Raw genomic sequence first — 115,343 nt, 5'->3', positions numbered from 1 at the left:
CGCAGATGCTGCCCGCAAAGATGAGGACGTTCGCGCGACATTTTCCACAGGTATTGAAACTCAGTTGGCCGTGTTGCAAGGTGGTGCTGAGCCGCCGAACGACGCGGACTCGGCCCAGGCGCGTGCCAAACGCCTTGCCATAATGGCGCAAGCACTCGGGGCAATCGTCATGTCCCGCGCCTGCCCGGATGACTCGCCACTGGCGGATGAAATTCTTGAGGCCAGTCGCGCGGCTATTCTTGGGTCAGTGGCACCCTCTGTCGTTTCTGGCGAATAAAATTCAAAACGTTGAACTGCAATGCCTTCCAGGCTGCTTGCGAAAGATGTGAGCGCACCAGCCTGAAACACCGCCTTTGCTCCGGGACAACGCGGGGTCAAAACATGGCCGGACCCACTGTTGGCGAAACACCCTCAGGCCACGCATAGCCGGTCACGACCCGCATGCTTGGCGGCATAAAGCGCAGCGTCAGCGGCACCGATCAAGGCTCCGGCACTGACCTGAGGTGCGGCTGTAACCGCCAGCCCCAGACTGATAGTGACGCGGGCGTCTTCGCCCAGTACCGGGTGCGGAACATTGAGTGCGGCGACTGCGGCCCGTAGCTTCTCGGCTAATGTGCTGGCTTTGCTGACATCTGCGTTAATCATCAACACCAGAATCTCTTCGCCACCAAAACGAAACGTCAGCGCGCCTGAATCTGTCGCTGTCTGCTGAATAGCTTCGCTCAACAATCTCAGGCAGGTATCGCCCTGCGGGTGGCCATAGCTGTCGTTGTAGACTTTGAAGTGATCAATATCCAGCAGGATGACGGCCACGTTGGTGGGCGTATGCAAGGCGTGCTCCCAGACCGACGTGAGTACTTCGTCCTGATAACGCCGATTGAACAATTGAGTGAGCGCATCAGTGCGCGCCATCTCCATCAGTTGCACCTGCAAAAGACGTCCTCGCAGCGCGAACAGATAGCTCATGCGACTGCCCCGCTCCAGGAAATAAGACGCCATCAACAACAGCGCCACTGTCGCCACAAACAACAGCGCATTGGCTTGCCAGATCCGCAAGTCTGCGAAATCAGCAATGTAGGTCGTCACCAACTGGATGACCAACATCACGCTCATCGCAAGTGCAGCGTAACGCAACGGTAGCTGCTGGATCATCGTGCAATACACCATCAGCAACAGCATCCCCAATTGGTAGTGAAGCCTGTAAGGGCTATCGCTGTAGATCATCACCACCAACGGCATCAACGAAGCCACGACAGTACCAGTTGCCGCAACGGTTTCCAGCGCCCACCGTTGCGTCAGACGTTGAACCAGAAGCAAAAGCACGATGAACAGAGGGGTAATCAGGCACAAGCGCCCTACTGCCACATAGGTGAATACATCACGCAGTGTCAGCCAGTCGCTGATCAGGAACAGGTTGTAAACCAGCCCTCCTCCGATACCGACAATTGTGATGAACCGACGCCGCCGTTCCAGCGTTTCTGCTTCATAGCGTCGCTCAAGTTCGTCGCTGAAGCGCAATGCACGCACACCTGACGCGATGGTCTGCTCGACCTCGATCAGCGTTTGAGGATCTTTGGCGCAGGGACGATCCAGGAGGGTATTCAGCATGCGGCACCGCAACGGCAAGGGAGAATCGGTACGGATAGCTCAATTGGAGCCTGTTGCTATCCAGATAACCGCAACGATCGGAAAACAGCGATCGCTGCGGTTAGGCGTCATGAATGTCAGAGGTCAGCTTCTACATCTTGAAACGTGACACCACCATTCGTAGCTCGCCAGCCAACGTTGACAACTCGTTAGCGGTGACGGCGTTATCTTCGATCTCCTCCCTGAGTGCCTCGCTCCCGTTACGAATTTCAGTCACGTTGCGGTTGATGTCTTCAGACACGGCATGCTGCTGCACCGCCGCACTGGCGATCTGGGTGTTCATCCCGACAATTCGCTCAACACCGTTGTTGATTTCATCAAGGCTGGCTGCGGCTTGATCGGCAGACGCAATACAATCCTGCGCTCTGTGGCGTCCCGCCTTCATTTGCTCCACTGCAGCCGTCGTTGCGAGTTGCAGCTCTTGAATGATCCGACGGATTTCCTCGGTCGAATTCTGCGTGCGTGATGCGAGAGTCCGGACCTCATCAGCGACGACCGCGAAGCCACGGCCCTGCTCTCCTGCGCGGGCCGCTTCGATGGCAGCGTTCAACGCCAACAGATTGGTTTGATCAGCGATGTTGCGGATGACCTCAATTACGCCGCCGATTTCCTGACTGTGCAGCGCAAGGGCAGATACTTTCTCAGCGCTGGCTTCGACTTCATTGGCCAGCTCCTCGACAGTCAATCGAGTGTCGCGCATGACTGCCAGACCAGTGCTTGAAGCCTGGCTGGCTTGTTCCGCTGCTCGTGCGGCACCCTCGGTATTTTGCGCAACATCTGCGACGCTTGCGGTCATCTCGTTGATAGCCGTGGCCACTTGCTCAGTCTCACCCTGCTGGGAGCTCATTGACTGCTTGGCGCGATCAATAGACAAGCCCAGGCGTTGGGCAGCGTCTGATACCGAATGTGAGCTCTGCTCAACCTGAGTCAACGACGTGCTGAACGCCTGCGCCATGTGGTTAAGGCCATTGCCGATGTCTGCCATCTCATCTTTACCCTGCACTTTTGCGCGAGCGGTGAGGTCACCTTGGGCAATGAGTTGGGTAGCACTCAGTACATCCTGGATAGCACGGCGCATAGACGTGTAGATACCAGCGAATGAATAGATCAGTAGCAGACTCATAAAGGCTAACGCTGCCAATATCAGCGATCTTTCCGCTGATTTTTCGCCGATTCTCTTCTCCAGCAAAGCCGACAGCGATTCCTGCAGCATGTCCTGGGCCTTATACAAATCGGCGACCACAGCGTTACCTTTTGCGGGCAGGTCCTGCACCCCGCTGATGGTGTCGTTCGTCGAGCGCGTTAACGCTTCAACATCGTTGCGAAAACTGTCGAGGTTCGACAGTGCGTTGGTGACAGGCAGCTGGATGGTGTCAGCAAGAGCAGGTTCTTTGCGACGCAAGAGACTGATGCTCTGCTGGAGCTCTGTGCGTATCTGGGCTTCTTGCTTGAGCAGTGATTGCAATGCAGAGCGGGTGCTTTCAGTTAACGGCTGTCCGTTGCGCAACCCACTGGACAAGCCTCGTAGTTGCCCCACAACGTTGATTTGTCGAGGCAATCTGATGGTGCTTTGATCAATCATGAACAGCGACGCGTAATCCTCATCCAGCACCATGCCCGACGTGGCTGAAACGAAATAGATGAAATTCAGTGTCTGAGTGAGCTGATCGTTCCACTCATCAAACGCCTTTGCCTGATTGGCATCGGGCTTGACCTGATCAATGAGCCGCTGAGCCCCAGCGCGTAAACGCTGCACTCGGTCGCCGGTTTCCAGCGCCACGTTGTATTGCCGGTCAGTCGACTCAAGCCTGGAAAATGCTTCCAGAAGCTTCGCCTGGTTGGCGGTGAAATCAGCTTGAGCAGTGGGGTCACCACTCAGCAATCGGTTGGTCAGTGCACGTTGCATCATCGACAGTCTAAGGACGGGTGTTACATCCATCAAATAGCGCTGGCCAAGCTGTTCTGAATGCACCCCATCAATGCGTTCATTGATCTGGTGGACTATTCGAGCAGCAAGGAGTGACAACGCGATTAGAACAGTGAATGCAAGCAGTGCAAATTTTGCAGAAAAGCGTAAACGGCTGGACAGGTAAACGGCAGGAGCAAGGATGTTCATAGGATTCTCACAGCCCTGGTGGGCAATTTTCTATTGGGGTGAGAACTATCCGTTTCTCTTATAAGGGACTTCTTTGACCCCTTTTCAACGCACTTGAAAGCAAGGCATGACAAGCGCAACCCAGGTAATGGCCATGAGACATCACAAAGGTCAAAGCTCCGACTCGTAAGGCCTGTAGAAAGTTGCGTGGATATTCGTTGTTTCGGCAATATTTCGATTTTTATTGAATTTCATCGACGAGTGGCTATATGCCAGCGCTTTTTTCCTGACCTGATAGACATCTTTTTCCGTACAGAATCCATGGGCATAGGAAAGGCCCCATAACAGCGCTTACTATCAGATTATTTAATCTATTATCAGGATATGATACCAATAAAGAATAATATCCATATTCCAAAACGGCATTTCCAGCGGTTTTATTATGCAAATACTATCCAGCGCAGACGACATCGTTCCTGCTATCACTCTTTCCCATCAGGCTAATTAATCTGCACCCTCGCCACGGGCCAGTGCCAGTTCAATGGACACCGCCCGATATGACAATGACGCTTGCAACAAGTCCCGCCAAAACGTATCCGCTTTCAACACTCACCGCTGCGTTATTGCTTGGGGCATTCTCGCCACTCGTCGAGGCCGCCAGCGACGAATCGACCCTCAGTACCGTGACGGTGATTTCCACGGGGGTACGTGGACAACAGCGGACGGTGGCGGACAGCCCGGCGCCTATCGACATCATTAACAGTGATCAACTCCTCAAGACTGGCCGCGCAGAACTCTCTGAGGCCATCGCCAAACTGCTGCCCTCTTTCAATTTTGGAACCAATATCGCGGGCTACAACTCGGTGACACGGCCGCTGAGCAATCGAAGCCTGGGCCCGGCTTATACGCTGGTGCTGGTTAACGGCAAGCGCCGGCACAATGGCGCAGTGGGCCAGCGAGGCTCAATCGATAACAGCGGTGCCAACGCAGTGGACATCGATCTGATCCCGGTCAGTGCTGTGGACCACATCGAAGTGCTCAAGGACAGTGCTGCAGCTCAGTACGGCTCCGACGCGGTTGCCGGTGTGATCAACATTATTCTCAAGTCCGGCGATTCCGGCGGACACTATGAAAGCACTTACGGCAAGTTATTTTCGGGTGCGGGTAAGACCCTCAAGATCGCGGGTGACCAAGGCTTTACCCTCGGCGAAAAAGGCTTTTTCCATTTTTCTGCCGACGCCCGCAAACGGGGTGAGGCCTCGTGGAACGACAAGGCGGACAGCAGCGTTCGAGCGTTCAGTGACCCGGCAAAAGAAGCAGCCTGGGATCGCGTCGCCATCAAGAATGGCGATCCGGATCTGAAAGCCTTCAACCTGGCTTACAACGCCGAATTGCCGCTGGAAGATCTGACGCTGTATTCCTTCACCACTTATGGCGAGCGCGACGCCGAGGCGGCTAACTATTTTCGCCTGCCCACCGGCACAGCATCGGTCCCCGAGGTTTTCCCAGACGGTTATTACCCGCTGAACAACATCAAGGATACCGATTACCAGTTTCTGTTCGGTGGCAAGGGCGAGCTCGCCGACTGGAACTGGGACCTGAGCACGACCTACGGACGTAACAACGTGCATCACTCCAGCGACCTGAATATCAACCCGTCGCTGGGCACTGCGTCCCCTACCAGGTTCGACAATCTAGCGACATTTCGCTTTGAACAATGGGTCAACAATCTGGACTTCACCCGTCGCTACGACAGCCTGTTTCAGTTGACCTCGCCGGTTCAGGTATCAGCCGGCCTCGAACATCGCTGGGAACGTTTCAGCACCTTCGCTGGCGATCCGGAGGCCTACATTACTGGCACCTATCCGGCGGCATCAGGGGCTCAAGCGGCAGTGACCATTCGCCCGGAGGATGAGGTCAACCTGATTCGCAATAACTATGCGGGCTACCTGGACCTGGGCTTCGATCTGACTGATCGTTGGTTTCTGGACGTCGCCGGGCGGGTTGAACATTACGACGACGATTCAGGCAATACCTTTGGCCTGAAAGTGAACTCCCGTTACGAACTGACCGACACGGTTGCCGTACGGGGCACTGTTGGCACCGGCTTCCGGGCGCCCTCCCTGACCCAGATTGGTTACACCGTTGCGGACAATCGGGTCGCTGTCGATGTGAACGGCAACGTGGTCCCGGCCGTGACCCGTCTTACCCCGTCAGGCAGCAACCTGGCCGCAGCGTTGGGCGGCGATGATCTGAAACCGGAGAAGTCGCGCAACCTCGGGTTGGGGCTGACCTGGCAACCGGCACCGCGAACCAGCGTTACGGCGGATGCTTACCTGATCGACATTGATGATCGAATCGCACTGACCAGCAACATTTATGATCAGGGCAACGGCGTTATCAACGGCGTCCTCAGCGCTCAAGGCGTGCCCTCAGGAACCTGGGTCAACTATTACACCAACGCGTTCGACACCCGCACGCGTGGCCTGGATATCGTCGCCGACCACACCACGCCGCTGGATGCCTTTGGAGAAGTGCGCTGGAGTCTTGGGTTCAACTGGAACAAAACCACGATTGAAGGCGTTCGTGATACGCCCGCGGCGCTGGCCAATTCCGGGGTAACCCTGGTAGGTCGTGATCGCGAGGGCGACCTGACCGAAGCGTCACCCAAGACCAAATGGATTCTGGGCGCCAACTGGAAGGTTGACGATCTGGCGGTAAACCTGCAGACCAGCCGTTACGGCGCAGTGAAAACGCTGGCGGTTAACCCCAGCGGCGACCGCAGTTTTGGTGCCAAATGGATAACCGATCTGGATGTCAGCTACACCTTTATTGACCAACTGACGGTAAGCATCGGCGGGACCAATATCTTTGACGTACGGCCATCCAAAAATGCTGTTTACAGCAACCTCGGCCTTGCACCGTATGGTAACCCGCCGTTCTATCCGGGTGGCGGTTACTGGTACACCAAACTGGCTTATGATTTTTGATTTGGTTGGTGATACTGCGCTACTGATCTGCGAATGAGCTTTTGCGGGGGCTGAGCTTGCTCAGCTCCCACAAAATTCTACGTACCCTCGCAAACCATCGGATTATTACTGCCCGAGAGATACTCAATATCATTCCGAATGATATTAACTTTTGTTTCATTCGATTCGTGCAATACCACCCTCAAGAACAGAATCCGCCCATCTTAATATTCCGGCGGACAATCCCATGGCTCAGAAATTCAATCAATTGCGCTTCCCCCTGGCCGCATTGGCGCTGGTGGTGATCAGCGCTTGCGGCGGATCGCCTGAAGCGACGGTCGCGCCTGCTGCCGCTAAAGTCAGCGTCGCCAAGGTGCTGGAACAACCCGTCAACGAGTGGGATGAGTTCACAGGGCGCCTGGAAGCACCGGAAACCGTAGAAATCCGCCCTCGGGTATCCGGCCAGATCGATGCTGTCGCTTTCACCGACGGCGCACTGGTCAAGAAAGGTGATGTGCTGTTCCAGATCGATCCCCGCCCGTTCCAGTCAGAAGTTCGCCGCCTCGAAGCTCAACTGCAACAGGTTCGCGCCACTGCAAACCGCAGTGAAAACGAAGCCCAGCGCGGTGAACGCCTGCGCACCAACAACGCCATTTCCGCCGAACTGGCTGACTCTCGCACCACCACCGCACAAGAAGCCCGCGCCGGTGTAGCGGCCATCCAGGCGCAACTGGACCTGGCGAAACTGAACCTGAGCTTCACTCGCGTGACATCGCCGATCAGTGGCCGTGTCAGCCGCGCCGAAATCACTGCTGGCAACATCGTCACCGCCGACGTCACCCCGCTGACCAGTGTGGTTTCCACCGACAAGGTCTACGCCTACTTCGACGCCGATGAGCGTGTCTTCCTTAAATACACGGAGCTGGCTCGCAAAGGCCAACGCGGCCAGACCACCCCGGTGTATCTGGGTCTATCCAATGAAGTCGGCAACCCGCATCAGGGCCAGATGAACTTCGTCGACAACCAGGTCAACCCGCGTACCGGCACCATCCGCGGTCGCGCTGTGTTCGACAACAGCGACGGCAGCTTCACCCCAGGCCTGTACGCCCGGGTCAAACTGGTCGGCAGCGGCACCTACTCTGCAATCCTGATCAATGATGAAGCCGTGGGCACCGACCTGGGCAAGAAGTTCGTGCTCGTCGTGGGCCAGGACAACAAGCCGGCGTATCGCCCGGTTGAGCTGGGTCCGAAAGTCGAAGGTCTGCGCATCGTGCGCAGCGGCCTGAGCAAAGACGACACCATCGTGGTCAAGGGCCTGCAACGCGTCCGCCCTGGTCAGCCGGTCACACCGGAAGAGACCCCGATGGCCAGCGCCGAGACGCTCGCTGCGCTGCTCAAACAACGCCAGGCTCTGGAAGCCAGCAACTTGCCGCAAGTGAAGCCTAAAGCACCTGAAAAAGTTGCCGGCATCTCCGCGCCACGCGGTTAAGGGAAAACCACTGATGAACTTCTCTCAATTCTTTATTTCGCGTCCGATCTTCGCGGCGGTGCTGTCGCTGTTGATCCTGATCGCGGGCTCCATCTCACTGTTCCAGTTGCCGATCAGTGAATACCCTGAAGTAGTACCACCCACCGTCGTCGTGCGCGCCAACTTCCCCGGCGCCAACCCCAAGGTTATCGGCGAAACTGTTGCCGCTCCTCTAGAGCAGGCAATTACCGGCGTCGAGAACATGCTGTACATGTCCTCGCAATCCACCGCTGACGGCAAAATCACCCTGACTATTACCTTCGCGCTGGGTACTGACCTGGATAACGCACAGGTACAGGTTCAGAACCGGGTCACCCGGACCGAGCCGAAGCTGCCTGAAGAAGTGACGCGCATCGGTATTACCGTGGACAAGGCGTCGCCCGATCTGACGATGGTGGTCCACTTGACCTCGCCGGATAAACGCTACGACATGCTGTACTTGTCCAACTACGCCATCCTCAACATCAAGGATGAGCTGGCTCGCCTTGGCGGTGTCGGTGACGTGCAATTGTTCGGTATGGGCGACTACTCGCTGCGGGTCTGGCTGGACCCGAACAAGACCGCTTCGCGCAATCTGACCGCAACCGACGTGGTCAACGCCATTCGCGAGCAGAACCGTCAGGTCGCTGCGGGCCAGTTGGGCGCACCGCCCTCGCCTAGCGCCACCAGCTTCCAGATGTCGGTCAACACCCAAGGCCGTCTGGTCAGCGAAGAAGAATTCGAAAACATCGTGATTCGTTCCGGTGCCGACGGTGAGATCACTCGTCTGCGTGATGTCGCGCGTATCGAGCTGGGCTCCAACCAATACGCCTTGCGTTCACTGCTGGACAACCAGCCTGCTGTGGCGATCCCGATCTTCCAGCGCCCAGGCTCCAACGCCATCGACATCTCGAACGACGTTCGGGCGAAGATGACCGAGCTGAAGCAGAACTTCCCGGAAGGCATGGATTTCAGCATCGTTTACGACCCGACGATCTTTGTTCGCGGCTCGATTGAAGCGGTTATTCATACCCTGTTCGAAGCGTTGATTCTGGTTGTGCTGGTCGTGATCCTGTTCCTGCAGACCTGGCGCGCCTCGATCATTCCATTGGCTGCGGTGCCTGTATCGCTGATCGGTACGTTCGCCGTAATGCACATGTTCGGCTTCTCGCTCAATGCGTTATCACTGTTCGGATTAGTATTGGCCATTGGTATCGTGGTCGACGACGCCATCGTGGTAGTGGAGAACGTCGAGCGAAACATCGGACTCGGTCTGAATCCCGTAGAAGCCACCAAGCGGGCCATGAAGGAAGTGACCGGACCGATCATCGCCACGGCGCTGGTGCTCTGCGCGGTGTTCATCCCGGCTGCGTTCATCTCCGGATTGACGGGGCAATTTTACAAGCAGTTTGCACTGACAATCGCGATTTCCACGGTGATTTCGGCCTTCAACTCCCTGACCCTTTCACCGGCATTGTCCGCCGTGCTGCTCAAGGCTCACGACGCGCCGAAAGATCGCTTCTCGCGCGGTCTGGACAAAATATTCGGGGGCTGGCTGTTCCGCCCGTTCAACCGAGTGTTCGAACGCGCCAGTAATAGCTACGTGGGCATCGTCGGTCGGGTGATTCGCAGCAGCGGTATTGCATTGGTGCTTTACGGCGGTTTGATGGTGCTGACTTACTTCGGCTTCGCCACCACACCGACTGGTTTCGTACCGCCGCAGGATAAACAGTATCTGGTGGCTTTCGCCCAGCTCCCGGACGCCGCCAGCCTGGACCGTACCGAAGACGTTATCAAACGCATGTCCGACATCGCCCTGAAACAGGATGGTGTGGAAAGTGCAGTAGCGTTCCCCGGCCTGTCCATCAACGGCTTCACCAACAGCCCGAACGCAGGCATCGTGTTCGTGACCCTCAAACCTTTTGAGGATCGCAAAGACGCCAGCCTTTCGGCAGGTGCAATTGCAGGTGCATTGAACGGCAAGTTCGGTGATATTCAGGACGCCTACATGGCGATTTTTCCGCCGCCACCGGTACAAGGTCTGGGCACTATCGGCGGCTTCCGCCTGCAGATCGAAGACCGTGGCAACCTGGGTTACGACGAGCTCTATAAAGAGACGATGAATATCATCGCCAAGAGCCACAGCGTTCCGGAACTGGCTGGCCTGTTCACCAGCTACACAGTGAATGTGCCGCAGGTCGATGCTGCCATCGACCGTGAAAAAGCCAAGACTCACGGCGTGGCGATCAGCGATATCTTCGACACCCTGCAGGTTTACCTGGGCTCGCTGTACGCCAACGACTTCAACCGTTTCGGCCGCACCTATCAGGTCAACGTTCAGGCTGAACAACAGTTCCGTCAGGACGCCGACCAGATTGGTCAGCTCAAGGTACGCAACAACCTGGGTGAGATGATCCCGCTGGCGACCTTCATCAAGGTCAGCGACACCGCAGGTCCGGATCGGGTCATGCACTACAACGGTTTCATCACGGCAGAAATCAACGGCGCTGCCGCTCCGGGTTACAGCTCGGGGCAGGCTCAGGCCGCCGTGGAAAAACTGCTCAAGGACGAACTGCCTAATGGCATGACCTACGAGTGGACCGAGATTACGTACCAGCAAATCCTGTCGGGCAACACCGCGCTGCTGGTCTTCCCGCTCTGCGTTCTGCTGGCCTTCCTGGTGCTGGCTGCTCAGTACGAAAGCTGGAGCCTGCCACTGGCGGTGATCCTGATCGTACCGATGACACTGCTGTCGGCCATTACCGGGGTGATTCTGTCGGGTAGCGATAACAACATCTTTACCCAGATCGGACTGATCGTGCTGGTGGGACTGGCCTGTAAGAACGCGATCCTTATCGTCGAATTCGCCAAGGACAAGCAGACCGAAGGCATGTCGCCGCTGGAAGCCGTACTGGAAGCGTGCCGCCTGCGTCTGCGGCCGATTCTGATGACTTCCTTCGCGTTCATCATGGGTGTTGTGCCACTGGTGTTCTCCAGCGGCGCCGGTGCAGAAATGCGTCACGCCATGGGTGTTGCGGTGTTCTCGGGGATGCTCGGGGTGACCTTCTTCGGCCTGCTGCTGACACCGGTGTTCTACGTGCTGATTCGTAACTATGTGGAGCGCAAAGAGGCCCGCAAGGCGGCCAGGACACAGAGCGTGCAAAACCTGAACCCGGAGGCGCATTGATGAATTCGTTAAAGCTGTTCATGCCGAGCCTGCTGGTTTTGGCGCTGGCTGCATGTGCGGTCGGCCCTGATTACAAAGCTCCTGATACCGCAGCTGCCAAGGTCGCTTCGGCGACCGAGGGCAAGTTTGACCGCAGCCATCAGGAAACCGTCTGGTGGCAGCAGTTTGACGATCCAACCCTGAACCAGTTGGTCGCCAAATCGCTGAATGACAACCGCGAACTGCGCGTCGCCTTCGCCCGCCTCAAAGCAGCACGAGCAATCCGCGATGACGTCAGCAATGACGCCATGCCCGTGGTCACCAGCCGGGTCAGCAGTGATCTGGGAAAAGGCCAGCAACCAGGCATTACTGAACGCCGAGTCAGCAGTGAGCGTTACGATCTGGGCCTGGACATGGCCTGGGAGCTCGATCTGTTCGGCCGTATTCAGCGCGAGCTGGAAGCCAGCGAAGCCGATCAGGACGTTGCCGAAGCCAATCTGTATCAGCTTCAGGTCACCCTGACCGCCGAAGTGGTGGATGCCTACGGCCAACTGCGCGGGGCGCAGTTGCGTGAGGAAATTGCTCGGGAAAACCTGAAAAACCAACAGGAATCCCGCGGGGTTACAGCGCAACTGCGTGACGCCGGGGTAGGCAATGAGCTGGATGTCATGCGTGCCGATGCGCGCCTTGCGGCAGTCGAAGCGTCGGTTCCGCAATTGCAGGCCGAACAGGTTCGTCAGCGTAACCGCATCGCAACGTTGCTGGGCGAGCGTCCGGAAAGCCTGAGTGTCGACCTGAGCCCGGCAAAACTGCCGGCGATTGCCAAAGCGTTGCCTATTGGCGATCCGACCCAGGTGCTGCGTCAACGCCCGGACATTCGTGCGGCTGAACGTCAGTTGGCCTCCTCCACGGCCCGTATTGGTGTGGCAACGGCTGATTTGTTCCCTCGGGTCAGCCTGAGTGGTTTTCTGGGCTTTACCGCCGGCCGCGGATCACAAATCGGCTCGTCAGCCGCCAGAGCCTGGTCGTTGGGGCCAAGCATTTCGTGGGCAGCGTTTGATCTAGGCAGTGTGCGAGCACGGATTCGCGGGGCCGATGCTGACGCTGAAGGCGCGTTGGCTAACTATGAGCAGCAGGTACTGTTGGCGCTGGAGGAGTCGGAAAACGCATTCAGCGATTACGACAAACGTCAGCAACGTCTGGTTTCGCTGATTCGTCAGAGTGAAGCGAGTCGTGCGGCGGCCAATCTCGCGTCGATCCAATACCGCGAAGGCACCGCAGACTTCCTGGTGCTGCTGGACGCCGAGCGCGAACGTCTCGCAGCCGAGGACTCACAGGCTCAGGCCGAGATCGATCTGTACCACGGCATCGTCGCTATCTATAAAGCACTGGGCGGAGGCTGGCAGCCACAGGCTTGATGGATTGACTGCTTGAACCATGAAGCCCCGCTCCTCCTGGACTGCGGGGCTTTTTGGTGTCTGGCGTTTAGTGATTCGTGTGTACATATCCGTTTCTGCGGTCATGGATATGTACACACGTAACTGCATGGAAGAACCCGTCGTTACCCCATCCATTCAACATCGATCGTTTGACACCAAGCCGTCGCTCCACGAAGCTGCAAGCCGTAAAGAAATGGATATCGGTATGCTCATGCCTGTTCGAGGCTTTTTTTCAAAAACAAAAGCCCGCCGCGGTATAACACTGATGGCCGGGGTAATCCTGATCGCATTGATCGGCGCCGTTTACCTGGGTCACCAGTGGGCAACCCCGCCTGCCCCCCCGGTACTCAGCCAGACTTACAGCGAGGCCCTGGAGCTGGCGCACAACGGCAAACCGGGTGCTGCCCGGGTCCTCTATCAGCACCTTGCCCGCAACGACCTCTCCGATATTCGTCGCGCCAGCCTGCTTGCCGAACTCGCCAACTACCCGAGCCCTCAAGCACTGAAGCTGCTCGATGCTGCGCTGCAGAATGACTCAACACTCGTGCGTGAGGCAGCCATTGAGGTCACCACAAAAATGCTGCCCGACGGCAAACGCAGCATTTTGCTGGGACCATTGCTTGAAGATCCCGAAACATCGGTTCGCTTTACCGCCACCATGGCCCTGCTCGATCTGTCGCCTGACGAGCTTGGTCTGTATTTCGCAGCGTTGCAACACAGCGTCGACCTGTACGTGGCAAGCCTTAAGGCTCAGCCCCCCACCGGCAGCAGTCAGTTGCAACTGGCTCGATTACTCGCGCACAGCGGTGACGGTCCGGCTGCGCTGGCTGCTCTGCAAGTCGCAATGGATCTGGAGCCAAAAAATCTGGATGCCTCCATCGCTTATCTCGAACAACTCGACCAACAAGGGCAAACCGAGCAAGCGCGTCAATTGCTGGGTCGGCTTCTGACCCACCACCCAAACTCATCAAGGCTTCAACACGCTCTGGGAATGTGGCTGCTCGATCATGATCAAACCGAGTATGCGTTGCTGGCACTGGCCAAAGCTGTTGAGCTGGAACCTGACAACACTGATTACCGATATGACCTAGCCGTGGCACTTCACGACCTTGAGCAATTGGAGGCAGCGCAAAAACAATTGGCTGAAATCCTCCAACGCCAGCCAGCCAACCGCCAGGCTCGGGTGTTATTGATTCGATACTGGAAGGAAACCGGGCAATTGCAAAACGTACAGATATTGCAAGCCGAGCTTGAGCAACAAAACCCTGACGATCCGGCTCTACAGCAGGGACTCTAGCCAAAAAAATGCAGCTTCAAGGCGAAAAATTGTGTAGTTCCCCGAACGCTTAATATCAGAAATAACTTACAAGCGAATTCATCTGATAAGACGAAGCGAGTAGCGTCATCAAAAACTCAGGACATCCATACCGCTAGTTAATTGCATCAAAAGTATTTTCTAACTCAAAAAAAACGTGCATGATTTACACGCTACTGATTACAACTACCTTTTTTCATCGAAATGAAAACGACAGGAAGCGCTAAACTCACTGGAGAAAAATACGCCCCTTGGTTCCCTGACGGACAATCGACTGCGCGTAACTCCCGAGCATCTTGTCTTATCGTTTTTTGACGCTGGTAACAGCCAATCACCGTTGGAGTATGTTATTTGTCCAGACTTGCCGAGTTTCGCGCAGCAGAAAAAGCCCTTCAGGAACAGCTCGCCCAGCTGGAGTTCTTGAAGAATGATGCAGGCCTGAAAAAGGAAATCGAGTTCGAACAGAAGCTTCAGGCTCTGATGAGCACGTACGACAAGGGTCTGCGCGATATCATCACTATCCTCGACCCTAAAGGCTCGTCCTCTCTGCCCGCTGCTGCTGGGCCAAAGCGCCGTCGTGCGAGAGTCGTCAAGGTCTATCAGAACCCTCACACCGGTGAGCTGATCGAGACCAAAGGTGGCAACCACCGTGGCCTGAAATCCTGGAAAGAGCAATACGGTGTTGATACCGTCGACTCATGGCTTCGCGCCTGATCGAGTTCTTTCAGTATAAAAAGCCCTGCCCTTGCAGGGCTTTTTTATACGAGCGACAACTCTCTGACGCCAGATATAATTCATTGGCATTAATCGACTTATCATTTTTGTACTGTCGTACAACTTCGTTCAACCGTGACTGAGCTCAGTTAGGACAAGCTCTCGAGCGACTACTACTGGCGCCGCCTGGAGATATCTATCTATACGCCTAATTCACAACGTTGATGAGCTTGCATATGCCAACCCGAGAGCAGCAGCAATCAAGACTAATAACAACCAGCATTATCGTAGAAAGTTGTCAGAATATTCCGATATGTATAAGTACGGACGTTCCAGATTTTTCTCACAGGCTTCACGTTTTTTTCACAGCGGGTCTTCCAAGATGAAGGCCGCTAAAGGATTAGCGCCCCATGCCCGCTTCGGCGGGCTTCTTTTTGCCTGAAACTCAGAGTGTGCAGCGGTTACTGACCAGCCCCAAGCCGCAGCGTGTTGCGGATCTGCAGGGCTTCATCCTTGGTCGCGGCGTAACCAGCAGCCGAACCTGCGTACGACAGCGACCAGGCAGTATCAGCCGTCGCAGCCGCGACGAGCGTCTGAGTCATCACGTGCACCCCGTTCTGGGTGATCGTACAGCTCGTCTCAAGTGCAGGAATCTTACTGAGCTCGGTCGGGTGTATTCGGGTACACACGCTCTGGAAACCGCTGCGGGCAAAATTGACCTGCACGGCTTTACGCATCTCCAGTAACACCCCTTCAACGTTGACCTGGTGACCTGAGGCCAGACGCGACTCAGTCAACTCCATGACCATGACCGGATTGCCCGCCTGATCATTTTTCGCGGCTCGCTGCCTGGACTGCAGCGAAGACTGGCCCGAACCTGATTGCTGTGCGGTCAGATCTTCCACTTGCCAGCCACTGGGCCAGATGATGACCGCATCAGTTGCATGAGCGCTGCCTGCAACCAGCGTCAGGCAAAAACCAATGAATGAATATTTGTATCGCGGGTCAATCATGAGCGGCGTCACCGAAGTACATAAAAATCATCACCGAAGCGCGTAAGCAACGAAGTCTGCCCGCCACGCTCATCAGGAACAAGGGCCAGCACACTTCAATTGCTTCGAGATTTGGCTTCGGCGCAGGTGGCCCGTATCATTTACATCTATAGAAGACCTCAACCGGAGATATCCATGAGCCTGCAAGACCTTAATACCTTCCCTGGCGTGACCGCACAGCCAGAGGTGGCGACCCGGCAATTCGTGTTCAACCACACCATGCTGAGGGTCAAGGACATCACCGCATCACTGGACTTCTACACCCGCGTACTGGGTTTCAGTCTCGTTGAGAAGCGCGACTTTCCTGAGGCCGAGTTCAGCCTTTACTTCCTGGCTTTGGTGGACAAAAGCCAGATTCCGGCTGACGACGCCGCTCGGAACGTGTGGATGAAGTCGATCCCGGGCATCCTCGAACTGACGCACAACCACGGCACCGAAAAAGATCCGGAGTTCGCCTATCACAATGGCAACACCGACCCTCGCGGCTTTGGTCACATCTGCATTTCCGTGCCGGACGTGCATGTTGCCTGCGAGCGCTTTGAAGCGCTGGGCGTGGACTTTCAGAAACGCCTGGCTGACGGCCGCATGAACAGCCTGGCGTTCATCAAGGATCCGGATGGCTACTGGGTCGAGATTATCCAGCCAACGCCGCTGTAATCCACACAAGCAAAAAGGGCCTCATGGATATCATGAGGCCCTTTTTTATTGCCTGAACATTAGTCCTCAGGCTGGCGCCGAGGTCCGGATCAGGTGATCAAATGCGCTGAGAGAAGCCTTGGCACCCTCCCCCAAAGCAATGATGATCTGCTTGTAAGGTGTGGTGGTCACGTCACCCGCAGCGAAGATTCCGGGAATGGACGTTTCACCACGTGAGTCCACAACGATTTCCCCGCGTGGCGACAGCTCGATGCTGCCTTTGAGCCAATCGGTATTAGGCAGCAGACCGATCTGCACGAAAATACCTTCCAGCTCTACCGCCACTTCTTCGCCGTTCACGCGGTTCTTGTAGCGCAGGCCGTTGACCTTCTGCTCGTCACCGGTCACTTCAGTGGTCTGCGCGTTGGTGATGACCGTAACATTCGGCAAGCTGGTCAGCTTGCGCTGCAGTACGGCATCAGCGCGCAATTGCACATCAAATTCAAGCAGCGTGACGTGAGCCACGATACCCGCCAGGTCGATGGCCGCTTCGACACCGGAGTTACCACCACCGATCACCGCGACACGCTTGCCTTTGAACAGCGGACCGTCGCAGTGCGGGCAGTAGGCCACGCCCTTGTTGCGATATTGCTGCTCGCCAGGAACGTTCATCTCCCTCCAGCGTGCGCCAGTGGCAAGAATAACTGTCTTGGCCTTCAGGCTCGCGCCGCTTGCGAACTTCACTTCGTGCAGTGCGCCGTCCTTACCAGCAATCAGTTGATCTGCGCGCTGCAGATTCATGATGTCTACTTCGTATTGTTTGACGTGCTCTTCAAGGGCAACGGCGAGCTTCGGACCTTCTGTGTGCTGCACGGAAATGAAGTTCTCGATCGCCATGGTGTCCAGCACCTGGCCGCCGAAGCGCTCCGCCGCCACACCGGTACGAATACCTTTGCGGGCTGCATAAACAGCCGCTGCGGAACCGGCCGGACCGCCGCCAACGACCAACACGTCGAAAGCGTCTTTGGCGTTGAGTTTCTGCGCCTGACGATCACCAGCACCGGTGTCAATCTTGGCCAGAATTTCTTCAAGGCCCATGCGGCCCTGACCAAACAGCTCGCCGTTCAGGTAGATACTCGGTACCGACATGATGTGCCGGTCGGTAACTTCGTCCTGAAACAGCGCGCCATCAATAGCGACGTGCTTGATGTTCGGGTTCAGCACCGCCATCAGGTTCAGAGCCTGGACGACATCCGGGCAGTTCTGGCAAGACTGGGAAAAATAGGTTTCGAACAAGAACTCGCCTTCAAGAGCGCGAATCTGCTCGACAGTGTCCGCACTGGCCTTGGATGGGTAGCCACCGACTTGCAGCAGCGCCAGTACCAGCGAGGTGAATTCATGGCCCATCGGGATGCCGGCAAATCGCAGGCTGATGTTTTGTCCCGGGCTGTTAAGCGAGAACGACGGAGTACGCACGTCGGTGCCGCTGTCATTGAGGGTGATGTCTTTCGAAACACTGATCACGTCGTTAAGCAACGCCAGCATTTCCTGGGATTTCGCGCCGTCATCGAGGGACGCGACGATCTCGACCGGGCGGGTAACCCGTTCCAGGTAAGACTTCAGCTGCGCTTTAAGATTGGCGTCCAACATGCGGGCGATTCCTTTTTGCTGTAGTAGAAAAAACAACGCCCAGGCGATAGTCGCCCGGGCGTTTTTGGGGCGATGCGGTTTACTTGCTTAAGAGCTCAACGCCCCTAGCCGACTTACGCGACTTGGATGCATGCAGCTTAGATCTTGCCGACCAGGTCCAAAGATGGAGCCAGAGTGGCTTCGCCTTCTTTCCATTTAGCCGGGCAAACTTCGCCTGGGTGAGCAGCTACGTACTGAGCGGCTTTGACTTTGCGCAGCAACTCGGAAGCGTCACGGCCTACACCACCGTCGTTCAGTTCAACGATTTTGATCTGACCTTCTGGGTTGATCACGAAAGTGCCGCGGTCAGCCAGACCAGCTTCTTCGATCAGAACGTCGAAGTTACGGGACAGGATGTGAGTTGGGTCGCCGATCAATGGGTACTGGATTTTGCCAATGGCTGGCGAAGTGTTGTGCCAGGCAGCGTGGGCAAAGTGGGTGTCAGTCGACACGCCGTAGATTTCAACGCCGAGCTTTTTGAAGTCAGCGTAGTTGTCAGCGAGGTCTTCCAGTTCGGTCGGGCATACGAAGGTGAAGTCTGCTGGATAAAAGAAGACGACAGACCATTTGCCTTTGAAGTCAGCTTCAGACACGTCTACGAAAGAGCCGTTCTGGAATGCAGTGGCTTTGAACGGTTTTACCTGGCTGTTGATGATAGGCATCGGTGAATCTCCTAGTGGGTTGTTAATTCGATGAAACGGAGCTTACGCATAATGACCTATGCAAGCTCATTGGCAAACCTCATGCGCACGATTGGTTTTGACTATAACGGCGGCTTATTAATAGAAGGAATTGGAATGCCTACTGAGGATGCCCCTCTTCAGCTGGCAAACACTAGCCTGTAGGAGCGCACGGGCCACGCGAGGCCGCGATAGCGGTGAACCAGGCAAACCGTGATCACGGCCTCACGGTGCTCGTGCGCTCCTAAGGTCGATAAAATTCAACTCGATATAACGCTTGAAATAGTATGTAATTACAGGGTACATACCACAGTATGAAATAAAGGCGAACGAAATGACTCGGGGCGGCGTCAACAAAGCATTGGTACAGACAGCACGACTGTCATTGATGGCCCGTGGCGAGCACCCGAGCATCGATTCGGTACGTATTGAAATGGGCAACACCGGCTCCAAGACCACGATTCATCGCTATCTGAAAGAGCTAGATGCAGCCGACCGGACAGGTACAGCCCCGGCCGATATCAACGATGAGCTAACCGAGCTGGTGACTCGCCTCGCCCAACGCCTGCAAGGTCAGGCGCAAGAAACGATAAATGCGGCGCAGTCGCGCTTCGACGCAACTTGCCATCAGCAGAATGAAGAGTTAAAGCAGATTCAAAATCAGCTAGCGGAGATCACCAGCCGCCTGACGCGCAAAACCGACCAGCTAAAAGAGCAAACCGCAACGCTGCACGCCACCCGCGAGCGACTCCAGATTGAACAAACCAACAATGCCCGCCTGACTCAAGCCAATCTGGACATGACGACCCGTCTACAGGAGAAAGACGAGCAAATCCGCTCCCTGGAAGAGAAAAACCTGCATGCCCGCGAATCTGCAAAAGACCAGCACGAGCAGGCACAGCGTCGGTATGAAGAGCACACTCGCCAGTTACAGACTGAACTGCGCCAGACGCAACAGAGCGCCACGCAGCATCAGACGGAAGTCACCCGGCTTACTCGGGACAATGAACGCCTGTTAGCTGAAAGCCGCAGCGCTCAACGGGAACTCGAAAAGCAGAATAGCCATCTGGAAAAAATCACTGCTCGGGCGGCGAGTGCAAATGAGCAGTTTCAACACTCGGAAACGCGTTGCGCCTTGCTTGAAGAGCGCGCCCGCACGGCTCAACAGGAAGCCGCGGACGCTCGCCAGCAACTGACCGATCAGTTGCAGCAAAACCGCGTAGTGGAACTGATTTTGATCAAGACCGAACTGGCCCTTGAAAATTTGCGGGCAGCACACGCGAAAAGCGCGACGCCTCCAGACCTGCCTACTGATCAGGACTGATCTCGGCGCTCGAGCATGGTCCGCACACGCAATGCCAATTGATCGACCGTGAAGGGCTTTGTCATCATCTCCATTCCACACCCCAGAAAATCCCCTTGCACCTGGGCCTCGGGAGCGTAGCCGGTGATAAACAGTACGCGTAGCTCAGGCCGATACTGTCTGGCTATCTCCGCAAGCTGACGACCATTCAAGCCCGGCAGCCCCACATCACTGACGAGCAAGTCGATACGCTCACCTCCCTGCAGATACGGCAACGCGGCCTTGCTGTCACAGGCCTCCAGAGTTGAATAACCTAACTCCTGCAACACATCGACAACCAGCATTCGCACCGGCTCTTCGTCTTCGACCACCAGCACCCGCTCACCATTGACGGCGCGCGGAGCCTCCAGACCCTCGACACTTACCGGCCTGCGCTCTGGCAGATCACGATGACAAGGCAAGTAAAGATGCACGACCGTGCCCTGCCCCTCAGCGCTATCAATCAACACATGCCCTCCGGTCTGCTTCACAAAACCGTAGACCATCGACAGGCCAAGCCCGGTTCCCTGCCCAATAGGCTTGGTGGTGAAGAAAGGATCGAAAGCACGATCCAGGACGTCATCAGGCATACCCGAACCGCTGTCGTGAACACTCAGGCGCACATACTCACCGTCCGATACATCGCCAGACCTGGCTTCAACGCTGACATGCTCACTGGTGATCGTAAGGAGTCCACCATCAGGCATCGCATCCCGGGCATTTATCACCAGGTTCAACAGGGCATTTTCAAGCTGATGTTCGTCGGTATTGGTCCGATGCAAGCCATCGCTCAGCTCGATCCGCAACTCAATACTTTCGCCGATGGTTCGCGCTAAAAGCTCCTGCATCGACGTCACCATCTGGTTGACATCGACAGCAGTGGTATTGAGTGATTGCCGACGAGCGAAAGCCAGGAGACGATGAGTCAGAGCAGCGGCCCGGTTGGCAGACGTCATGGCCGCGCTGATGTAGCGATCAATTTCCCCCGCTCGACCAGCAGCAATGCGTCGCTGCATGAGGTCGAGAGCGCCTAGCACGCCGGTGAGCATATTGTTGAAGTCGTGGGCAATCCCACCGGTCAGCTGACCTATTGCATCCATTTTTTGCGCGTGGCGCAGCGTCTCTTCTGCCTGTGCGCGCTCAGCCATTTCTATTTGCAGCAGTTCATTGATACTGGCCAGTTCACGGGTACGCTCGGCGACTCGCAACTCGAGACTTTCATTGAGTTCGCGAAGCGCCTCCTCGGCATTGACCTGGGCCGTAATGTCGGTGTGGGTGCCTAGCCAGTGGGTAATGTGTCCGTGCTCATCACGAATCGGCAAGGCCCGGGCCAGAAACCAGCTATAAGTGCCGTCCTTGCCACGCAATGGGAAGGTGTCTTCCCAGATGGACCCCGTTGCAAAACAATGCATCAACCGAGCCGTCACCCGATCCACATGCTCGGCGTGATGAACAGAGCGCCAGCCCAGTGCGCGCATGGCTTCCAGAGACGCGCCGGTATAGTCGTACCAGCGCTCGTTGTACCAATAAATGTTGCCCGCTGAATCCGCAGTCCATGCCAGTTGACTCATGTTGTCAGCAAGACTGCGAAACTGCCGCTCACTCTCAAGTAACGCATCAATGTTGCGCATGGGACCTATATCTTGCTCATCGAAGGTCAATGGCATCGCCGCCCAATAGTGTTGACTGCTCATCGCAGGTGTCCTTCCTGGAATAGATTATCAACCCGGCCTTCATCCTGAATCCCGGGTAAAACGTGATTTTCGCGCAGAGCGCTTAACGATCCACCGGCGAGCGCATGGTAACGAACTCTTCAGCAAGCGTCGGATGCACCCCGACCGTGTCGTCAAACTGGCGTTTGGTCGCGCCAGCCTTGAGCGCAATGGCCAACCCCTGAATGATCTCACCGGCTTCCGGGCCGACCATGTGGCAGCCAAGCACTACATCTGTTTTGGCGTCTACGACCAACTTCATCAGCGTACGCTCCTGATTGTCAGTCAGGGTCAGTTTCATAGGGCGGAAACGGCTTTCGAAGATGCGCACCTCATGGCCTGCCTTCTGCGCGTCTTCTTCGGTAAGGCCAACAGTGCCAATGTTCGGCAAACTGAAAACAGCAGTCGGAATATGCGCATAATCCACAGCACGAAAATCTTGCGGCTTGAACAAGCGCCGGGCAACAGCCATGCCTTCTGCCAGCGCCACAGGCGTCAGTTGAACCCGACCGATCACATCGCCGATAGCCAGGATTGAAGGCTCGCTGCTTTGGTAGTTGTCATCAACCTCGACAAAGCCATTTTTATCGAGCTTGACGTTGACATGCTCCAGACCCAGGTTGTCGAGCATAGGCCTGCGCCCGGTGGCGTAGAACACACAATCGGTATTCACTTGCTGGCCATTCTTGAGGAACAGCTGAAGACTTCCATCGGCTTGTTTCTCGATGCGCTCTATATCCGCGTTGAAACGCACATCCATGCCGCGCTTGACCAGCTCTTCATGCAAGTGGCTGCGCACACCGCCATCGAAACCGCGAAGGAACATCTCGCCGCGGTACATCAGCGTGGTATCAGCACCAAGACCGTGAAAAATCGAAGCGAATTCAACCGCGATATACCCGCCGCCAACGACCACAATACGCTTTGGAAGCTGCTTGAGATGAAACGCTTCATTAGAGGTTATCGCATGCTCGCGACCGGGAATGTCCGGGACCTGCGGCCAGCCACCGGTAGCGATCAGGATATGTTCGGCACTGTAAGTCTGGCCGTTGACCTCAACCTCGTGCGGGCCCTTGAGCGTGGCATGCCCTTCCAGCAGCGTTACGCCACTGTTGACCAGCAAATTACGGTAGATACCGTTCAGGTGCTCAATCTGTCGATCTTTGTTTGCGATCAACGTCGCCCAGTCAAAGCCAGGTTCACCGGTAGACCAGCCGAAGCTTTTGGCCTGCTCAAAATCCTCGGCGTAATGGGCACCATAAACCAGTAATTTCTTCGGCACACAGCCCACATTGACGCAGGTACCACCCAGATAACGGCTCTCGGCTACCGCCACACGCGCACCAAAACCAGCAGCAAAACGTCCGGCGCGCACGCCGCCAGAACCGGCACCGATTACAAAGAGGTCGAAGTCGTAAGCCATGTAAATCTCCTAAAGCAGAGGTACAGCATATCAGCCAGAAACGACAAAGCCACCCGAAGGTGGCTTTGTCCTACAAGCAAGTCTGAGGAGGCCTCAGAGGCTTAGCTGCCTTTCTTGTAGAAATGCTCGAAGCAGAAGTTGGTTGCTTCGATATAACCTTCTGCGCCGCCGCAGTCAAAACGGGTGCCTTTGAATTTGTAAGCCAGCACGTTGCCTTCTGCTGCCTGCTTCATCAAAGCGTCGGTGATCTGGATTTCTCCACCCTTGCCCGGCTCAGTAGCTTCGATTTTCGCGAAGATATCCGGCGTCAGAATGTAACGACCGATAATTGCGAGGTTGGACGGTGCGTCCTCGGGCTTTGGCTTCTCAACCATGTCAGTGACACGGAACAGGCCTGGCTTGATTTCTTCACCTGCAATCACGCCGTACTTCTGCGTTTCGTTGGCAGGTACTTCCTGAATGGCAACGATCGAGCAACCGTAGTGCTTGTGCAGCTTGACCATCTGCGCCAGCACGCCTTCGCCTTCCAGATTCACACACAGGTCATCCGCGAGCACTACGGCAAAGGCTTCATTACCAATCAGCGGACGACCGCTGAGGATCGCATGACCCAGACCTTTCATTTCGGTCTGGCGAGTGTAGGAAAAGCTGCACTCGTCGATCAGTTTGCGAATACCAACCAGGTACTTTTCCTTGTCGGTGCCCTTGATCTGGGTTTCCAGCTCGTAGCTGATGTCGAAATGGTCTTCCAGCGCGCGCTTACCACGGCCGGTAACAATGGAAATTTCGTTAAGGCCTGCAGCAAGAGCTTCTTCCACGCCGTATTGGATCAGTGGCTTGTTGACCACTGGCAGCATCTCTTTAGGCATGGCTTTGGTCGCTGGCAAAAAGCGAGTGCCGTAACCGGCTGCGGGGAACAAGCATTTCTTGATCATAAAAGTCCTTTATAAGGGCTGGTGGCGTTAGCGGCGCAGTCTAATCAGGCGGCGATCACCTTACAATGCCCCGCCTCTGGCCTTTCGATGCCATGGTAGAGGAATCCTCGAGCAGATAGTTCCACTCGATTGCAGATTTTAAAAACATCGGAGCGCACCCAAACAATCAACGGCAGGTACGCCGCAAGAGCTTCAAGCCCTTGACAGCAACCTTGTCTGGAGAGGAGAACCCAACGGTTTCAATCTGCACTGAAAGCCGTATACCAGCGTAGTCCAATGCCATGCGATGCGCAGGATTATCCCCCACAGCACAGGAGACAGCCGCACCGGCGGCGACTTATGATGTGCCGCTCCCGCCCCCTTACCCACGAGATTGCTGCAATGTCACAAGTGAAAAATGTAAACGGCTACTTGATCAAAAAACTTCAGGATGGCCAGTGGTGGGCGTGCTCGGCTGAAGGTGAAGCCATCGCGGGACCATTTATAAGCGAAGAAGCCGCGATTGAAGTTGCCGCCGTCTTGCAGGACCAGCCGAAAGCCGCACGCCGACGCTCCTGAAACAAAGGCTACTGAAATCGCTGAATGATGTCGGAACGATGGCTTTATCGGTGAGTCATACCACCAGCGACGCTTGAACCCACCTACGCCCTTTGAAGAAGTACCAAGACATGATCAAAGTTTTGTCCATTATCGTTGTACTGGGCCTTACTGGCTGCGCGACGGCCTCCAACACTTACTTGAAAAATGGCAAGCAGGGACTGAACATCGACTGCTCCGGCGAAGCCATGTCATGGGCCAGTTGTTACGAAAAAGCAGACGCATCCTGCGCGGGCACCGGCTATGAAATCATCGGCACCGATGGCACGCCACGCCTGCCGGAAACTGACAAGACTTTAGGCGCCGATGTAGGCAACTACAAAAACCGCAGCGTGCTGGTGGTGTGCAAGTAAAACGGATCAGCCCGAGATACAGAACGTCGCAGCATGCTGCACATCCTTGGGCCGGATCGGCATGTTCGACAATCGCTCGTAAACCTTGATCGAGCTGCCGCCTGAACGGTTTTCCACATCCAGAACCGCAGCCGGGTCCTTGCTGAACTTCTGCGCCACGATCACGCGCAAGCCGTCATGATGAGGTTCAATCAGCGGCGGCTTGCGGCTGTCGGCAATCTTGCCAACAAAACACTCGGTATATTCCTTGGGAGATTTGCCAGACATCACGTTCATGGTTGCTGGGGTATGTTCGATATCTGCGACGGTGGCGCAGCCAGTCATCGCCAGAGCCAAAATTACGACAGCCAATTTCATACAATCCTCCCGGTAAAGGTGCTACGACAAGCTTGGCGGGAATTAAATCCCGAATAAAGTCGTTTTTACCCAACGGACTGCAATAAAACCTGAATCGCTGATAAATGCCGACCCGCGTCATGCTATGGTTTTGATTTTTCGAAAAAAGACTTCCGCCGGAGACACCCATGAAATTCGTACACCAGCGCGAGCACCTCAATGAAGACGATCTCGTCGTCATCGAGTGTTCTCAGCTCTGCAACATCCGCCTGATGAATGACTCGAACTTCCGCACCTTCAAAAACGGTGGCCGTCATACCTATCACGGCGGTGCGTTCGACAAGTTTCCGGCCAAGATCGCCGTTCCCAGTACCGGGTTCTGGAACATCACCATCGATACTGCGGGGCGCAAGATGGACTCCAACGGTGGGCGCAAGACTAACTTCACTCACTCGATCAAAATTGTCCGTCGCTCGACGTCTCGACTGAGCTGATCGTACTAACCAGAAGTCAGGAGACAACGTGAACACACCTGCCCCACGAACGACCAAATACGCTGTCAGCTACAAACTCAACGGCGAACGCCGCTTTGAGTTCGCTCAATTACAGTCGGCATCTGTCGAAGAAGCAAGGACCGCCCTGGAAAAAATGCACGGCGAAAGCGGCGACGTCATCAGCGACGTGAAAGTCAGTAAAGCCCTGTAATCCCGACACGGATGCAGATGGCGCAAGGTATGTCGCAGCTGCCGAAGGCTGCGATGGCGGCATGTCAGATTGATGAGTGCCGCTGCTTTCGGCAGCTCCTACGCTACTCTGAAGGAGCCCTCCCTCGATGAAACGGCAAAGCACGACGCCGACCACCTTCGACTTGTTCGCTGAAGAGCCCGTACAAAGCGCCGCAATGGAGCAGCTCGGCCCTTGCTCCTGGGTATTGCGCAGCTTCGCTCTGGATGAAGTCGAGCGCTTGTTACCGGCACTGGAAGACGTTTTGGCTAAAGCGCCTTTCAGGCACATGATGACTCCTGGCGGCTTCACCATGTCGGCAGCGCTAAGTAGCTGTGGCAGCTTTGGCTGGATGACGGATAGTACTGGCTATCGCTACACCCCTACCGACCCACAAACCGGTTTGCCATGGCCGCCAATCCCCCAAGCCTTTATGGAGTTGGCCCAGCGTGCGGCGCAGATCTGCGGCTTCACCGGTTTTACCCCCGACGCCTGCCTGATCAATCAGTACATACCCGGTGCAAAAATGTCCCTGCATCAGGACAAGGACGAAAAGCACTACGGATGGCCAGTGGTTTCGATTTCACTGGGCTTGCCAGCGATATTTCTCTTTGGAGGACATCAGCGCAGCGACAAGACCCAGCGCATATCGCTCCTGCATGGCGATGTCGTGGTCTGGGGCGGCGAAGACCGACTGCGCTTTCATGGTGTGCTACCGATCAAGGCCGGCAACCATCCGCTGCTGGGAGAACAGCGAATCAACTTTACGTTCAGACGCGCGCAGTAGACTCGCATGCAGCACGGGACTTCACCGGGCAGACCGCTCGATGCAGATTAAGCGCGGTGTTAATAATTCCGATATGGCTGAACGCCTGAGGAAAGTTGCCCAGCATGCGCTTTTCCCGGGGATCGTATTGTTCAGCAAGCAGGCCCACGTCATTGCACAGCCCGCACAGCCGATCAAATAACGCCGCGGCCTCCTGCTCCCGCCCCATCAACACATAAACATCCGCCAGCCAGAACGAACACACCAGAAAAGTCCCTTCGTGACCGGCCACGCCATCAACACTGCGCTCTGTGTCATAACGCAACAGCAAGCCATCCTGAATCAGGTTGCTCTCGATCGCGGCCACCGTGCCAACCACTCGCGGATCATCAACGGGTAAGAAACCGGTAAGTGCGATTTGTAAAAGGCTGGCATCCAGCGCGGGCGAGCCATAAGTCTGGGTGAAGCTGCCAATACGCGGGTCGTAACCGTTGCGGCATACGTCAGCGTGGATGTCATTCGCAACCTGGCGAAAATGAACAGCCAGCGCCCGCTCTTCGTCGGTTTGAGCGGACTCAGCGAGCAATGTCGAGTTGCGGTCAAAGGCAACCCAGGTCATCACCTTGGAGTGAGTGAAGTGTCGGGGTTCAGAGCGAATCTCCCAGATGCCTTTGTCTGGCAAATGCCAGACCTTCTCCAGAAACGGCATGATCACCCTGGAGATCGCAATGCTGCGCGGTGGTCGAGGCAAACCACCCTTGATCGCCTGGATCATCGCATCGGCAACTTCGCCATACACGTCCAGCTGCATCTGGGTGGCCGCGCCGTTACCGATCCGTACCGGCCTTGAGGCTTCATAGCCCTCAAGCCAATCCAGCTCAAATTCAGGCAATCGCCGTTCGCCGCCGAGCCCGTACATGATCTGAATCTGCTCGGGATTACCGGCCACCGAGCGCATCAACCATTCACGCCAGGCTGCCGCCTCTTCGAAATAACCAAGATTCATGAACGCCAGCAACGTCATGGTCGCGTCCCGCAACCAGCAATAGCGGTAATCCCAATTGCGCTCGCCGCCCAACTGCTCCGGCAATGACGTGGTGACTGCCGCGACGATACCGCCAGTAGGCTGGTAGGTCATCGCCTTCAAGGTGATAAGTGAGCGCTTGACCTGAGCGGTCCAGGGCCCGACCTCAGGACATCGTCCGGAGAACTCAAGCCAGAAATACTCGGTTTCAGCCAACGCCGACTCGGCATCGATAGCGTCATGAAGGGGTTCGTAAGACGCCTGATGGCTCAGGATAAATCCCTTGCGCTCACCCGCTTCAATGCGGAAATGGCAACCGGTATGGTGGTCATGCGCCTGCATGGGGTATGGCGCACGCAGCACCAGCATTTCCGGCCCGGCGACTGCGGTCAGGGTCTGACCGTCTTTGTTCTCGACCCACGGCACGCTACTGCCATAGTCAAAGCGAATCGCCAGATCCATCTCGAAAGACACATGGCCGCTCAAGCCGACAACGATCCGGACCACATGACCGCCCTCGCCCGGCGGCATGAAGTCGATGAGCATTGCCCGCCCGGCCGAAGTTTCAAACAGCGTCTCGAGAATCAGCGTGCCTTCCCGGTAACGCCGCTCAGTACTGAGCAGTGTCCCACCGGCAGCAAGTTTCCAGCGTCCGTTATCACTGTTGCCTAAGAGCGCAGCGAAACAGGCCGCTGAATCGAAACGTGGAAAGCACAGCCAGTCGAGCGAGCCGTCTCTGGCAACCAGGGCGGCGGTCTTGCAGTTGCCGAGCAATGCGTAGTCTTCGATCAATGCAGCCATGAACAAGCATCCGTAATGGATTGAGCATCAAGGGCAATTCAGCGCGGCAGCATGTAGCGCTCGATAGCGCTGGCTACTCCATCCTGCAGATTACTGCCGGTAACAATATCAGCCTGGCTGCGAACACTTTCTTCAGCCTGCCCCATGGCGATGGAAAACCCGGCTTTGTGGAACATGGCAACGTCGTTGCCTCCGTCGCCAATCGCAGCAGTGTAGGCCATGTCCACGCCCAACTGACTCGCCAGCGTGATTAACGCATGACCCTTGTTTGCATCCAAAGCCGTGACATCGAGGTAATACAGCTGCGATCGCGCGGCATGCGCCTTGCCGGCAATCAAAGGGTTGAGCCGGGTTTCGAGGCGTTTCAACAGCTCGAAATCGTTACTGGCTGCGACGATCTTGTCGACACGATCCAGCCAAGGCTCGAAGCTATCGACCTGAACCGGCTCGTAGCCCAGAGTGCTGCGTTCGTGTTCGACGTAAGCGCCCTCCGGATCAATCAGAAACCATTGATCATCGGCGAATACCCAAACAGCCACGTCGTATCCGGAGAACAGCTCAATGCAGGTTCGTGCGGCGACCGGGTCGATACGGTAAGCAAACAGAACGCTGCCGTCCGGAGCAACAATATTGGCTCCGTTGAAACCTGCGGTCGGCAGATCGACACCCAATGCCTCAATCTGCTGGCGCATCGCTCGTGGCGGGCGACTGCTGGCTACAGTGAAATGGATTCCGGCGTCTCGCAGTCGGGCAACGGCGTCAATATTGGCCTGGCTCAGACTGTGATCAGGACGCAACAGCGTCCCGTCGATGTCGGAAAGTAAAAAGCGAACGTCTGGTTGGTGCACTTCAGGCATTGATATCCCGCCATTCTCGACCGTCTTTGCCCAGCAATGTATCCGCTGAGGCGGGTCCGTCGCCCCCGGCAGCGTACAGCTCGACCTGAGGATTTTTCTGCCAGGCATCCAGGAAAGGCTGCACCGCGCGCCAACCGTTTTCAATGTTGTCGGCACGCTGGAACAGGGTTTGATCACCGGTCAGGCAGTCGTAGATCAAGGTCTCGTAGCCGGTAGACGGCTGCATCTCGAAGAAGTCCTTGTACTCAAAGCCCAGCTCAATGTCTTCCATGTGCAGATTAGGACCGGGACGCTTGGCGTACAGGTCAAACCACATGCCCTCATTGGGCTGAATCTGGATGCGCAGGTAGTTGGGTTTGATGCGATCCACTTCGGTATCGCGAAACTGCGCATACGGCGCTGGCTTGAAGCAAATCGCGATCTCGGTACTGCGCGTACTCATGCGCTTACCGGTGCGCAGGTAAAACGGCACGCCGACCCATCGCCAGTTATCGATCATGACCTTGAGCGCCACATAGGTTTCAGTGGTGCTGTCGGGATCGACCTTGTTTTCCTGGCGATAGCCCGGAACATCGGCACCGTCCCGCGCGCCTTGCGCGTACTGCCCGCGAACAGAATTGGCCAATGCCTCCTCCTCGGTCCAAGGCCGAACGGCACCAATGACCTTGGCCTTCTCGCCACGCACAGCATCAGCGCCGAACGCTGCCGGAGGCTCCATCGCAACCATTGCCAGCAATTGAAACAGGTGATTTGGCACCATGTCTCGCAAAGCGCCGGTGTGTTCGTAAAAACTGCCACGCGTCTCAACCCCGACCGTTTCGGCCGCAGTGATTTGCACATGGTCAATGTAGTGGTTGTTCCAGAAGGATTCGAACAAGGCGTTGGAGAAACGGCTGACCAGAATGTTCTGCACCGTCTCTTTGCCCAGATAGTGATCGATCCGGTAGATCTGCTTCTCGGTCATGACCTTGAGCAGACATTCATTGAGTGCAACGGCGCTAGGCAGGTCCGAGCCAAAAGGCTTTTCGATGACTACACGACGAAACTGGCCCGACTCTTCAGTCAACAGCCCTGAAGAACCCAGGCGAGTGGCAACTTCACTGAAGAAACGCGGGGCGGTTGCCAGATAGAACACCGCATTGCCGGTCCCGGTGCTTTTGATTTTCTCGGCGATGTCGCTGTAGGTGGAGTCGTCCAGGAAGTCGCCCTGCACGTAGCTGATCCTTCCGGCCAGCTTGCTCCACAGCTCAGGATCGAGAGGATCCTTGCCGCCATCGGCAACCTTGCTGGCCGCTTCCTGACGAATGAAATCCTCGAGCTTTTTCGCAAAGTCGACGTCGCTGATCGCGTTATGGTCAACGCCGACGATGTGCAGGTTTTCATCAACCAGGCCGTCCCTGCTCAAATTGTAGAGCGCCGGCATCAGCAGACGCTTCACAAGGTCCCCATGGGCACCAAACAGGAACAGCGTGGTAGGTGGCGCAACTTCAGGCTTTTGCCGGGTACTGCTGCGCGACAATCCCATTATTTTGGACCTTCCTTATGACCGCCGAAGCCAAAGCGCATTGCCGAAAGCATTTTGTCTGCGTATGAGCTCTTCTGACGCGAGCGGAATCGGGCGAACAGAGCGCTGGAAAGTACCGGGACGGGCACCGCCTGCTCCATGGCAGCCTCGATCGTCCAGCGTCCTTCACCGCTATCGGCTACTGCGCCTGAATAAGCGTCGAGTTGCGGGTCTGTAGCCAGTGCATCAGCGGTCAGGTCGAGCAACCAGGACGAAACCACACTGCCACGGCGCCATACTTCGGCGATGTCCGCCATGTTCAGGTCAAACCGCTGCTCGACAGGCAGATTCTCGGAATTCTTCTGCTTGAGGATATCGAAGCCCTCGGCGAAGGCCTGCATCATGCCGTACTCGATACCGTTGTGGATCATCTTCACGAAGTGCCCGGCACCGGCCGGACCTGCATGAATGTAGCCACGTTCAGCGCGATCATCGGCAGAGTTGCGACCTTTGGTGCGCTCTACCGAGCCCATGCCAGGAGCCAGTGTCGCAAACAGTGGATCAAGGCGCTGAACCACATCAGCTTCGCCACCGATCATCATGCAATAACCACGCTCCAGGCCCCAGACACCACCGGAAGTGCCGACGTCGACGTAATGCAGCCCTTTGGCAGTCAGTGCCTGGGCGCGACGAACGTCGTCTTTGTAAAAGGTGTTGCCGCCGTCAATGATCACGTCGTCCGCATCGAGCAGTTCGCTCAGGACGTTGATAGTTTCTTCAGTTGGCTCACCAGCAGGAAGCATGACCCAGACAGCGCGGGGCTTGTCCATTGCAGCCACCAGGGCAGGCAAATCAGCGACTGCAGTCGATCCTTCCTTGGCCAAAGCGCTGCGGGACGCTTCATCACGATCGTAAACCACGGTGGTGTGGCCATTGAGCATGAGGCGTCTTGCAATATTGCCGCCCATGCGGCCAAGTCCGATGATTCCAAGTTGCATGCTGGTGCTCCGTAATTCGCAAAAAACAAAAAAATGTTACCTCATTGTACAGCTCACCTCGTTATGAGCCAGCCATAAGCATGATTTTTAAAGCTTAAGATTCGCGCTACACCAAGCCCTGCGGGGGCTGTAGCGGGGCCGCAAGATGGCTAATGGACATCAGCGCAAAAATGACTATAATTAAGAACGCGAAACGTTCGCGACAATTGAAAATAAAAAAGTTCCATTTTCGCGCAAAAGAAATCAGAATTGCGGCCGATAGAGAGGTAAGCAGAGGCGATTCGGGCATCGATAGTCATTTGCCAAGGCCTTTCATGTTGAATCCGCCATTTGCGAGGTGAGCAATGGGCACTGTACTACCGGCAACTGCACCACAAACTCTCTATGTCACTATCCGCCGTGACGAACTGCGCCAGCTTAAAGAAGAGCGCGAACAATTGCTTAGCAAAGTCGCTCACTTGAGCCTCATGCTTCAACAAGCGCAATTGATGCATTCCGGCAACGCTCTGCAAGCCTGATTGCGCCCTACCCCAACGTCGCCCCAGTGCAACGTAGCATGAAGAACAACAGCGGCAAGCCCGATCAGCTGGCTTGCCCCACGCAATAAACCTCTTTCCGGCAACCCTCTTCCTTCTATTAATCTACCCCGACGCGTGCGTCGACGCCTCATACCCCTCAGATTTGAAACCAGACACCTCACCTAACGCTCAAGCCCGGCTTATGTTTACCCGGCAGATAGCTGTGCCTGGCCCTTACTGATTTAAAGCGTCTTCTGCCAGAACATTGCCTTGCCCATCTGCGGGTCCAGCTCGTAGCCCGCGAAGCCGAGCTTACGATATGCACCCTGAGCAATCAGGTTGCCTTCCAACACTTCCAGAGTCAGCTTGCAGCAGCCGCGCTGACGAGCAATCTCTTCCACTTTAGCGAGCATTTTCTGACTGATGCCCAAGCCGCGATGTTGGCCAAGCACCACAACATCGTGGATGTTGACCAACGGGCGGCACTGAAAAGTCGAAAAACCTTCAAAGCAATTGATAAGCCCTACCGGCTCGCCAGAAATAAAGGCCAAGACACTGAATGCATGAGGACGTTTGGCCAGCTCGATCGCCAGTTGCTGCTGAGTATCCACCGACAGTGATTCGCCACCGCCCATGAGATCTTCGGCGTACTGATTGAGCATGAATCCAATTGCTTGCGCGTGCACCGGGTTGGTGTAGCTGGCTTGCAGTACCAAAACTTCAGGGCTATCCATTACATCCTCTTGCTGTCACTTAATCACGAACAGGACTGACTCAATCCGAGTCGGGTGCCCGATTCTATCTCGGCATGCCCGAAAATGTTTCGATCAACGACGAGGAAAATTCCACAGGCGCCCTAGGAATAAGCGACAGCCGCACCAAGAAAAGGCCTGGATCGCGTTAAGACATTATTTCTGCACTACGTAGGCACCTGTCGCGCCCATTTTTAAAGCGCTGACGCGTCATCGTCCAACAATCCGACGACCGGTAATGTCTACGCCCCATGGTCTTTTTTTCGCCCTAACAAAGCGCATCGTTGCGGTTGGCCATGTTTTATCGCCGACATCTGCACCCGCGCCATCAGGCTCTGAAGCCCATCCCAGACATTTCCTACAAAAAAAGTCGAAACTTTCCGTTGCGCGCACAGGTCATCTCATAAGAGCGCCTATGCTGATGGCTGAGCCCGCATTTTGGCGCTACCTGTCTGTCCGTGAATAACGCAAACAGTAAATGGGTACTGATCTTGCGTAGCGCATGTGTGCCTGGCCATAGGACATGGCCAATAACAAATCTAATGCAGTACCGACACTGTATTGAATGGGAGAAATCGATGATTAGCGCCGCTGTCAAAACCCAGAAGGGAGAGAGTTTTAACCAGCCGGCCAGCGAGCTGACTCATCTGCCGGTTTTCGCTACGACGAGCGTTCCACTGCTGCAATTGCCTGCTGTTACGCAGCCAACCATCGTGTCGAGCAACAGGCGCAAAGTCTTGTTTGTCACTTCGGAACTGGCTGACCTGGTAAAAACCGGGGGGTTGGGTGATGTTTCTGCCGCGCTGCCGCGAGCCATGCGCCACCTGCACGACGTCCGTGTGCTGATTCCCGGCTACCCGCAAGTCCTCAACAGTGGTAACCCGATCCATGTGATCAGCCAGTTGGGCGGACATGCTGCACTACCTCCGTGCAAGATCGGCCGAATGGACATGAAAGACGGTCTGGTCATCTATGTGCTGATTTGCCCGGAATTGTACGAGCGCGAAGGCACTCCCTACGCAGACAACCAGGGCCGTGACTGGTCCGATAACCATATTCGTTTCGCCCGACTGGGTCTGGCTGCTGCCGAATTTGCAGCTGGCGCCGTGAAAACCCAATGGTGTCCTGAGCTGGTTCACGCCCATGACTGGCCTGCAGGCCTGGCCCCGGCCTACATGAAATGGCGCGGTCAGACCACGCCAACCATCTTCACCATTCATAACCTGGCTTATCAAGGCACCGTCAGCACCGCATCCAGTCGCGAACTGGGTATCCCGGATGAGGCGCTGAGTTCCGACGGTATGGAGTTTTACGGCAAGCTCTCCTTTATCAAGGCCGGCATGGCCTACGCCAGCCACATCACCACGGTCAGCGCGACCTATGCCAAAGAAATCACCACGCCTGAGTTCGGTTGCGGCCTGGAAGGTTTCCTGCAGCACAAAGCCAACCGTGGGCAGCTCAGTGGTATCCCGAACGGCATCGATGCCAGCTGGGATGCGGCGACCGACGAGCACTTGATTTGCCACTTCGCGCCCAATGAATGGCAGCGCAAGGAAATCAACGCCGACCACGTGCGTGAACTCTTCGAGCTGGATCCGTCCACTGGGCCGCTGTTCGCCGTGGTTTCGCGCCTGGTCTACCAAAAAGGTCTGGATCTGACCATTGGTGTTGCAGAGCACATCGTCAACAACGGCGGCCAGATCGCAATCATTGGTCGGGGCGAGCCTGAAGAAGAGGACGCCATGCGCGCCCTGGCAGAACGCTTCCCGGGCAGAATTGGTGTACGTATCGGTTTCAATGAGACTGATGCCCGACGCATGTTTGCCGGCAGCGACTTTTTGCTGATGCCATCACGCTACGAACCTTGCGGACTGAGCCAGATGTACGCCCAGCGTTTCGGTTCGTTGCCCGTTGCCCGCAACACAGGCGGCCTGGCTGACACCATCGAAGACGGCGTAACCGGTTTTCTGTTCGACGAGTCAACGGTCGAAAGCTACACAGAAGCATTGAACCGCGCGTTCAACGTGTTCTCCAATCCTGCACTGCTCAACGCAATGCGTTGCCGGGCCATGGCAGCTCCATTCAACTGGCATCAAGCGGTAGAGCCTTACGCAGAGCTCTATCAGGATTTGCTGAAAAAGAACGTGGGTGCTGCACTTCACTATTGATCAAGGGGTTTATGGATGCCTCTGCGTACGGACGAGAGCTGGCGCCACGGCGCCATCTTGCTGGATTCTGGCTATACGCGGTTTGCCCTCTGGGCACCCGACGCCTACTACGTCAGTGTTGAACTTGAGGATGGCCAGTCTCTGGCCATGCTCCCTCAAAACGAAGGTTGGTTCATTCTTGAGGCCCGCTGCCCGGCGGGCACTCGCTACCGCTACAACATCGATGGGGAGATTGAAGTCCCCGACCCCGCCTCACGTGCTCAATCCACTGACGTCCACGGCCATAGCATGGTGGTTGATCCACTTGCCTATGAGTGGCAAAACACCGGCTGGCAAGGCCGTCCCTGGCACGAAGCAGTCATCTACGAGCTGCACGTCGGGGCATTGGGCGGCTATGCCGGGGTCGAGGCTCATCTGGAGCGTCTGGCCGGACTTGGGGTGACAGCCATTGAGTTGATGCCCATCGCGCAATTCCCCGGCGAACGCAACTGGGGCTACGACGGCGTGTTGCCTTACGCTCCGCAGTCCTCATACGGCACGCCAGAACAGCTTAAACATCTCATTGATACCGCCCACGGCTACGGCCTGATGGTAATTCTCGACGTGGTCTACAACCACTTCGGTCCCGACGGGAATTACCTCGGACGCTACGCCAAAGGATTCTTCCGCAGCGACGTGAAGACTCCTTGGGGAGACGCAATCGACTTCCGGCGTCGAGAAGTTCGTGATTTCTTTATCGACAATGCCCTGATGTGGTTGCTGGAGTATCGATTCGACGGGTTGCGGATGGACGCTGTACACGCCATCAACGACGACACTTTCCTGAAGGAATTCGCTCAGAAGGTTCGTGAGCAGATCGACGCACCGCGCCATGTCTGGCTGAATCTGGAAAACGAGTTCAACCAGGCCAGCCTGCTGGAACAAGGCTACGACGCGCAATGGAATGACGACGGCCATAACACGTTGCACGTGTTGTTGACGGGCGAATCGGACGCGTATTACTCGGACTTTGCCCATCAGGCCACTCATAAGCTCGCACGCTTGCTGAGTCAGGGTTTCGTGTATCAGGGCGAAGCAACCCGGCACGGCCACACACGTGGCGAATCCAGCAGCCATCTGCCGCCGAGCGCTTTCGTCTTGTTCCTGCAGAACCATGACCAGATCGGCAACCGGGCCTTTGGTGAGCGCTTGCCGCAGATCTGTCACGGCCCGGCGTTACGGGCAGCGACCGCATTGTGGCTGCTCTCGCCGATGATCCCGCTGATGTTCATGGGTGATGAATGGGCCGCCAGCGAGCCGTTTCTGTTCTTCACCGATCACCATGGTGAATTGGCCGACGCGGTGCGTGAAGGCCGACGCAGTGAGTTCGCCGACTTCGCAGCCTTTGCCGATGAAGAAAAGCGCGAACATATCCCTGACCCCAACGACCCGGCGACCTTCGAAGCTTCCAGGCCAGCGTTTGACGCGGTGTATCTGGAAACCGACAAGGGCAGCGACCACCGCAGCTGGCTTGAGCTCTATCGACAACTGCTAGCCCTGCGTCACCAGCACATCGTACCGCGCTTGCCTGGCAGCCATGCTCTGGGCGCAGACGTGCTGAGCGAGGGAGCTGTGTCAGCACGCTGGAGGATGGGCGATGGCGCACTGTTGCGCATCGATCTCAATCTGAGCGAACACGCTGTTACCGCTCCGGAATGGAAAGGCGGCAGAGTTGTTTTCGAAACCCTGCCACATGCGGCAGAACTTTCCCGACGAGGCATCCTCAATCCTTACACGGCCATTGTCAGCCTGATAGCAACCGATGTTCTGGAGGAACAGGATGAGCAATGAGCAATTAGAGAATCTGGCGACTGAAGCGGGCTTGTCAGTCGACTGGATCGATGCCAACGGCCGGGCACAGAGAGTCAGTCCTGAAGTACTGAGCAAAGTGCTCGGTTGCCTGGGCTTCCCGGCCGATGACAATTTGCAGATCGATAGCAGCCTGCAGCAATTGAGAAACGCCCATCATCAAGCTGTTCCGCCACCACTATTGACCGTGGAACATGGCAGCAACCTGGATCTGAGTGCCTGGTTCAGTCCCGGCACGCCCTTTGTGTTGCATCTGGAAGACGGCGCGACCATCGACGCCAATCTGACTGCCAATGCCGCCCTGCCCGGTCTCGCGCCAGTGGGTTACCAGCAACTGAACATCGCCGGTCAGCATCTGACAATCGCCGTGGCGCCAGCGACCTGCTTCAGTCTGGCTATGGCAACCGACAGCCGGGTTCCCCGCGCCTGGGGGCTGACCGTTCAACTCTACGGACTGCGCCGTGAGGGTGATGGTGGCTTTGGTGATACCCAGGCGCTGGAAAGCCTCGCTCGCGCAGCGGGAGAACGCGGTGCAAACGCACTGGCGATCAGCCCTGTCCACGCCATGTTCGCCAATGATCCTCATCGCTACAGTCCTTACTCGCCCTCCAGCCGCTTGTTTCTTAATAGCCTGTACTGTTCGCCGGGTACGATTCTGGGTGAACGTGCGTTGCGGATGGCTGTTGAGGAATCCGGGCTTGGCGACGAACTCAAACGCCTTGAAGAATTACCACTGATTGACTGGCCAGCCGCAGCCGGTGCGAAATGGAAAGTGCTGCGCAAGCTGTATGACGCCTTCAGCGGCAGCGATCATCCATTGCATGAGGACTTCAACAGCTTCCGTCACAGCGGCGGTGAAGCGTTGGAAAACCACTGCCGCTTTGAAGCAATCCGTGACGAATGCCCCCGTCTGGGCATGAGCGACAACTGGCATGAATGGCCAGAAGAGTTCAAGAATCCACGCAGCGAAGCCATCGCCCGCTTTGCCGCTAATCACAGCGAGCAGATCGGCTTCTATGCCTTCACCCAATGGTTGATGGCCCGTGGTCTGGAGCGCGCGCAGATCGCGGCCCGCAGCAGCGGCATGAGCGTCGGTCTGATTGCCGACCTCGCCGTGGGTGCCGATGGCGCGGGCAGTCAGGCCTGGAGTCGTCAGGATGAATTGTTGTCAGCGCTCAGCGTTGGCGCGCCGCCGGATATTCTCAACCGTGCCGGGCAAAGTTGGGGCATTTCTGCATTTTCCCCTGAAGGCCTGAAGCGCAACGGCTTCCGCGCCTTCATCGAAATGTTACGCGCTAACTTCGCCCATGCGGGCGGTTTGCGCATCGACCATGTCATGGGGCTGCAGCGCCTCTGGGTTGTACCGCTGGGCTCACCAGCCAGCGAGGGCGCGTACCTTAATTACCCGTTGGACGACATGCTCCGTCTGTTGAGTCTGGAATCGTGGCGACACAAAGCGATTGTTCTCGGTGAAGACTTGGGCACGGTGCCTCCCGGTCTGCACGAGAAGCTCGCCGCCCGGGCAATTCTCGGCATGCGCGTACTGCTCTTCGAGCAAAACAACGCGCAGTTCAAGCCGATCCTCGACTGGTCAGATCAGGCATTGGCGACCACCAGCACCCACGACCTGCCGACCTTGGCCGGCTGGCTTGCAGAAAACGATATAGCCTGGAATTTACGCCTGGGCATGGTTGACCAACAACAGGCCGAACACTGGCGCCAGGAGCGTCATCGTGAACGTGAAGGACTGCACCAGGTGCTGAGCCAGAACTCGACTAACTTCAGCGACGGTTTACCGCAAGATGAACAGATGATTGACGCCAGCATCCGCTATATCGGCCATACACGAGCGCCTCTGGTGCTGCTACCAATGGAAGACGCCATGGGCCTCACCGAACAGTTCAACTTGCCAGGCGACACTCCGCAGCACCCCAACTGGCGGCGGCGTATCCCAGGGCAGAGCGCAAATCTGATGGACCATGCAGCAATCGCGCGACGCGTCGAGTTGCTGTCTCAGGCTCGCCTGCAAGCTGCGGAGCGTGATCAATGAGTCGGTCACTGCAAAGCCTGCGAGCCACACAGCGCCTGCAATTTCATAAAGACTTCACCCTGGACGACGCGGTGGCACTGGTGCCCTACTTCGCCAGCCTGGGTATCAGCCATATCTACGCCTCCCCGCTGCTCAAGGCGCGGGCTGGCTCAATGCACGGGTATGACGTGGTCGACCCGCGCGTGATCAACCCGGAACTCGGTGGCGAACCGGCGCTGCGTCGTCTGGTCAGCGCCCTGCGTGAGCAAGGCATGGGGCTGATTCTGGACATCGTATCCAATCACATGGCTGTGGGCGGTAACGACAATCCTTGGTGGCTTGATCTGCTCGAATGGGGGCGTCGCAGCCCGTATGCAGACTTCTTCGACATTCAGTGGCACTCCCCGGACCCGTTGCTCAAAGGGCAACTGCTGCTGCCGTTTCTGAGCACCGATTACGGCACTGTGCTGCAAGCCGGCGAAATCCCGCTGCGCTTCGATCCGGGGCACGGTGTGTTCTACATCGAGCATTATCAGCATCATTTCCCGATCAACCCTGGCACCTACGGGCCATTGCTTGAATCCGACGACAACCCGCTGCTGGATGAACTGAGCAAGCGCTTTGCCGCGCTGGATCAATTCCCTCAGGCATGGGAGCGGGCCAGACAAGCCCGCGCCGAGCTGGTTGAACTGGTCAAGGACAAATCTGTGGCCAAGGCCATTGACCTGGCTATGCAGCGCTACGACTCAACCACACCTGAAGGCTTTGATCGTCTGCACCGCTTACTGGAAGCACAACACTACCGTCTGGCCAGCTGGCGTACAGCGGGTGACGACATCAACTGGCGGCGCTTTTTCGACATCAACGAGTTGGGCGGCTTGCGGGTTGAACGCCCCAATGTGTTCGAAGCCACCCACGGCAAGATATTCGAATTGATCAGCGAAGGCCTGGTGGATGGCTTGCGTATTGACCACATTGACGGTCTGGCTGACCCGCGTGGCTATTGCCGCAAATTGCGCCGCAGGGTCAACGGCCTCCTCGCGGCACGTCCCGCAGGCACTGAGCTGACGCATTTGCCGATCTTCGTGGAAAAGATCCTCGGCCCGGATGAATCGCTGCGTGAAGACTGGGGTGTCGACGGCACCACCGGCTACGAGTTCATGAATCAGGTCTCGCTGTTGCAGCATGATCCAAAAGGTCAGGAGCCTCTGGCCGAACTCTGGAGCCGCATCAGCGAACGTACTGCCGACTTTGATCAGGAGGTCCTTGAAGCGCGGGATCTGGTGCTGCACGGCACGCTGGCGGGTGACTTTGAAAACGTCGCTCAGTCCTTGCTGCAAGTGGCGCGCAGTGACTTGATGAGCCGCGACCTGACCCTGGGTGCGATTCGCCGGTCCTTGCTCGCGCTGGTGGTGAACTTCCCGATTTACCGGACCTATATCAGCGTATGCGGTCGCTCGGCCGAAGATGAGCGTTTCTTCCAGCAGGCCATGCAAGGCGCACGCACGATGTTGAGCGAAGCCGATTGGCCAGTGCTGGATTATCTGCAGCGCTGGCTCGGCGGTGATTCGTGGCGCAAGCTGCCTCGGGGCAAGCAACGCAAGCTGAACAAAAACGCCTGCGTGCGCTTCCAGCAACTCACCTCCCCGGTGGCTGCCAAGTCAGTGGAAGACACCTCGTTCTACCGCAGCGCCGTGTTGCTGTCGCGTAACGACGTCGGCTTTCATCCGCAGCACTTCAGCGCGCCGGTAGTGGATTTCCACGCTGCTTGCGTTGCTCGTAGCCAAGCCTTCCCTGAAAACCTGTTGACCACGGCAACCCACGATCACAAGCGGGGCGAAGACACGCGCACCCGGCTGGCGGTGCTCAGTGAGTGTGCAGATTGGTATGCCGAACAGGTTGAGCGGTGGCGCCAGTTGGCCATCCCCCTTAAAGGCGAAGAAAACGCCATCAGCCCGGGCGACGAGCTGATGCTGTATCAAGCCATGCTCGGCAGCTGGCCGCTGGACATACAGGACGATGAGTTCGAAAACTACTCAGAGCGCCTCGTCAAATGGCAAGAAAAAGCTCTGCGTGAAGCCAAGCTGCAAAGCAGCTGGAGCGCAGCCAACGAGCCCTATGAACGCGCGTGTCGGGAGTTCCTGCAGAACATCTTGCTCAGCCCGCAGGGGCTCGCTTTGCGTCAGTCGCTAGGGGCCACCGCCAACCGCATTGCCACCAGTGGAGCATTAAACAGTCTGGCGCAAACCTTGCTTCGCATGACTGCACCCGGCGTTCCTGATTTGTATCAGGGCACCGAGTATTGGGACTTCAGCCTCGTCGATCCAGATAACCGCCGTCCCGTGGATTACGCAGATCGAAAGGACGCTTTAAGTCAGGCGTCCACCGTGAGTGATCTGCTGGGGTCCTGGCAAAACGGACGGATCAAGCAAGCACTGATCCATCAAGTGCTGAACCTGCGGGCCACACACTCCGAGCTGTTCAGTCAGGGTGATTATGTGCCGCTGCAGGTGCTGGGTAGCCAGGCTGAGCACGTCGTGGCATTCGCCCGTGTTCTCGGCGAAGAACAGGCTATCGTTGTTGTGCCACGCCTGAGCAATGAACTATTGGGCACTGCCCAAACTCCATTCATCAATGCGGCAAATTGGGGAGATACGCGGGTCGTTATACCGTTCGCGGATGCCAGTCGAAACTGGAAGGGACTTTTTTCAGACGCCGTAGTCACAACAGACAAGGAGTTGCTGCTCAGCGCAGCACTCGAGGAATTTTCTGTAAACCTGCTTATTCAGACTAAGTAAAACCTGGGAGTGTCGAGATGAGTGCCGACGAAAAGCGAATTCGCGAGTTTGCGTATCAGATATGGGAATCAGAGGGGAAACCTTCGGGCCAGGATGCACGCCATTGGGAAATGGCTCGCAAGCTGGCTGAAGCCGAAGCCCTGGCGCCGGACAAGTCAACCGCACGCAAGGCTACCAAGCCAAAGTTGCCGAAGGTCGACGCAAAACCGGCAGCCGATAAAGCCAAGCCTGCTGCGGCAAAATCTGCACCGAAGGCAGCGCCTAAACCGGCCGCCAAATCGCCTGCCGCCAAACCGGCCAGCAAACCTGCACCGGTGAAAAGCAAACCAGCGCCAGCGGCTACTCAGGCCGAGCAGCCTGCAAAACCAGCCGCCAAGCCCGCAGCAAAACCTGCTGCAAAGCCTGCCGCAAAAAAAGCAGTAAAACCTTCAGCGCCTTGATTCCTCCAGGGCGCCGCTTCAATTCAGTACCGCAGGGATCACCTTCTCACCCATCGTGACCTGCGGTAACCCAGACTTTACTTCGACTTGTTGAAGCGCTCTTGCTTCGACCGCGGTTTCGGCCGCCCCGAAAAAACATTAGCCGTCAGGAACGCACAATGAACACGCAGTCCAAAAACGCAAAGAAAGACAGTCCAAAAGGTGCATCCGCCAAGGCCGATCAAGTCGAAGCCAGCGTATCGCGAATTCGTGAAGGCCTGCCCTTCCCACTCGGTGCCAGCTGGGATGGCCTGGGTGTCAACTTCGCTATTTTCTCGGCCAACGCCACCAAAGTTGAGCTCTGCCTGTTCGACTCCACTGGCGAAGTTGAACTTGAACGCATCGAGTTGCCGGAATACACCGACGAGATTTATCACGGCTACTTGCCTGACGCCCACCCAGGGCTGATTTATGGCTACCGCGTCTACGGCCCTTATGACCCAAAAAATGGTCATCGCTTCAACCACAACAAACTGTTGATCGACCCGTACGCCAAGCAACTGGTTGGTGAACTGAAATGGTCCGAAGCACTGTTTGGCTACACCATCGGCCACCCGGACGGCGACCTGAGCTTTGACGAGCGTGACAGCGCGCCATTCGTGCCGAAAAGCAAGGTCATCGACCCGGCCTATACCTGGGGTCGTGATCAGCGCGTCAGCGTGCCGTGGGACAAGACCATTTTGTATGAAACCCACACTCGCGGTTTCACCATGCGTCACCCGTCCGTACCGGACGAACTCAAAGGCACCTTCTCGGGAATGATGGTTGCTGACGTGATCGATCACATCCGCAAGCTGGGCGTGACCTCCGTTGAGCTGTTGCCGATTCACGCTTTCGTCAACGACCAGCATCTGTTGCAGAAAGGCATGACCAACTATTGGGGCTACAACAGCATTGCGTTCTTTGCCCCTGATCCACGGTACCTCGCTCACGGCAAGATCGCCGAGTTCAAGGAAATGGTTGCGCACATGCACCATGCCGGGCTGGAAGTGATCCTCGACGTGGTTTACAACCACACTGCTGAAGGCAACGAGTTGGGCCCGACCCTGTCCATGCGCGGGATCGACAACGCCTCGTACTACCGCCTGATGCCGGACGACAAACGTTTCTACATCAACGATTCAGGCACTGGGAACACCCTCGATCTGAGTCACCCTTGCGTCTTGCAAATGGTCACAGATTCGCTGCGCTATTGGGCCACGGAAATGCACGTTGATGGTTTCCGCTTTGACCTGGCGACCATTCTCGGCCGCTACCACGATGGTTTTGACGAGCGTCACAGCTTCCTGGTGGCCTGCCGTCAAGACCCCGTGCTGCGTCAGGTGAAACTGATCGCCGAGCCTTGGGATTGCGGTCCCGGCGGCTATCAGGTGGGTGGTTTCCCACCGGGCTGGATGGAGTGGAACGACAAGTTCCGCGACACCGTGCGTGCGTTCTGGAAAGGCGATGAAGGCCAGCTGGCAGACTTCGCCGGGCGCATGACGGCGTCGGGCAACATGTTTAACCAGCGTGGTCGCAGGCCTCAAGCGTCGGTGAACTTCATCACCGCGCATGACGGTTTCACCTTGCATGACCTTGTCTCCTACAACGACAAGCACAACGAGGCCAACGACGAAAACAACCAGGACGGCAGCAACAACAACCTGTCCTGGAACCATGGCGTCGAAGGTCCGACCGACGACCCGGAAATCAACGCGCTGCGCTTGCGCCAGATGCGTAACTTCTTCGCCACCCTGCTGCTGGCGCAAGGGACTCCAATGGTGGTCGCGGGTGATGAGTTTGCACGCACCCAGCATGGCAATAACAACGCCTACTGCCAGGACAGCGAGATTGGCTGGGTGAACTGGGATCTGGATGAAGACGGCAAATCGCTGCTCAAATTCGTTAAGCGCCTGATCAAGCTCCGTATGACTTACCCGATCCTGCGCCGGAGTCGCTTCCTGGTCGGCGATTACAACGAAGAAATCGGCGTCAAGGATGTCACCTGGCTGTCGCCGGATGGCAACGAGATGGGCATCGAACAGTGGGAAGACGCCCACGCTCGCTGCCTCGGCATGCTGATGGACGGCCGCGCTCAAGAGACAGGGATTCGTCGACCTGGCGCCGACGCGACCTTGCTGCTGGTGGTCAACTCGCACCACGACGGCGTTAACTTCACGCTGCCGCAAGTGCCTGAAGGTGAACACTGGACCTGCCTGATCGACACGAATCAGCCAGACATGAAGGCCAGTGAGCAATTCGGCTTTGGTGATCACTACACCGTCACCGCTCGTTCGCTGCTGTTGTTCGAACTGCAACATGATGTGCAGCCATGAGTCAGGCGCTGAGTGAGTTTCTCGACTGGCGCAAGCACGGCTACGCCGATACGCGTGCGTTGGGAGAGTGCTTGCAGGCGCTGATCGACGAAGGGCTGGACCAGCTTCCCTTTCCTGCCAGCGGTCAGATACTTGAACGTTGGCAGGGACTGGCCTGTGTTGCGGGGCATGATCTGGGTTTGTGCAAATTGTATGAAGGCCATACCGATGCGTTGGCCATCATCCATGAGCTGGGCGTCAACGCCCCCGAAACAGGAACCAGCTGGGGTATGTGGGCGGCTGAGCCGCCACAGGCACGGGTCAACGTGCAGCGCAAAGGCGACTACCTGCAAATCAACGGGCGTAAAGCCTGGTGTTCGGGTGCTGCGGTCCTCAGCCATGCGTTGATGACCGCGTGGGACGAAGACGGCCAGCAACAGTTGGTCGCCGTCGCTCTCGGGCAGCCCGGCGTCAGCATTACTCAGGAAGGTTGGCGCGCCGTGGGCATGGGCGCCACTGGCAGTGTTGAAGTAGTCTTCGACCGCGCTCAAGGCGTGGCGATTGGTAAACCCGGCGACTATTTGGCCAGACCCGGCTTCTGGCAGGGCGGGATCGGTATCGCCGCCTGCTGGTATGGCGCTTCCCGGGCTTTGGCCCAGCGCCTGGTGCAACAGGCATCGAAAACACAAGAGCCGCACACCCTCGCCCATCTGGGCGCGGTTGATGTGGCAATGCATAGCTCCTGGGCTGCCCTGCAACACGCAGCCCGGCAAATAGACCAGACCCCGAGCGCCGACACGCAGGTGTTAGCGCGTCGTAGTCGGGCGGTAATTGAACACAATGCCGAGCAAGTGATTCTGCATGTGGGCCGTGCCTTGGGCGCAGGCCCTTATTGCAAGGATGCGCATTTCGCCCGGCTGATCGCTGACCTCCCGGTATTCCTGCGCCAGAGTCATGCAGAGCGCGACCTGGCAGCACTGGGTGATCTGACAGCCCAAAAGGCTGCAATCACGCCATCACGGATGTGGCAACTATGACTGACAATAACCCCATCGTCGGCAGCGGCACCTCGCTGCAGGCCTGGAACGGTTCGAAAAAACTGGCCGCAATATCGTCGATCAGTGTCGAAGAACTGGTTCCGGTCAACTCCCGCGCCGTAATCATCGCTCCTCACCCGGACGATGAAGTCCTTGGCTGCGGCGGGTTGATGTATCAACTGACGCAACTCGGTCGGCCGCTAAAGCTGATCTCGGTTACCGACGGCAGTGCCAGCCATCCGGGCTCTGCCGACTGGCCAGCGGAACGTCTGAGCGTTATCCGTCCTCAGGAAAGCGCTGAGGCCTTGCGCCGGCTGGATCTGCCCATGCATGCGCTGAAATGGATACGTGGCGGCTTTGAGGACACGACTGTCGCCGAGCAGGAAGATCAACTCACCAGCTTCATTACCCGCTACCTGCAGCCAGATGATGTGGTGTTCACAACATGGGCAAACGACGGCCACAGTGACCACGAAGCAGTCGGCCGCGCCAGCGCCCGAGCCGCCAGCGCCGCAGGGGCGCGCTTGCATGAAGTGCCCGTCTGGGCGTGGCACTGGGCGTCTCCAGAAGATGACCGGATACCTTGGGAGCGCGCCCGCAAGATTGCGCTTGATCCGTCCACCATCGCCCGCAAACGCCACGCCGCTCATGCTTTTGCCAGCCAACTGGCCGGTGATCCCAAGATCGGTCTGCCGCCGGTATTGGCCCCGGATGTGCTGGAGCGCTTGATGCAACCTTTCGAGGTGGTTTTTCTGTGAGCGTCGATGACAGCTACTTCGAACAGCTTTTTCAAAAAAGCGATGATCCATGGGCGTTCAAGAAGCGCTGGTATGAGCGCCGCAAGCGCGCGCTGACCCTCGCCGCCCTGCCCCGTGAACGTTACGTGTCGGCGTTCGAGCCAGGCTGCGCCAATGGCGAGCTCAGTGCCGACCTGGCGACTCGCTGCGATCGATTGCTGGTCTGCGATACCAACCGTTCAGCGGTTGAACTGGCACGTCAGCGGCTTGTGGCGTTCAACCATGTAGAAGTCATGCATGGGCGACTGCCGGAGCAATGGCCGGACGCACGCTTTGATCTGATTGTACTGAGCGAACTGGGTTACTACCTGGACGAGCAAGATCTCAATAGCTGGATTGATCACGCCCTGGCGTCTCTGACCGATGAAGGGCAATTACTGGCTTGCCACTGGCGACCACAGATCGAAGGCTGCCCGCTGGATGCGGAAAAGGTTCACGCAATCCTTGCGGCACGCTTGAACATGCCACGGATTTTCAGCCATCACGAAGCGGACTTTTTCCTCGACGTGTGGAGCCGTGATGAAACATCAGTCGCAGAAAAGGAAAATCTACGATGATTGGCGTTCTGATTCCGGTCCACAACGAAGAGCTATTGCTCGGTCAGTGCCTTGAAACCATATTGCAGGCAAGCAAGCATCCCGCCCTGGGCGGTGAGCATGTTGTGGTGTTAGCGGTATTGGATAGCTGCACCGACGGTTCCGCCGTAATCGCACAGAGATACGCTGTGGACGCTATTGAGGTCAGCGTACGCAACGTTGGGCAGGCCCGGGCTGCGGGCGCGGCGTTGCTGCTGGAGCAAGGTGCCCGCTGGATTGCCTGCACCGATGGCGATAGCACCGTCGCCGAAGACTGGCTGGTGGAACAGTTAGCACTGGATGCAGACGCGGTGTGCGGGACTGTCACACCGGGCGTATGGCAGGACGATATTCCCCTTGAAGCACAGATTCGCTATCAACAGCACTATCAGCATCGTGATGGTCATCGCCACGTCCACGGTGCCAATCTGGGCATCAGCGCGGCAGCTTATCGATTGGCGGGCGGGTTCCCGCCGCTCGCGTGTCATGAAGACGTGCAATTGATTCGGCAGTTGGAATTGAATGGCGCACGCATTGCCTGGAGTTGCCGGCCCCGCGTCACCACCAGCACTCGGCTCGAAGCGCGTGCAGCAGGTGGTTTCGCCGACTTTCTCCGCTCGCTGACGGTTTCAACCGGCTGACTTTTTGCCCGTTATCCGACGGCGCTATTGCTGATGAGCCGTCTGCATGCCGTTGCGTACTTCAGGCATACCCAACGCATTCTCAAAGAAACGCACCGCTTCGGCACTCAGGCTGCGATGAATATCCTCACGGTCGACACCCTCCCGGTCATTGCAGATCACCGGTGAAGTCGCGCGCAACTCGTCACTGCAAGGCGCCATGAACACGAAATGCCCGGCGCCAGCCAAAAGCTTGTAGTCAGGGGTCTGCGGCAGCTTGCGCGCTAGCGCTTCGGCATTCTGATCCACCGCCAGCAGCTCATCCCCGTCGCCGCTGTACAACAAAACCGGCACATGCACGTCCGCCAGAGTATGGCGGCCGAACATCAGCGTCAGCGGCGCCATCAACATCAGCGCTCCCACCCTTGGATCGGCCTGGGCATGCAGATCATCGCGGTCGAGCAGCAACTCGCCTCCGGTCTTGCACGCATCCCGATCGTCCGGGCGCGCGTTGCAATAGGTCTTGAGACGCTGAAGGTCGGGTTGCGCACCGGCAAGAATCAAAGCGGTTTCACCGCCAGCCGAGTAACCAATGACGCCCACTTGATCAGCGCTGATATAAGGCGCCAGGGTTGGATCAAGCAACGCGGTGGTAATCGCTTCGGAAATTTGCAGTGGCCGACCATACAGATTGCTGACACTGCCCAGTCGGCTGTGATCAACGGTGTTATCACCGGGATGGACCACAGCGACCACGACGAAGCCCTGTCTCGCTAGCGAGGTCGCCAGATCGTGCAGCGCAAGAGGCGTACCGGTATTGCCGTGAGACAGCAGTACCAGGGGAAAACGCCCAAGGGCAATCGGCGCTTCGAGACCGGCATCAACGGTGTAGCCCTGAATCGTGCTCGATTGTTCGGCGGCTGTGGAGGGGTAGAAAGCGATGGCTTGCATCGGCTGGGAATCCAGCGGATCGGGGAAGCTCAGTCGGTGGTAGCCGACACTCCACTCCTCGTCAGCCAGTACCTGCACTGAAATCAGGCTTTGAGTCAGGCACACCAGCAATAGTGCACAGATACGTACCATCGCGCGATCCAACCTATATAAGGTCCGAAAGGAAACCAACCAGTGGGGTTACCCGGTCTGGAGCGAGCCTCATGCTCTGCCGCGACCGCTGGTAACAACTGCTTACAGGTATCAGAGTCACGACGTTGAGATTAGTGCACAAGTCGGGCCAAAGATTTGCGGAAATTTTATATCTGGAGTGTCCCCAATCATTGTCCGATCACGGCCCATGTGGGAGCCGGGCTTGCCCGCGATTCGGACACTGCGGTTTACAGGCGAACGAAGTTACGCTTACCGCGGGCAAGCCCGGCTCCCATAGGGAATCGCGTTTCAATTGGATAATGGCGGTATGGCTGAGTGGCCCTAACCACCCACCGGCAGCCTTTTCAGCACTTCAATCACTTCATTCGCCGCATTGGACAGCAGCGAACCCGGCCGGGCGATCACGCTGATGCTGCGCTCAATTTGTACTGGCAAGCGAATGCATTCGTACAAATGACTGTCGTCCGGAATCAGGCGGCTGGGCAGGATCGTCATGCACTGCCCCTTCGCGACAAGATCAAGCAACGTCGCAACGCAGCTCAGTTCCCCACGATGGCTGAGACGTACCTGCGCAGCGGCGAGTTGGCTGTGCAGCCGTTCCACCCCGGCGTGCCGCCAGGACACATAACGCACACTTTCACACAGCTCGTGGAAAGGGCGCGGGGTCAGTGAACGGTTTCGGGCCGCGACCAGCACGTAGGCGTCAGACCACTGCACGTGCTCAATGTGATGCTCATCAAGGAGCGGACTGGGCAGAATCAGAATGTCCGCGCCTTCCCTGCGCAGCACATCCAGAGATGGCTGCTGCTCGCTCCCCTGCACCACACTCAGCTGCACACCCGGATGCAGTCGCGTCATGGCCTCGATACACCCGGTCAGGGAGGTTTCGTCTATGTGGTTGCAGTAACGAATCGCGACACTGCCGCCGAGCTCATTTTTTTTAGTTGCTCAAGGGTCGCCAGCAGACTGTCCAGCGTGCGGCTGATGACCTGGCCCTCCGGCGTAAGCGTGCAACCGGCCCGGCTACGAATGAACAGCCGTTTGTTGAAGTAATCCTCCACCTCTTTAATGGCGTAACTGATATTCGACTGGCTGCACCCCAGAATCGCCGCAGCTTCCGAAAACGAGCCATGGAAAGCAACGGTCTGGACGACTTTGAAGAAATGGGTATTCATCTTTTCCTGCACTCTAGCGTAAGCGTTGAAGGCTCTGGACTGCGCGTTGGAGAGCGATAGTGGCGTGCCACAAGCGAGTATTGCCAGCTTGTTGCGAAAAACGGCGGGGTGTTGGGTGTCGTTGACGAACGTCAGCAAGGGATCATCTGGCCGACATCACGGCCAGATGTACAACACAAACAACGTCAGTTGTTTTCGGTCCAGTCAAAGTCCAGTTGCAAAGCAGTGCGCTCGGCCAGCTCGCGACTGTGCAGGCGCTCCACCAGGTGCAGGCTCATGTCAATACCGGCAGAAATACCGGCCGAGGTCACGAAAGCGCCCTCGTCTACCCAGCGCAAAGTGCTCAGCACATCGACCGACGGGAACATCTCTTTAAGGTCGTCAATGTCTTCCCAGTGCGTGGTGACTTGCTTACCGGCCAGCTTGCCGGTCTTGACCAGCAGAAAGGCCCCGGTGCAGACTGCCGCCACCACGCGCTCCGGTACTGACTGGGCACTGATCCAGCTGATGACGTCAGGTTTTTCCAACTCGGCATTGACCACCCCGCCCGGCACGATCAGGCAATCTATCGCAGGGTGATCATTGATCGAGAAATCCGGATCGACTTTGAGCCCTGCGCGTGCGCGGATCGGGTCGGTTGTACGGCCGATGGTAAATACGTTGAACAACGCCCGGTCATCGCGGCTTTTGCGCAAGTGCATGCGCGTCGCGGTGGTGAAGACTTCATACGGACCTGCGAAGTCGAGAACTTCGACGTCGTCATAGACGTAGATACCGATGTTGATAGACACGAACGTACTCCCTGGATCGCACCGGCGACCACTGGCAAATGTTTAAGGCAACCGCCTGTTTTCAGGGGCTCAGGTTAACCAGTACATTTGCACCGCACTACTGGCGGAAATGCCAATATCCGGTAACATCGTGCCATGAAAAATCATCTCGTCGTTGCCCTCATCTATAACCAGCTGTGCACCTTTGAGTTTGGGTGCACGGTTGAAGTATTCGCCTTGAAAAGACCCGAACTGGGTGTCACCTGGTATGAGTTCGCTACGTTCCCGGTGGATGAAGGCCAGATCACGGCCGCAGGCGGTATTACCATCGTGCCCACACCGGGCGAAGTGTTGCTGGAGAACGCCGATACCATCATCGTGCCCGGCTGGCGCGGCGTCGAATCCGAGGTCCCTCCCAAGCTGATTGCCCAGTTGCAGGCAGCGCATGCCCGTGGCGCACGGATCTGCTCGATCTGTACCGGTGCATTTGTCCTGGCTGCAGCGGGATTGCTCGAAGGCAAACGCGTCACGACGCATTGGCGCTACACCGATTTGCTGGCGAGCATGTATCCGGAACTGACCATCCAGCCAAACGAGCTGTATGTCGATCAGGGCCAGATCGTTACCGCTGCCGGTTCTGCGGCGGGACTGGACATGATGTTGCATCTGGTGCGTAACGATCACGGCGCAAAAGTGGCGAACATGGTCGCGCAACGCATGGTCATCCCGCCCCATCGTGAAGGCGGTCAGTCGCAATACGCCTCGCGCCAGCTGGTGTCTGCCAGCGAAGGACCAATCTCGAAGTTGATGGACTGGATCCGCAGCGACCTGCAACGCCAGCACAGCATCAAGGACATGGCGGATCACGCAGCCGTCAGCACCCGAACGCTGCACCGCAGTTTCATGGAAAGCACCGGCCTGACCCCCAACGACTGGCTGCTGGGTGAACGCATTGCCTACGCGAAGGAGTTGCTCGAGTCCTCGAACATGCGCCTGACCGAAGTCGTCGATGTCGCAGGGTTCGGCTCCGAGGAGTCGTTCCGTCGCCACTTCCGCAACATCGTTGGCGTCAGCCCCAGCAGCTACCGCAAGCAGTTCACCCGGGCTTGATGGCTCACGGCGAATAAATCGCTTCGATCAGGGCGTCAGGAAATTCCCCCCAGGCGCCCGCCACCGCAGTGTTGGTCATCGCCACCAGACTGATTTCGGCTTGCGGGTCCACCCAATAATGGCAGCCGTAAATCCCGCACCACGACCAGCTTCCCGGTCCTTGTAACTGCCGGGCCTGAAGCGGATCGGTCAGCAGCATGGGGCCGAGGCCAAATTTCCAGCCCGGCCCCCTGCCCTCGATCTGTACCTCGCCGATCGCATTGCTTAACAGGCTGGATGTGGCAGCCTCGGTCAATAATGGCGCACCTCCTAGTCGCAGGCACTCCAGTAAACGTAGATAGTCGTCGGCGTTGCCGACCATCCCGGCCCCGGCCGAAGACCAGCCGTGTGGATCACTGCTGCGACAGGCTGAAACGCTGGCCCTGCCGGTGTCCAGATGCAGCTCATCAGCGCAATTGATCAACACCGGCCAATGGGCGTCATCCTTGTAAGCACATGCCAGGGATTGCGGATCACCCTCGTGAAATCCGGTAGCGCTCATTCCCAGCGGCCCGGTAACCCAATGCCTGATGGCCTCAGGCAATGTCATACCTGTCGCACGCTGAATCACCACACCCAGCACGTCGGTGGCGAGTGAATACCGCCACGCGCTGCCCGGTCTGAACAGCAACGGGACGCTCGCCAGCCGCCACAGGTTTTCAGCTTGATCAAAGGCAACCAGGTCCAGCCCGTCGCTGACTCCGGCCTGTTCATATGGGTTACCGGGGGGTAATTCAAAACCATAGGCCAGCCCCGACGTGTGGGACAGCAGATGGCGCAACGTGATAATCGGCACTGAGCCGTCCGCCAGTTTCGGCGTGAAGTCCGGCAACCAGCGGGTCAGCGCATCATCGATACGTAACACGCCATGTTCCTGCAAACGCAGAACGCAGACCGAAGTGATCAGCTTGGTCAGTGACGCCAGCCGGAAACGTTGATGCCGGGTAATGGGCTTCTGCGCCTCGCGATCCGCCCAACCCCGAGCGCAGGCGTAACGAAGTTCACCCGCCTGAGCCAGCAGCACCACGCCACCGACAATCCGGCCTTGATCAACGACGCCATGCCAGACCTCGTCGATGCGCTTGATGGTCGCTGCATCGACAATCACCGGCCTCGCACCGCATTGCAGAAGATCTGCGTGTACATCTCAGCCGAATGGCGAATCGGATTGGTGTGCGAGCAGCCATCGGCAAACGCCATCTGCCCCACCAGCCCGGCGTCGCGCTCGTCGATACCCAAGGCGCCAAGCGTATGGGGAATACCGATGTGCTCACGCAGCGTCAACAACCACTCCATCACTCCGTTGAACCCCGGCCGGGTCAAACCCAGCGCCACGGCCAATGCATCCATTTGTGGCCCCAACGCCGATTGATTCGCCTGCAACACATAGGGCAGCAGGATTGCGTTGAGCAACCCGTGGTGATGGTCATACAGAGCGCCCAGCGTCTGAGCAATCGCATGCACCCCCCCCAGCCCACGCTGAAAGGCCGCTGCGCCGAGGCTGGAAGCCACGAGCATTTCCTGTCGGGCCTGAAGATCGCTGCCATCTGCGACCGCCCGGGGCAGGAACTGCTTGATCATCTGCATGCCCTTTACCGCAACGGCTTCCGCCATGGGGTGATACACCGGCGAGCAGTACGCTTCCATGCAGTGGGTCAAGGCATCGACGCCGGTTGCGGCGGTGAGGTCGGCGGGCAAATCCAGTGTCAGGTTGGCATCCAGAATAGCTACGCGCGGCATCATCCGGATATGCAGAATCGTGCGTTTGACCCGTGCCTGTTCGTCAGTGATCACTGAAGCCCGACCGACTTCCGAGCCAGTCCCGGCCGTGGTGGGCAACGCGATAATCGGGGCAATGCCGTCAGGGTCAGCGCGCTTATGGTTTTCACCGATGTCTTCAAAGTCCCACAACGGCCGAGTCTGACCGGACATCAACGCGATGGCCTTGGCGGCATCCAGCGCCGAGCCGCCACCAAAGGCAATCACCCCATCATGGGCGCCCGCTTTGTAGGCTTGCAGACCCTCGGCGACGTTGGTCCCGGTCGGGTTGCCTTTGACCTGATCGAACAGACCGCAGAGCCCAAGCGCTTTACGGCAGTCCGCCAGCGCACGCTGAATCATGTCGGTCCCGCCGAGGAAACGGTCAGTCACCAGCAGTGGTCGACGGATACCGCTGGCTTCGCAGGCCTGGGCCAATTCCCGAACGCGCCCCGGTCCCACACGGATCGACGTCGGGTAGTGCCAATCATTGCTTTGCATGGTGTTCATCCTTGTTCAAATCAATAAGAGTTGCCCCAGTCGCCCAGCAAACACGGGACCTGTAGGAGCTCACCGAGGTTACGGGGCCAGCGATAGCGTTTTATCTGACACACCGCCATCGCTGGCCTCGTAAACTCGGTGAGCTCCTACGGAATTTGGGTCAACCCGGAAAACTGCCTCTTGTCCGGATCAGACGATCAGAAAGCCCACAACCCGATCAGCAAGCGCAGGCCAAACGCGACCATGAACACACCGGTAATAATGTCGATGGCTTTTTTCATGCGCTGATAACGCGCCTGCACGGCGGGAATGGAAAACAGCGTGGCGAGCAATACGAACCAGGAGATGGCCAGCACGGCAATGATCAAAACCCCGGCGGTACGCACCCACATCGGCAAGCCCGGTGTCGAAACAGTGGTGAACACACTGGTGTAGAACGCCAGCGCCTTGGGATTGGTCATGTTGGTGAGCAAACCGAACCGATACGCCCGGCCCAGACTGCCAATACCCAGCTCGCCGATGTTGCGCGGCTTGGGTTGCGCCCCGGCATTGCACAGGCTTTTGCTGCCCAGCCAGATCAGGTACGCGCCCCCCAGCAACTGCAACGCGGGTTGCGCCCAAGGCAACTGCTGAAACATCAGACCCAACCCCGTACAGGCCAGCAATGCCCAGATGATGCTGCCCGATGCAACGCCCAATCCCGCGCAGATTCCCTGTTGTCGAGACTGGCTGATGGACAGTTGAGTAATGACCAGAAAATTCGGGCCGGGGCTGATGATCAGCACGATAAAAGCGCCGGCGAGCGCGGTCAGCAAAGTGATCTCGACCATGGAGATAATCCTTCTTCAGTAATTGATAAAAGTGAATGGGGGGAGTTAATTAACCGCCAGACTCTCGACCTCGACCTCGACATGCAGCGCCGCGAGGCAGGCCCGCACCGCAGTTCGCGCCTGCAACGGTGCTTTGCAGGCAGGATCCGGCGTTGGCACGTAATGGTTGTAAAACGTGCTGCCTTCGACGCCGGGCCCAAGCACCCAAAGGCGCTCATGGGCAGAACCATCGCGACGTAGCGCCCGGCTTTGGGCATCAACCGCGATGCCGTCAGCCGGGTATGGATGCGCTGTTTTGATCAGGCCTTGCCCAAGCAAGTCATCGATCAAAAGCAAACGGTTCTGGCCCAGGCCACTGGGGGCGTTGCGGGCACTGATCAGGCTGTCGATTTCAATCGCGTGGATGCCATCAGGCGCTACAGGCATGACCACGCCAGCATTCATCAGCGCCAGCAAATCCTCGTAACGCTCCTTCTGCGGCCCACCGACCAGACGATTGCCAAGGCCTGCCCATGCGCCGTAGAACTCAAGGGTCGAGCGATCATTGAGGCCGTCGTGATCGGCGACTAATCGCAACAGGTCCCGGCAGTCACGCCACACCTCCAGCGCTTGCGTGAGTGGACTCGCATCAACACCCAGACAACTGCGCGTCAGATCGCGGGCGACCCACTGCCGAAACCATTGGGAGTAGTGTTGCGGATCGCCCCGCCAGCCCTGAATATTCAGATAGGCCTGCGGCTCGAACGGGCCAAATTCTTCGGCCAATGCTGCAAAAACCTTCCGCAGCGCTTGTTCAGTCTTCGCGTTTTGCAGCGAGTGGCGAACAAACTCCAGACGGCCCGGCTGCTGCAGACGCGCTTGCGCCAGGTAGAAAGCATTGCGCATCTCGTCCTCGATCAGCGGCAAAACCTGCTGAGCGAAATCCAGTCGCCCGTCCGGGCTGTTTTTGCGCAGCTCGACAATAACCTGGGCGGTGAAGAACAACCGTTGCGTCACCGAAGACGCTGGCGTCCCATGCGGCCGACAATGAAACGGCAGGCCCGAGCGGGAAAACAGATAAATCTGCGGCTCACGCCCCGAAGGTAGATAACGCCATCCACCCTGGCTGTCATCGCGGACAAAGCGACCACCCCGGCCTTCAGTCAGGTGGGCGATCTGATCCATGGCGCTCAGACCAAGGCCTTCGATCGCTACGCGTTTACCTTCGCAATCTGCCTCTGGTTGCGGCGTGTGTCCGGTGGTCAGAAACACTGCGTCAGCCTCAACGTCCAGCCCTTCAGCGGTGTGCAGGTGAAAGCCTTGATTACCAGATTTCGGGCGACAGCCAATAATCAGGTTCCGACGATGGTTGACCTGCACTTGGGGCGGGCAAAGCGTCAGCAGATATCGATAGCAATCGCGCAGGTAACGGCCAAGCAGCTTGCGCGGTACGAAGTCAGCAAACTCGATAGGCCGCCCTGCTTCGCTGCCACTGGTATGACCGCGCTCATTCAGAAGTAGCCCCTCAGCGGTACACCACTGCAGGAAGGTCAGCCCCGGCGTTTCATCCGGCTGCCACGCCGGATAAGCCGAAGAAAAGCCGGACAACTGGCCCGCCATGGTGTTGAGCATCAAGTAGTCCGGTTGCTCGGGTGAGTGCAGACCACTGCCTGGCAGTTGTGGGTCGAACAGGTCGATCACCAGCGGCCTGTGCGAATCCCGTCGGGCCGCGCCGATCAGTTGTTCCAGCACGCTGAGGCCGCGAGAACCCATGCCTATGATGACAATGCGTTGGGCGTCAAAAAACGTTGGCATGGGCATCACCAGCGCTTCGATTCAAAGAAAAATTCCGGAACTGGCAACGTCGCGCCCTGTTCCACTGCGTAGTCATAAACCCGCTTGCCCACCGCCAGATCAAGCACGCCCAAACCGAACGGCGAGAAAATCGTCGGCCGATCAGGGCTGACTTCCACCTCGCCCAGCATCAGTTGCGCCAGGGTGCCGGTGATGAACCCGCGATGCTGATAATGCTGTACGGCCAGGTCCGGCGAGGTCTGGGCTTTGAGGCAATGCTCGACATCATCAAGGATGTTATTGGCCTGCGCGATGATCTCCGGCCCCAAATCGCGCAGGGAAATATTCAGCAGGATCTGCTCTGGCCGGAAGCGCTGTTCAATGACATACGGGCTCGGCGCCGTGGTGGCGAACACCACGACATCGGCCTGCAATGCCCTATCGAGGTCAACTGCCTGACACGCCAGTTGGTGTTGCACAGTCGCGTGACCAATGAGTGCGGCGGCTGAATCGCTGTGCAGATCGAACACCTCCAGCGCGTCGATCTGCCAGCCGTCACTGACAAACATATCGAGGATGGTCCGGGCAATGAACCCGGCACCCACCACTGACAAGCGTCCCACCTTGCGTTGCTGCCGGTTAAGCCAGCGCGCCGCCAGCACCGCTGACGCCGCAGTGCGCATGGCGCTGATCCGCGATGCTTCCAGGCAGGCATAGGCATAACCGCTGCGCGCGTCGTTGAGGATCAGCACCGCCGAGGCGCGTTGCAGGCCCGACTCGATGTTGCCGGGGAAACTGGAGATCCACTTGATGCCACTGACCGATTGCTCGCCGGACAGACTGGCAGGCAGCGCAATAATGCGATTGGCCGGAGCCTGCGGGAAGCGCAGGAAGTAACTATCGGGGTTGATGCTGCGCCCGGCATGATGCTCCAGATAGGCCTGCTGAACATCATCGATGCAGGCCACTGGATCCTCGGCGAGTATTCGCGCGACAGTCTTGCCATCGACCACATGAAAGGCCGATTGCTTCAGGCGGGCACTGTGCAAATCAGTGGTCCGCGATGGCTCGACAGGCATGTCATCCAGAGTCATCTGCAACACCTGACGGCCAAACCGCTGCTCGACCCAGTGATCATCGTAAAGGGTGTCGAGATAGCGCTCGCCCCAATCCGGCGAGAGCGCGACGACCACCGAACCCGGTTCAATGCGCTCGCGCCAGGCATGCACCGCGGCGATGACCGTCGCGGTGGAACCGCCCACCAGCAGACCTTTGTTGCGCGCCAGCAAACGGCACATGGCAATGGTCCGCTCCTCCGGGACCATTTCCAGATAATGAATACCCTCGGCGTTGAAAATCGGCGGCCGCTGGCTGGTGCCCAGCCCCGGAATGAAGCGCTTGCCGGGTGGCGTATCAAAAGTCACAGAGCCCACACTGTCCACCGCCACAATCGTCGTCGCCGGGTGGTGACGGCGGAAATACTGTACGCAGCCCATCAGCGTGCCGGTGGTGCCCGCGCCGACAAACAGGTAATCCACGTGGCCAAAGTGCCGACCGATGGACTGCGCGGTGGTCCGGGCATGAGCGCGCGGGTTGGCAGCGTTTTCGTATTGGTTGAGCCACACGAAGCGCGGGTCATCAGCGACTTTCTGGCGGATCAGCGCGATGCGCGTACCGAGATACCCACCGTTGGCGTCCAGCTCATTGACCTGGATAACCTCGGCGCCATAGGTCTGCATCAGGCGGATGTTGTGATTGGAGCTGTTCGGATCAACCACGCAAGTGAACCTGATGCCGCGTTCGGCACAGATCATCGCCAGCGCCACACCCAGATTGCCCGACGAGGATTCGATCAGCACGGTGTCCGCGTTGATCTGGCCCCGACTCTGCAAATCATCGACCAGGCCGACGGCTGTCTTGAGCTTGATCGAGCCTGCGGGATTCAGCGACTCCAGCTTTAGAAAGAACTCAGGCCCGATCCCCGCTACTTTGAGAAAGGTCTGATCGTGAACGATTTCGGAAATGTTGTTGTACATGAGGGTCACGTCATTCAGTCAGCAGCGGTTCAAGGGTTTGCGCCTGCACGGCACGTTCGAGGCCCAGCGCGATACGCTCGGCACGCAATGCCATCAGCGAAAACGACTGGCTGTCGCTGATGCCGTGACTGCGCTCGGAGAGCCCGTTGACCCACAACTTGATGTCGCATTGGCCCTGTGTAGCGATGCGGTAATCGCGATCAATCACCAGCCCGCCATCCAGATCGGCCTTTAGCCACGGCTGCAAGTTGCTTAGCAGCGGCGGCAAGACAGGCTGCTGATAACCGGTGCCCAGCACAATTACGTCAACCTCCAGCACCTGACTGCGTAGGCTGAAGGTGTCCGTCAGCGTGACCTGGTAGCCATCGGTGATTTTTTCCACCTTGCTGATCTCGCTGTAGGCATGGGTGCGCAGGCGTTGGCGACCGGCGATGGCGTCTTCGTAGATCAGTGAAAACAGCTTCTGGCTTTCGTCCGGATCGATTCCGGCGTAATTGGTCGATCGACTCCAGCCCAGAAAACGCTGCCGGGCGGCAGGGTCCAGGCCGTGGAAGTAATCCACGTGGTCCGGGGCGAACACCCGATTGGGGAACTGTCCGAGCTGGGTCAGTTTGAAACCCGCAGAACGATGGGCCGAATGCACAAGGATGTGGCGCTCCCGGGCGATCAGTTCCAGCACCGATTCGCTTGCACTCTGCCCTGAGCCGACCACCAGCCAGCGCTTGGGCAAGGACTCGCCGAACGCCTGCAAGCGGGTCAGGAACTGCGAGGTGTGAAACAACGTCGGTCCGAGCAAACCCTGGAACAGCTCAGGGATATGAGGCGCGCTGCCGCTGGACAGCACGATATTGCGGGTTTCGACACGGCCGTTCGGTATTTCGATCTGAACACGGCTAAGGCGCCCCTCCTCCATCACCGGCAGAATTTCCCTGACCGGTGCATTGAATTTCGTCTGACCATCGACTTGCGCCGAAACCCAGCGCAGGTAGTCCGACCATTCGTGGCGACTGGCCGGGCGACCCAGCAGGCCGAAGTCGAACATGCGGCCCTGATCCTTGAGGTACATGGCGAACGAAAAGCGGCTGCGCGGATCACGCGGCGTGACCAGATCACGGAACACGTGATGATTGATGTCCGTACCGCTGAGGAGCAGTTCGCGATGCCACTGTGTGTCATGAGCGGCCTCCAGAAAACACATGGAAAGCTCGCCAAGCGGTGAGCCTGCTTCGCGTGCGTCTTCGAAGACACACGACAGCGCGATGCCCGCCGGACCGAAGCCGATACACACGGCGTCTGCGTGAACGCCCCCTGTTGTTGATGCACTCATTTGCGTCCCATCCATAGTGTTTAAGGCATTGCTATTCGTTAATGGCTTGCAGCCCTTGGGGGCCCACTCGCCAGAGGTTGTTACACGCGCCCCGGCGCTCGCCCTGATCGAAACTGACGTCGCCCAACGGCGTGTTGAAGGTGGTGTGATTCAAGGCATGCAGCAGCTCGGCGCGACGCCAGTGGCGGCCGGCCAATACGCCCAGTACGTGGAACAGCAGCAGGCTTTCCCGGTAGTAGGTTTCAGCGGCTGTCCCAAAAAGTGCCCTGTGCTGCAAGATGCCCGGACATGGCTGCTCTGGATTTTCGGCATTGCCGAAACCGATCACCCAGGTCGTGCGGTCGTCCGCGGCGGCGTTGCCCAGATATGGCGAAGCGGCATCATCGGTGAGGATCAGCGGCCGCTGACTGCCCGCCGCACGACGCTGCTGCCAATGCTCGCGGCTGCTGCGCAGGCGCCCGGCAAATACTTCCACCTGCGCCAGTTCACGCTCATCGGTCTGGCGTAGGCCGCCATCCCTTGCAGCCTGAGCAATGCACTTGGCCAAGGCTTGTCCGTGCGCACTGTTATCGGCGCAGATGTGCAGGGTTTGCCAGCCTTTGACGGCGATCCAGCCGAGCAGATCCCTGGCCAGTTGCCGGTCCGACGGGCAAAAACGAAACACGTTGTGATGGTCCTGGGTCAGGCAATCAATCGTCGCCGCCGGGGTCAGCAACGCGATGCCCGCTTGCCGATAAACCGGTGCTGCGCTGACTGCCGCATCGGATGAGAAATGACCGATCACCAGGTCGACGTCAGCAGCCACCATGTGCTCCGCGACCTGCTCGGCACGCGCACGATTGGCGCCGTCATCAAGGAAATGCCACTGCACCGGAGCCAGAGCCGGGATGAAGTTTCGTGCCACGCACATTGCCCGTAGAAAAGTTCTCGCGTGGGGAGTGACCGCAGGATCAAACAAGGCAGACACACCGACTTTGAGCATCGTCATGGCTGCACTCCCGCGACAACTTCCCCATGTTGCATGGCACGCCGTGGGGACAGTGCCGACCAGCCAGCGCCAGTTTCCTTACCGAGCAGGCGACTTTGCATGTGCTCAAAAGCGATCTGGGCGATGCCAGGCGCAAACTTGAAGCCCAGGCCGGACATGCCAGTGGCGAGGAACACCGGACTGTCTTCCTCGACAAACCCCAGCAGCGGGCGACCGTCTGGGCTGTAGCTATCAAAACCGGGCAGCACATCCAGCACTTCAGAGTGAGTACAGCCGGTCAACTGACGCACCCGATTGACCGCGTCCTGCCGATTGCGCAGGTCAGTGGCTGGCAGATCATCCGGAGATTGCTCCGTGTCGCGAAAGCCACAACCGGTCTGCACCACCTGGCGCGTCAGGGGAATCAGGTAACTCTGGCTGACGGCATCAATCACCGGCATGCCGCACTCTGTGTTGGTCAGTACCCGAGCCAGCGGAATGGAGCGGGTTTGCAGTTGCAAACCCGGCACCCATCGCCGACTCCAGCCACCGGCAGCCACCACCAGCGCACGGCAACGCAAGGTGCTCTCGCCCAGTCCTACATGGACCTCGTGAGGTGATTTGCAATCAATGGCGCGTACTTGGCAATGTTCCAGCAACAGGCCATTGCGCCGCACCACATCTGCCAGCAGTTGGGTCGCCAGCCTGACGTTGCCGATGCAGGCATGCGGCTCGTACAGATTGACCCGAGCTTGATCAGGGCACAGTGGAAACTGCCCGCCATCCAGCTCGCGACTGGCGATCAGGCGCATGGGGTAACGAGGGCTGGCGTGTTGCTCAATGGCGCGGCAGAGGTCGTCCATTTGCTCAGGCGCAGCGCGATAGAGTGCGCCGCTGCGCTGCAAGGCCCGAGCGTACGTACCGGCGAAAATACCGTCGTCCAGCAGGCCAATCGAAAACGCAGCGAAGTCCATCAACAGTGGGTCGGGGTCATACACCCGCACCAGCCCGCCGGACAGCGCACTTGCTCCGCCAGCGCCTGCCGCGTCCTTATCGATCAGGGCCACAGCCAGTCCGGCAGTGCTGAGCCGTGCCGCAATACTGGCGCCGATAATGCCCGCGCCGATCACTGCGACGTCATAGTCCATCAACATGAGGTGTGCGTCCGTTCAAATGCAGTATTCAGCGGCCGAGCCGGTGAGAATCGTTGCACTGACCCTGTCCAGTGGCAGCTCGAATGATTCGACGATGCGTGCGGTCGTGTCCGGAATCAGCGCCTGACCGGTCACGGCAATGAACGCGGCGAAGTGGCTGACCGGACGTCCTTCGCCCAGACGGATACGCGCGATGGCAATCACGTCGAGCAGGACGCTGGCCATGGTTTTCATAGAGAATTGTTCCGGCTGCGTGGCCTTGACCCATTGCAGCCGCAACGCTTCAAGCAGGCCAGCGTCAGGTCCGCACATGCCGCTCCACCAACTGCCGTGCTGCCGGGCGCCCGCCTCAAGCAACGCAGGGAAAAACTCGCCAAACAGGCTGTCGCGCCAGAGCAGGAAATGCTGCAGACGGAAATCGCCCTCACACTCCTCCGGCGCAATACTCGCCAGATACAACCGAGCGCTGTCGGCACAGGCTTGGCGGGCCAGATCGGCGACCCAGATCGCATGGTTGCGGCTAGTGGACAGGTTCAAGCCGTCAAGCTTGAGGAACTGGTTGGGCATGAAGTGTTGGCGGATCTGCAGATCGTCCAGCACCGACAACAAGGCCGGGTAAACCACAGCGTGACTGAACACACAGTCGAAACCGAGAAAATGCACCAGCGTGCCCTGCCCCGACTGCCAGTACTGCTGGAACAGCTCGGGCTCGCCTATGCGAGCGGCGTGTTCGCGGAAAGCGGCCATATAACCGGCCAGCCCCATGAACCAGGTGTGCACCCGGCACGAATCGCCTTCAGCCAGATCCAGCCCCGCGTCGCCGGGCCGGGTCACGCCCCAGTCATGTAAATGTTCGAGCGTCTCGGGCAGCCAGCTGTCCAGCGGCTTGCGCCATTTGCGATTGAGCAGGCTGTCGCGTAACGCGGGTTTGAACCGCGCCAGTTTGAGGAATGCCCGATGGCTGCTGCGCCACTGCACTGGCTCACTGCACAGCTTGCAACGCAGTTCGCTCATCAGTTCGGAGTCGGGAGCCTGAGCGCAGTTTTCACACTGGCTGGCATCGGACTCGGCCCCGCAGTAGTTACACAGGCCACGAGCAAACGCTTCGTAGCCCCAGACGTCACAGTCAGGGCAGTACGCCTCGCTGGAATCACGAAATTCGATGGCTCCCGCTGCGCGGGCCTTGTCGAAAACCTCTCGCACGGCGTCGGCAAAAAACGGATTGCCATGTGGACGCATCCAGTTGTCGGGCCTGATGTTGATCGCCGCGAGTGACGCTTCAATCCGATCAGAGTTGCGCCCCGCCAGCTCGACCGGGTCCACGCCCTGCTCCAGCCCTTTGCGCAGCATGTAGGACTGGTAATCGTCGGAATAGGAAACCAGCACACAGTCATGACCCCGCTGGCGCTGAACACGGGTGAAAACATCCGCGCCCAGAAAAGGCCCGGCAATGTGCCCGATGTGCAGGTCGCCATTGGGTGTCGGCGGCGTGATGGTGACAACGAACCTAGTCATTCAGGCACCCCGTGGTTTCGTTGTGTTGGGCGACGAAGTCATTGACGTAGTTCATGTCCCACCAGACCACGTAGAAGTGAAAGTCCTCCTCCGAGTCATTGATGATGTAGTGATTGGTGTGCTTCGGAATCGCCGCGATATCTCCTACGCCGAACTCCAGTTCACGCTCACCCACGACCAGTCGCGAGCGGCCTTTGATGGCGATGAAGATTTCCTGATCGATCTGGGTGTGTGCTTCGCTGCTTGTTCCTGGCCGGACGACGCACCAGCCCCCGGCAAACGGCATCGGGTAGCCCTGCCATGGCAGTAAACGACTGCCGTCCAGACCGTATTGATGGACCAGATTATCGAAGCGGGTTTGTCGAAGTATTTCGAACTTCTGCATGTTCAGCGTCCGTGGCTAATTAATGGCCAGAGCATGCAGTCGGCGATAGAAAGTGGCTATCTGATCCATTGATACAACCGACGTCGCGTATCTAATTATTAGATCCGAATGGTTTAAGCGGTTCGAATATCAACTTCACACATGTATCGGCCCCGGTGATGGCGTGTATCGACACGCTCCATTTTTGAATGACCATTGGCGCGCATAGAATCCACTTCAACAGCAAAGCAAATCTGAAGCTTTGCAGAAAAAATTACTTAAACGTCTTCGGAGATACACATGAAAAACCTCGCGCTGTTCGCCGCTTTATCGTTCTTCGCGGTCTTCGCTTCGGCTAACGACCAAGTCAATAACAACTCGCAGATTCCAGCGGCGGTCGATTACGACTACTCGCAAAACCTTGATATTGCCAAAGTTCTCAACGTGACGGCGGCGCAAAGTAATACCTGTGGCCCAGTCGTGGCGCACATGCTGTACCTCGACAGCAAAGGCGTTGAGCACAACCTGGAATACACCCGCATCAGTGATGGCAACAACTGCCAGAATGGCTGAGTCGGATGCTTATTGGCTCAACGTATGACGTAAACAAAAGGCCGCAGCATTTCACTATGCAGCGGCCTTGTCAGTTTAGGGTTACCCCGTCGGGTGACACCTGAGCCACAGGCCATGAACAATAATTGCGCTCATGGTCAGTACTGCGACAAGTGCGATGATTAAAAACACATCGTTATAAAAAAGTATGTTGACTTCGCGGGTCGCTGAAATAGCGAATGTTCCTGCCAGCCGCGCGAACCCGATACCCGTATCAATGTATCAGCGATACCCGGGATGTCGTGGGGACGATTGCTCGTTTGTAAATTACAAACTTTCAGCCAGGGAGGCCCAGGCGCCAGGCAAACACAATGTCCGCCTGGCGATGATGCGAGGGGTATTAGAAGATATTGATCGGGTAGTCGGCGATCAGACGGAATTCGTTGTTATCCGTATCGCCCTGATCAGCATTGGCCCGGTGCCAGGACTGGCGCATACGCAACGCCAGATCTTTGGCTGGCCCCGATTGCACCACGTACTTGGCCTCCAGATCAGTCTCATGGTGCTTGCCGTCTTCGCCATAACCGCCGTACCGGGTATTGGCAGGCATGTTCGTGCCGTCGATATCATCACCCGTGACGTAGCGCACCATGAACCCCAGACCGGGCACACCATAACTCGCCATGTTCAGGTCATAACGCGCCTGCCATGACTTTTCTCCGGGGCCATTGAAGTCCGAATATTGCACGGAGTTGCTGAGGAAGATGGAGTCCGCTGTATCGCCTGCCGAGTTATTACCGAAAGCCACGTAATCAAATGGCGTATCGCCATTAACTTTCTGGAACGCCAGCGTCACCGTGTGCGCCGTCAGGAAAGAATAAGCCGCCGCCATCGACCAGGTAGTGTTACTGATATCCCCGGCCTTGGCCTGACCCGAATCCGTAGTGCGATAGATATTGAAATCCAGATTGAGTGACTGCTCTTCGGCAAGTGGCAGCGTGAAATTGGTATTGGCATAGTACTGGTGCCATACATCTTTGAGGTCCGAACCATAGAGGCTGACGGTCAGATTATCGTTGATGGTGTACTTGCCACCGGCATAATCAACGCTGGATGCCTCGACATCTGCATAGGACGCGTACAGACCGTGATCGTTATTGGTCGTGACCGGGCCATTACTTCCCGTGAAGTGGCCAACGTCAAGATCCAGACCGTCGATTTCACTGCTCAGCAAATTGAAGCCGGTTGCGGTTTGCGGGAACAGTCTGGTCCCCCCGGCGGCAAATACCGGCGCCGTCGGCTGCAGGTTGCCGTAACGCAGTTCAGTCTTGGATATACGCAGTTTGACTGCACCGCCGGCAGTTCCGTACTCATCCTCAGGCGAATCGTTGCGGTTCACCGGCAGATTCCCGGTGCCGCTGGTCCCGGCACCGCCGTCCAGCTTCAACCCCCAGTAACCATAGGCGTCAACGCCAAAACCGACCGTGCCCTGGGTGAAGCCGGAGCTGAAATTACCCAGCACTGCCTGGGTCCAGTCCTTCTGGTCGCCCGTGCGTTCGCCGTTGCTGTTTTTTCCGTCACGATTGAAGTAATAGTTTCTGAGATTGATGTTGAGGCTACTGCCTTCAACAAACCCGGTGGCCTCTGATTGATCGCTGACAGCGCCTGCCGACGCGAGCTGACTGACGCCCAGCGACACCGCAAGCGTGATGAGATTGCACTTCAGAAACTTCATTCTTTTCCCCTGTTTCAATATTGCTTATCGTTTTCGCGCAACAAGGCTACAGCAATAGTTGCGGCCCTGACGCAGACGTACGCGATAAGTGAAGAGATTCGGCAGAAATAAAATGAATAAAAATATTATTGACATACAGAATTGATCAAGAATTCTAGCGATTCCGTTCGTGAATCTGCAGCCGGTCTGGATAGCAGGTTTGCTCCCCTGCCGGCGATTTTTTAACACCTTTCAAAATTCATGACCTGTGCAATTGATGATAGTCACTATCAATTATCGTAATAGTCTGAATCTTTCCCACGATGTTAGTGTTGGCGGCGATGAAGAACATGTTTCGATCGCTCTCTGAATCCGCATCAGTGAGCGCCAGATTGATGCTCCCGCTTCATCATTCCTTTGGTTAAAACTTTATAGCCACCTCACTTCTGTGCGGTGGCTTTTTTTTGGGGGTTTTGCCCTGCTATGGTGCTCAACGCTGGAGTCGCTCCGCAGTTTCTGGTCTATTAGGCCCTCGACTGCCGATCAAACGCGCATTCAGCGTCCGCTAACAGGTAATTTTTTTGATGTCTGCCCAACGTTTCAAGCACCTCCTCTCGACCCTTTCTGTACTCGCATCCCTGACGCTGGCGAGCAACGCCTCTGCCCATGCGCACCTGGACAGCCAACTGCCTGCCGCTGACAGCATCGTCAGCAGCCCCAAGGAACTGCGCCTGCATTTCTCGGAAGGTGTTGAAGAGAAATTCACCAAAATCAGCATCACCTCGACAGCCAAAGGTGGCAAAACACTGGTGGAACCGGTACCCGAGATTGCCACCGACCCCGCAGACAGAAAAGTTCTGATCGTCACCCCCGCAGCGCCGCTGGCGGCAGGCGAGTACAAGGTCGAATGGCACGCGGTGTCCGTTGATACCCACAAAAGCGAAGGCAGTTACAGCTTCACTGTAAGCCCTTGATTCCATGCAGACCGCACTCATCCTGTGTCGCTTTGCACATTTCTGGGTGCTGTTGACGCTGTTCGGAATTTGCCTGTCGCAAGAGCTGCTATTGCGCCCCCTCCTTACTCGCATGAGGCATTTGCAGTCGCCCCGCTTGACGTTCTGGCTGGCAGCACTTGCCTTGCTCAGCGCGATTGCCTGGCTAATGCTGACTGCTGCGAGCATGGCCAGCAGTTGGGCCGACGCCATTGATCCGGCTACATTGCTGCTGGTGCTGGGCCACACCTCGTTTGGCACATTCTGGGGCTGGCACATCGGCCTGAACCTGGTACTGCTGGTCACCCTGTTCCTGGCTGGCAATCGCTGGCTGCGCCTGCTCCTGGTTACGCTGTTGCTGGCCACATTGGCACCCGTTGGGCATGTGGCAATGTTTGAAGGCGTCTACGGCCAGTTTTTGATATTCAACCAGTTCATCCATCTGGTTGCAGTGGGCGCCTGGCTGGGCGGGCTCTACCTGCTGCTGGTTGCCCTGCGCCAACATGCGGATGTGGATATGCGTGCGCTCTTGCTGCGTTTTGGCGGGTTTGGGTATGTGATGGTTGCAATGATCATCGCCACCGGATTGATCAACGTGCGCGTCATGAGTGGAGCTCCCTGGCCGACGCCAGCGTTTTCCGGCTTCGGGCTAGTGCTGGCCGTCAAAGTGGCCATGGTGCTATGCATGCTGTTTCTGGCGCTGTTCAATCGACTAATGCTCAATCGCACTCATCTGCGGCTAGACATACTGCGCACCAGCGTTATGGTTGAATGCCTGTTTGGAATGGCCGCGCTGATGGCGGTTTCCCTGCTAGGAACCCTGCCCCCCATGCTCGCCGACTGAACCGAATTTGACCGCAAGACTCGGAGTGCTGGCTATTGGGCCACCGCATAAGCTGAACGTCATCGTATCCGTGCAAGGTACCGGCTCATGAGTCGCAGCAGATCATCATCGTCCGTCACCGAGAAAGACCCGCGCTGGCAATCAGTGCTGACCCGCGACGCCTCCGCCGACGGCCAGTTTGTCTACGGGGTACGCACTACCGGCGTCTACTGCCGCCCGAGTAGCCTGTCGCGCTTGCCCAATCCTGACAACGTGGTGTTTTTCGATACCGCTGCACAGGCCGAAGCAGCCGGGTATCGGCCCAGCAAGCGCATTGCCGCCGACCAAAGCCACGTCGCTCAGCAGCATGCTGCTTTAGTGGCCAGCGCCTGTCGCTGCATCGAACAGGCTGACTCGGCTCCCGACCTCAAGACGCTCGCTCATACTGCCGGACTTAGCCCGTACCATTTCCATCGAGTGTTCAAAACCGTCACCGGGCTGACACCCAAGGCTTACGCCGACGCACATCGAGCAAAACGGATACGTCAGCAGTTGTCATCGGGCAGCTCAATCACCGACGCGTTTTACGATGCAGGCTTCAACTCCAGCAGCCGTTTTTACGCGGCGTCCGATGCCTTGCTGGGCATGAAGCCCGCGCAGTATCGTCAGGGCGGTAACGACACCGAGATCCGCTTCGCCATTGGCGAATGCTCGTTGGGCTCGATTCTGGTGGCGCAAAGTCAGCGCGGCGTTTGCGCCATCCTGCTTGGCGACGATCCGCAAACACTGGTGCGCAATTTTCAGGATCAGTTCCGCCACGCAACCCTGCTGGGCGCAGACGAAGATTTCGAGCAACTGATCGCGAGAGTGGTGGGCTTTATCGAGTCACCGAACCTGGGCCTGGATCTGCCGCTGGACATGCGCGGAACAGCCTTTCAGCAGCGAGTCTGGTTAGCGCTCAAGGACATTCCGCCTGGCACTACAGCCAGCTACGCGCAAATCGCCCAGCGCATTGGCGCACCCAAATCCTTCCGCGCCGTCGCTATGGCCTGTGGCGCCAACCGGCTGGCAGTGGCTATCCCTTGTCACCGTGTGGTACGTAGCGATGGTGGTCTTTCCGGTTATCGATGGGGGGTGGAGCGCAAGCAGCAGTTGCTGGATCGGGAGGTTGAGCTGGCGCAAGAACCTGACACGCCGCCATCACCCTACAACGTCAATAACCGGTAGGAGCTGCCGAAAGGCTGCGATAGCGTTAGACCTGACTCGCCGCTTCGCAGCCTTCGGCAGCTCCTGCAATCAGTGCTGGTTGTCGCCAACACAGAGGTCTCAGGTAGATGCCCAAGCGTGCATACAACCCCGTCCACTACCGGTTCACATCCACCACCACCCGGCCACGAATTTCGCCAGCCAACAGTCTGGGCGCGACGTCGATCACCTCGCTCAGGCCGATTTCACGGCTTATCAACGGCAGTAATGCGAGGTCCAGATCGGTCGCCAGCCTGGCCCACGCCGCCACCCGGTCAGCGCGAGGCCGGGTAACGCTGTCGATACCCGCCAAAGTGATTCCGCGCAGAATGAACGGCGCGACAGAAGCCGGAAACTCCATACCCTGAGCCAGTCCGCACGCAGCAACAGTGCCGCGATAACGCGTCGCGGCACAGATATTGGCCAGGGTGTGGCTGCCAATCGAATCGATGGCTCCCGCCCAGCGCTCTTTAGTCAAGGGCCGTCCGGGCTCGGATAACGTCTTGCGGTCGATGATCTCCGACGCGCCCAAGCGCTCAAGGTACGCAGCCTCGTTCAGACGCCCCGTAGAAGCCACGACTCGATAGCCCAGACGGGAAAGAATCGCCACGGCAAAACTACCGACGCCGCCGTTGGCACCCGTGACCAGCACATCGCCGTGATCAGGCGTCACGCCGTTATTTTCCAGCGCCATGACCGCGAGCATCGCCGTATAACCGGCCGTGCCGATGGCCATGGCTTGCGCGGCACTGAACGCGTCGGGCAGCTTGATCAGCCACTTGCCTTGCAAGCGGGCTTTCTGCGCCAATCCGCCCCAGTGCCCCTCGCCGACGCCCCAACCATTGAGAACCACTTGATCACCCACAGCGAAGTCCGGGTCGCTGCTGGCGGTTACGGTGCCTGCCAGATCGACACCCGGCACCATCGGAAAGCTGCGCACAATCGGTCCGTCGCCGGTAATCGCCAGCCCATCCTTGTAGTTGAGAGTGCTGTAGGCGACGTCAACGGTGACATCACCGTCAGGCAGGGACTCTTCGTTGAGCTCAGTCAGGGTTGAGCGATAACCATCGTCGTCCTTTTCGATCAGAATGCCGTTGAACATGCTTGCCTCCAATTTAGACCGATCGTCTTTTAATATTTGAAAAAATTTATTGCGGCAGACCGCGTAGAAACCCCGAGATGAACGTATTAAGTGGCGTGTCACTGGCAACCAGGCGGGCGCGTAGCACCGCACCTTCCCAGCCAATCCAGAAAAAAGCTGCCAGCTCATCACAGTCAGCGTGGCGCGATAGCTCGCCGCTGGCCTGTGCGGCTTTAAAGCACGCACTCAAGCGCGCTTGCCAGTCGACAAAGATGGCTTCCAGCATCTCCCGAAAGCCGTCAGGCAGCAGGCTGACTTCCTGCCCGAGATTGCCCACCAGACATCCCCGCCGGTAGTCGTGACGAGCCATGCCGGCTTTCGCGTTTTGCACGAATCCGACCAGACGCTCAAGCGGCGTCAGTGTTTCATCAAGAAGCCAGCGGTCGAGCTTCTGCGAGAAGTACCCGGCGTAGTTATCCAGGACCGCGTGACCGAAAGCCTCTTTGCTGGGGAAGTAGTGATAAAAGGAACCCTTGGGGACGCCAATCCGCTTGAGGATGTAATCGATACCAGTAGCTGTGAAGCCCTGCTCAGTGAGCACTTCAGTGCCGCAACGAATCAGCGCTTCACGGGTTTCGAAGTTCTCCCGGTCGACCTTTGGCGGGCGACCCGGGCGGCGTTTCAATTGGGGTGTATTCATGAAGGGCAATATTAGACCGATCGTCTCTTAAGTCAACCGGTGCACTTCAGCGGTTGCCAAATGCGCCGCGCGCACGCTCAATAGCACCTCAAAAATAACTGCATGGAGCTATCTGTCTATGAGCGCCTGGCCTGATACTCGCATTATTGATCTGTTCGGGATTGAACTGCCCATCCTTCTAGGCCCCATGGCTGGCGCGGGCGGCTCGGCGATGGCCGTTGCGGTAGGCAATGCCGGCGCACTGGCCTCCCTCGCCTGTGCGATGCTGAGTCCACAGCAGATCCGTGATGAAGTCAGTCTGATACGTCAGCAATGCAAAGGACCGCTGAACCTTAATTTCTTTTGCCATCAGCCGCCGAAGGATGACCCACAAAGTCACGTCCACTGGAAGGATGCGCTGCGCCCCTATTATCAGGAGCTGGGCGCGGACTTCGATGCCCCTACTCCGGTATCCAGCCGCGCTCCGTTTGATCGTGTCAGCTGTGAGCTGGTCGAAGCGTTGAAACCCGAAGTGGTCAGTTTTCACTTCGGCCTGCCTGAAGCTGACCTGCTGTTACGGGTCAAGGCCACTGGCGCCAAAGTCATTTCATCAGCGACGACTGTTGCCGAAGCCGTCTGGCTTGAAGCCCACGGCTGCGACGCGATTATTGCCATGGGCTACGAGGCTGGCGGACATCGCGGGATGTTCCTCAGCACTGACCTGACGACTCAGGTGGGCACCATGGCCCTGGTCCCACAGATTGTCGACGCGGTCAGCGTGCCCGTGATTGCCGCAGGTGCAATTGCCGATGCGCGGGGGATGGCAGCGGCCTTCATGCTCGGTGCTTCAGCGGTACAAATCGGTACTGCGTACCTGTTTTGCCCCGAAGCCAAAGTCAGCAAGCCGCACTATCAAGCGCTGCGCAGCGCCAATGAAAGCCAGACCGCGCTGACCAACATTTTCACCGGTCGCCCGGCTCGGGGCATCGTCAACAGGATCATGACCGAACTGGGTCCTGTCAGCCCGATTGCCCCCGCCTTTCCTTTGGCCGGGGGCGCGCTGATACCGCTGCGGGCGATCGCCGAACCTGCGGGCAATGGCGACTTCATGAACCTGTGGGCAGGACAGGCTGTGGGGATCAAACATGAGCACGGGGCTGAGCAACTGACCCGGCTTATCGCCAGCCAGGCCCTGGAAAAACTTATCCGGGCATAAAACTTAGCTTCCCATGGGACAAAGCCTCGCTATATATTTCCATATATAGCGAATGGCCGTCACTCGGCCATTTTTGTTTTCTGTTGCCCATGGAGCTGTTCGATGCGCATGTTTTCCGCAAGTCTTGCCCTCAAATCCCTGACCGGCGTCATCGCAGCGCTGGCAATGAACGCTGCGTTCGCAGACGAAGTGCAAGTTGCCGTTGCAGCAAACTTTACCGCTCCGATTCAGGCCATCGCCAAGGATTTTGAGGCCGACACCGGCCACAAGCTGGTTGCTTCATTTGGCTCCACCGGTCAGTTCTACACCCAGATCAAGAACGGCGCCCCCTTCGAAGTATTCCTCTCCGCCGACGACACCACCCCGGCCAAGCTGGAAAGCGAAGGCGACATCGTTAAAGGTTCACGCTTCACCTACGCGGTTGGCACGCTGGCCCTGTGGTCCGCCAAAGAAGGCTACGTGGATGCCAAGGGCGACGTCCTCAAGAAGAATCAATATCAGCATCTCGCCATCGCCAACCCGAAAGCCGCCCCTTATGGCCTCGCCGCTACTCAAGTACTGGCCAAACTGGGCCTGACCGATGCAACAAAAGCCAGGATCGTCGAAGGCCAAAGCATTACTCAGGCCTATCAGTTCGTCTCAACCGGTAATGCCGAACTGGGTTTTGTTGCCCTGTCGCAGATCTATAAAGACGGTAAAGTGACTGGTGGTTCGGCCTGGATCGTACCGGCTGAACTGCACGATCCGATCAAACAGGACGCCGTCATTCTCAATAAGGGCAAAGACAACGCCGCAGCCAAGGCGCTGGTCGAGTACCTCAAAGGTCCTAAAGCGGCTGCTGTGATCAAGTCCTTCGGATACCAACTGTAAATGCCACTCGACAGTACCGACTTTGCTGCAATCTGGTTGACCCTGAAACTGGCTTCGCTGACCACGCTGATTCTACTGGTGATCGGCACGCCCATCGCCCTCTGGCTAGCGCATACCCGTTCGTGGCTCAAAGGCCCCATCGGCGCCATTGTGGCCCTGCCGCTGGTGCTGCCTCCGACGGTGATCGGGTTTTACCTGCTGTTGCTGCTCGGCCCCAACGGTACTGTCGGTCAACTGACTCAAAGCCTGGGCCTGGGAACATTGACGTTCAGCTTTCCCGGTCTGGTCATCGGCTCGGTGCTGTACTCCATGCCCTTCGTGGTTCAGCCGCTGCAAAACGCGTTCGTGGCCATTGGCACGCGCCCGCTTGAAGTAGCAGCAACCTTGCGCGCCAGCCCTTGGGATACCTTCTTCAGCGTGGTGTTGCCCTTGGCCAAACCCGGCTTCATCACCGGGGCCATTCTCGGCTTTGCGCATACCGTGGGCGAGTTTGGCGTGGTACTGATGATCGGCGGCAATATCCCCGAGAAAACCCGCGTGGTCTCAGTGCAGATTTTCGATCACGTTGAGTCCATGGAGTATCTGCAGGCCCATTGGCTGGCGGGCTCAATGGTGGTGTTCTCATTCCTGGTTCTACTGGCGCTCTATTCCAGCGGCAAGACCAAAGCGGCCTGGAGCTGATCGATGAGTGCAGATATCCAGATTCGTTTACAGGTCAACTACGCGGAATTCAGCGTGGATGTCGACCTGGTACTGCCCGGACGCGGTGTGACCGCGTTGTACGGGCATTCAGGCTCCGGCAAAACCACCTGCCTGCGTTGCATCGCTGGCCTGGAAAAGCCCGAGCGAGGGTTTATCCAGATCAACGATGAGGTCTGGCAAGACACCGCCAAAGGTCTGTTCGTCCCCCCACACAAACGCGCCCTGGGCTACGTCTTTCAGGAAGCGAGCCTATTCCCGCATCTGTCGGTACGCGGCAATCTGGAGTTTGGCCTGCGACGGATTCCAGCCGATCAGCGTCATGTCGATCTGCAGCACGCGGCGCAATTACTCGGTATTGAGCACCTGCTTGAGCGACGCCCGGATAAGCTGTCCGGCGGTGAGCGGCAACGGGTCGGTATAGCGCGCGCCCTACTGACCAGCCCTAGACTGCTGCTGCTCGATGAGCCGCTGGCAGCGCTGGATACAAAACGCAAAAGCGAAATCCTGCCGTATCTGGAGCGGCTGCACGACGAGCTGGACATTCCCATGCTCTATGTCAGCCACTCCCAGGACGAAGTGGCGCGCCTGGCCGATCATCTGGTGTTGATGAGTGAAGGCAAGGCGCTGGCCAGTGGTCCGATTGGCGAAACCCTGGCGCGGCTGGACCTGCCCATGGCCATGGGTGACGACGCGGGCGTAGTGATTGAAGGCACGGTGATTGCCCATGACGTCGAGTACCAGTTACTCCGTGTCGCCCTGCCCCACAGCGACTTGCAAATGCGCCTTGCCCACACGCCGCTGCCGTCAGGCAAAGCGTTGCGCTTCAAGATTCAGGCCCGTGACGTCAGCCTGAGCCTGCAGCCAGACAATCAGAGCAGTATCCTCAATCGCCTTCCGGTGACGGTAGTCAGTGAGATACCGGCAGACAACGCGGCTCATGTGCTGGTCCGTCTGGACGCAGCCGGTACGCCCTTGTTAGCGCGTATCACTCGCTACTCCCGTGATCAGTTGCAGCTCGTGCCGGGGCAACCGCTCTGGGCGCAGATCAAATCGGTAGCGGTGCTGGCCTGATCGTAAATACTTGGCACCCTTGAGAACCGCCGCGGTCAATCCACATAACTGCCCTGTGGATTGCAACCATGCCTGACTCGACCGTTATCGACCAACTGCCCCCGGACCTGCATTACGTTGAGGACACTCAAGCGGGTTTCAGCCGCAAGATCCTGAGAGGCAAATTCGTTTACTTCGACCAGGAAGGTCAACGGATTCGTGATGAAACAGAAATCAAACGAATCAACGCACTGGTCATCCCGCCCGCCTATACCGACGTCTGGATTTGTCCGGATCCGCGCGGGCATCTGCAGGCTACAGGCCGCGACGCCCGAGGGCGTAAGCAATATCGCTATCATGCGCGCTGGCGAGAAGTTCGCGATCAGAACAAATACTCACGCATGATCGAGTTTGGTCTGGCCTTGCCCAAGGTCCGCAAAAAGATTGAAGCCCAGCTGGCCGAGCCAGGTATCGGTCGCGACAAGGTCATGGCCACGGTTGTTTCATTACTCGACGCGACGCTGATCCGCATCGGCAACAGCCAGTACGCACGGGACAATCGTTCTTACGGATTAACCACGCTGCGCAACAAACACGTCGAAGTGCACGGCAACGACATCCTGTTCGAGTTTCGCGGCAAAAGCGGCGTCGAGCACCAGATCAACGTGACTGACCGACGCCTGGCGAAAGTCGTCAAACGCTGCATGGAGTTGCCCGGCCAGAATCTGTTTCAGTATCTGGACGACAACGGCGAGCGCCATAGCGTGAGTTCTTCAGATATCAACGCCTACCTGCAACAGCTCACCGGCTCGGATTTCACTGCCAAGGACTACCGAACCTGGGCAGGCAGTGCGTTAGCGTTGGCGACCCTGCGTAAACTGCACTGGGAGCCTGAGGCCGATGCCAAAAAACACATTGTCGATATGGTGAAAGCGGTGGCGAAGCAGCTCGGCAATACCCCGGCGGTCTGCCGCAAGTGCTACATCCATCCAGCAGTACTCGAGGGTTTTCTATTAGGAGAGCTTGCTTTGATTCCTCGATCCAGACAACGCAAAGGCTTACGTCTGGAAGAAGTGGCGCTGGCGAATTACCTTCAGAGTCTGGCGCAAAAAGTACTGGAGAAACCTTCAGGCAGCGCCTGACAAGCCGGTACTCCCGACACGTTCATGAGTCGATAGCCCGGTAACACTCTACTGATGCTCATCATGGTCGCGGCGGATGCTGTCCACTTCATAGTTGCTGGAAAGCTCCTCTATGGTGGACACAAAATGGCGGACGGCCTGCTGAACTTCACTGAGTAAAAGTTCAGGGTTGACGGGCGCACTATAAACTTCACTGGTTACACTGCCTGTCTGGACGCGTGTAGCTCGCCGGTCGGTAAGCACGAACAACACATCGACGCCCTCCCGTGCCAAAGCCGCGAGATAATCGGCCCTGGGCGCACGCTCGCCGCTTTCATACTTGCCCTGTGCGTTGGCGGCAACGCCACCGAGCCCCCCCATTTCTTTTTGGGACAGCCCCAGACGCTTACGCTCCTGCCGTAGTCTTCTACCGATACCGATCATGGATCTGCTCGCTCCACATCAAGTCTGTTAGTGGGTCAGGAAAAAACGGATTAAACAGCCAACCTCAGGCATCGCACAACAGCCTGAGACACTGTAAGACCATTCCTACGTAAATCACTGAAACGTCCTATCAAACAAACGTACTCCTGGCACTGGAATGCATTTTCTGTAGAAGCTGCCAAAGCTACGAAGCATTTGCCTGCCGTACCGCTATCGCTGACTAAACAGTATTGGATTGAACGATCAGCCGCGCTGCCTGATCGTAATCCTGTGACCAATTAGCCCTTAAACTTCTGGATGACGCAAATGCCTCATGACAAACGCAACAACCAAGGCAACAATCTCAATGATCCTGAGCAACATCCGGCCGACATCGCTGATCATCAACAACGTACTGAAGAAACCCTGGAAGAGCAGGAACAGACTGGCGGTCGGCAGGATAACGAGGGGCATGCCCCCAAAGTCCCGGGCGCGAACACCAATACACCGGTCAAACACTGATCTGTGAATTCAAGCAGCAGGCGTGCGCTGTGCCGTCGCCTTTGAATAACAAGGCTGGACGATGACTTCGCAGCACAATACCCCTGACGGAAAGACCCTCTCAGCCACTGCGCCTCAACAGCACACTGGCTATGTACAAGTGCGCGGTGCACGAGAGCACAATCTGAAAAATGTTGATGTCGATGTTCCCCGCGACGCGCTAGTGGTTTTCACGGGCGTGTCCGGCTCAGGAAAATCCTCGCTGGCATTCTCGACGCTGTATGCCGAAGCTCAACGCCGCTACTTTGAGTCGGTCGCCCCCTACGCAAGACGCCTGATCGACCAGGTCGGTGTACCCGATGTGGACTCTATTGAAGGGCTGCCACCCGCAGTGGCACTCCAGCAACAACGTGGCACACCGAGCACACGCTCGTCGGTGGGCAGCGTCACGACCCTGTCGAGCCTTATCCGCATGCTCTACTCCCGAGCGGGCAATTATCCCGCCGGGCAGCCCATGCTCTACGCCGAGGACTTCTCGCCCAATACCCCTCAAGGCGCATGCCCACAGTGTCATGGTTTGGGTCGGGTGTATGAAGTCACCGAACAATCGATGGTCCCTGACGACTCACTGACCATTCGCCAGCGTGCCATTGCCTCATGGCCCACGGCCTGGCAAGGCCAGAACCTGCGCGACATTCTGGTCACCCTGGGTTATGACGTGGACATTCCATGGCGCGATCTGCCTAAAAAACAACGCGACTGGATTCTGTTCACTGACGAACAACCCACCGTACCGGTGTATGCAGGCCTGACACCTGCAGAAACCCGCAAAGCCCTCAAACAAAAGCTCGAACCGAGTTATCAAGGCACCTTTACCGGAGCCCGTCGCTACGTACTGCACACCTTCACCCATTCGCAAAGCGCATTGATGAAGAAGCGCGTCGCGCAGTACATGATTGGCAGCCCGTGCTCACTGTGCGATGGCAAACGCCTGACGCAGGCCGCGCTGTCGGTGAAGTTTGCCGGTTTCGATATTGGTGAGCTCGCGCAAATGTCCCTCCTGCAATTGGCTGAAGTGTTGCGTCCAGTCGCCGCCAGCGACGCGCCGCTCAAAGATGATCTGTCCATCGAAAAACGTATCGCTGCGCAACGTATTGCGCAGGATCTATTGGCCAGAGTCAGCACCCTGACCGATCTGGGCCTTGGCTACCTGGCTCTGGAGCGCAGCACGCCAACGCTGTCGTCCGGCGAGTTGCAGCGTCTGCGGCTGGCAACCCAGCTCGGCTCGCAGCTGTTCGGCGTTATCTACGTGCTGGACGAGCCATCAGCCGGGTTGCACCCCGCAGACGGCGAAGCACTGTTCAGCGCGCTGCAACGCCTGAAGGCTGCGGGCAACTCGTTGTTCGTGGTTGAGCATGACCTTGAAACCATGCGCCGCGCCGATTGGCTGATTGATGTTGGCCCTGCCGCCGGAGAACACGGTGGACGCGTCCTCTACAGTGGTCCGCCTGCCGGTCTTGCCAACGTCGAGGCTTCACAAACCCGGTTGCACCTGTTTGCCGAACACAAAACCAGCAAACCTGAACGACGCAAAGCGACGGACTGGCTGAAGCTGGAAGGCGTGACCCGCAATAATCTGGACAACCTCAGCGCCGAGTTCCCGCTGGGCTGCTTTACCTCGGTCACGGGCATTTCCGGATCAGGCAAGTCAAGCCTCGTCAGCCATGCGCTGTTGGAACTGGTGGGCTCGCATCTGGGCCAGACCGCCGAGAACAACGAGGCTGATGCGCCAAGCCTGGAAGACGACGCGCCTCAATCCGCCAGTGGCAAAGTTGTCAGCGGACTGGAAGCCATTCGCCGGCTGGTCAAGGTCGACCAAAAACCTATCGGTCGAACCCCACGTTCAAACCTCGCGACCTATACCGGCCTCTTCGACCAGGTACGCAAACTGTTCGCTGCAACTCCGGCGTCACGCAAGCAAGGCTACGACGCCGGGCAGTTCTCCTTCAACGTCGCCAAAGGCCGATGCCCGGTTTGCGAGGGCGAAGGCTTCGTCAGCGTTGAATTGCTCTTCATGCCCAGCGTCTACGCGCCCTGCTCTACTTGCCATGGCGCACGCTACAACCCTCAAACCCTGACCATCACCTGGCAGGGCCTGAACATCGCCGAGGTACTTCGACTGACCGTCGATGACGCCGTGGTGCAGTTCAAGGACGAACCCGCCGTGCTGCGACCGCTGACTGTGCTTCGCGACATCGGCCTGGGTTATCTGCGTCTCGGCCAACCGGCCACAGAACTGTCGGGCGGCGAAGCACAGCGCATCAAACTCGCCACCGAATTGCAACGCACACAGCGCGGCGCAACCTTGTATGTGCTGGATGAGCCGACTACCGGCCTGCACCCTACCGACGTCGACCGTTTGCTCAAACAGCTCAACCTTCTGGTCGACGTGGGTAACAGCGTTGTGGTCGTCGAGCATGAGATGCGTGTGGTGGCCCAAAGCGACTGGGTCATCGACATCGGCCCCGGCGCAGGGGATCAGGGTGGGAAGATCGTGGCTGCAGGGACGCCAGAGCAGGTTGTGAAGGTTGCTGCGAGCAAAACCGCACCGTTTCTGAAGCAGGTTCTGAACCTGTGATACGGTCGCTTGGGTTGAGCCCGATCGAGGGCCTTGGTCACCGACAGACAAGGCCCGCGTATTTTTTCCAGCCTTAAAAGCAAGATCTTGTCTTATTTCAATATCTTGCGGGCTTGCTTCAGGGGAGTTGGGTGTATATATTCCCTGCTCTTCAGCGCTACCGCCCCGATGGCGAAATTGGTAGACGCAAGGGACTTAAAATCCCTCGTCCTTTGGACGTGCCGGTTCGACCCCGGCTCGGGGCACCATTTCAGATCAAGGGCGTACGCTGGTTTCTGGCGTAGGCCCTTTTTGTTTTCTGCACCGCAACTCTCGATTTCTACCTTATTTTGGCGTCCTGCCGACTCAATAACCCGCATCAATTGCACTTAACTGTCAAAAGCCGATCAAGACTTTTTGTGGAGCTCTGACTCATCATTTCCCAACGCATTCACCAATCCGGATCAAAAGGCACATTTGCGAAAACGAAAGAGCCTCGGCAAATGCGAGGCTTGAATATGGGAAAGAAATTTTGTCAGCGGGCATAATAGTCTCTAGATAAGCTACCAAAGCAGATTACCAAGAGGATGACGCAGTGGCTAAAAGCGGTTTCGGACATCTTTCGCTAACCTTAATGGCTTGCTTCGCTGATATCGCAATTGCGGTACCAACTGATGTTTCACCCAAGGCCGAGGCGCTTTACTTCAAGGCGCTGCCTTACCTGGACGAAATTGACGATCTGAACAACGAATTGTTTACTCTTCGGCGTCAGCTCCCCGATAAAGATAAATTCCCGGAGGAAAAAAAAGACGCTCTCACAAAAAAGATACGCTCACTAGTCGCGGAAGCTACCCCGCTACTCAAACGCTCATCTGATGAAGGGAATCCCGCCGCACAATATCGACTTGCCTGGCTCGCAATTGTATTTGAACCCAGAGAAAAAGTTGTGGGGCAGGTTTGCTATTTGCTGAAATCCAGCCTGACAAAAGGGTTCGCGCCGGCAGGTCTACAGATGATCAGCTACTGCTTCGACGATGTGAAAACGGTCGAGTTTCGATCACTGATTGATGCCTTGCCTGAACCCACAAGCCAGTATAGTAAGTACTACCCGCAGCCAGTACTTATGCCGAGATGCGACACGGCGCGCGCGTCCAGCGGGAAAGATGCAATCGGATCCCTCAATGAAAAAGCGATTCGCGCCGATCTGTACATGAGTCTCTCAACTCAAATGTCCAGGCAGAACCTTAGGCAAGAAGAAATCCAATATCTTCACAAGTCTGCCGAATATGGATGCACTCGCGCTTTAGAACGGCTAAAGCTCAAAGCAGACATTTAGATCATGCCGTGGCTTCGCTAGTTACAAGTAAATCCGATACACATGATAGCCCAGCTATCAGGCCGGGCTTCTGACAAAAGGTAGTAATCGGTTACCTGAGAAGCGCGGTGGATCCACGTATTAACCAGTACAAAACGGTCGCTGCTGAAACCAGCGAAAGAACGAGTGCAGCGCATCCGGCCGTTGAGTTCAGGGCGTGTGTCGCACTGACCAAAGCTGTCAGACATGCTGACAGCAACAACGGCGAGTAACACAGCAGCCGCAGCACTACTTTTTTACCGCTACCGAGTAATGACTGACGCTCCAACAGCTTGCCGAGGCCGGCTAAGCATAGTGAAAAAGTACCAACCGCCATCAGCGCTACGAAATACATTACAACAGGTGGAAGCCCGTAAGCCCCTAAAGCATCTGCAGGATTATCTCGGAATCCTTCGACGGAGTAGCCCAATGCGGCCAGGGACAAGGGAAATAAGATAAATACAAGGTTTCTAGCTAGCGCTGGCATTCCTGAGTCCATACCCGGTTATTGATCTCAACAAGATAGCACGCGACGCTGACGCTCCTCGAACGAGGCTGGGTGTTTACAGGATCTAAACGCATAAAACTCCGCTCAGATGGCGGTTTTTTTGGAGCAAGTTGCGGTGTGCAAAATACTCAATGATGCTAGCGAAACATCGAAAGAATTTGCCTGACGATGCAAGGCAGCGCATCTCTGTTGCTGTCTAAGCCGCTGCCATGGTTCCTGCGAGCAAGGCGATTAATGTCGACTTTCCACGCCAGGTCGGGATAAAAGACCGCGCGCCCCCCCCTTACTGGTACATGTAACGATCAGGTAATTCACGGGGGATGGAGGCTACCTCTTCCCCCAAGATGAAATGCTTTACATTAAGCGCCTGCAGTAAAAAGGCAAAGATCGCTTCAAGAAGATTTCGGACGACCAGCACCATGACCCAGAAGACATCCGGGTCGACGATACCCACACCCCGGCTCGCGTGTCGTATGTGTGGAATGTGCGGCCTTTGTGAGCTGGTGCGAAGCGCGGATATTCGTAGGTACGGGGAGAATTGGCATTGCGTGTGAACATCGGCGACGTTTTTGAGCTGCTGAGGATTTTGGACCTTTGGGACTGGTGGAAGGACGCCAGGAATGCACCTGAGGGAACAAGCCTCTACCGCTGGAGATATCTTGTTCAGGGCATTGTCCTACTCATCACTGTTCCTTTGGTGCTCGCCCTCCCCTTGTGGGTGATGTTTCTGCTTTTGAAATCATGAGCCCGGATTATGTGGGGAATGGGATTCAACAGAGGCGCCATGGCTTTGAACAAACCAAATCAGTAGAGAATGGCAGCTTTGAAAATTTTGGCGATTGCATTGCTTGCATTAGGTAGCACCCAGGCAGTGGCCGGTGAGATCGATAAACCCAGTGATCGTGGGATGGTCTGGACAACAGCTGGACCGACGCTACTCAGTTCTACCGCCACCGATGTCACGTCTCATCCAGATAAGTACTTTGGCTTGGCCAAAGCTGATGCCCTTGCTTTCATCGGTTCAGACGGTGAAATTCGTAGTGCTCAGTTTGAGCAGGCGGTTCGCTACTATCGCGACACCTATAGCACGCCACTTATGTCGGATATACAGCTGGCCCAGGCAATCGCGACTGCATTCTAAGGATCAGTTAAGTGCTCCCTATCGGCTACGCCGACATCTGCGTATCAATCTCCGATTTAGTCTCATGGGTGGAGGAGAAGCACGCACCAGATGCAGATTTGGCAGCCGCATTGAGCCTCGCGGGTATCGATCTCGACCTCGCAAAACTGTACGACTGCTATATCGAAGGCACGCCTATTGGCGCTGGCGACGTCCACATCTATTCGTCCGCGCTGAACAAGAGCGTTTTGACCATGGGCCTATATCGAGACCTGAGCGATCAGCCTGATCTGATTACGGCCTCGCTTAGACTTGATCCGGACTTGGTCGAATCGCTTCTCCTGTGGCTCAGACGCTTTTTTGATACGGCTGAGTGCCAGGTGCTTTTTAGCCGATCCGCCCACTCCCGGCAATTACGCCTACTGCTGGATGAAACCCGATACCCTTTACTGGTCGACGAGAGCGGGTATTGGCAAAATTAAATTTTCCAGGTTTGACGCAGTCAGTCAGACACTTTCGGTTCAGGAGCGCTGTTCCAGATCGCAGCCCTACGGATCATCTCTTTGGCATTAGGGAGATCTATCGAATAGTTCGACGGACTTGTGAATGCAAGCGAGTTCTTTTTGAACACCAGTAGCGGTTCACCTGTACCGTTCTCAGTCACAACTCGTGCGTTAATGGAGGTGAACTCTTCCCTCGCATTCAGTTTTTTAGCGCTTGCCGTCCGCTGCGTCGCTGGGAGGTCAGCCCACGCAATGAATTCTGCGATGGGTTCTAAACCAGTCGGGAATGTCTCTCGATGTAAACGGTTGCCAAAAATAATGTAGCCGCCGCGCTTTTCAGCGGTGAAGTCCATCCATTCATTATTGTCAGCAATCCTTAACGGCAGCATCCTTGGCAAATAATTACCGGCCAGGCGGACGCCGGTCTTCTCGTCAAAATAGCCGTACTTAATGTCTGTGCGGTAGAACTCCCAGGCTCGCATGGTGGCGTATTTATCAAATCTTTGAGGGCTTGAGGCGCTGCACCCTGCCAAAAGCACCACCACAAGCGCGCCAATCAAAATTCGCATGTCGCTCCCTCTCTGATTTGGTGGGACTGTAGCATTTACAACGACCTGGATCGGATCACCATCGTGGATGCGAGTATGTCTCCTGAGCGTTTACGTGAGCCAGGATACTCAGTGAGCATATTTAGTTCTGCCTCTCGCTGATCCACTCAGCTCTTACTGCTACCAGCATTACGATCAATGTCGAAGCTTTACAGGCTCTGCCAGCCCCAAACCCGCTCGATGACGGGCGTTACTTATTTCGTTTTGCACGCCACCTGAGGGGGCTCGGAAGGCGTCAGTTTCTGGGGAATTACAATTGAAGTGCCAGGCAAAGGCAAAAGTTCGATGACCCCGAACATGCAGATAAGCGCTTGCCCGCCGTCCAGGTTTGGTCTGGTACCTACGCCTACCAAGGCTTCGTAATCTTTCCCCGGTTCCAGCTTGTAAACGAGGGCCTCGGCACCGCAAGACGAGTAAGTACTTCCATAACTGCCAATGGTTGCGCCGAGGGTTGCAAGCTGGAATGGCAGATCAGCCCTGACGCGATACTCGGTGACTACCTCTTTATATACTCCTTCGCCCATCCGGACTGCGGGGACATATTCACTAAGAGCAGGCGCAACTCTTTTCGGCATGCCAATGCTCGCCGACTTCAGGGGGTATTGCGGATAGTTGATGTTCGCCGTCCCGTCCCGCCCGAAACGTCCGGCGTCAGCCATCTTATGACGGGTGGCAGGGGCACAACTGCCAGTGATGCTATCTCCAAATACACTGGAGTTGGTGATCACGCGAATACGCGCCAACCCCTCTGATTGAGCAGGCTCTTGATAGGGGACTGAAGGTATTCCAGAACATCCGGCAAGTACTAAAGCAATAGCAGTTCCGAAAGTGACAACCCGCATGACCCTATCCTTATACAGTCGAAAACTAAAAAACCTGACACTACGGCCGAGCATTGATATCACTCTCTACCTAGGCAGAAACCACAGAATTGCGCCATTTATTCTTAATTTTTCACGTTATGCAATGGCTTTCTGCTACGCCGATTTCTTTCACAGACCACCCCTACTCCCGGTGTACTGACGCCAACAATCCTCACTTCATCTGCTATCGTGACGCGCCAACACAAGGCAGTACGGAAATCACTCAATGAAAATATGGACAGCCCTCTCTATTGCCCTGTCAGTTCTATCTGGATCACAAGCCATGGCAGCCGAAAATGCCAACCCTATCGAACAGGGAATGATGATCACGACATTTCTGCCAACTATTTTGATTGGGGGAACGACCTCACTCACAACAGAGCCGCCAAAGATCTTCACATCAGCTAAAACTGATGCACTTGCTTTCGTAGGCTCGGAGGGCGAGATCCGGGGTGCGCAATTTGAACAAGCATCGCGGCATTATCGTGAGACTTTCAGCCCGCCTCTGATGACTGACAAACAACTCGCCGCCGCCATCGTGGCCTCTTATTGATACAACTCCAGCGAGCTCCTTAACGCTTGGAGCTCTGCATCCTAATAATGACGCGCACCAGTTGCCATCAGGACCGGACAACGAACAGTCGGCGCTACATGCACATTAGCTACCGACATCATCAGCAAGCACGCTATTCTTGTCGGCTTGGACACGCCAGAAAGTCCAGCCAGCCCCCAAGCTCTAACGGAGTTTACAAACGCCGGCCACTGCTTCAGTGGCATTCTTTACATGGCTTCGGTGCTAGCCTCTAAAGCGATGGCTTGGCACAAATGGACCTCTGAACCAGTGTCGATTATAAAAAAGGAGCGAGAAAGCATGACGAAGGAAAATCAGGAACTGGGTGAAGCGCTCATATCAGCAGCATTCCTTCTCAAATGGTCGTCTGCGGACCTGCATAAAAAAGCCTGCGAATTATCCGACGCCGGTAACGAGAAAGAAGCGCAAGCGATACAGGACATCGTAAACAACTATCAGGCATCAGAAACAGCCTTGCTCAACTTCGCGAACGAGGTGAAGACCGGGCGAATTGTGCGGGCAAGCGTTGAGGAAACTCTTTAAATCGCCATGCAGTTGCTACTTACGCCCCAAATGTGACACGCAAATAGCAACTAATCGGCTGGTAATCAGCAAGCCCCAGGCGGAATACCACCCTTATTGAAGTCCTTCAGACGCTCCCGCTCTTCCTTCGTGGAATGAGCGGGTGTGTCGTCCTTTGGCGGTTCTTTCTTTTCGTCAGTCATTGCGCTGTCCTCATGATAGGTTCTGTTTTGGCACCTTGAGGTAGCGGCAGTTCAAATCGTCTGATCTGCTCATCCATTCTTCGGAGGCGCATTACCACGATTGCCACCAGAATCGTTACCGGTGGTACTTAGCCAGTTTCCTCCAGGGCCTGGATGGCTGGACTGGCCTTTTGATCCGGTGATTTGCGCGAACCATCCAATGCGTCCATGTGGCACTATGCCGCCCAGCCGCAACCGTGCGGCCAAGTACTTTAAAGCCTCCTCATAAACACGAGGTCGCAATCCAGGAAGGAACGGGTTTTGATGAAAGCATTGGCAGGTGGTCTGGTTCTCGCAGGGCTGGGTGGTTAGGTGGCTGCACATCCATTGATGTCGAGCCGCTCACGGTACGCCCGGCGAATATATGCATTGAGCAAAACCTAAAGTGCTGGTCACGGATTTTGTCTCGGTGGTGCAGCGTGGGCTTTTGGACCGCAGTATCAGTTCCGAGGTCTATGCCCAAGTGCCCGCTAGCTGCAACTATCGACTGACGTACGTAGCGTATCGAACATGGGATATCGTGCCGTATCTCTCCAGCGCAGACCTGGAGATATGGGATAGCGAGAAACGTCGTTTGGAAGCCGCGCGTTATTATCTGCGTGGCAAAGGTGGGTTATCCATGATGAAGTTTCAGGGCACAGAGACAAAGATGGCGCCCGTGCTGGATCGGTTACTGAAGGACATGCCCGCGAAGTGTGTAATCCCGGGCCTGACTAATTAATGGCCCGGTTCATTACTGCACCGGCAGGAAATTCAACAGCAACAGACTCTGCGCGTAATTAAGCCCGATACGCCGATAACGCTCATCCAGAATCTGCGCCAGCAAGTCGAGCCGCGCGACGATCTTGCCGAATTCCACAGCGAAACTCAGGTTACTGGACTGATCCGATATTTCATTGGAAAACAGCAACAGCACACCATTGGCATCCTGACGCTGACTGAGCAGCCATGTGGCTTTTTCGATATTGCGCGCAGCGTTGCTGACGAACTGTGGATTGATGGAGTCCGTCACATAAAACTCGGTGCGGCCACCATGAGCAGTTACCAGCATGCTGCCAATCGCGTAGGTAAAAGCCCCTACACGGTCGCCGCGAAACTCCGGACTCAAGGAATAACTCAGCGCCGCCAGGTCACGACGCTCTCCGAGAGCAGGCAGAGGCTGGCGTAGCTCTATAGCTTGGCGGATCGCCCGTGCAGCACTGATAGCATCTGTATAACCCGATTGACGCCACTGATTGGGATTACGCAGATAAAGCTTGTTCATCAGTAAATACAGGCTTTGCAGATTGTCATGCATGCCAAGCGTGGCCATGCGATCGACGCTGGTCTGGAATAGCTCGTCAGGCTTGCCTTTACTGAATTGAGTGGCGATATCGCGGCCCTGTTGCTGACTACAACCACTGACGCCAAGCAGAAAAACCATTGCCAATACAAGCGGCTGGCGCATCCATCGAGTAGTACATGAAGGTAACGTGCGATCCATCGGCACCATTCTGATTCACTGTCCGCGCAGGAAGTCAGCGCGGCCGGGACAGACATAGATCGGGAAAATGCAAAAAAGTGCGATGTGGGGGGACTAGATTGTCGGGATGGAGGTCAGTTAGCCCGACTTTAACCCCGAGCAAGTTGTAATTGCTCCGAACCGATGTTCCGTTCGGAAACTTCCGCGTTTTTCGTCGTATCTGCCCTACCCCAGTCGCTTCATGGACAACTCCATCTTACCCATGAGGTCTCGCTGCTCTTTCAGCGAGAGCACCAACCGGGCGATGGATCGGCTGGTAGAAAGCTCAGAAAAAGCTATCCCTGTTACATACAGCTCGATATCGCCTGATTCGGGGTTGATGAGTTTCACCGAAAAATTGTCGCTTACACCGATAGCGCATTCGCACCTTGAGGGCAAAAATGCTGTTTCAAGAACTCGCTGGATATCTGGTTTTGAATACATCGTGCGTCCTCTGCTGACCCAGGTTTCACCAAGAGTAGACAATCCTGAGCCTGTTCGTTGCCGATCATCGCTCGGCTACGCGTAGCACAGTTTTTCCAGTCAGATCTTCACACCATTTTCACACCCAGCCTCGTACTCTAACTGCAGGCACTATCAGGCCTTTGCCCGCTCTCCCCATCGCGGGCTTTTCTTTGCCTGCGATTTCTCGTCTCGCATCAGAATCATCAACTGCCACCCCTGATGTCGGGTATGCAGGCTGCCGCGCATCAAGAATGCAAATTCGCTGATCTGCTTTGGAATACAGGATCTTTTCTGATGTAGCGGAGCCAGTTTGCAAATGCACCTTGCTGGCGAAGATGCGCTGCTTGCCAATGCTCACCCCCGAAGGCGGCTTTGTCGATTGACATGAGCTCTTCAGTAGCCAGGTTGAGCTCATTCAGCAGGTACTCGCTGTCTTCTGAATTCATCTCTGAGGCAAGCATATTTTTGCTCGTTACTAAGGGATTACTGTGACCCCGTAATTGGCGCTTAATTGCAATTCGCCACATAAGGCCTGACCAGTGGTTACCATTCGTCGTCATTAAAGGAGAAACGAACTCCCTGACACACCGCCATCGCGGCCTTCAGGAGCGCCGACAGATTTTTTCGCAAGCAATAAAAAACCCGAAGACGTTAATCTTCGGGTTCTTTAATAGTGGAGGCCGAGGTCGGAATCGAACCGGCGTAAGCGGATTTGCAATCCGCGGCATAACCATTTTGCTACTCGGCCTCAAACATCCAGCGCTCAAACCACAAACACTCAATGTGTACAAACTTGGAGCGGGAAACGAGACTCGAACTCGCGACCCCGACCTTGGCAAGGTCGTGCTCTACCAACTGAGCTATTCCCGCATCTTGGTGACGGGCGCTATTCTATAGATTCAAACCGCGCCGTCAACCCTTTGTTTTAAAAACTTATTTTTTATCAGCCGTGGTTTTCAGGTGCGGCCATGCGGCTCTCAAGTATTGCAGCATCGACCACAAAGTCAGGCCTGCAGCCAGAATCAGCAGCACGTACCCCAACACAACCCAGAATGTGAACGCGGGCGGATTGGCCAGCAAAATGACCAGCGCCAGCATTTGCGCGGCAGTCTTCCACTTGCCCAGGTTCGACACTGCTACCTGAGCCCTGGCGCCCAGTTCAGCCATCCATTCGCGCAATGCGGAGATGACAATCTCACGACCGATAATCACAGCCGCAGGCAGCGTCAGCCAAAGATTGGCGTGGGCCTGAACCAGCAAAACCAGTGCAACTGCAACCATCAGCTTGTCCGCGACCGGATCAAGGAACGCGCCAAACGGCGTGCTCTGCTCCAGACGGCGAGCCAGATATCCATCGAGCCAGTCAGTCGCTGCTGCGAAAGCGAAGACGCTACTGGCTGCCATGTAGCTCCAATGGTACGGCAAGTAAAACAGCAGAATGAAGATCGGAATCAGGAGGACACGTAGAACGGTGATCAGATTAGGGATATTCATCGGCACAACTTGCTACGAGGTGAGCGGGCATTCTACTCGCTGTGCAGGTTTGCATAAATCGACTCTGCAAGCTTTTTACTGATTCCGGGTGCTTTTGCGATTTCTTCGATGCTCGCACGGGACAATTCCTGCAGGCCACCGAAGTGTTTGAGCAGGTCGCGGCGCCGTGTAGGCCCTACTCCAGCGACACCTTCAAGGCTTGAGGTGCGCCGAGTCTTGCCGCGTCGCGCCCGGTGGCCGGTGATCGCAAAACGGTGAGCTTCGTCGCGGATCTGCTGAATGAGGTGCAGCGCCGGAGAATCCCCCGGCAAGGTGAACTCATGAGCGGAGTCGTTGAGATACAGGGTTTCAAAGCCCGCCTTACGGGTTGTGCCCTTGGCGACGCCCAGCAAAATCAGGTCGGGCACCGCCAGCTCATTCAGTACATCGCGGGCCATCGACATCTGCCCCTTGCCGCCGTCGACCAACAGGATATCGGGCAGTTTACCCTCGCCGTCCTTGAGCTTGCTGAAGCGCCGTGTCAGCGCCTGATGCATGGCGGCATAGTCGTCGCCCGCCGTGACACCTTCGATGTTGTAGCGACGATAGTCCGACTTGATCGGACCTTCAGGGCCGAACACCACGCAGGACGCCACCGTAGCCTCGCCGCTGGAGTGGCTGATGTCATAGCACTCGAGGCGCAGCGGTGGCTCGTCGAGTTTCAGAACCTTTTGCAGCGCATCGAAGCGTGCCGCCACGTGCTGTCGATCGGCGAGTCGTGCCGACAGCGCCTGCTCCGCATTGGTCACTGCCATCTGCTGCCAGCGTGCACGCGTACCGCGTACCCGATGACTGATTACCAGCTCACGACCACGGGACTCTTCAATAGCGTCGATCAGCGTCGGGAAGTCGTCATGCAGGACGTTGACGATGACTTCAGCCGGCAGCTCACGATCCACACCACCCAGAAAATATTGCGACAGGAAGGCTGACATGACCTCACCAACCTCTTCCTCGATACCCACCTGCGGGAAGAAGTTCTTGCTACCCAGCACCCTGCCGCCGCGCACGCTGATCAAGTGCACACAGGCACCGCCAGGATTGACGAACGCCGCAACGACGTCGACGTCGCCGGTCCCGCCTTCCATGCTCTGCTGATCCTGCACACGACGCAGCAACGCGATCTGGTCGCGTAATTCGGCGGCCTGTTCAAAGTCCAGACTCATGGCGGCCTTTTCCATCAGCGCGTTCAACTCGTCGGTCAACGTGTTGCTGCGACCTTCGAGGAACATCACTGAGTGGCGCACATCTTCTGCATAGACTTCTGGCTCAACGAGACCAACGCAAGGTCCCTTGCAGCGTTTGATCTGATATTGCAGACAAGGACGTGTGCGATTTTTGTAGAAACTGTCCTCGCACTGGCGCACCAGAAATGTCTTTTGCATCAGGCTCAGACTTTCCCGCACGGCTCCGGCACTGGGATAAGGCCCGAAATACCGACCTTTGGCTTTTTTAGCGCCACGGTGAATGCTCAGGCGCGGAAAATTGCCGTCTGACAGATACACATAGGGATAGGATTTGTCGTCGCGCAGCAGAATATTGTAAGGCGGACGCCATTCCTTGATGAGCGTCTGCTCCAGGAGCAGCGCTTCCGTTTCGTTGGCGGTGATCGTTGTTTCGATCTGGGCTATCCGCGAAACCAGTGCGCTGGTTTTCGGCGCATGGCCGGTCTTGCGAAAATAACTCGCCAACCGGTTTTTCAGGTTCTTGGCCTTGCCTACATAAAGGAGGCGCGCCTCGGCATCGAACATTCGATACACGCCGGGGCGACCGCTACAGGTTGCAAGAAAGGCACTTGGGTCAAACGGTGGGTTCATTTCAGGCGCTGGCATCGACCATGCCGTGACGTACCGCCAGCAAAGCCAGCTCGACATCGCTGCCGATCGACAGCTTCTCAAAGATACGGTAACGGTAGGTATTGACTGTTTTCGGGGAAAGGCAAAGCTTATCGGAAATCGTCTGGACTTTCTGGCAGCCGACAATCATCAGCGCGATTTGAATCTCACGCTCAGAGAGCAGATCAAAAGGTGAATTGTTGACTTGTGGCTGAAACGACTTGAGAGCCAGTTGCTGAGCAATCTGCGGGCTGATGTAACGCTGCCCCGCAAACACCAGGCGGATAGCCTGAACCATTTCCGCAAGCCCTGCGCCCTTGGTCATATAACCAGCGGCACCTGCTTGCAGCAACCGGGTTGGAAAGGGATCTTCTTCGCAAACCGTAACGGCCACTACCTTGATCTCGGGATGGCTGCGCAATAATTTGCGAGTCGCTTCAAGACCACCAATCCCGGGCATCTTGACGTCCATGAGGACTACATCCGGTTTCAGTTCGCGCGCCTTCTTCAGCGACTCTTCACCAGAGTCGGCCTGACCGACGACCTGCAGACCGTCAATGTCAGCCAGCATGCGCGTGATGCCTGTCCGAACAAGATCATGGTCGTCAACAACTAGCACCTTAATCAAGCAGACACCTCGCAAAACGGACATAACGAATACTGGTCACCATAGCAAAAACAGCGGACCAGACCTAGCATCACGCTAGGTCCAACCCACATCAGTTTTGAGATAGCACTGGACACACGCTATCACCGAAGCACCAAGAGAATAAATTATTTTCGGGCGACACCTCGCCAACCTCAGTAAAACCTCACTCCTCCTTGATGCTGGCGGCCCTTCCATGGATGGCATATGAAGCCGACAGCTCGGCCATAGTGATGGTCAATCGTTTGATGGCATCCTGATCTTCCTTGGTGAGGGTGCGGTAGCTACCCAATACTTTCTCCTCTGCGTGGCTAATATTATCGGCACGGATTGGCGCAGGGCTGCCAGTCAGCACAAACAATACATCCACACCTTTAGTGGCGATGGCAGCGAGGTAATTGGCTTTCGGGGCACGATCACCACTTTCATACTTGCCCTGGGCATTCGCCTCCACCCCACCGATTTCGCCGAAGGCACGCTGAGACAAGCCCAAACGTTCTCTTTCTTTTCGTAGCCGGGATCCTATTCCACTCATTTGAATGTGTATTCCTATTGACTCCACCCTTACGAATGGTAAGATCTGAATGAAATTAAACTGACATGAACTATTTTGAACGGTTTTGAACTATGCCCGGAATACGTACTGCCGCACAAGCCAAGGCATGGCTTGAACATCAAGGCAAATCTGTTCAAGAGTTTGCCCGAGAGAACAGTATTGATCCGGCAACCACTTACCAGGTTTTAGCTGGCCGCAAGAAAGGTCGGCGCGGAGAAGCGCATAAAGTGGCGGTTTTGCTGGGCATGAAGGACGGCATCATTCCTTCCGAGCCTAAACTTCAAATTGAAGCATCTGCTGAGTGAGATTTTGCAAGTCAGCAGGTCAAGATGCAGCATGCAGGGCCAAGAGCATTCTGCTGTAGGATTTTTCTCCATTCTTTTTCTGCTTTAAACATTTTGTCTCGAACTTGTTAATTGGAAATGCACCGGCCTTTCACCTGCACTTGCAACACCTCTATGAGCGCAATTGATTTTTCTGATTGAATTGGCCGGCAAGGCTGAAGTAAGCTCACTGAACTTAACGGAGAAGTATCATGTTGCCATCCACCTCACAGCCACTGTTGCAGACCAGCGTTGATCGCTTGGCAGCACGTGCGGCCGTGCGTGGTCAGGTAGCAAACGTTGCTCCGCAAAGTACTTCTTATTATGGGTATTGGTTTAGCCACTGGCGCGCCTGATACCCATCCGGCGCCCATATTCAGGGGACGCCAACCAGAGAACTCTCTACCCCCGGTCGGCTACCCGACCGGGGGTTTTGTTTTTTAGCGCTCCTGAAAATTGAATTGAATCGAGGATTACGACATGACCTACAGCACTTATTACCGCACCGACATCTGCACTGCCTGGCGATTTAGCAGCCTCCGTTCGGGACAGCAAGCCGCCTCCGTTCGGTCACTGACAGGTGGCAACCCATTACAGAATGCCAACCCGGCAAATTGTCGAACACCCCAGTAGGGCTTTGAGCGGGCCAGACCCGCCAGCCCAGGAAGCAGAACCATGAATTCGTCTATCGCAGTAAAACCGTCCGACCTGTCGACCAGTAACCTGACCGTGCTCGACAGCATCCCCGCCCCGCAGCGCCTGCCAAGTACCCTGCAACTGAAATCCCAGCTGCCACTGGATCTGGCTTTAAGCGATCAAGTCGCCGCGCATCGCCGCGCTGTTCGCGCCATCCTCAATGGCGAAGATTCCCGCCTGCTGGTTGTTGTAGGCCCCTGCTCTATCCATGATCCGCAATCAGCCCTCGAATACGCCGAACGCCTGGCAGCGCTTGCCGCTGAAGTCAGCGACCAGATGCTGCTGGTGATGCGCGCCTACGTAGAAAAGCCCCGCACCACGGTTGGCTGGAAAGGCCTCGCCTACGATCCGCGGCTCGATGGCAGTGATGACATGGCCGCAGGCCTGACGCTCTCACGCCATTTGATGCGTGAGATGTTGCGCCTGGGCTTGCCGATTGCGAAGGAGATCCTGCAACCCATGGCTGCTGGCTACTTTGATGACCTGCTCAGTTGGGTCGCGATTGGCGCACGCACGACCGAATCCCAGATCCACCGGGAAATGGCCAGCGGTCTGCCAATGCCGGTCGGTTTCAAGAACGGTACCGATGGCGGGGTCGCCATCGCCTGCGACGCCATGCGTTCAGCGGCGCACGGACATCGTCATTTTGGTATGGATCGCCAGGGTCATCCGGCGATTATCGAAACCCAGGGCAACCCCGACACCCACATCGTGCTGCGCGGCGGACATAAAGGACCTAATTACGATCATCAAAGCGTGGCGCAAATACGCGAGGGTCTGGCGAAACAGCGAATTGCCGAACGCATCATGGTCGATTGCAGTCACGCGAACAGTGGTAAAGACCCACTGCGCCAGCCAGAGGTGTTCAACGACGTGCTCGCACAGCGCTTGCAAGGTGACTCATCGCTGGTCGGCATGATGATCGAAAGTCATCTGTTTGAGGGTTGCCAGCCGATCATTGCATCCATGCGGTACGGGGTTTCGGTGACTGACGGCTGCTTGGGCTGGGACGCAACCGAGTATTTGCTACGCGAAGCCGTGAGCAAGTTGCGTTACAGGTAATGAGCTAAAAAGAGCGGCAAACTAACGCCGCTCGCTCCTCTCTTGGGTTATCGGCCTGAACTTTATCGAGAAATGCCTTCCTTAATCCGGTAGGCTCTTTCTTTTTTTTGACAGGAGTAATTCCCCATGGCTAAAGCCACTGCCCGCCACATCCTTGTATCCAGCGAAGAGAAATGCAACGAACTCAAAGCGCAGATCGAAGGCGGTGCTGATTTCGCGGAAGTCGCCAAATCCAACTCCAGCTGCCCATCCAGCCGTCAAGGCGGCGATCTGGGTTCGTTCGGCCCTGGTCAGATGGTCAAGGAATTCGACACTGTCGTGTTCAGCGCGCCAGTCAACGTCGTTCAAGGCCCGGTAAAAACCCAGTTCGGTTATCACCTGCTGGAAGTGACCAGCCGCCAGGATTGATTCCTCGCTGCTGACGCTTACAAACGGCTCGCCTCACGGCGGGCCGTTTTTGTTTGTGGCGCGAACCTTACGATAGCCGACCTTGCAGGAGGTGCCGAAGGCGGCGAAAACGGTCAGGCTGATGCATCGCTATCGCGGCCTCGCGGTGCTCGTGCGCTCCTACAGGTCTGCCTTCTGCTGCCCGACAGCGTGGCGTCAGGATCCACTAAGGGGAGGCATTTATCCCCAATGCCCTTTCCCAGGCAAGCAAATTGCTTGGTTTTGGCAAAAAACCCGTTGGCGCACTGCGCATCATCCGGTTACAAACGTGCCCGGGTTCCGGTACCTTGTTGAAGCCTGCATTCCACGGTCAAGAACAATGTCTGGCCGTGCCTGTCTTATGACTTTAATCACCGCCACCCTTAACCCTGATGTTCGCCAGCCGACGTCAGTCAGGATTCCAGTAATGCGTTTTGTTTCTACATCGCTGATCGTGGCACTACTGGCCCTGTTTTCTGGCCCTCAATTACTGTCCGCGGCGCCACAACACGCCCTGACTGTCTACGGCGAAGCACCTCGCTACCCGGCGGATTTCAAACATTTCGACTATGTAAACCCTGACGCGCCCAAAGGGGGCAGCATGCGCCGCTCCGCGCAGGAAATCGGTCAGTTCGATCACCTGATGCCCTATCTCGACAAAGGCACCGGCGTGTCGCAAATCAACGGCATGCTGTATTCGCCGCTGGCCGTGAGGTCGCTTGACGAGCCTTACACCGTGTATGGCCTGGTCGCCGAGCGTATCGAACGCGGCAACGAGGGCCTGTCGCTCAGGTTCTTTATCAATCCCAAAGCGCGCTTCGCAGACGGCGTGCCGATTACCGCCGAAGATGTGCGCTACACCTATGACCTGCTGATGACCCAAGGCAGCCTCTCTTACCGGACTCAATTTCAGGACATCAAAGGCGTCGAAGTTGAATCGCCAACCCAGATTCGCTTTGACTTCAAAACCAATGAAAGCCGTACCTTGCCGCTGGACCTTGCTTCTCTGCCGGTTTTCCCAGAGCACTGGTGGAAGAGCCGTGACTTCGCGGGCGGTGGCGGCTTTGAGATACCGGTGGGCAGCGGTCCCTACAAAGTCGCCAAGGTTGATCCCGGACGCAGCATCACGTTCGCCCGTGATCCTGACTGGTGGGCCAGGGATTTGCCGGTCAATCGAGGTTTTTATAACTTCGATACATTCAGCGTCGAGTACTTCGGCGACACTGATGTTGCCCGGCAAGTGCTCAAGGGCGGTGCTTACGACTACAACCGCGAATACTCGGCCACCGCTTACTCGATTCTTTATGACAGCCCGGCGCTGAGCGACGGCCGCCTGCAAAAAGCCCATCTGGCCAAAGGCGCGGTGCAGAGTTCTCAAGGGTTTGTGTTCAATCTGGACCGACCGATCTTTAAGGACCGCCGGGTGCGTCAGGCACTGTCGATGTTGTGGGATTTCGAATGGACCAACCGGCAGATGATGCGCAACATGTACATCCGCCAGAACAGCTACTTCTCCAACTCGTCCCTGGCAGCCACCGAACTGCCGACACCCGCCGAGCTGAAAATCCTCGAGCCGCTCCGCGCGACTGTTCCGCCAGAAGTATTCAGCGAGGTTTATAAAACCCCAAAAACCGACGGCACCGGTTATATCCGCGACAAGCAACTGGAAGCGCTGAAACTGCTGGAAGACGCCGGCTGGACACCCAAGGGGGATCATCTGGTCAACGCCAAAGGCGAGCCGTTTACCTTTACCTTCCTCAATGGCCAGGCAGGATTTGAAAAAATACTGCTGCCGTATAAGCGCAATCTCGCGCAGATCGGTATTGACTTCGAGATTCGCCGTATTGACGCGGCGCAATTCCTGAACCGGGTGATGGCTCGTGATTACGACATGATCGTGACGGGCTACTCGGTCTCGACCTCACCCGGCATGGAGCTGTACAACAACTTCGGCTCCAAAGGTGCCCGGGATCCCGGCTCCAACAATTATATGGTGCTGCAAAATCCAGCCGTCGACAGCCTGATCGCAGGGCTCGTCAGCGCCGATCAGAAATCCACCATGGTCGATTACGCCCGTTGCCTGGATCGCGTGCTGCAATGGGGCTACTACTGGATTCCTAACTATTACCCGCCAGGCTCGTCGACGTTGTGGTGGAATCGGTTTGGCATTCCGAAAATCCAGGCCAGTAATGCGGAGGCCATCGATACCTGGTGGGAGGTCAGCCCTACCCCGCTGACCAACGAGCAGTTCGCAGAAAAACGCGGTGCTTCCGCCGTTGCCTCGGAGATGAAGTGAATGCTCGGCTATTTGTTGCGGCGCCTGCTGCTGATCATTCCCACCTTGCTGTGCATTCTGCTGGTTAACTTCTTCATTGTGCAGGCCGCGCCCGGTGGCCCCGTGGAGCAAGCCATCGCACGCTTGCAAGGTATCGGCGGTGCCAGTTCCAGCGCGGGCGGCGTACCGGCCGAGTCGATCAACGCTAACCAGTCCCGCGCTTCTCGCGGCCTAGATCCAAAACTGATCAAGGAAATCGAACATCAATATGGTTTCGACAAGCCTCTGCACGAGCGTCTGTGGTTGATGCTTAAAAGCTATGCGCAACTGGATTTCGGTAAAAGCTTCTTCCGGGGCGCGACGGTCACCGATCTGATTCTGCAAAAGATGCCGGTATCCATTTCACTGGGGCTTTGGGCGACGCTCATCACCTACCTGGTTTCGATACCGTTAGGGATTCGCAAGGCCGTCAAACACGGCAGTCATTTCGACATCTGGAGCAGCACCGCCATCATCATCGGCTACGCAATGCCGGCGTTTCTGTTTGCAATGCTACTGGTGGTGCTCTTCGCCGGGGGCACGTCCCTGAACTGGTTCCCGGTACGCGGGCTGGTTTCTGAAGACTTCGAACAGATGACGACCGTGGGCAAGATCGCCGACTACTTCTGGCATCTGGTATTGCCGGTTTCGTCACTGGTCATCGGCGGTTTCGCGACCTTGACCATCCTGACCAAGAACTCCTTCCTCAATGAAATCACCCGCCAGTACGTCGTCACGGCCCGAGCCAAAGGCTTGAGCGAGCGTCGGGTGCTGTACGGTCATGTATTCCGCAACGCCATGCTGCTGGTGGTGGCCGGTATCCCTCAGGCATTCATCAGCGTATTTTTTGCCGGCTCGCTGCTCATCGAGGTGATTTTCTCCCTTGATGGTCTAGGCCGCATGAGCTACGAGGCCGCGGTTTCGCGGGACTATCCCGTGGTGTTCGGCTCACTGTTCATCTTCACCCTGTTCGGCTTGCTGATAAAGCTGGTGGGCGATATCTGCTACACCCTGGTCGATCCGCGAATCGACTTCAGCGCGAGGAATGCCTGATGCGCAGACTTTCTCCGCTGGCCCAAAGACGCCTGGAACGCTTTCGCAATAACCGCCGAGGCTGGTGGTCGTTATGGTTGTTCTGCGGCTTGTTCCTGCTGACACTGGGGGGCGAGTTGATCGCCAATGACAAACCACTGGTGCTCAGTTATCAGAACTCGCTGTATTTCCCGGCGCTCAAGCGCTACACCGAACAAGAGTTTGGCGGCCAACTGCCGTTTCAGCCCGACTATCGCAGTGATTACGTTCGGGACCTGATCAAAAAGGGTGACGGCTGGATGCTGTTTCCGCCCATCCCGTTCAGCGACAACACCCCCAATTACGACCTCAATCGCCCTGCCCCCAGCCCGCCAACCGCGCAAAACTGGCTGGGCACTGATGATCAGGCCCGTGACGTGTTGGCCCGAGTGATCTTCGGCGCGCGCGTGTCGATTTTGTTTGCACTGGTATTGACCACGATAAGTGCCCTGATCGGTATCGCCGCGGGTGCGCTGCAGGGTTACTACGGTGGCTGGGTCGATCTGATCGGTCAGCGCCTGCTGGAGGTTTGGTCAGGGCTGCCGGTGCTGTATCTGCTGATCATCCTGTCTGGTTTTGTCGAACCCAATTTCTGGTGGTTGCTGGGCATCATGGCGCTGTTCTCATGGCTCGCGCTGGTGGATGTGGTGCGCGCCGAGTTTCTTCGCGGGCGCAACCTTGAGTACGTCAAGGCGGCTCGCGCATTGGGAATGGGCGACCGTAAAGTCATCACCCGACACATTCTGCCTAACGCCATGAACGCGACCCTGAGTTACCTGCCGTTCATCCTCACCGGGGCGATTTCCACCCTGACAGCGCTGGATTTCCTGGGCTTCGGTATGCCGGCTGGTAGTGCATCGCTGGGCGAGCTGATTGCCCAGGGCAAACAGAACCTGCAAGCACCCTGGCTGGGGCTGACCGCTTTCTTCACTCTGGCGTTGATTCTGTCGCTGCTGGTGTTCATTGGCGAGGCGCTCCGTGACGCCTTCGACCCGAGGTCTTGATATGTCGGAGAACCTGATTGAAATCCGTGACCTCTGCGTCGCCTTCAGCGGGCAAACGGTGGTCAAGAACCTGAGTCTGGATATCCGCGCCGGTGAATGCCTGGCGTTGGTGGGTGAGTCCGGCTCAGGCAAGTCAGTGACCGCGCACTCGATCCTGCAATTGTTGCCCAGCAGCGGCACGGTAAGCACCGGCAGCATTCTGTATCGAGACCAGCAGTTGCTCGGCGCCGACGGCCGTACCTTGCGCCGTTTGCGCGGCAACCAGATCGGAATGATTTTCCAGGAGCCAATGACCTCGCTGAACCCGTTGCACACGGTATCCAAACAAATCGGCGAAACGCTTCTGCTGCATAAAGGCCTGACTGGCCGGGCTGCACAAAAGCGCATCGTTGAACTGCTCGAACTGGTCGGCATTCAACAACCGGAGAAGCGCCTTAAAGCCTATCCGCACGAGCTGTCCGGCGGACAACGACAGCGGGTGATGATCGCCATGGCGCTGGCTTGCGAACCGGAACTGCTGATCGCCGACGAGCCGACTACGGCCCTTGATGTCACCGTGCAGCGCAAGATCCTGCTGCTGCTCAAGGAACTGCAGCAACGCTTGAACATGTCCCTGCTGCTGATTAGTCACGACTTGAATCTGGTGCACAGCATTGCCCAGCGCGTCTGCGTGATGCGCGCCGGGGAAATCGTCGAGCAGTCCAATTGTCACTCGTTGTTCAAACAGCCACAGCACCCTTACAGCAAGCTGTTACTGGACGCCGAGCCCGCAGGTGAACCGTTGCCCCGCGACAGTCGGGAGAAAGTGCTGGAGGTTGATAATCTGCGTGTCTGGTTCTCTCTGGGTGGCGGCATTTTCCGCCAGCACAAGGAATACCTGAAGGCCGTAGATGACATCAGCCTGAGCATAGAACGCGGTAAAACCTTGGGCATCGTGGGTGAGTCGGGGTCGGGAAAATCGACACTTGGTCAGGCAATCCTCCGCCTGCTTGAATCGCGTGGCAGTATTCGTTTTCAGGGGCAGAGCCTGAATGACCTGAACCAGAAGCAAATGCGCCCGTGGCGCAAACAGATGCAGGTGGTTTTCCAAGACCCTTATGGCAGCCTCAGCCCACGCATGTCAGTGGCGCAAATCATCAGTGAAGGGCTTGAAGTCCACAGTGAGCTGGACCCGGTGCAATGCGAAGTTGAAGTCATTCGGGTGCTGGAAGAAGTCGGCATCGACCCGCAAAGTCGACATCGTTATCCCCATGAGTTTTCCGGTGGCCAGCGTCAGCGTATCGCCATTGCCAGGGCATTGGTCCTCAAACCGGCGCTGATCCTGCTGGATGAACCGACCTCGGCGCTTGACCGGACAGTACAGAAACAAGTCGTGGCTTTGCTGCGTCAGTTACAGGAGAAACACGGCCTGACCTATCTGTTCATCAGCCATGATCTGGCTGTGGTCAAGGCATTGGCTCACGATGTGATCGTGGTCAAAGACGGCAAGGTTGTCGAACGTGGCGCCAGTCACGATCTGTTCGACGCGCCCCAACATCCTTACACCAAGGAATTGCTGGCGGCGGCGCACCCTGGATTCAGCTGAAAAAAAACGGGCATTCTGTACGGCCAGACGCCGGTGACGCACAACGGAACACCCTATGAAAGAGAGCCATAGCCTTAACGATTACCGCAGCGTTCGCCAACTGGCGATTCGTTCGCTGTTCGAAATCATCGAGCAGTCCAGTGAAGGCACCGTGATTGTCGACAAGGATGCCAGGATAGTCTGGATCAACGAACGCTACGCCCGTCGCTTCGGGCTGCAGGACTCCAGTCTGGCGCTGGGCCAACCCTGTGAAAAGGTCATCCCCGGCAGCCTGCTGCGCCAGGTTGCGACCAATGGGCGACCGATCCTGCTGGACATGATGGACACCGCCAAGGACCCTCTGGTGGTCATGCGTCTGCCGATTCACGACGACAAAGGGGGCGTGATCGGCGCTATCGGGTTTGCTCTTTTTGATGAATTGCAGGCCCTGTCTCCCCTGCTCAAGCGCTACTTGAGCATGCAGGAGGAACTGGCCTCAACCCGTTCGCTACTGCGCGCTCGTCAGGCAAAATACAGCTTCGCGCATTTCATCGGGACCAGCTCGGCCAGCCTGGAAGTCAAACGCCGGGCACGACGCAGTGCCAGTGCCGACTCGCCAGTCCTGCTGCTGGGCGAAACCGGCACCGGCAAAGAATTGCTGGCTCACGCAATTCACAATGCATCTCCCCGGGCGCATAAAGCATTTGTCAGCATCAACAGCGCGGCCATTCCGGAAACGTTATTGGAGGCAGAGTTTTTCGGCACTGCGCCGGGTGCATTTACGGGTGCCGATCGCAAGGGACGCCCCGGCAAGCTGCAGATCGCTCAGGGCGGCACCTTGTTTCTGGATGAAATCGGCGACATGCCGCTGCCATTACAAAGCAAGCTGCTGCGGGTGCTGCAGGAGAAGGAGTACGAACCGGTCGGCTCCAACGAAGTACACAAGAGCGATGTCCGGCTGATTGCTGCGACATCCACCGACCTTGAAGCCGCTATCAAGCGCGGCCAGTTCCGCGCCGATCTCTACTATCGTCTGAGCGTGTTGCCCATCCAGGTTCCGCCGCTGCGTGAGCGTCTGGATGACTTGCCAGCGCTCAGCGAATCGATCCTCGAAGAGTTACGCAGTCAGCACGAGCTCGACCCCGGCGCTCAGGCATTACTGGCGCAGCACGCGTGGCCGGGAAATATTCGCGAGCTACGTAACGTGCTGGAGCGCGCAGCGTTGCTCAGTGATGACTTGATCCTCAACGCCAAAGAAATTCGTGCGTCGATTGGCAATCTGGTTCCGGTCAGCAACCAGCCGGGCCACGCCTCTCAGCCCGCCTGCTTCGAAACCTTCAGTCAGGCACGACAGCGCTTTGATCGACAGTTGATTGAACAAGCCCTGGTGCAATGCGCAGGGAATGTCGTGGAGGCCGCCAATCAGCTTGGCCTGGGTCGATCGACGCTCTACAAGAAAATGGCCGCGCTGGGGATTGCCGAGTCTCAATAGAGAGACTTGGGTCTCCAGATAGAGATCACCCAACATCATACTGATCTCAAGGCCAAGCTCTATCGAGCCTTTTGTAGGAGCTGCCGAAGGCTGCAATGGCGGTCAGTCTGATGCGCTGCCATCGCGGCCTCGCGGTGCTCGTGCGCCCCTACAGTCAACCGTTTAGCGCGAAAATTCGCAGTGTAATAGGCACTTGGCCGCTACTACATAGATCGATTTTTGCCTAATTCCACGGTGAAAAGTCTCGATTCAGAGACAAAACCTCATCCGGCTCCCGCCGCAATAGATAAACCACCATACAAATCAATGCCTTAAACACCTGGCACGAATCCCGCTACAGCGCGCAAGCGGCACTCCCGCAGCCGAAAACAATAACAATATGCCGACAGGATTCAGCGAACCATGCAGAGCGCTTTCGGCGGCCTCTGAGTACGCTGGATTCCCAGGCCAGGAGACACTCAATGAGTGTAATCATTGCCTTGGCAGCCCTCGCGCTGTTGATGCTTGCTGCTTATCGTGGTTACAGCGTTATCCTCTTTGCCCCCATCGCCGCCCTCGGCGCAGTGCTGCTGACTGATCCGTCCGCCGTGGCTCCAGCCTTTACCGGCCTGTTCATGGACAAGATGGTCGGCTTTATCAAGCTGTACTTTCCGGTGTTTCTGCTGGGCGCCGTTTTTGGCAAGCTGATCGAGTTGTCCGGGTTTTCCCGGTCTATTGTCGCGGCGGCCATTGGCGTACTGGGAACTCGCCAGGCCATGCTGGTCATCGTCCTGGTCTGCGCCCTGCTCACCTACGGTGGCGTTTCGCTGTTCGTCGTGGTGTTTGCGGTGTATCCGTTCGCGGCAGAGATGTTTCGACAGAGCGATATCCCTAAACGTCTGATCCCCGCGACCATTGCCCTCGGTGCGTTTTCGTTCACGATGGACGCTTTGCCCGGCACCCCGCAAATCCAGAACATCATCCCCACCACGTTCTTCAATACCACCGCCTGGGCCGCACCGTGGCTGGGAGTGATCGGCACCATCTTTGTGTTTTGTGCGGGCATGCTCTACCTGCAGCGCCAACGCAATAAGGCGCTGCGTGCGGGTGAAGGTTACGGCACCGAGTTACGCAACGAACCGGATACCCCGGAAGACATCAAGCTGCCAAACCCGTGGATCGCGATTTCGCCTTTGCTGCTGGTTGGGCTTATGAACCTGCTGTTCACCTGGTGGATCCCCCAGTGGTATGGCAAGACGCATACCCTGGCGCTGCCTGGCATGGCCACTCCGGTACAGACCGAGATCGCCAAGCTCACCGCGATATGGGCAGTCGAGGCCGCCCTGCTGATCGGGATTCTGATGGTGCTGGCCTTCGGTTTCACGGCCATTCGCAGTCGTCTGGCTGAAGGCAGCAAAAGCGCGGTCAACGGCGCGTTACTGGCCGCGATGAATACCGCCTCGGAATATGGCTTTGGCGCGGTCATCGCCTCTCTGCCGGGTTTTCTGGTGCTTGCAGACTGGCTCAAAGGCATTCCCGATCCACTGGTCAACGAAGCCATTACCGTGACTTTGCTGGCCGGCATTACGGGTTCAGCGTCTGGCGGCATGAGTATCGCCCTCGCCGCCATGTCAGAAACCTTCATCAGCGCCGCTCACGCCGCCAACATCCCGTTAGAGGTGTTGCACCGCGTAGCGGCCATGGCCAGCGGCGGCATGGACACGCTACCGCATAACGGCGCGGTGATTACCTTGCTGGCCGTCACGGGGTTGACCCATCGCGAGGCTTACAAAGACATTTTCGGCATCACCATCATCAAGACACTGGCGGTGTTCGTGGTGATCGGTACTTTCTACGCGACTGGCATTGTGTGAGGCACAGAGTATGAGTCTTAAAGGTAAAACAGCACTGGTCACCGGTTCTACCAGCGGTATCGGGCTGGGCATTGCCCTGTCGCTTGCCAAGGCTGGAGCTGACTTGATCCTCAACGGTTTCGGCGATGCCTCGGCAGTGATTGCCGAGGTTGCGAAGTTCGGCGGCAAGGTCGGTCATCATCCCGCTGACGTCAGCAAACCCGAGCAGATCGCCGAGATGATCGAGTACGCCGAACGCGAGTTTGGCGGGGTCGACATTCTGGTCAATAACGCGGGTATCCAGCACGTCGACGCGGTTGAGGATTTCCCCGTCGAGCGCTGGGACTCGATCATCGCGATCAACCTGTCTTCGGTATTCCACAGCACCCGCCTGTGCCTGCCGGGTATGCGCGGTAAAAACTGGGGACGGATCATTAACATCGCTTCAGTACATGGCTTGGTGGGTTCTACCGGCAAAGCGGCCTACGTGGCGGCCAAGCACGGTGTGATTGGCCTGACCAAAGTCGTCGGCCTGGAAACCGCCACGACCAATGTCACCTGCAACGCGATATGCCCCGGTTGGGTGCTCACCCCGTTAGTGCAGCAGCAAATTGATGACCGGGCAGCGGCCAGTGGTGATGCGGATCTGGCCAAACATGATTTGCTGGCCGAGAAACAGCCATCGCTGGAGTTCGTGACACCCTCACAGTTGGGCGAGCTGGTGTTGTTCCTCTCCAGTGAAGCAGGCAGCCAGGTACGCGGTGCGGCGTGGAATGTGGATGGGGGGTGGCTGGCGCGGTGAGGTAATCAGACCACTCGAAATTTGAAATGCAGTCCTGTGGGAGATTCTATGCTTGCCCGCAAGTCGACGTGGGACCGGCTTTAGCCGGGAAGGCTGCATTGCTGACGATGAAGATGTACTGAATGTGCAGGCCCCTTCCCGGCTGAAGCCGGTCCCACGTCATCAGTGATTCCTGTGGGCGGTGCTTGCCCGCGATAAAATCAACTTGGCTCCACTGCAAAATCGCGGCTTCTGCATCGCGGACAAGCCCGGCTCCCACAGGAGAAAGCGCTCGCCTGTCAAAGCAACGCTAGCCCGCTACGGCTTACTTCAGAGAAGCTATCGCGCTCCTAGCAGATAGCCCTACGGGAGCTGGGTTTGCCCGGTATAAAATCAACTCTGCCCGCCACCCTCATCGTGCTCATCCACCAGCCCCCAGTCCGAGACATTTACGCTCGATGTGCCAACCGGTGCGCTGGGCGCAGCGGTCGGGTTCGCGGTAACACCTTCGCCATGCAGTTTGAGGCGCAGGCGCACGTTGTTCTGAGAGTCGGCGTATTTGAGCGCTTCTTCTTCGCTGATCACACCGGCTGCGGCCAGATCGAACAGCGCGCCGTCGAAGGTCTGCATGCCCAGGTTGCCGGACTTTTCCATGATGCCTTTGAGTTCAGTCAACTCGTTGCGCTGGATCAGGTCGCGTATGGTCGGCGTGCCCATCATGACTTCCACTGCCGCCCTGCGCTTGCCGTCAACGGTCTTGACCAGTCGCTGGGAAACAAACGCTTTAAGGTTATTACCCAGATCCTGTAGCAACTGCTGACGCCGCTCCTCCGGGAAAAAGTTGATGATCCGGTCCAGCGCCTGATTGGCGTTGTTGGCGTGCAGGGTCGAAAGGCACAAGTGCCCGGTGTCGGCGAAAGCCAAAGCGTGCTCCATGGTTTCCCGATCACGGATTTCACCGATCAGAATGACATCCGGTGCCTGACGCAAGGTGTTCTTCAATGCGGCGCGAAAACTGCGAGTATCAACCCCGACTTCACGCTGATTGATGATCGACTTCTTGTGCCGGTGAATGAATTCCACAGGGTCTTCAATGGTGATGATGTGCCCACTGGCATTGCGGTTACGGTGATCGATCAGCGCCGCCAGCGAAGTGGACTTACCTGAACCGGTCGCACCCACAAACAGCACCAGGCCATGCTTTTCCATGATCACGTCGAGCAGCACCGGCGGCAGGTGCAGGTCCTCGAAGCGCGGGATATCCAGCTTGATGTTGCGCGCCACGATAGACACCTCGTTGCGCTGCATGAAGATGTTGATCCGGAAACGACCGATCCCGGCCATGGACACCGCGAGGTTCATTTCCAGCTCGCGATGGAATTCCAGTTTCTGCTCTGCATCCATCAGCCCGTCGGCGACAAGCGCGACCTGGCCCGGCTTCAGGGACTCTGTACCCAACGGTTTGAGCACGCCATTGAACTTGGCGCAGGGCGGCGCTCCCGTAGAAAGATAAAGGTCCGATCCATCCTGGCTGGCCAGAATCTTCAACAACGCCGGGAAATCCATAAGCAACACCGCACAAATGATTTAACTGAAAGATGCCGCATCTCATGCGACGTTCAACCCGGATGACGGTTCTCAGGAAGAATGCGCATAGCTTGGCGGCAGAAGACATCGTGAAGCAATGATAGATGAAGCCGGTTGTGTTGCTGGAGCCATCGACATCACGCCATGACAAGCGCGCCCTGATCTAGAACTGCAAAAGCACCGCAGTATTGTACGCGTCTATCAACCGGTCAAAGTGCTTGCCGGCCAGCGCAAAGTCATCACTCAAGCGTTGAGGGTCAGCGTGGTTGAGCCAGTGATCGTTCAGTTCGTGCAAGGCTTGCAAGTATTCGGTGGCGGGCGTCTGAACCCTGAACCAATTGCGTCGCGCTTCATCGTCAGCATCACCTATGCCGGGGCGTGGGTCAGTCGTATCCCAGACCCAGCTGGTTTTCAGCCGCTCGATGGCTGCGGCGAGTTGCGCCTGGGTCAGGGTTTGCGCGGCAGCAGCAACGGTCAGCGCATGCATTTCTTCGCGGGTCTGCTGAATAAGGCCCGGTAAAAACGCCATTTGCGAATGGTCACGCTGCCTGAGCAGGTTCAACTGAGCTTCACGAATCCGGCGATCCGCAGCATCGACTTGCGTGCGTAGCTCGCTGGATACCCGCAAAAACGCCTCGGCCATTGGCACAAACTCGACGTCACGTGCGGCCTTGTCGGCGGCGCTGTCCGGACGAGCGCCCAATACCGGATAAAAATCAAATCGCCGAGTGAATTCGTCGACCCTGAGCAAAGCGGTTACGTAGCGCGCATAAACCGCTCCCAGATCGGGAAATTTCTCTACCAGTCGACGCTTTTGATCCGCCGCCAACACACACTGATCGGGGCGTCCCGCCCCCCTTGCCGAGGAACCGGGCTGAGTCCTCTGCGCAGCCTGAAAAAGCTCAGGATAGCGATCAGCGAGTGCCTTGCCGGGACTTTCAACCTCGGGGTCCCGTGCTCGATAGTCTTCGTAAGCACGGCGCCAGCTGACATCAACGAAGTTGAGGCAAGAGATCAACGGCCGCAACGCACTGGCCTGACTTTGCTCAACCGAACCGGCGAGCCCCAGCCAGCCATTGACCATGGAGCGCAAGGTGACGTCGCGAGGTTTCAGGGCGCTGAACACAATGACGCCGGCGACACAGATACCAATCAGCGTATTGCGGTTCATAGCGCTTCTTGTCCGTTGTTTTTTTTGCCGTACCACTGAGCTTCGGTCGCCGGGAACCGGCACCCGGGCGCGGTATCTTTCAAACCTGTACACGCTCGCATGACAAAGGGTTGCAAGCCCTGATCCCGGCCGACTCGCTGATTATCGATATAGGTCAAGGCACCCAGTGTTATCAGCAACGCAGAGGCGATGATGACTTTCATCAACAGCGATGAAACATCGACCGGACGGCGCATCGCGCCAACCCACGACTTGATCAACCCTTTGCCTGGCAGACGTGGCAAAAGCTCGAGGGCCACTAATCCTGCCGCGTATCCAGCAAAGGCATACACACCGAAGGCAGCCCAGACCACCAGCCCCGTCGCCCAGCAAGGCAGCAACACCCGAATGAGCGATGGTGGGGGCCGACGCAAACTCAAGCGAGGAGAAATATTACGAGTCAGCCAATCGTCCTGCTCCAGGCTGCGGTCAGCAACGATACGACACAGCCACAGCATGAGCAGCGTCGGGATTGCCATCACCAACATCCAGAAGAATGCAGATCCCACGCTTTGAGAGAGGGCAATCGTCCGCACCTGCTGATCATGGATGACCCACCCTGCCCCCATTCCCAGCAACGGTAAATACATGGGCAAGGGCTTACTGACGCCCTCCCAATTGCGCCAGAAATAAGGCTCACCGTCAGGCATCTCAGAACGCAGCTGCGGATGCAGATTGAGGATTTTTTCAGTTAACAGCCGGCAGGCGTTCCAGTCATCTTCACTGAAGCGGTGGGCCATGACCTGGCGCTGTTCCAGCGTCAGGTTGCCAAACATCATCTGCGCAGCGCGGCATTGCGGTGTCGGTTGATCGAGACCTGCAAGGCGGCGTTGCTCAACGGCGAAAGTATGACCGTGGCTGCGAGCCTGCAAGCGGGACCATTCCGGTTCAGGGCAGCGGCCATAAGCGCCGGGCACCTTCCAGCCTTGCTGGACACAGACAGTCTCGAACAACTCCTGGGACCAGAACTCACTCTCGGCCAGCAACTGCGCGACGATTGCGTTGAGCCAGCCATGGCGCTCGATCGGTCCAAGCCATTCACTTTTGCCAAGCTTGATAAATGCCTGGCTGAAGGCACCTACATCACGCGACTCGAGCAGTCGTCGTAGTTTTTCCTCATGATGCTGGTACATCCGCGACAACAATTGCTGGAGTTGCGGCTGAGGTAGGGCCACGCCTTCATCCCGAAGCCATGGGCTTAACCAGTGAAAATTCTGCACACCCCACTCAGCCAAAGCCATGGCCCGCGGGGAGTCCGACAGGGACAGATGCAGCAACTGCTGCTCGAACTCGACTGCGCAATAGCTGTTTCTGGCGGTCTCAAAACGACTGGCCAGCCCGATGGGCTCTGCGCCATCGAGCAGCTGCATCGCCAGTTTCTCAGCGACGCTTGGTCCTGTCGGCGCAACCGCGGGCTCTTCAGGCAACTGCGCTGGTTCGTTGAACGCAACGGGGGCTTCGTCACGACTCCAGTTGATTGCCTGCTCGTAAGCCTCGCGCAAGCGCTGGAAGCCCACCGGGTCTTCATCGGGCCGGTGCTGCTTGAGCAATACCGCGTACTGGCGCTTGATAGTGCGGGAATCGGAATCGGCTGACAGCCCCAGAATGTCCCAACAACTCATTGCCAGAGGCCCTGCTCAATACCGTCAAGATGCTGAGTCATTTCCACGCGGGTTTCGCGAATCTGACGCTCGTCCTGCCCCTCCAGTACATACTGAAAATGGCTGGCCATCTGGTCCAGTTTGATTCGCAACTCGCCCAGACTTTCCTGGTACAAACGCTCCAGACGAGCGATCAGCAAGCTGTTCACCTGCTGCTCGCGGGGGTGTATTTTCAGGTCAGCCAAAGCGGCCAGCCGCGCCTTGATTTCCTGCGGCTCGAGCACACCAGGGTTGTTTTCGATGACCAGATGGCGCTTTTCTCCGGTCATAGGAATCTGCACTTCGGCTTCCAGCAAGCCGTTGTTGTCGTAGGTGAAACGTACGTCCAGCTCGATTTGCCCTGGGGGGGCTGGCGGAACAGCGATGTCCATTTCGCCCAGAAATACATTCTCCCTGACCCAGCGACTCTCGCCCTGATAGATCTTGACCAGCACCTGTGTCTGTTGATCATGCAGAGTGGATACCGTCTTGACCTTACTGACCGGTACTACGTTATTGCGCTCGATGATCGGCAGAAAATGCCCGCTCTGGATGCCGCCTCCAACACTCATGGACGTTTCGATGCCAAGGGTATAAGGACAAACGTCCGTCAATACCACTTCCTCAAGGGCTGCGTCCCTTGATTTCAATGCAGCCTGAACAGCAGCGCCGAGTGCAATCGATTGATCAGGGTCCAGTTGTATGGAGGGGAAGCGACCGAACAAACCAGCGACCATTCGACGAATCATCGGCATGCGGGTCGTGCCACCCACCAGCAGCACTTCATCGAGTTCCGATGGGCGAATGCGTGCGTCACGCAATGCGGTTTCTATCGGCGTACGCAAACGCGTGAGCAGCGGCGCAAACAGGTCCGCCAATTGAGTCTGCGTATAGACCTGCGAGACCTCAGAATCACCATGACGCATGGTGAACGTTGCGCTGTCCTGATTCCCCAGAACACGTCTTACGCGCTCGGCTTCACGACGTAAACGGTGCGCAAGGTCCGGTGAACTCAACTCCGCCAGAACCTGTGGATTGGCCTGACTGGAGAGAAAGGACTGAACCAGCAACGTATCGAAGTCCTCACCACCGAGGAAATTGTCGCCAGCGCTTGCACGGACTTCCATGACACCGTCAAACAGCTCAAGAATCGACACGTCGAACGTACCGCCGCCCAGGTCGAATACCAGAAACGAACTTGAGCTCTCACGTTGGTGCAGGCCATAGGCAAGCGCCGCAGCAGTGGGCTCGTTGATCAACCGCTCGACTTTAAGACCGGCCAGCTCTCCGGCAATTTTCGTGGCTTTGCGCTGCGCGTCATTGAAATAGGCCGGGACACTGATAACCGCTTCTGTGACGGTCACGCCAAACTGACGCTCGACATCTTCCTTGAGGCTGCGCAAGACCAGCGACGACAACTCTTCAGGACGAAAAAGCTTGCTGCCCAGACGCACCTCATGGGCGCTTCCCATGTGCCGCTTGAACAACGAAACAGTTAGTTTGGGATGGGTTTGCAAGCGCTCCCGGGCAGCCTGTCCGACCAGTACCCGTCCCTCGTCATCAAGGCCAACGACACTGGGCGTCAGGAGTTGCTCGAGAGCATTGGGAACCAATTGCGGCGTACCTTCATGCCAGACTGCTACCAAGCTGTTGGTGGTGCCAAGGTCGATTCCAACGATCATCGTGCGCGCAACTCCATGCAAGTAAGAAATCCGCCGCAAGGATACCGGACAGAGCGGCAGAGATGGCAGCCCCGACTCTAATTTTGGCGGTATGTACCGGTGCGGCTCTTCCTAATGCCTGGCCAACGACGCGCAAGCTGCTCATTGCTGTGTGATAATGGCCGCCGTTTTTTCCTCAGGCCTCTGCCCCATGAAAGCCCAAGCCCGCCACATTCTGGTGAAAACCGCCGAAGAGGCCGAGCAACTCAAACAGCGCATTGCCAAGGGCGAAGCGTTCGACGTGCTCGCAAAGAAACATTCGACCTGCCCGTCCGGCAAACGCGGCGGCGATCTGGGTGAAGTCCGCCCCGGGCAAATGGTCGGCGCGATTGACCAGGTGATCTTCAAAAAGCCGCTGCGCACAGTGCACGGGCCGATCAAGAGCAAGTTTGGTTATCACCTGGTTCAAGTGTTTTATCGGGATTAAGCCCTATTCAAACACCCATAAGCATCAGAACTGAAATGTTTTCCTGTGGGAGCCGAGCTTGCTCGCGATAGGGCGCCGCATTTCTCAGGCAGATTCGCGTCCAGCCTTATCGCGAGCAAGCTCGGCTCCCACGGATTGCGCAAGACGCCGCAGCCGCATCACCTACAGCCCCGGCATCACACTTCTGGGAATCAACGCCCCTGGATGCTGAATCACCACGCTCGCAAGACGATGCCCGGCTTCGGCGGCCTGCACCGGGCTGCCGCCGCGCAAACGCATTGATAGATAAGCCGCGCTGAACGAATCCCCCGCCGCCGTGCTGTCGATGACCCGCTCCACTTGATGAGCAGGAATCTCGAAGCGTTCACCACCCGACTCCACCAGACAACTCTGCGAGCCACGCTTGACCACGACTTCGCTGATGCCCAGCTCGCGGTAGGCGCTCAGCAGTTGCTCGCTCTCGGCGTAACCGAACAATGCCTGCTCGTCGTCCTCGGTAAGCAACGCCACATCAACATGAGCCAGACACGCACGATACGCTTCACGCGCCTGTTCAACTGACGCCCACAGACGCGGCCGATAGTTGTTGTCAAACGCGACCCGCACGCCTGCCGCACGAGCCTGAGCCAGAGCGGAAAACAAACGCCGCCGCCCCTGTTCGCCCAACACCGCCAGGGTGATCCCGCTCAGATAAAGAAGGTCGTAATCCGGCAATGAGCCCAGAATCAGGTCAGCGTCCGGAGTATTGAAGCAGTCGCGCACAGCAGCTTCGTTGCGCCAGTACAGGAAGCGACGCTCGCCACTGGTATCAGTCTGAATGCAATACAGCCCCGGCAAACGCCCCGACAGCCGCTGCACCTTGCTCAGGCCAATCCCCTCCTGCGCCCATCCTTGGCACATGGCATCGCTGAAGCTGTCATCACCCAGCGCAGTGACATAATCCACCTGAGCGCTGCTGCCCAACTGGCGGGCCATGTAGACCGCTGTATTGAGCGTGTCACCACCGAAACTCTGTTGCAGAGTGCCGCTGGCATGTTGCTGCAGTTCAATCATGCATTCGCCGATCAGGGCGATTCGTGGGCGACTATGGCTGATCAGCTCACTCATTGAGCGCGACTCCCGAGACTAGAAATACGTGTCGAAACTTTCAATGACTTGCAGGTTTTCATCCACCAGGCAGCCACTGCGCCACTTGTCGAACGTCAGGCACGGGTGGGAAGCACCGAACGCAATGATGTCGCCGACTTTCAGCTCACAACCGGGAGCTACAGTCATGAACGCGTGCTGATCCATCACGGCCGTCACCTTGCAGGCGCTGACATCCACGCCTTGCGTCGGCACAACACCGGGCTTGTAGCTCAGCAATGGATTTGGCAAGCCTGCGTCATAGGCAACATCGCGCTTGCCCATGGCAATCACGGCGAAGCCGGGTTCAGGCATTGATTGCACATGAGCCCAGACTTCCATTGCCGGACGCAGGCCTTCGTGCAGATCACTGCGGCGATCCAGCACGCAGCATTGCGCATCTTTATAGATACCGTGGTCATGCACGACATAGCTGCCAGGGCGCAACACACCGAGGAATCGCTCGCGCACCTGGCGCTCGTCAAACGCTTCGGCGATCAGGTCATACCAGGCCGAACCTGAGGCAGTGACGATGGGCCGTTCCAGCGCAAACGCACCGCGATCCTGCAGGTCCACCGCCAGACGCACCAGCGAGGCAGCGAAAGCGCGAATACCGCTTTCCGCCTGATCACCGTGAATCACCCCTTCGTAACCTTCGATACCGGTCAGCGCCAGAGCTGGCTGGGCCGCGATCGCCTCGGCCAGTTCCAGCACTTGCTGCTCGGTCCGGCAACCGCAGCGACCGCCGACCACCCCGTATTCGATCATCACGTTCAAACGCAGGCCACGGGCCGCGAAGAACTCGCCCAACGCCGCCACGTTATCCGGATGGTCGACCATGCAATGGAAATCGAACATCGAGTCAGCAAGCATCTCGGCGATCAACGCCATGTTCGCAGTGCCGACCAACTGGTTGGCCATCAACACCCGACGCACCCCGTGGGCGTAGGCAGCGCGAGTCTGCACCGCAGTTGCCAGGGTCAAGCCCCAGGCACCTTCTTCCAGCTGCCGACGGAACAGCGCCGGAACCATGCTGGTTTTGCCGTGAGGCGCCAACTCTGCACCGCTGTTAGTGACGAACGCCTGCATCCAACGGATGTTATGGTCCAGCGCCTGACGATGGATCACCAGCGCCGGCAGGCTTACGTCACGCACGAGATGATCGCCTGGAGCGGCGGCGCCCTTTTCTACAACTGCAATAGTCATGATGGTCTCCTGGATATTATTCGTTGATGCGACGCGCCAGCCCGCTGGCACTGTCAATCAGCACCCTGCGGTAGTCGGCGTAGTGGGTTTGGGCGTCAGCCCGTGGCGCAACGATGCACAGCGTTGCAATGCACACGCCATGTTCGTCTTTGACGGGCGCCGCGAAGCAATGGGTGAAAGTGTCTGCAACGCTATCGAAGGAAAAGAAGCCTTCCTCACCCGCCTTGCGGATCTCGGCCAAAAAGGTTTCAAGCGGCAGGCGCTGACCATCTGGCAGAACAAAATCCTCGGCATCGATCAGGTCGACGATTTCCTGATCGCTTAGATGGCAAAGCAGCAGGCGCCCGGAGGCGGTCCACGGAATCGGCGCGTTCTCACCGATATTGGAGGAAATCCGAAAGTGCCGTTCGCCCTCTTTCATCAGCGCGACGGTGTACTTGCGGCCATTGAGCAAACACATCTGCGCGGTTTCGCGAGTCTGGCTGACGATCTCGCGCAGGCAGACCTCTGCCTCACGGGTGAAGTCGAAATGGCGCAAGTGTGCCTGCCCCAGAAAATACAGCTGACGGCCAAGGTAAACGTGGCCGTCTTTGCCTACAGGCTCAAGAATGCGCCGTTCCAGCAGCGAGCCAACCAGTTCATAAACCGTCGATTTGGGACTGCCGATGCCACTGGCAATCTCATTGGGCCGCATGGGCGTGCCCTGCTCCTTGAGGAAATCAAGGATATCGAACGCTCGATCAAGCCCACGGGCACGGCGTTTGATGGTGTCTTCGGTCATGTGCACATCCTTCGATATCTACTGTAGGAGCTCACGAGCACCGCGAGACA

102 protein-coding genes, 3 tRNA genes and 2 pseudogenes (1 of these 107 cut by a window edge) are annotated in these 115,343 nt (G+C 57.1%); 56 read left to right on the top strand and 51 right to left on the bottom strand.

The window, feature by feature from the left end; translation table 11 throughout:
• Positions 1–277, top strand: the 3' end of a protein-coding gene (locus AUC60_RS00925) for a TetR/AcrR family transcriptional regulator (protein WP_087264100.1). It extends 311 nt beyond the left edge of the window; 277 of the gene's 588 nt are visible here — the last part of the coding sequence; the start codon falls outside the window, past its left edge; its stop codon occupies positions 275–277.
• 134 nt (positions 278–411) lie between these two features.
• On the opposite strand, the gene AUC60_RS00920 is transcribed toward AUC60_RS00925, so the two are convergent.
• Both AUC60_RS00920 and AUC60_RS00915 read right to left on the bottom strand, forming a co-directional pair.
• Positions 412–1,608: a GGDEF domain-containing protein gene (locus AUC60_RS00920; RefSeq protein WP_087264098.1), complete on the bottom strand. Its 1,197-nt coding sequence runs from the start codon at positions 1,606–1,608 to the stop codon at positions 412–414.
• A gap of 130 nt (positions 1,609–1,738) precedes the next feature.
• Positions 1,739–3,763, bottom strand: a complete 2,025-nt coding sequence (locus tag AUC60_RS00915) for a methyl-accepting chemotaxis protein (RefSeq protein ID WP_087264096.1) — start codon at positions 3,761–3,763, stop codon at positions 1,739–1,741.
• A 542-nt stretch (positions 3,764–4,305) separates the two neighbouring features.
• Between AUC60_RS00915 and AUC60_RS00910 the strand changes: the two genes are divergently transcribed.
• From AUC60_RS00910 to AUC60_RS00885, 6 genes are all read left to right on the top strand, one after another.
• Positions 4,306–6,732: a TonB-dependent receptor plug domain-containing protein gene (locus AUC60_RS00910; protein WP_238599489.1), complete on the top strand. Its 2,427-nt coding sequence runs from the start codon at positions 4,306–4,308 to the stop codon at positions 6,730–6,732.
• A 226-nt stretch (positions 6,733–6,958) separates the two neighbouring features.
• Positions 6,959–8,200 (top strand): multidrug efflux RND transporter periplasmic adaptor subunit MexE, encoded by a 1,242-nt coding sequence (gene mexE, locus AUC60_RS00905; RefSeq protein WP_087264093.1) that lies wholly within the window; start codon positions 6,959–6,961, stop codon positions 8,198–8,200.
• A gap of 13 nt (positions 8,201–8,213) precedes the next feature.
• The gene (locus AUC60_RS00900; RefSeq protein ID WP_087264091.1) at positions 8,214–11,405 is read left to right on the top strand and encodes an efflux RND transporter permease subunit; all 3,192 of its coding nucleotides are present in this window, start codon (positions 8,214–8,216) and stop codon (positions 11,403–11,405) included.
• A complete protein-coding gene (locus AUC60_RS00895) occupies positions 11,405–12,802 on the top strand; it encodes an efflux transporter outer membrane subunit (RefSeq protein ID WP_087264090.1) in 1,398 nt (465 codons plus the stop codon). The genes AUC60_RS00900 and AUC60_RS00895 overlap by 1 nt, the downstream gene beginning before the upstream one ends.
• Positions 12,803–13,088: 286 nt before the next feature.
• Positions 13,089–14,120, top strand: coding sequence for a HEAT repeat domain-containing protein (locus AUC60_RS00890; protein ID WP_238599488.1), 1,032 nt, complete (start codon positions 13,089–13,091; stop codon positions 14,118–14,120).
• 369 nt (positions 14,121–14,489) lie between these two features.
• Positions 14,490–14,852, top strand: coding sequence for a histone-like nucleoid-structuring protein, MvaT/MvaU family (locus AUC60_RS00885; RefSeq protein ID WP_087264088.1), 363 nt, complete (start codon positions 14,490–14,492; stop codon positions 14,850–14,852).
• A gap of 461 nt (positions 14,853–15,313) precedes the next feature.
• Here the strand turns inward: AUC60_RS00885 and AUC60_RS00880 are convergent, their stop codons facing one another.
• Entirely contained in the window at positions 15,314–15,865 is a 552-nt protein-coding gene (locus tag AUC60_RS00880; RefSeq protein ID WP_087264086.1) for a DUF4946 domain-containing protein, read from the bottom strand.
• 174 nt (positions 15,866–16,039) lie between these two features.
• Here AUC60_RS00880 and gloA point away from each other — a divergent pair, with 174 nt between their 5' ends.
• A complete protein-coding gene (gene gloA / locus AUC60_RS00875) occupies positions 16,040–16,561 on the top strand; it encodes a lactoylglutathione lyase (RefSeq protein WP_087264085.1) in 522 nt (173 codons plus the stop codon).
• Positions 16,562–16,627: 66 nt separating this feature from the next.
• On the opposite strand, the gene ahpF is transcribed toward gloA, so the two are convergent.
• Positions 16,628–18,190 carry an alkyl hydroperoxide reductase subunit F gene (ahpF, locus tag AUC60_RS00870; protein WP_087264082.1) on the bottom strand — a complete coding sequence of 521 codons (1,563 nt, stop codon included), beginning with the start codon at positions 18,188–18,190 and terminating at the stop codon, positions 16,628–16,630.
• Positions 18,191–18,327: 137 nt separating this feature from the next.
• Positions 18,328–18,891, bottom strand: coding sequence for an alkyl hydroperoxide reductase subunit C (gene ahpC, locus AUC60_RS00865; RefSeq protein ID WP_027902690.1), 564 nt, complete (start codon positions 18,889–18,891; stop codon positions 18,328–18,330).
• Between the two features lie 352 nt (positions 18,892–19,243).
• Between ahpC and AUC60_RS00860 the strand changes: the two genes are divergently transcribed.
• Positions 19,244–20,233: a DNA-binding protein gene (locus AUC60_RS00860; RefSeq protein ID WP_087264080.1), complete on the top strand. Its 990-nt coding sequence runs from the start codon at positions 19,244–19,246 to the stop codon at positions 20,231–20,233.
• On the opposite strand, the pseudogene AUC60_RS00855 reads toward AUC60_RS00860, so the two are convergent.
• The 3 genes and pseudogenes from AUC60_RS00855 to galU form a co-directional block, all read right to left on the bottom strand.
• Positions 20,224–21,882: pseudogene (locus AUC60_RS00855) on the bottom strand (hybrid sensor histidine kinase/response regulator); the annotation flags it as partial. The gene AUC60_RS00860 and the pseudogene AUC60_RS00855 overlap by 10 nt on opposite strands.
• A gap of 145 nt (positions 21,883–22,027) precedes the next feature.
• Positions 22,028–23,386, bottom strand: a complete 1,359-nt coding sequence (gorA, locus tag AUC60_RS00850) for a glutathione-disulfide reductase (RefSeq protein ID WP_087264078.1) — start codon at positions 23,384–23,386, stop codon at positions 22,028–22,030.
• 101 nt (positions 23,387–23,487) lie between these two features.
• On the bottom strand, positions 23,488–24,321 hold the full coding sequence (gene galU, locus AUC60_RS00845) for a UTP--glucose-1-phosphate uridylyltransferase GalU (protein ID WP_087264076.1): 834 nt from the start codon (positions 24,319–24,321) through the stop codon (positions 23,488–23,490).
• A 381-nt stretch (positions 24,322–24,702) separates the two neighbouring features.
• On the opposite strand from galU, the gene AUC60_RS27950 reads away from it, so the two are divergent.
• A complete protein-coding gene (locus tag AUC60_RS27950; RefSeq protein WP_167384293.1) occupies positions 24,703–24,879 on the top strand; it encodes a hypothetical protein in 177 nt (58 codons plus the stop codon).
• 110 nt (positions 24,880–24,989) lie between these two features.
• On the top strand, positions 24,990–25,271 hold the full coding sequence (locus AUC60_RS00840) for a hypothetical protein (protein ID WP_087264074.1): 282 nt from the start codon (positions 24,990–24,992) through the stop codon (positions 25,269–25,271).
• 6 nt (positions 25,272–25,277) lie between these two features.
• Here the strand turns inward: AUC60_RS00840 and AUC60_RS00835 are convergent, their stop codons facing one another.
• On the bottom strand, positions 25,278–25,628 hold the full coding sequence (locus AUC60_RS00835) for a hypothetical protein (RefSeq protein ID WP_087264072.1): 351 nt from the start codon (positions 25,626–25,628) through the stop codon (positions 25,278–25,280).
• Between the two features lie 167 nt (positions 25,629–25,795).
• On the opposite strand from AUC60_RS00835, the gene AUC60_RS00830 reads away from it, so the two are divergent.
• The 3 genes from AUC60_RS00830 (at position 25,796) to alkB (ending at position 27,117) form a co-directional block, all read left to right on the top strand.
• On the top strand, positions 25,796–26,101 hold the full coding sequence (locus tag AUC60_RS00830; protein WP_087264070.1) for a DUF1883 domain-containing protein: 306 nt from the start codon (positions 25,796–25,798) through the stop codon (positions 26,099–26,101).
• Positions 26,102–26,129: 28 nt separating this feature from the next.
• The gene (locus tag AUC60_RS00825) at positions 26,130–26,312 is read left to right on the top strand and encodes a hypothetical protein (protein ID WP_087264068.1); all 183 of its coding nucleotides are present in this window, start codon (positions 26,130–26,132) and stop codon (positions 26,310–26,312) included.
• 127 nt (positions 26,313–26,439) lie between these two features.
• Positions 26,440–27,117, top strand: a complete 678-nt coding sequence (alkB, locus tag AUC60_RS00820) for a DNA oxidative demethylase AlkB (RefSeq protein ID WP_087264066.1) — start codon at positions 26,440–26,442, stop codon at positions 27,115–27,117.
• On the opposite strand, the gene AUC60_RS00815 is transcribed toward alkB, so the two are convergent.
• The 4 genes from AUC60_RS00815 to gnd are packed head-to-tail and all read right to left on the bottom strand — an operon-like array spanning position 27,101 to position 32,280.
• Positions 27,101–28,921, bottom strand: a complete 1,821-nt coding sequence (locus AUC60_RS00815; RefSeq protein WP_087264064.1) for a glycoside hydrolase family 15 protein — start codon at positions 28,919–28,921, stop codon at positions 27,101–27,103. The two genes, alkB and AUC60_RS00815, sit on opposite strands and share 17 nt — an antisense overlap.
• Before the next feature lie 38 nt (positions 28,922–28,959).
• Positions 28,960–29,778: an HAD family hydrolase gene (locus AUC60_RS00810; protein WP_167384292.1), complete on the bottom strand. Its 819-nt coding sequence runs from the start codon at positions 29,776–29,778 to the stop codon at positions 28,960–28,962.
• On the bottom strand, positions 29,771–31,303 hold the full coding sequence (zwf, locus tag AUC60_RS00805; protein ID WP_087264063.1) for a glucose-6-phosphate dehydrogenase: 1,533 nt from the start codon (positions 31,301–31,303) through the stop codon (positions 29,771–29,773). Before zwf ends, AUC60_RS00810 begins: the two co-directional genes overlap by 8 nt.
• On the bottom strand, positions 31,303–32,280 hold the full coding sequence (gene gnd, locus AUC60_RS00800; RefSeq protein ID WP_087264061.1) for a phosphogluconate dehydrogenase (NAD(+)-dependent, decarboxylating): 978 nt from the start codon (positions 32,278–32,280) through the stop codon (positions 31,303–31,305). The genes zwf and gnd overlap by 1 nt, the downstream gene beginning before the upstream one ends.
• Before the next feature lie 344 nt (positions 32,281–32,624).
• Between gnd and AUC60_RS00790 the strand changes: the two genes are divergently transcribed.
• Entirely contained in the window at positions 32,625–32,798 is a 174-nt protein-coding gene (locus AUC60_RS00790; RefSeq protein ID WP_087264057.1) for a DUF6026 family protein, read from the top strand.
• Between the two features lie 242 nt (positions 32,799–33,040).
• On the opposite strand, the gene AUC60_RS00785 is transcribed toward AUC60_RS00790, so the two are convergent.
• Positions 33,041–33,532, bottom strand: coding sequence for a GNAT family N-acetyltransferase (locus AUC60_RS00785; protein WP_087264055.1), 492 nt, complete (start codon positions 33,530–33,532; stop codon positions 33,041–33,043).
• A gap of 596 nt (positions 33,533–34,128) precedes the next feature.
• Here AUC60_RS00785 and glgA point away from each other — a divergent pair.
• The 10 genes from glgA to AUC60_RS00735 all read left to right on the top strand — a co-directional run bounded on the left by glgA (position 34,129) and on the right by AUC60_RS00735 (position 48,216).
• Positions 34,129–35,718, top strand: coding sequence for a glycogen synthase GlgA (gene glgA, locus AUC60_RS00780; protein ID WP_087264053.1), 1,590 nt, complete (start codon positions 34,129–34,131; stop codon positions 35,716–35,718).
• Between the two features lie 15 nt (positions 35,719–35,733).
• On the top strand, positions 35,734–37,548 hold the full coding sequence (treZ, locus tag AUC60_RS00775; RefSeq protein WP_087264052.1) for a malto-oligosyltrehalose trehalohydrolase: 1,815 nt from the start codon (positions 35,734–35,736) through the stop codon (positions 37,546–37,548).
• On the top strand, positions 37,538–39,616 hold the full coding sequence (malQ, locus tag AUC60_RS00770; protein WP_087264050.1) for a 4-alpha-glucanotransferase: 2,079 nt from the start codon (positions 37,538–37,540) through the stop codon (positions 39,614–39,616). The genes treZ and malQ overlap by 11 nt, the downstream gene beginning before the upstream one ends.
• Positions 39,613–42,393 carry a malto-oligosyltrehalose synthase gene (locus AUC60_RS00765; protein ID WP_087264048.1) on the top strand — a complete coding sequence of 927 codons (2,781 nt, stop codon included), beginning with the start codon at positions 39,613–39,615 and terminating at the stop codon, positions 42,391–42,393. The genes malQ and AUC60_RS00765 overlap by 4 nt, the downstream gene beginning before the upstream one ends.
• 17 nt (positions 42,394–42,410) lie before the next feature.
• A complete protein-coding gene (locus AUC60_RS00760) occupies positions 42,411–42,833 on the top strand; it encodes a DUF2934 domain-containing protein (RefSeq protein ID WP_087264045.1) in 423 nt (140 codons plus the stop codon).
• Positions 42,834–42,991: 158 nt separating this feature from the next.
• Positions 42,992–45,187 carry a glycogen debranching protein GlgX gene (gene glgX / locus AUC60_RS00755; protein ID WP_087264043.1) on the top strand — a complete coding sequence of 732 codons (2,196 nt, stop codon included), beginning with the start codon at positions 42,992–42,994 and terminating at the stop codon, positions 45,185–45,187.
• On the top strand, positions 45,184–46,203 hold the full coding sequence (locus AUC60_RS00750) for an acyl-CoA dehydrogenase family protein (RefSeq protein ID WP_087264041.1): 1,020 nt from the start codon (positions 45,184–45,186) through the stop codon (positions 46,201–46,203). Before glgX ends, AUC60_RS00750 begins: the two co-directional genes overlap by 4 nt.
• Positions 46,200–46,961, top strand: a complete 762-nt coding sequence (locus AUC60_RS00745; protein ID WP_087264039.1) for a PIG-L deacetylase family protein — start codon at positions 46,200–46,202, stop codon at positions 46,959–46,961. Before AUC60_RS00750 ends, AUC60_RS00745 begins: the two co-directional genes overlap by 4 nt.
• On the top strand, positions 46,958–47,557 hold the full coding sequence (locus AUC60_RS00740; protein ID WP_087264037.1) for an SAM-dependent methyltransferase: 600 nt from the start codon (positions 46,958–46,960) through the stop codon (positions 47,555–47,557). Before AUC60_RS00745 ends, AUC60_RS00740 begins: the two co-directional genes overlap by 4 nt.
• Positions 47,554–48,216, top strand: coding sequence for a glycosyltransferase family 2 protein (locus tag AUC60_RS00735; protein WP_087264035.1), 663 nt, complete (start codon positions 47,554–47,556; stop codon positions 48,214–48,216). The genes AUC60_RS00740 and AUC60_RS00735 overlap by 4 nt, the downstream gene beginning before the upstream one ends.
• 24 nt (positions 48,217–48,240) lie before the next feature.
• Here the strand turns inward: AUC60_RS00735 and AUC60_RS00730 are convergent, their stop codons facing one another.
• The 4 genes from AUC60_RS00730 to AUC60_RS00715 form a co-directional block, all read right to left on the bottom strand.
• Complete coding sequence (locus AUC60_RS00730; protein ID WP_087264033.1) at positions 48,241–49,278, bottom strand: alpha/beta hydrolase family protein; 1,038 nt, start codon at positions 49,276–49,278, stop codon at positions 48,241–48,243.
• A gap of 342 nt (positions 49,279–49,620) precedes the next feature.
• Positions 49,621–50,178 carry a substrate-binding domain-containing protein gene (locus AUC60_RS00725; protein WP_238599500.1) on the bottom strand — a complete coding sequence of 186 codons (558 nt, stop codon included), beginning with the start codon at positions 50,176–50,178 and terminating at the stop codon, positions 49,621–49,623.
• Positions 50,179–50,189: 11 nt separating this feature from the next.
• Positions 50,190–50,474, bottom strand: a complete 285-nt coding sequence (locus tag AUC60_RS00720) for a LysR family transcriptional regulator (RefSeq protein WP_087264029.1) — start codon at positions 50,472–50,474, stop codon at positions 50,190–50,192.
• Between the two features lie 185 nt (positions 50,475–50,659).
• Positions 50,660–51,265 (bottom strand): DJ-1/PfpI family protein, encoded by a 606-nt coding sequence (locus AUC60_RS00715; protein WP_087264027.1) that lies wholly within the window; start codon positions 51,263–51,265, stop codon positions 50,660–50,662.
• A 135-nt stretch (positions 51,266–51,400) separates the two neighbouring features.
• Between AUC60_RS00715 and ftrA the strand changes: the two genes are divergently transcribed.
• Positions 51,401–52,354: a transcriptional regulator FtrA gene (ftrA, locus tag AUC60_RS00710; protein WP_087264025.1), complete on the top strand. Its 954-nt coding sequence runs from the start codon at positions 51,401–51,403 to the stop codon at positions 52,352–52,354.
• Between the two features lie 4 nt (positions 52,355–52,358).
• On the opposite strand, the gene AUC60_RS00705 is transcribed toward ftrA, so the two are convergent.
• The 10 genes from AUC60_RS00705 to AUC60_RS00660 all read right to left on the bottom strand — a co-directional run bounded on the left by AUC60_RS00705 (position 52,359) and on the right by AUC60_RS00660 (position 64,639).
• Positions 52,359–53,501 (bottom strand): serine hydrolase domain-containing protein, encoded by a 1,143-nt coding sequence (locus AUC60_RS00705; protein WP_087264023.1) that lies wholly within the window; start codon positions 53,499–53,501, stop codon positions 52,359–52,361.
• Positions 53,498–54,652: an iron-containing alcohol dehydrogenase gene (locus tag AUC60_RS00700; protein WP_087264021.1), complete on the bottom strand. Its 1,155-nt coding sequence runs from the start codon at positions 54,650–54,652 to the stop codon at positions 53,498–53,500. The genes AUC60_RS00705 and AUC60_RS00700 overlap by 4 nt, the downstream gene beginning before the upstream one ends.
• A gap of 197 nt (positions 54,653–54,849) precedes the next feature.
• The gene (locus tag AUC60_RS00695; RefSeq protein WP_087264019.1) at positions 54,850–55,482 is read right to left on the bottom strand and encodes a LysE family transporter; all 633 of its coding nucleotides are present in this window, start codon (positions 55,480–55,482) and stop codon (positions 54,850–54,852) included.
• A gap of 45 nt (positions 55,483–55,527) precedes the next feature.
• Entirely contained in the window at positions 55,528–57,276 is a 1,749-nt protein-coding gene (locus tag AUC60_RS00690; protein ID WP_087264017.1) for an FAD/NAD(P)-binding protein, read from the bottom strand.
• A 5-nt stretch (positions 57,277–57,281) separates the two neighbouring features.
• Complete coding sequence (gene sbnB, locus AUC60_RS00685; protein WP_087264015.1) at positions 57,282–59,291, bottom strand: 2,3-diaminopropionate biosynthesis protein SbnB; 2,010 nt, start codon at positions 59,289–59,291, stop codon at positions 57,282–57,284.
• 10 nt (positions 59,292–59,301) lie between these two features.
• Positions 59,302–60,618 carry a SidA/IucD/PvdA family monooxygenase gene (locus tag AUC60_RS00680; protein ID WP_087264013.1) on the bottom strand — a complete coding sequence of 439 codons (1,317 nt, stop codon included), beginning with the start codon at positions 60,616–60,618 and terminating at the stop codon, positions 59,302–59,304.
• Between the two features lie 31 nt (positions 60,619–60,649).
• Complete coding sequence (locus AUC60_RS00675) at positions 60,650–61,606, bottom strand: ABC transporter substrate-binding protein (RefSeq protein WP_087264011.1); 957 nt, start codon at positions 61,604–61,606, stop codon at positions 60,650–60,652.
• On the bottom strand, positions 61,603–62,739 hold the full coding sequence (locus AUC60_RS00670) for an NAD(P)/FAD-dependent oxidoreductase (protein ID WP_087264009.1): 1,137 nt from the start codon (positions 62,737–62,739) through the stop codon (positions 61,603–61,605). Before AUC60_RS00670 ends, AUC60_RS00675 begins: the two co-directional genes overlap by 4 nt.
• Positions 62,740–62,754: 15 nt before the next feature.
• Positions 62,755–64,254: a methionine--tRNA ligase gene (locus AUC60_RS00665; RefSeq protein ID WP_087264008.1), complete on the bottom strand. Its 1,500-nt coding sequence runs from the start codon at positions 64,252–64,254 to the stop codon at positions 62,755–62,757.
• Positions 64,247–64,639 (bottom strand): cupin domain-containing protein, encoded by a 393-nt coding sequence (locus AUC60_RS00660; protein WP_087264006.1) that lies wholly within the window; start codon positions 64,637–64,639, stop codon positions 64,247–64,249. The genes AUC60_RS00665 and AUC60_RS00660 overlap by 8 nt, the downstream gene beginning before the upstream one ends.
• Before the next feature lie 279 nt (positions 64,640–64,918).
• Here AUC60_RS00660 and AUC60_RS00655 point away from each other — a divergent pair, with 279 nt between their 5' ends.
• Complete coding sequence (locus AUC60_RS00655) at positions 64,919–65,191, top strand: DUF2790 domain-containing protein (RefSeq protein WP_087264004.1); 273 nt, start codon at positions 64,919–64,921, stop codon at positions 65,189–65,191.
• Positions 65,192–65,570: 379 nt separating this feature from the next.
• Here the strand turns inward: AUC60_RS00655 and AUC60_RS00650 are convergent, their stop codons facing one another.
• Positions 65,571–66,905 (bottom strand): OprD family porin, encoded by a 1,335-nt coding sequence (locus tag AUC60_RS00650; protein ID WP_087264002.1) that lies wholly within the window; start codon positions 66,903–66,905, stop codon positions 65,571–65,573.
• A 563-nt stretch (positions 66,906–67,468) separates the two neighbouring features.
• On the opposite strand from AUC60_RS00650, the gene copC reads away from it, so the two are divergent.
• The 3 genes from copC (at position 67,469) to ada (ending at position 69,926) form a co-directional block, all read left to right on the top strand.
• Positions 67,469–67,858 carry a copper homeostasis periplasmic binding protein CopC gene (copC, locus tag AUC60_RS00645; protein ID WP_087264000.1) on the top strand — a complete coding sequence of 130 codons (390 nt, stop codon included), beginning with the start codon at positions 67,469–67,471 and terminating at the stop codon, positions 67,856–67,858.
• A 4-nt stretch (positions 67,859–67,862) separates the two neighbouring features.
• Entirely contained in the window at positions 67,863–68,720 is an 858-nt protein-coding gene (gene copD, locus AUC60_RS00640; protein ID WP_087263998.1) for a copper homeostasis membrane protein CopD, read from the top strand.
• An 87-nt stretch (positions 68,721–68,807) separates the two neighbouring features.
• Positions 68,808–69,926: a bifunctional DNA-binding transcriptional regulator/O6-methylguanine-DNA methyltransferase Ada gene (ada, locus tag AUC60_RS00635; protein WP_087263996.1), complete on the top strand. Its 1,119-nt coding sequence runs from the start codon at positions 68,808–68,810 to the stop codon at positions 69,924–69,926.
• Between the two features lie 136 nt (positions 69,927–70,062).
• Here the strand turns inward: ada and acuI are convergent, their stop codons facing one another.
• Both acuI and acuR read right to left on the bottom strand, forming a co-directional pair.
• Positions 70,063–71,046 (bottom strand): acrylyl-CoA reductase (NADPH), encoded by a 984-nt coding sequence (gene acuI / locus AUC60_RS00630; RefSeq protein ID WP_087263994.1) that lies wholly within the window; start codon positions 71,044–71,046, stop codon positions 70,063–70,065.
• A gap of 46 nt (positions 71,047–71,092) precedes the next feature.
• Positions 71,093–71,725, bottom strand: a complete 633-nt coding sequence (acuR, locus tag AUC60_RS00625) for an acrylate utilization transcriptional regulator AcuR (RefSeq protein WP_087263992.1) — start codon at positions 71,723–71,725, stop codon at positions 71,093–71,095.
• A gap of 118 nt (positions 71,726–71,843) precedes the next feature.
• On the opposite strand from acuR, the gene AUC60_RS00620 reads away from it, so the two are divergent.
• The 5 genes from AUC60_RS00620 to AUC60_RS00600 all read left to right on the top strand — a co-directional run bounded on the left by AUC60_RS00620 (position 71,844) and on the right by AUC60_RS00600 (position 76,684).
• The gene (locus AUC60_RS00620) at positions 71,844–72,920 is read left to right on the top strand and encodes an NAD(P)H-dependent flavin oxidoreductase (RefSeq protein WP_087263990.1); all 1,077 of its coding nucleotides are present in this window, start codon (positions 71,844–71,846) and stop codon (positions 72,918–72,920) included.
• 165 nt (positions 72,921–73,085) lie between these two features.
• Positions 73,086–73,790: a molybdate ABC transporter substrate-binding protein gene (modA, locus tag AUC60_RS00615; RefSeq protein ID WP_144443216.1), complete on the top strand. Its 705-nt coding sequence runs from the start codon at positions 73,086–73,088 to the stop codon at positions 73,788–73,790.
• The gene (gene modB / locus AUC60_RS00610; RefSeq protein ID WP_087263988.1) at positions 73,791–74,471 is read left to right on the top strand and encodes a molybdate ABC transporter permease subunit; all 681 of its coding nucleotides are present in this window, start codon (positions 73,791–73,793) and stop codon (positions 74,469–74,471) included.
• A gap of 3 nt (positions 74,472–74,474) precedes the next feature.
• The gene (modC, locus tag AUC60_RS00605) at positions 74,475–75,563 is read left to right on the top strand and encodes a molybdenum ABC transporter ATP-binding protein (protein WP_087263987.1); all 1,089 of its coding nucleotides are present in this window, start codon (positions 74,475–74,477) and stop codon (positions 75,561–75,563) included.
• Positions 75,564–75,631: 68 nt separating this feature from the next.
• Positions 75,632–76,684 carry a DNA topoisomerase IB gene (locus AUC60_RS00600; protein ID WP_087263985.1) on the top strand — a complete coding sequence of 351 codons (1,053 nt, stop codon included), beginning with the start codon at positions 75,632–75,634 and terminating at the stop codon, positions 76,682–76,684.
• Positions 76,685–76,732: 48 nt separating this feature from the next.
• On the opposite strand, the gene AUC60_RS00595 is transcribed toward AUC60_RS00600, so the two are convergent.
• The gene (locus tag AUC60_RS00595; RefSeq protein ID WP_087263984.1) at positions 76,733–77,107 is read right to left on the bottom strand and encodes a helix-turn-helix domain-containing protein; all 375 of its coding nucleotides are present in this window, start codon (positions 77,105–77,107) and stop codon (positions 76,733–76,735) included.
• A 306-nt stretch (positions 77,108–77,413) separates the two neighbouring features.
• Between AUC60_RS00595 and AUC60_RS00590 the strand changes: the two genes are divergently transcribed.
• From AUC60_RS00590 to AUC60_RS00575, 4 genes are all read left to right on the top strand, one after another.
• Positions 77,414–77,608 carry a hypothetical protein gene (locus AUC60_RS00590; protein ID WP_087263982.1) on the top strand — a complete coding sequence of 65 codons (195 nt, stop codon included), beginning with the start codon at positions 77,414–77,416 and terminating at the stop codon, positions 77,606–77,608.
• Positions 77,609–77,669: 61 nt separating this feature from the next.
• On the top strand, positions 77,670–80,225 hold the full coding sequence (locus AUC60_RS00585) for an excinuclease ABC subunit UvrA (protein ID WP_087263981.1): 2,556 nt from the start codon (positions 77,670–77,672) through the stop codon (positions 80,223–80,225).
• A 162-nt stretch (positions 80,226–80,387) separates the two neighbouring features.
• Positions 80,388–80,473, top strand: a tRNA-Leu gene (locus tag AUC60_RS00580).
• A gap of 326 nt (positions 80,474–80,799) precedes the next feature.
• Entirely contained in the window at positions 80,800–81,540 is a 741-nt protein-coding gene (locus AUC60_RS00575) for a hypothetical protein (RefSeq protein ID WP_238599487.1), read from the top strand.
• A 91-nt stretch (positions 81,541–81,631) separates the two neighbouring features.
• Here the strand turns inward: AUC60_RS00575 and AUC60_RS27515 are convergent, their stop codons facing one another.
• A complete protein-coding gene (locus tag AUC60_RS27515; RefSeq protein ID WP_144443196.1) occupies positions 81,632–82,045 on the bottom strand; it encodes a hypothetical protein in 414 nt (137 codons plus the stop codon).
• 301 nt (positions 82,046–82,346) lie between these two features.
• On the opposite strand from AUC60_RS27515, the pseudogene AUC60_RS28065 reads away from it, so the two are divergent.
• The 4 genes and pseudogenes from AUC60_RS28065 to AUC60_RS00555 all read left to right on the top strand — a co-directional run.
• Positions 82,347–82,565, top strand: a pseudogene (locus tag AUC60_RS28065) (hypothetical protein); the annotation flags it as partial.
• 45 nt (positions 82,566–82,610) lie between these two features.
• Entirely contained in the window at positions 82,611–82,811 is a 201-nt protein-coding gene (locus AUC60_RS00565; RefSeq protein ID WP_087263979.1) for a hypothetical protein, read from the top strand.
• A gap of 69 nt (positions 82,812–82,880) precedes the next feature.
• On the top strand, positions 82,881–83,207 hold the full coding sequence (locus AUC60_RS00560) for a DUF2388 domain-containing protein (protein ID WP_087263978.1): 327 nt from the start codon (positions 82,881–82,883) through the stop codon (positions 83,205–83,207).
• 11 nt (positions 83,208–83,218) lie between these two features.
• A complete protein-coding gene (locus AUC60_RS00555; RefSeq protein WP_087263976.1) occupies positions 83,219–83,668 on the top strand; it encodes a hypothetical protein in 450 nt (149 codons plus the stop codon).
• 20 nt (positions 83,669–83,688) lie between these two features.
• Here the strand turns inward: AUC60_RS00555 and AUC60_RS00550 are convergent, their stop codons facing one another.
• The gene (locus AUC60_RS00550) at positions 83,689–84,258 is read right to left on the bottom strand and encodes a hypothetical protein (protein WP_087263972.1); all 570 of its coding nucleotides are present in this window, start codon (positions 84,256–84,258) and stop codon (positions 83,689–83,691) included.
• A 233-nt stretch (positions 84,259–84,491) separates the two neighbouring features.
• Positions 84,492–85,139 carry a hypothetical protein gene (locus AUC60_RS00545; RefSeq protein ID WP_087263970.1) on the bottom strand — a complete coding sequence of 216 codons (648 nt, stop codon included), beginning with the start codon at positions 85,137–85,139 and terminating at the stop codon, positions 84,492–84,494.
• A 247-nt stretch (positions 85,140–85,386) separates the two neighbouring features.
• Between AUC60_RS00545 and AUC60_RS00540 the strand changes: the two genes are divergently transcribed.
• Both AUC60_RS00540 and AUC60_RS00535 read left to right on the top strand, forming a co-directional pair.
• Complete coding sequence (locus tag AUC60_RS00540) at positions 85,387–85,713, top strand: DUF2388 domain-containing protein (RefSeq protein ID WP_087263968.1); 327 nt, start codon at positions 85,387–85,389, stop codon at positions 85,711–85,713.
• 318 nt (positions 85,714–86,031) lie between these two features.
• Complete coding sequence (locus tag AUC60_RS00535) at positions 86,032–86,274, top strand: hypothetical protein (protein ID WP_087263967.1); 243 nt, start codon at positions 86,032–86,034, stop codon at positions 86,272–86,274.
• Between the two features lie 954 nt (positions 86,275–87,228).
• On the opposite strand, the gene AUC60_RS00520 is transcribed toward AUC60_RS00535, so the two are convergent.
• The 9 genes from AUC60_RS00520 to AUC60_RS00480 all read right to left on the bottom strand — a co-directional run bounded on the left by AUC60_RS00520 (position 87,229) and on the right by AUC60_RS00480 (position 93,010).
• Positions 87,229–87,978, bottom strand: a complete 750-nt coding sequence (locus tag AUC60_RS00520) for a hypothetical protein (RefSeq protein ID WP_087264478.1) — start codon at positions 87,976–87,978, stop codon at positions 87,229–87,231.
• A gap of 204 nt (positions 87,979–88,182) precedes the next feature.
• On the bottom strand, positions 88,183–88,440 hold the full coding sequence (locus AUC60_RS00515; RefSeq protein ID WP_087263963.1) for a DUF1652 domain-containing protein: 258 nt from the start codon (positions 88,438–88,440) through the stop codon (positions 88,183–88,185).
• A gap of 266 nt (positions 88,441–88,706) precedes the next feature.
• Positions 88,707–88,922 (bottom strand): hypothetical protein, encoded by a 216-nt coding sequence (locus AUC60_RS00510; RefSeq protein WP_087263962.1) that lies wholly within the window; start codon positions 88,920–88,922, stop codon positions 88,707–88,709.
• A 213-nt stretch (positions 88,923–89,135) separates the two neighbouring features.
• Positions 89,136–89,209: transfer RNA gene (locus AUC60_RS00505), tRNA-Cys, on the bottom strand.
• A gap of 46 nt (positions 89,210–89,255) precedes the next feature.
• Positions 89,256–89,331: transfer RNA gene (locus AUC60_RS00500), tRNA-Gly, on the bottom strand.
• A gap of 63 nt (positions 89,332–89,394) precedes the next feature.
• Entirely contained in the window at positions 89,395–89,955 is a 561-nt protein-coding gene (gene pgsA / locus AUC60_RS00495) for a CDP-diacylglycerol--glycerol-3-phosphate 3-phosphatidyltransferase (protein ID WP_027898587.1), read from the bottom strand.
• 32 nt (positions 89,956–89,987) lie between these two features.
• On the bottom strand, positions 89,988–91,811 hold the full coding sequence (uvrC, locus tag AUC60_RS00490; RefSeq protein ID WP_087264477.1) for an excinuclease ABC subunit UvrC: 1,824 nt from the start codon (positions 91,809–91,811) through the stop codon (positions 89,988–89,990).
• 1 nt (position 91,812) lies between these two features.
• Positions 91,813–92,457, bottom strand: a complete 645-nt coding sequence (gacA, locus tag AUC60_RS00485; RefSeq protein ID WP_162873805.1) for a response regulator transcription factor GacA — start codon at positions 92,455–92,457, stop codon at positions 91,813–91,815.
• Positions 92,458–92,641: 184 nt separating this feature from the next.
• Positions 92,642–93,010: a helix-turn-helix domain-containing protein gene (locus AUC60_RS00480; protein WP_087263958.1), complete on the bottom strand. Its 369-nt coding sequence runs from the start codon at positions 93,008–93,010 to the stop codon at positions 92,642–92,644.
• A 92-nt stretch (positions 93,011–93,102) separates the two neighbouring features.
• Between AUC60_RS00480 and AUC60_RS00475 the strand changes: the two genes are divergently transcribed.
• From AUC60_RS00475 to AUC60_RS00430, 10 genes are all read left to right on the top strand, one after another.
• Positions 93,103–93,336: a DNA-binding protein gene (locus tag AUC60_RS00475; protein WP_087263956.1), complete on the top strand. Its 234-nt coding sequence runs from the start codon at positions 93,103–93,105 to the stop codon at positions 93,334–93,336.
• A gap of 693 nt (positions 93,337–94,029) precedes the next feature.
• Positions 94,030–95,112, top strand: a complete 1,083-nt coding sequence (locus AUC60_RS00470; protein ID WP_087263953.1) for a 3-deoxy-7-phosphoheptulonate synthase — start codon at positions 94,030–94,032, stop codon at positions 95,110–95,112.
• A 126-nt stretch (positions 95,113–95,238) separates the two neighbouring features.
• Complete coding sequence (locus tag AUC60_RS00465; protein WP_027898593.1) at positions 95,239–95,520, top strand: peptidylprolyl isomerase; 282 nt, start codon at positions 95,239–95,241, stop codon at positions 95,518–95,520.
• Positions 95,521–95,965: 445 nt separating this feature from the next.
• Positions 95,966–97,834, top strand: coding sequence for an extracellular solute-binding protein (locus AUC60_RS00460; RefSeq protein ID WP_087263951.1), 1,869 nt, complete (start codon positions 95,966–95,968; stop codon positions 97,832–97,834).
• Positions 97,835–98,905 (top strand): microcin C ABC transporter permease YejB, encoded by a 1,071-nt coding sequence (locus tag AUC60_RS00455; protein WP_087263949.1) that lies wholly within the window; start codon positions 97,835–97,837, stop codon positions 98,903–98,905.
• Entirely contained in the window at positions 98,905–99,927 is a 1,023-nt protein-coding gene (locus AUC60_RS00450) for an ABC transporter permease (protein WP_087263947.1), read from the top strand. Before AUC60_RS00455 ends, AUC60_RS00450 begins: the two co-directional genes overlap by 1 nt.
• Before the next feature lies 1 nt (position 99,928).
• Positions 99,929–101,512 (top strand): ABC transporter ATP-binding protein, encoded by a 1,584-nt coding sequence (locus AUC60_RS00445; RefSeq protein WP_087263946.1) that lies wholly within the window; start codon positions 99,929–99,931, stop codon positions 101,510–101,512.
• 55 nt (positions 101,513–101,567) lie between these two features.
• The gene (locus AUC60_RS00440; RefSeq protein ID WP_087263944.1) at positions 101,568–102,983 is read left to right on the top strand and encodes a sigma-54 interaction domain-containing protein; all 1,416 of its coding nucleotides are present in this window, start codon (positions 101,568–101,570) and stop codon (positions 102,981–102,983) included.
• Between the two features lie 461 nt (positions 102,984–103,444).
• Positions 103,445–104,836: a GntP family permease gene (locus AUC60_RS00435; protein ID WP_087263942.1), complete on the top strand. Its 1,392-nt coding sequence runs from the start codon at positions 103,445–103,447 to the stop codon at positions 104,834–104,836.
• A 10-nt stretch (positions 104,837–104,846) separates the two neighbouring features.
• Positions 104,847–105,617 (top strand): 3-hydroxybutyrate dehydrogenase, encoded by a 771-nt coding sequence (locus tag AUC60_RS00430; RefSeq protein WP_087263940.1) that lies wholly within the window; start codon positions 104,847–104,849, stop codon positions 105,615–105,617.
• 372 nt (positions 105,618–105,989) lie between these two features.
• Here the strand turns inward: AUC60_RS00430 and AUC60_RS00420 are convergent, their stop codons facing one another.
• The 4 genes from AUC60_RS00420 to AUC60_RS00405 all read right to left on the bottom strand — a co-directional run bounded on the left by AUC60_RS00420 (position 105,990) and on the right by AUC60_RS00405 (position 111,715).
• Positions 105,990–107,162 carry a PilT/PilU family type 4a pilus ATPase gene (locus AUC60_RS00420; protein ID WP_087263936.1) on the bottom strand — a complete coding sequence of 391 codons (1,173 nt, stop codon included), beginning with the start codon at positions 107,160–107,162 and terminating at the stop codon, positions 105,990–105,992.
• A gap of 184 nt (positions 107,163–107,346) precedes the next feature.
• A complete protein-coding gene (locus tag AUC60_RS00415) occupies positions 107,347–108,354 on the bottom strand; it encodes a hypothetical protein (RefSeq protein WP_087263935.1) in 1,008 nt (335 codons plus the stop codon).
• Complete coding sequence (locus AUC60_RS00410) at positions 108,351–110,015, bottom strand: J domain-containing protein (protein ID WP_087263933.1); 1,665 nt, start codon at positions 110,013–110,015, stop codon at positions 108,351–108,353. Before AUC60_RS00410 ends, AUC60_RS00415 begins: the two co-directional genes overlap by 4 nt.
• Positions 110,012–111,715, bottom strand: coding sequence for a molecular chaperone HscC (locus AUC60_RS00405; RefSeq protein ID WP_087263931.1), 1,704 nt, complete (start codon positions 111,713–111,715; stop codon positions 110,012–110,014). Before AUC60_RS00405 ends, AUC60_RS00410 begins: the two co-directional genes overlap by 4 nt.
• A gap of 190 nt (positions 111,716–111,905) precedes the next feature.
• Here AUC60_RS00405 and AUC60_RS00400 point away from each other — a divergent pair, with 190 nt between their 5' ends.
• A complete protein-coding gene (locus tag AUC60_RS00400) occupies positions 111,906–112,181 on the top strand; it encodes a peptidylprolyl isomerase (protein WP_017133756.1) in 276 nt (91 codons plus the stop codon).
• A gap of 162 nt (positions 112,182–112,343) precedes the next feature.
• Here AUC60_RS00400 and kdgK read toward each other — a convergent pair whose 3' ends face one another.
• From kdgK to AUC60_RS00385, 3 genes are read right to left on the bottom strand one after another with little or no spacing between them, the layout of a single operon-like run.
• The gene (gene kdgK / locus AUC60_RS00395; RefSeq protein WP_087263928.1) at positions 112,344–113,288 is read right to left on the bottom strand and encodes a 2-dehydro-3-deoxygluconokinase; all 945 of its coding nucleotides are present in this window, start codon (positions 113,286–113,288) and stop codon (positions 112,344–112,346) included.
• Positions 113,289–113,306: 18 nt separating this feature from the next.
• Positions 113,307–114,512, bottom strand: coding sequence for an amino acid deaminase (locus AUC60_RS00390; RefSeq protein WP_087263926.1), 1,206 nt, complete (start codon positions 114,510–114,512; stop codon positions 113,307–113,309).
• A 16-nt stretch (positions 114,513–114,528) separates the two neighbouring features.
• Positions 114,529–115,293: an IclR family transcriptional regulator gene (locus tag AUC60_RS00385; protein WP_087263924.1), complete on the bottom strand. Its 765-nt coding sequence runs from the start codon at positions 115,291–115,293 to the stop codon at positions 114,529–114,531.
• Positions 115,294–115,343 lie beyond the last annotated feature (50 nt).

Source organism: Pseudomonas caspiana (assembly GCF_002158995.1).
Taxonomy (GTDB): domain Bacteria; phylum Pseudomonadota; class Gammaproteobacteria; order Pseudomonadales; family Pseudomonadaceae; genus Aquipseudomonas; species Aquipseudomonas caspiana.
This window is presented reverse-complemented; position numbering and strand designations above follow the sequence as displayed.

Bases quoted from the DNA above. Each gene is read 5' to 3' on its own strand.
- ada (WP_087263996.1), top strand. From the start codon at position 68,808: ATGAGTCGCAGCAGATCATCATCGTCCGTCACCGAGAAAGACCCGCGC.
- AUC60_RS00750 (WP_087264041.1), top strand. From the start codon at position 45,184: ATGAGTCAGGCGCTGAGTGAGTTTCTCGACTGGCGCAAGCACGGCTAC.
- AUC60_RS00440 (WP_087263944.1), top strand. From the start codon at position 101,568: ATGAAAGAGAGCCATAGCCTTAACGATTACCGCAGCGTTCGCCAACTG.
- gorA (WP_087264078.1), bottom strand. From the start codon at position 23,386: ATGGCTTACGACTTCGACCTCTTTGTAATCGGTGCCGGTTCTGGCGGC.
- AUC60_RS00540 (WP_087263968.1), top strand. From the start codon at position 85,387: ATGAAAATATGGACAGCCCTCTCTATTGCCCTGTCAGTTCTATCTGGA.
- AUC60_RS00405 (WP_087263931.1), bottom strand. From the start codon at position 111,715: ATGATCGTTGGAATCGACCTTGGCACCACCAACAGCTTGGTAGCAGTC.
- AUC60_RS00860 (WP_087264080.1), top strand. From the start codon at position 19,244: ATGACTCGGGGCGGCGTCAACAAAGCATTGGTACAGACAGCACGACTG.
- treZ (WP_087264052.1), top strand. From the start codon at position 35,734: ATGCCTCTGCGTACGGACGAGAGCTGGCGCCACGGCGCCATCTTGCTG.
- gnd (WP_087264061.1), bottom strand. From the start codon at position 32,280: ATGCAACTTGGAATCATCGGACTTGGCCGCATGGGCGGCAATATTGCA.
- ahpC (WP_027902690.1), bottom strand. From the start codon at position 18,891: ATGCCTATCATCAACAGCCAGGTAAAACCGTTCAAAGCCACTGCATTC.
- AUC60_RS00590 (WP_087263982.1), top strand. From the start codon at position 77,414: ATGCCTCATGACAAACGCAACAACCAAGGCAACAATCTCAATGATCCT.
- malQ (WP_087264050.1), top strand. From the start codon at position 37,538: ATGAGCAATGAGCAATTAGAGAATCTGGCGACTGAAGCGGGCTTGTCA.
- galU (WP_087264076.1), bottom strand. From the start codon at position 24,321: ATGATCAAGAAATGCTTGTTCCCCGCAGCCGGTTACGGCACTCGCTTT.
- AUC60_RS00670 (WP_087264009.1), bottom strand. From the start codon at position 62,739: ATGTTGATGGACTATGACGTCGCAGTGATCGGCGCGGGCATTATCGGC.
- AUC60_RS00920 (WP_087264098.1), bottom strand. From the start codon at position 1,608: ATGCTGAATACCCTCCTGGATCGTCCCTGCGCCAAAGATCCTCAAACG.
- AUC60_RS00430 (WP_087263940.1), top strand. From the start codon at position 104,847: ATGAGTCTTAAAGGTAAAACAGCACTGGTCACCGGTTCTACCAGCGGT.
- AUC60_RS00730 (WP_087264033.1), bottom strand. From the start codon at position 49,278: ATGGTACGTATCTGTGCACTATTGCTGGTGTGCCTGACTCAAAGCCTG.
- AUC60_RS00720 (WP_087264029.1), bottom strand. From the start codon at position 50,474: ATGAATACCCATTTCTTCAAAGTCGTCCAGACCGTTGCTTTCCATGGC.
- AUC60_RS00790 (WP_087264057.1), top strand. From the start codon at position 32,625: ATGGGCACTGTACTACCGGCAACTGCACCACAAACTCTCTATGTCACT.
- AUC60_RS00470 (WP_087263953.1), top strand. From the start codon at position 94,030: ATGAATTCGTCTATCGCAGTAAAACCGTCCGACCTGTCGACCAGTAAC.
- AUC60_RS00915 (WP_087264096.1), bottom strand. From the start codon at position 3,763: ATGAACATCCTTGCTCCTGCCGTTTACCTGTCCAGCCGTTTACGCTTT.
- AUC60_RS00900 (WP_087264091.1), top strand. From the start codon at position 8,214: ATGAACTTCTCTCAATTCTTTATTTCGCGTCCGATCTTCGCGGCGGTG.
- AUC60_RS00620 (WP_087263990.1), top strand. From the start codon at position 71,844: ATGAGCGCCTGGCCTGATACTCGCATTATTGATCTGTTCGGGATTGAA.
- AUC60_RS00520 (WP_087264478.1), bottom strand. From the start codon at position 87,978: ATGGATCGCACGTTACCTTCATGTACTACTCGATGGATGCGCCAGCCG.
- AUC60_RS00465 (WP_027898593.1), top strand. From the start codon at position 95,239: ATGGCTAAAGCCACTGCCCGCCACATCCTTGTATCCAGCGAAGAGAAA.
- AUC60_RS00765 (WP_087264048.1), top strand. From the start codon at position 39,613: ATGAGTCGGTCACTGCAAAGCCTGCGAGCCACACAGCGCCTGCAATTT.
- AUC60_RS00535 (WP_087263967.1), top strand. From the start codon at position 86,032: ATGACGAAGGAAAATCAGGAACTGGGTGAAGCGCTCATATCAGCAGCA.
- AUC60_RS00680 (WP_087264013.1), bottom strand. From the start codon at position 60,618: ATGAGTGCATCAACAACAGGGGGCGTTCACGCAGACGCCGTGTGTATC.
- AUC60_RS00455 (WP_087263949.1), top strand. From the start codon at position 97,835: ATGCTCGGCTATTTGTTGCGGCGCCTGCTGCTGATCATTCCCACCTTG.
- glgA (WP_087264053.1), top strand. From the start codon at position 34,129: ATGATTAGCGCCGCTGTCAAAACCCAGAAGGGAGAGAGTTTTAACCAG.
- copC (WP_087264000.1), top strand. From the start codon at position 67,469: ATGTCTGCCCAACGTTTCAAGCACCTCCTCTCGACCCTTTCTGTACTC.
- AUC60_RS00475 (WP_087263956.1), top strand. From the start codon at position 93,103: ATGCCCGGAATACGTACTGCCGCACAAGCCAAGGCATGGCTTGAACAT.
- AUC60_RS00595 (WP_087263984.1), bottom strand. From the start codon at position 77,107: ATGATCGGTATCGGTAGAAGACTACGGCAGGAGCGTAAGCGTCTGGGG.
- alkB (WP_087264066.1), top strand. From the start codon at position 26,440: ATGAAACGGCAAAGCACGACGCCGACCACCTTCGACTTGTTCGCTGAA.
- AUC60_RS00410 (WP_087263933.1), bottom strand. From the start codon at position 110,015: ATGAGTTGTTGGGACATTCTGGGGCTGTCAGCCGATTCCGATTCCCGC.
- AUC60_RS00910 (WP_238599489.1), top strand. From the start codon at position 4,306: ATGACGCTTGCAACAAGTCCCGCCAAAACGTATCCGCTTTCAACACTC.
- zwf (WP_087264063.1), bottom strand. From the start codon at position 31,303: ATGGGATTGTCGCGCAGCAGTACCCGGCAAAAGCCTGAAGTTGCGCCA.
- ahpF (WP_087264082.1), bottom strand. From the start codon at position 18,190: ATGTTGGACGCCAATCTTAAAGCGCAGCTGAAGTCTTACCTGGAACGG.
- AUC60_RS00560 (WP_087263978.1), top strand. From the start codon at position 82,881: ATGGCAGCTTTGAAAATTTTGGCGATTGCATTGCTTGCATTAGGTAGC.
- AUC60_RS00585 (WP_087263981.1), top strand. From the start codon at position 77,670: ATGACTTCGCAGCACAATACCCCTGACGGAAAGACCCTCTCAGCCACT.
- AUC60_RS00415 (WP_087263935.1), bottom strand. From the start codon at position 108,354: ATGAACCGCAATACGCTGATTGGTATCTGTGTCGCCGGCGTCATTGTG.
- AUC60_RS00550 (WP_087263972.1), bottom strand. From the start codon at position 84,258: ATGCGAATTTTGATTGGCGCGCTTGTGGTGGTGCTTTTGGCAGGGTGC.
- AUC60_RS00545 (WP_087263970.1), bottom strand. From the start codon at position 85,139: ATGCGGGTTGTCACTTTCGGAACTGCTATTGCTTTAGTACTTGCCGGA.
- kdgK (WP_087263928.1), bottom strand. From the start codon at position 113,288: ATGAGTGAGCTGATCAGCCATAGTCGCCCACGAATCGCCCTGATCGGC.
- pgsA (WP_027898587.1), bottom strand. From the start codon at position 89,955: ATGAATATCCCTAATCTGATCACCGTTCTACGTGTCCTCCTGATTCCG.
- AUC60_RS00880 (WP_087264086.1), bottom strand. From the start codon at position 15,865: ATGATTGACCCGCGATACAAATATTCATTCATTGGTTTTTGCCTGACG.
- AUC60_RS00385 (WP_087263924.1), bottom strand. From the start codon at position 115,293: ATGACCGAAGACACCATCAAACGCCGTGCCCGTGGGCTTGATCGAGCG.
- AUC60_RS00815 (WP_087264064.1), bottom strand. From the start codon at position 28,921: ATGGCTGCATTGATCGAAGACTACGCATTGCTCGGCAACTGCAAGACC.
- AUC60_RS00420 (WP_087263936.1), bottom strand. From the start codon at position 107,162: ATGGATTTCCCGGCGTTGTTGAAGATTCTGGCCAGCCAGGATGGATCG.
- AUC60_RS00435 (WP_087263942.1), top strand. From the start codon at position 103,445: ATGAGTGTAATCATTGCCTTGGCAGCCCTCGCGCTGTTGATGCTTGCT.
- acuI (WP_087263994.1), bottom strand. From the start codon at position 71,046: ATGTTCAACGGCATTCTGATCGAAAAGGACGACGATGGTTATCGCTCA.
- AUC60_RS00460 (WP_087263951.1), top strand. From the start codon at position 95,966: ATGCGTTTTGTTTCTACATCGCTGATCGTGGCACTACTGGCCCTGTTT.
- AUC60_RS00895 (WP_087264090.1), top strand. From the start codon at position 11,405: ATGAATTCGTTAAAGCTGTTCATGCCGAGCCTGCTGGTTTTGGCGCTG.
- AUC60_RS00675 (WP_087264011.1), bottom strand. From the start codon at position 61,606: ATGACGATGCTCAAAGTCGGTGTGTCTGCCTTGTTTGATCCTGCGGTC.
- copD (WP_087263998.1), top strand. From the start codon at position 67,863: ATGCAGACCGCACTCATCCTGTGTCGCTTTGCACATTTCTGGGTGCTG.
- AUC60_RS00650 (WP_087264002.1), bottom strand. From the start codon at position 66,905: ATGAAGTTTCTGAAGTGCAATCTCATCACGCTTGCGGTGTCGCTGGGC.
- AUC60_RS00695 (WP_087264019.1), bottom strand. From the start codon at position 55,482: ATGGTCGAGATCACTTTGCTGACCGCGCTCGCCGGCGCTTTTATCGTG.
- AUC60_RS00840 (WP_087264074.1), top strand. From the start codon at position 24,990: ATGATCAAAGTTTTGTCCATTATCGTTGTACTGGGCCTTACTGGCTGC.
- mexE (WP_087264093.1), top strand. From the start codon at position 6,959: ATGGCTCAGAAATTCAATCAATTGCGCTTCCCCCTGGCCGCATTGGCG.
- modC (WP_087263987.1), top strand. From the start codon at position 74,475: ATGAGTGCAGATATCCAGATTCGTTTACAGGTCAACTACGCGGAATTC.
- AUC60_RS00835 (WP_087264072.1), bottom strand. From the start codon at position 25,628: ATGAAATTGGCTGTCGTAATTTTGGCTCTGGCGATGACTGGCTGCGCC.
- AUC60_RS00810 (WP_167384292.1), bottom strand. From the start codon at position 29,778: ATGCCTGAAGTGCACCAACCAGACGTTCGCTTTTTACTTTCCGACATC.
- modB (WP_087263988.1), top strand. From the start codon at position 73,791: ATGCCACTCGACAGTACCGACTTTGCTGCAATCTGGTTGACCCTGAAA.
- AUC60_RS00450 (WP_087263947.1), top strand. From the start codon at position 98,905: ATGCGCAGACTTTCTCCGCTGGCCCAAAGACGCCTGGAACGCTTTCGC.
- AUC60_RS00700 (WP_087264021.1), bottom strand. From the start codon at position 54,652: ATGCAAAGCAATGATTGGCACTACCCGACGTCGATCCGTGTGGGACCG.
- AUC60_RS00390 (WP_087263926.1), bottom strand. From the start codon at position 114,512: ATGACTATTGCAGTTGTAGAAAAGGGCGCCGCCGCTCCAGGCGATCAT.
- ftrA (WP_087264025.1), top strand. From the start codon at position 51,401: ATGAAAAATCATCTCGTCGTTGCCCTCATCTATAACCAGCTGTGCACC.
- AUC60_RS00655 (WP_087264004.1), top strand. From the start codon at position 64,919: ATGAAAAACCTCGCGCTGTTCGCCGCTTTATCGTTCTTCGCGGTCTTC.
- AUC60_RS00445 (WP_087263946.1), top strand. From the start codon at position 99,929: ATGTCGGAGAACCTGATTGAAATCCGTGACCTCTGCGTCGCCTTCAGC.
- AUC60_RS27515 (WP_144443196.1), bottom strand. From the start codon at position 82,045: ATGCCAGCGCTAGCTAGAAACCTTGTATTTATCTTATTTCCCTTGTCC.
- AUC60_RS27950 (WP_167384293.1), top strand. From the start codon at position 24,703: ATGTCACAAGTGAAAAATGTAAACGGCTACTTGATCAAAAAACTTCAG.
- AUC60_RS00760 (WP_087264045.1), top strand. From the start codon at position 42,411: ATGAGTGCCGACGAAAAGCGAATTCGCGAGTTTGCGTATCAGATATGG.
- modA (WP_144443216.1), top strand. From the start codon at position 73,086: ATGAACGCTGCGTTCGCAGACGAAGTGCAAGTTGCCGTTGCAGCAAAC.
- gloA (WP_087264085.1), top strand. From the start codon at position 16,040: ATGAGCCTGCAAGACCTTAATACCTTCCCTGGCGTGACCGCACAGCCA.
- AUC60_RS00600 (WP_087263985.1), top strand. From the start codon at position 75,632: ATGCCTGACTCGACCGTTATCGACCAACTGCCCCCGGACCTGCATTAC.
- AUC60_RS00660 (WP_087264006.1), bottom strand. From the start codon at position 64,639: ATGCAGAAGTTCGAAATACTTCGACAAACCCGCTTCGATAATCTGGTC.
- glgX (WP_087264043.1), top strand. From the start codon at position 42,992: ATGAACACGCAGTCCAAAAACGCAAAGAAAGACAGTCCAAAAGGTGCA.
- AUC60_RS00690 (WP_087264017.1), bottom strand. From the start codon at position 57,276: ATGCCAACGTTTTTTGACGCCCAACGCATTGTCATCATAGGCATGGGT.
- AUC60_RS00830 (WP_087264070.1), top strand. From the start codon at position 25,796: ATGAAATTCGTACACCAGCGCGAGCACCTCAATGAAGACGATCTCGTC.
- uvrC (WP_087264477.1), bottom strand. From the start codon at position 91,811: ATGAACCCACCGTTTGACCCAAGTGCCTTTCTTGCAACCTGTAGCGGT.
- AUC60_RS00480 (WP_087263958.1), bottom strand. From the start codon at position 93,010: ATGAGTGGAATAGGATCCCGGCTACGAAAAGAAAGAGAACGTTTGGGC.
- AUC60_RS00745 (WP_087264039.1), top strand. From the start codon at position 46,200: ATGACTGACAATAACCCCATCGTCGGCAGCGGCACCTCGCTGCAGGCC.
- sbnB (WP_087264015.1), bottom strand. From the start codon at position 59,291: ATGTACAACAACATTTCCGAAATCGTTCACGATCAGACCTTTCTCAAA.
- AUC60_RS00785 (WP_087264055.1), bottom strand. From the start codon at position 33,532: ATGGATAGCCCTGAAGTTTTGGTACTGCAAGCCAGCTACACCAACCCG.
- AUC60_RS00400 (WP_017133756.1), top strand. From the start codon at position 111,906: ATGAAAGCCCAAGCCCGCCACATTCTGGTGAAAACCGCCGAAGAGGCC.
- acuR (WP_087263992.1), bottom strand. From the start codon at position 71,725: ATGAATACACCCCAATTGAAACGCCGCCCGGGTCGCCCGCCAAAGGTC.
- AUC60_RS00510 (WP_087263962.1), bottom strand. From the start codon at position 88,922: ATGCTTGCCTCAGAGATGAATTCAGAAGACAGCGAGTACCTGCTGAAT.
- AUC60_RS00515 (WP_087263963.1), bottom strand. From the start codon at position 88,440: ATGTATTCAAAACCAGATATCCAGCGAGTTCTTGAAACAGCATTTTTG.
- AUC60_RS00665 (WP_087264008.1), bottom strand. From the start codon at position 64,254: ATGACTAGGTTCGTTGTCACCATCACGCCGCCGACACCCAATGGCGAC.
- AUC60_RS00890 (WP_238599488.1), top strand. From the start codon at position 13,089: ATGGCCGGGGTAATCCTGATCGCATTGATCGGCGCCGTTTACCTGGGT.
- AUC60_RS00735 (WP_087264035.1), top strand. From the start codon at position 47,554: ATGATTGGCGTTCTGATTCCGGTCCACAACGAAGAGCTATTGCTCGGT.